Annotated in this window: 103 protein-coding genes, 1 pseudogene and 1 riboswitch (2 of these 105 running past the window's edge); of the genes and pseudogenes, 81 read left to right on the top strand and 23 right to left on the bottom strand. The window is 50.5% G+C overall.

Annotated features, from left to right (window positions below; genetic code table 11):
• From BN3279_RS19920 to BN3279_RS19855, 14 genes are all read left to right on the top strand, one after another.
• Positions 1-229, top strand: the 3' portion of a protein-coding gene (locus tag BN3279_RS19920; RefSeq protein WP_059053291.1) for a response regulator transcription factor. 473 nt of this gene lie to the left of the window's left edge; the window shows 229 of its 702 coding nt (coding positions 474-702); the start codon falls outside the window, past its left edge; its stop codon occupies positions 227-229.
• The gene (locus tag BN3279_RS19915; protein WP_089153491.1) at positions 219-1,310 is read left to right on the top strand and encodes a sensor histidine kinase; all 1,092 of its coding nucleotides are present in this window, start codon (positions 219-221) and stop codon (positions 1,308-1,310) included. Before BN3279_RS19920 ends, BN3279_RS19915 begins: the two co-directional genes overlap by 11 nt.
• Positions 1,311-1,514: 204 nt before the next feature.
• Positions 1,515-2,006 carry an RNA polymerase sigma factor gene (locus BN3279_RS19910; RefSeq protein ID WP_059053289.1) on the top strand — a complete coding sequence of 164 codons (492 nt, stop codon included), beginning with the start codon at positions 1,515-1,517 and terminating at the stop codon, positions 2,004-2,006.
• A 144-nt stretch (positions 2,007-2,150) separates the two neighbouring features.
• A complete protein-coding gene (locus tag BN3279_RS19905; RefSeq protein WP_059053288.1) occupies positions 2,151-2,993 on the top strand; it encodes an aldo/keto reductase in 843 nt (280 codons plus the stop codon).
• A gap of 103 nt (positions 2,994-3,096) precedes the next feature.
• Positions 3,097-3,495 (top strand): hypothetical protein, encoded by a 399-nt coding sequence (locus tag BN3279_RS19900; protein ID WP_059053286.1) that lies wholly within the window; start codon positions 3,097-3,099, stop codon positions 3,493-3,495.
• Positions 3,496-3,626: 131 nt separating this feature from the next.
• A complete protein-coding gene (locus BN3279_RS19895) occupies positions 3,627-4,556 on the top strand; it encodes a hypothetical protein (RefSeq protein ID WP_059053284.1) in 930 nt (309 codons plus the stop codon).
• Positions 4,557-4,586: 30 nt separating this feature from the next.
• Positions 4,587-5,090: a metallophosphoesterase family protein gene (locus tag BN3279_RS19890; RefSeq protein WP_059053282.1), complete on the top strand. Its 504-nt coding sequence runs from the start codon at positions 4,587-4,589 to the stop codon at positions 5,088-5,090.
• Between the two features lie 243 nt (positions 5,091-5,333).
• Entirely contained in the window at positions 5,334-6,401 is a 1,068-nt protein-coding gene (locus BN3279_RS19885; protein WP_059053280.1) for an ABC transporter substrate-binding protein, read from the top strand.
• 34 nt (positions 6,402-6,435) lie between these two features.
• On the top strand, positions 6,436-7,353 hold the full coding sequence (locus BN3279_RS19880; RefSeq protein WP_059053278.1) for an ABC transporter permease: 918 nt from the start codon (positions 6,436-6,438) through the stop codon (positions 7,351-7,353).
• Entirely contained in the window at positions 7,353-8,150 is a 798-nt protein-coding gene (locus tag BN3279_RS19875; RefSeq protein WP_059053276.1) for an ABC transporter ATP-binding protein, read from the top strand. Before BN3279_RS19880 ends, BN3279_RS19875 begins: the two co-directional genes overlap by 1 nt.
• A 139-nt stretch (positions 8,151-8,289) precedes the next feature.
• Positions 8,290-8,592: an antibiotic biosynthesis monooxygenase family protein gene (locus BN3279_RS19870; protein ID WP_059053275.1), complete on the top strand. Its 303-nt coding sequence runs from the start codon at positions 8,290-8,292 to the stop codon at positions 8,590-8,592.
• Positions 8,593-8,645: 53 nt separating this feature from the next.
• The gene (locus BN3279_RS19865) at positions 8,646-9,161 is read left to right on the top strand and encodes a GNAT family N-acetyltransferase (protein ID WP_059053273.1); all 516 of its coding nucleotides are present in this window, start codon (positions 8,646-8,648) and stop codon (positions 9,159-9,161) included.
• Positions 9,162-9,188: 27 nt separating this feature from the next.
• Positions 9,189-9,791, top strand: coding sequence for a TVP38/TMEM64 family protein (locus tag BN3279_RS19860; RefSeq protein ID WP_059053271.1), 603 nt, complete (start codon positions 9,189-9,191; stop codon positions 9,789-9,791).
• Between the two features lie 63 nt (positions 9,792-9,854).
• Entirely contained in the window at positions 9,855-11,069 is a 1,215-nt protein-coding gene (locus BN3279_RS19855; protein WP_059054588.1) for an MFS transporter, read from the top strand.
• Positions 11,070-11,172: 103 nt separating this feature from the next.
• Here the strand turns inward: BN3279_RS19855 and BN3279_RS19850 are convergent, their stop codons facing one another.
• The gene (locus tag BN3279_RS19850; RefSeq protein WP_059053269.1) at positions 11,173-11,868 is read right to left on the bottom strand and encodes a metal-dependent hydrolase; all 696 of its coding nucleotides are present in this window, start codon (positions 11,866-11,868) and stop codon (positions 11,173-11,175) included.
• A gap of 286 nt (positions 11,869-12,154) precedes the next feature.
• Between BN3279_RS19850 and BN3279_RS19845 the strand changes: the two genes are divergently transcribed.
• The 4 genes from BN3279_RS19845 to BN3279_RS24410 all read left to right on the top strand — a co-directional run bounded on the left by BN3279_RS19845 (position 12,155) and on the right by BN3279_RS24410 (position 14,807).
• Positions 12,155-12,793: a DsbA family oxidoreductase gene (locus tag BN3279_RS19845; RefSeq protein ID WP_059053268.1), complete on the top strand. Its 639-nt coding sequence runs from the start codon at positions 12,155-12,157 to the stop codon at positions 12,791-12,793.
• 259 nt (positions 12,794-13,052) lie between these two features.
• Positions 13,053-13,946 (top strand): RNA polymerase sigma factor RpoD, encoded by an 894-nt coding sequence (gene rpoD, locus BN3279_RS19840; RefSeq protein WP_059053266.1) that lies wholly within the window; start codon positions 13,053-13,055, stop codon positions 13,944-13,946.
• A 134-nt stretch (positions 13,947-14,080) separates the two neighbouring features.
• On the top strand, positions 14,081-14,449 hold the full coding sequence (locus BN3279_RS24415; RefSeq protein WP_316245765.1) for an aminoglycoside 6-adenylyltransferase: 369 nt from the start codon (positions 14,081-14,083) through the stop codon (positions 14,447-14,449).
• 22 nt (positions 14,450-14,471) lie between these two features.
• Positions 14,472-14,807 carry an aminoglycoside 6-adenylyltransferase gene (locus BN3279_RS24410; protein WP_316245764.1) on the top strand — a complete coding sequence of 112 codons (336 nt, stop codon included), beginning with the start codon at positions 14,472-14,474 and terminating at the stop codon, positions 14,805-14,807.
• A gap of 91 nt (positions 14,808-14,898) precedes the next feature.
• Here BN3279_RS24410 and BN3279_RS19830 read toward each other — a convergent pair whose 3' ends face one another.
• The 4 genes from BN3279_RS19830 to BN3279_RS19815 form a co-directional block, all read right to left on the bottom strand.
• Positions 14,899-15,987, bottom strand: coding sequence for a hypothetical protein (locus BN3279_RS19830; RefSeq protein WP_082673149.1), 1,089 nt, complete (start codon positions 15,985-15,987; stop codon positions 14,899-14,901).
• Between the two features lie 92 nt (positions 15,988-16,079).
• Positions 16,080-16,445 (bottom strand): fluoride efflux transporter CrcB, encoded by a 366-nt coding sequence (gene crcB / locus BN3279_RS19825; protein WP_059053262.1) that lies wholly within the window; start codon positions 16,443-16,445, stop codon positions 16,080-16,082.
• A complete protein-coding gene (crcB, locus tag BN3279_RS19820; protein ID WP_059053260.1) occupies positions 16,442-16,834 on the bottom strand; it encodes a fluoride efflux transporter CrcB in 393 nt (130 codons plus the stop codon). Before crcB (BN3279_RS19820) ends, crcB (BN3279_RS19825) begins: the two co-directional genes overlap by 4 nt.
• A 44-nt stretch (positions 16,835-16,878) precedes the next feature.
• Positions 16,879-16,940: riboswitch (Fluoride riboswitch) on the bottom strand.
• Between the two features lie 45 nt (positions 16,941-16,985).
• Positions 16,986-17,399 carry a DUF4183 domain-containing protein gene (locus BN3279_RS19815; RefSeq protein WP_059053259.1) on the bottom strand — a complete coding sequence of 138 codons (414 nt, stop codon included), beginning with the start codon at positions 17,397-17,399 and terminating at the stop codon, positions 16,986-16,988.
• Positions 17,400-17,774: 375 nt separating this feature from the next.
• Between BN3279_RS19815 and BN3279_RS24385 the strand changes: the two genes are divergently transcribed.
• The 3 genes from BN3279_RS24385 to BN3279_RS19800 all read left to right on the top strand — a co-directional run bounded on the left by BN3279_RS24385 (position 17,775) and on the right by BN3279_RS19800 (position 19,866).
• A complete protein-coding gene (locus BN3279_RS24385) occupies positions 17,775-18,224 on the top strand; it encodes a collagen-like protein (protein WP_222860894.1) in 450 nt (149 codons plus the stop codon).
• A complete protein-coding gene (locus BN3279_RS24380; RefSeq protein WP_059053255.1) occupies positions 18,221-18,841 on the top strand; it encodes a DUF4183 domain-containing protein in 621 nt (206 codons plus the stop codon). The genes BN3279_RS24385 and BN3279_RS24380 overlap by 4 nt, the downstream gene beginning before the upstream one ends.
• A gap of 140 nt (positions 18,842-18,981) precedes the next feature.
• The gene (locus BN3279_RS19800) at positions 18,982-19,866 is read left to right on the top strand and encodes a radical SAM/SPASM domain-containing protein (RefSeq protein WP_059053253.1); all 885 of its coding nucleotides are present in this window, start codon (positions 18,982-18,984) and stop codon (positions 19,864-19,866) included.
• A gap of 123 nt (positions 19,867-19,989) precedes the next feature.
• Here the strand turns inward: BN3279_RS19800 and BN3279_RS19795 are convergent, their stop codons facing one another.
• The 3 genes from BN3279_RS19795 to namA all read right to left on the bottom strand — a co-directional run bounded on the left by BN3279_RS19795 (position 19,990) and on the right by namA (position 22,727).
• Entirely contained in the window at positions 19,990-20,844 is an 855-nt protein-coding gene (locus tag BN3279_RS19795; RefSeq protein ID WP_059053251.1) for a 1,4-dihydroxy-6-naphtoate synthase, read from the bottom strand.
• Positions 20,841-21,548, bottom strand: coding sequence for a futalosine hydrolase (locus BN3279_RS19790; protein ID WP_059053250.1), 708 nt, complete (start codon positions 21,546-21,548; stop codon positions 20,841-20,843). Before BN3279_RS19790 ends, BN3279_RS19795 begins: the two co-directional genes overlap by 4 nt.
• 168 nt (positions 21,549-21,716) lie before the next feature.
• Complete coding sequence (gene namA, locus BN3279_RS19785) at positions 21,717-22,727, bottom strand: NADPH dehydrogenase NamA (protein WP_059053248.1); 1,011 nt, start codon at positions 22,725-22,727, stop codon at positions 21,717-21,719.
• Between the two features lie 221 nt (positions 22,728-22,948).
• Here namA and BN3279_RS19780 point away from each other — a divergent pair, with 221 nt between their 5' ends.
• The gene (locus tag BN3279_RS19780) at positions 22,949-24,025 is read left to right on the top strand and encodes a glycosyltransferase family 4 protein (RefSeq protein ID WP_059053246.1); all 1,077 of its coding nucleotides are present in this window, start codon (positions 22,949-22,951) and stop codon (positions 24,023-24,025) included.
• A 74-nt stretch (positions 24,026-24,099) separates the two neighbouring features.
• On the opposite strand, the gene BN3279_RS19775 is transcribed toward BN3279_RS19780, so the two are convergent.
• On the bottom strand, positions 24,100-24,873 hold the full coding sequence (locus BN3279_RS19775; RefSeq protein WP_059053244.1) for a YheC/YheD family protein: 774 nt from the start codon (positions 24,871-24,873) through the stop codon (positions 24,100-24,102).
• A 204-nt stretch (positions 24,874-25,077) separates the two neighbouring features.
• Here BN3279_RS19775 and BN3279_RS19770 point away from each other — a divergent pair, with 204 nt between their 5' ends.
• Positions 25,078-25,533, top strand: a complete 456-nt coding sequence (locus BN3279_RS19770) for a MarR family winged helix-turn-helix transcriptional regulator (RefSeq protein WP_059053242.1) — start codon at positions 25,078-25,080, stop codon at positions 25,531-25,533.
• Positions 25,534-25,566: 33 nt separating this feature from the next.
• Complete coding sequence (locus BN3279_RS19765) at positions 25,567-26,799, top strand: MFS transporter (protein ID WP_059053240.1); 1,233 nt, start codon at positions 25,567-25,569, stop codon at positions 26,797-26,799.
• Between the two features lie 62 nt (positions 26,800-26,861).
• Here the strand turns inward: BN3279_RS19765 and BN3279_RS19760 are convergent, their stop codons facing one another.
• Together BN3279_RS19760 and BN3279_RS19755 are read right to left on the bottom strand one after the other, a co-directional pair.
• Positions 26,862-27,047 (bottom strand): hypothetical protein, encoded by a 186-nt coding sequence (locus tag BN3279_RS19760; protein ID WP_059053238.1) that lies wholly within the window; start codon positions 27,045-27,047, stop codon positions 26,862-26,864.
• 91 nt (positions 27,048-27,138) lie between these two features.
• Positions 27,139-30,434: pseudogene (locus BN3279_RS19755) on the bottom strand (DEAD/DEAH box helicase).
• A gap of 222 nt (positions 30,435-30,656) precedes the next feature.
• On the opposite strand from BN3279_RS19755, the gene BN3279_RS19750 reads away from it, so the two are divergent.
• Genes BN3279_RS19750 through BN3279_RS19740 form a run of 3 tightly spaced genes read left to right on the top strand, consistent with a single transcriptional unit; the run spans position 30,657 to position 33,298 of the window.
• Positions 30,657-31,709: an ABC transporter ATP-binding protein gene (locus tag BN3279_RS19750; RefSeq protein WP_059053236.1), complete on the top strand. Its 1,053-nt coding sequence runs from the start codon at positions 30,657-30,659 to the stop codon at positions 31,707-31,709.
• Positions 31,702-32,505: an ABC transporter permease gene (locus tag BN3279_RS19745; RefSeq protein ID WP_082673148.1), complete on the top strand. Its 804-nt coding sequence runs from the start codon at positions 31,702-31,704 to the stop codon at positions 32,503-32,505. The genes BN3279_RS19750 and BN3279_RS19745 overlap by 8 nt, the downstream gene beginning before the upstream one ends.
• A 7-nt stretch (positions 32,506-32,512) precedes the next feature.
• The gene (locus BN3279_RS19740) at positions 32,513-33,298 is read left to right on the top strand and encodes an ABC transporter permease (protein ID WP_059053234.1); all 786 of its coding nucleotides are present in this window, start codon (positions 32,513-32,515) and stop codon (positions 33,296-33,298) included.
• Between the two features lie 102 nt (positions 33,299-33,400).
• Here BN3279_RS19740 and BN3279_RS19735 read toward each other — a convergent pair whose 3' ends face one another.
• The 5 genes from BN3279_RS19735 to BN3279_RS19715 all read right to left on the bottom strand — a co-directional run bounded on the left by BN3279_RS19735 (position 33,401) and on the right by BN3279_RS19715 (position 39,710).
• Positions 33,401-34,276 (bottom strand): YitT family protein, encoded by an 876-nt coding sequence (locus BN3279_RS19735; RefSeq protein ID WP_059053233.1) that lies wholly within the window; start codon positions 34,274-34,276, stop codon positions 33,401-33,403.
• A 124-nt stretch (positions 34,277-34,400) separates the two neighbouring features.
• On the bottom strand, positions 34,401-35,612 hold the full coding sequence (locus BN3279_RS19730) for a Ger(x)C family spore germination protein (RefSeq protein ID WP_059053232.1): 1,212 nt from the start codon (positions 35,610-35,612) through the stop codon (positions 34,401-34,403).
• A 4-nt stretch (positions 35,613-35,616) separates the two neighbouring features.
• Positions 35,617-37,164 carry a spore germination protein gene (locus BN3279_RS19725; RefSeq protein WP_082673198.1) on the bottom strand — a complete coding sequence of 516 codons (1,548 nt, stop codon included), beginning with the start codon at positions 37,162-37,164 and terminating at the stop codon, positions 35,617-35,619.
• 16 nt (positions 37,165-37,180) lie between these two features.
• Positions 37,181-38,329, bottom strand: coding sequence for a GerAB/ArcD/ProY family transporter (locus BN3279_RS19720; protein ID WP_059053230.1), 1,149 nt, complete (start codon positions 38,327-38,329; stop codon positions 37,181-37,183).
• A 151-nt stretch (positions 38,330-38,480) separates the two neighbouring features.
• The gene (locus tag BN3279_RS19715) at positions 38,481-39,710 is read right to left on the bottom strand and encodes an aminopeptidase (RefSeq protein ID WP_059053229.1); all 1,230 of its coding nucleotides are present in this window, start codon (positions 39,708-39,710) and stop codon (positions 38,481-38,483) included.
• A 170-nt stretch (positions 39,711-39,880) separates the two neighbouring features.
• Here BN3279_RS19715 and BN3279_RS19710 point away from each other — a divergent pair, with 170 nt between their 5' ends.
• From BN3279_RS19710 to BN3279_RS19645, 14 genes are all read left to right on the top strand, one after another.
• Positions 39,881-41,029: an NAD-dependent epimerase/dehydratase family protein gene (locus BN3279_RS19710; RefSeq protein WP_059053228.1), complete on the top strand. Its 1,149-nt coding sequence runs from the start codon at positions 39,881-39,883 to the stop codon at positions 41,027-41,029.
• 13 nt (positions 41,030-41,042) lie between these two features.
• A complete protein-coding gene (locus BN3279_RS19705; protein WP_059053226.1) occupies positions 41,043-42,227 on the top strand; it encodes a glycosyltransferase family 4 protein in 1,185 nt (394 codons plus the stop codon).
• A gap of 170 nt (positions 42,228-42,397) precedes the next feature.
• A complete protein-coding gene (locus BN3279_RS19700) occupies positions 42,398-43,144 on the top strand; it encodes a DeoR/GlpR family DNA-binding transcription regulator (protein WP_059053224.1) in 747 nt (248 codons plus the stop codon).
• A 2-nt stretch (positions 43,145-43,146) separates the two neighbouring features.
• Entirely contained in the window at positions 43,147-44,121 is a 975-nt protein-coding gene (pfkB, locus tag BN3279_RS19695; RefSeq protein ID WP_059053223.1) for a 1-phosphofructokinase, read from the top strand.
• Complete coding sequence (locus BN3279_RS19690; protein ID WP_059053221.1) at positions 44,108-46,018, top strand: PTS fructose transporter subunit IIABC; 1,911 nt, start codon at positions 44,108-44,110, stop codon at positions 46,016-46,018. The genes pfkB and BN3279_RS19690 overlap by 14 nt, the downstream gene beginning before the upstream one ends.
• Positions 46,019-46,273: 255 nt before the next feature.
• Positions 46,274-47,839, top strand: a complete 1,566-nt coding sequence (locus BN3279_RS19685) for an acetate--CoA ligase (protein WP_059054583.1) — start codon at positions 46,274-46,276, stop codon at positions 47,837-47,839.
• Positions 47,840-47,949: 110 nt separating this feature from the next.
• Complete coding sequence (locus tag BN3279_RS19680; RefSeq protein ID WP_232436893.1) at positions 47,950-48,816, top strand: AraC family transcriptional regulator; 867 nt, start codon at positions 47,950-47,952, stop codon at positions 48,814-48,816.
• A 114-nt stretch (positions 48,817-48,930) separates the two neighbouring features.
• The gene (locus tag BN3279_RS19675; protein ID WP_059053217.1) at positions 48,931-49,920 is read left to right on the top strand and encodes an aldo/keto reductase; all 990 of its coding nucleotides are present in this window, start codon (positions 48,931-48,933) and stop codon (positions 49,918-49,920) included.
• 176 nt (positions 49,921-50,096) lie between these two features.
• Positions 50,097-51,653 (top strand): ABC-F family ATP-binding cassette domain-containing protein, encoded by a 1,557-nt coding sequence (locus tag BN3279_RS19670; RefSeq protein WP_059053214.1) that lies wholly within the window; start codon positions 50,097-50,099, stop codon positions 51,651-51,653.
• Positions 51,654-51,850: 197 nt separating this feature from the next.
• Entirely contained in the window at positions 51,851-52,573 is a 723-nt protein-coding gene (locus tag BN3279_RS19665; protein ID WP_059053212.1) for a YebC/PmpR family DNA-binding transcriptional regulator, read from the top strand.
• Between the two features lie 90 nt (positions 52,574-52,663).
• A complete protein-coding gene (locus tag BN3279_RS19660; protein ID WP_082673146.1) occupies positions 52,664-54,223 on the top strand; it encodes a ClC family H(+)/Cl(-) exchange transporter in 1,560 nt (519 codons plus the stop codon).
• Positions 54,224-54,408: 185 nt separating this feature from the next.
• On the top strand, positions 54,409-56,157 hold the full coding sequence (locus tag BN3279_RS19655) for a sensor histidine kinase (protein ID WP_059053208.1): 1,749 nt from the start codon (positions 54,409-54,411) through the stop codon (positions 56,155-56,157).
• Positions 56,150-57,784, top strand: a complete 1,635-nt coding sequence (locus BN3279_RS19650; protein WP_059053206.1) for a response regulator — start codon at positions 56,150-56,152, stop codon at positions 57,782-57,784. Before BN3279_RS19655 ends, BN3279_RS19650 begins: the two co-directional genes overlap by 8 nt.
• 5 nt (positions 57,785-57,789) lie before the next feature.
• The gene (locus tag BN3279_RS19645) at positions 57,790-58,620 is read left to right on the top strand and encodes an AraC family transcriptional regulator (protein WP_059053205.1); all 831 of its coding nucleotides are present in this window, start codon (positions 57,790-57,792) and stop codon (positions 58,618-58,620) included.
• A gap of 1 nt (position 58,621) precedes the next feature.
• On the opposite strand, the gene BN3279_RS19640 is transcribed toward BN3279_RS19645, so the two are convergent.
• Positions 58,622-60,133, bottom strand: coding sequence for an FAD-dependent oxidoreductase (locus BN3279_RS19640; protein WP_059053203.1), 1,512 nt, complete (start codon positions 60,131-60,133; stop codon positions 58,622-58,624).
• A gap of 181 nt (positions 60,134-60,314) precedes the next feature.
• On the opposite strand from BN3279_RS19640, the gene BN3279_RS19635 reads away from it, so the two are divergent.
• The 8 genes from BN3279_RS19635 to BN3279_RS19600 all read left to right on the top strand — a co-directional run bounded on the left by BN3279_RS19635 (position 60,315) and on the right by BN3279_RS19600 (position 71,778).
• On the top strand, positions 60,315-61,544 hold the full coding sequence (locus BN3279_RS19635) for a glycoside hydrolase family 130 protein (RefSeq protein WP_059053201.1): 1,230 nt from the start codon (positions 60,315-60,317) through the stop codon (positions 61,542-61,544).
• A 92-nt stretch (positions 61,545-61,636) separates the two neighbouring features.
• Positions 61,637-63,046, top strand: a complete 1,410-nt coding sequence (locus tag BN3279_RS19630; RefSeq protein ID WP_059053199.1) for an ABC transporter substrate-binding protein — start codon at positions 61,637-61,639, stop codon at positions 63,044-63,046.
• Positions 63,047-63,116: 70 nt separating this feature from the next.
• Positions 63,117-64,016, top strand: coding sequence for a carbohydrate ABC transporter permease (locus BN3279_RS19625; RefSeq protein ID WP_059053197.1), 900 nt, complete (start codon positions 63,117-63,119; stop codon positions 64,014-64,016).
• 18 nt (positions 64,017-64,034) lie between these two features.
• A complete protein-coding gene (locus BN3279_RS19620) occupies positions 64,035-64,937 on the top strand; it encodes a carbohydrate ABC transporter permease (protein WP_059053196.1) in 903 nt (300 codons plus the stop codon).
• A gap of 50 nt (positions 64,938-64,987) precedes the next feature.
• Positions 64,988-65,998 (top strand): glycoside hydrolase family 130 protein, encoded by a 1,011-nt coding sequence (locus BN3279_RS19615; RefSeq protein ID WP_089153490.1) that lies wholly within the window; start codon positions 64,988-64,990, stop codon positions 65,996-65,998.
• Between the two features lie 28 nt (positions 65,999-66,026).
• On the top strand, positions 66,027-67,406 hold the full coding sequence (locus BN3279_RS19610) for an FAD-dependent oxidoreductase (RefSeq protein WP_059053194.1): 1,380 nt from the start codon (positions 66,027-66,029) through the stop codon (positions 67,404-67,406).
• Positions 67,403-68,383 (top strand): SGNH/GDSL hydrolase family protein, encoded by a 981-nt coding sequence (locus BN3279_RS19605; RefSeq protein WP_059053192.1) that lies wholly within the window; start codon positions 67,403-67,405, stop codon positions 68,381-68,383. The genes BN3279_RS19610 and BN3279_RS19605 overlap by 4 nt, the downstream gene beginning before the upstream one ends.
• Before the next feature lie 206 nt (positions 68,384-68,589).
• Positions 68,590-71,778: a 3-keto-alpha-glucoside-1,2-lyase-like domain-containing protein gene (locus tag BN3279_RS19600; protein ID WP_059053190.1), complete on the top strand. Its 3,189-nt coding sequence runs from the start codon at positions 68,590-68,592 to the stop codon at positions 71,776-71,778.
• A gap of 93 nt (positions 71,779-71,871) precedes the next feature.
• Here the strand turns inward: BN3279_RS19600 and BN3279_RS19595 are convergent, their stop codons facing one another.
• Entirely contained in the window at positions 71,872-73,353 is a 1,482-nt protein-coding gene (locus BN3279_RS19595) for an MFS transporter (RefSeq protein WP_059053189.1), read from the bottom strand.
• A gap of 178 nt (positions 73,354-73,531) precedes the next feature.
• Between BN3279_RS19595 and BN3279_RS19590 the strand changes: the two genes are divergently transcribed.
• From BN3279_RS19590 to BN3279_RS19580, 3 genes are all read left to right on the top strand, one after another.
• On the top strand, positions 73,532-73,957 hold the full coding sequence (locus tag BN3279_RS19590) for a DMT family transporter (RefSeq protein WP_059053187.1): 426 nt from the start codon (positions 73,532-73,534) through the stop codon (positions 73,955-73,957).
• Between the two features lie 29 nt (positions 73,958-73,986).
• Positions 73,987-74,685 (top strand): Crp/Fnr family transcriptional regulator, encoded by a 699-nt coding sequence (locus BN3279_RS19585; protein ID WP_059053186.1) that lies wholly within the window; start codon positions 73,987-73,989, stop codon positions 74,683-74,685.
• Between the two features lie 217 nt (positions 74,686-74,902).
• The gene (locus BN3279_RS19580; protein ID WP_059053184.1) at positions 74,903-75,364 is read left to right on the top strand and encodes a DMT family transporter; all 462 of its coding nucleotides are present in this window, start codon (positions 74,903-74,905) and stop codon (positions 75,362-75,364) included.
• A 91-nt stretch (positions 75,365-75,455) separates the two neighbouring features.
• Here BN3279_RS19580 and BN3279_RS19575 read toward each other — a convergent pair whose 3' ends face one another.
• The 4 genes from BN3279_RS19575 to BN3279_RS19560 form a co-directional block, all read right to left on the bottom strand.
• On the bottom strand, positions 75,456-76,361 hold the full coding sequence (locus tag BN3279_RS19575; protein ID WP_059053182.1) for an aldo/keto reductase: 906 nt from the start codon (positions 76,359-76,361) through the stop codon (positions 75,456-75,458).
• A 17-nt stretch (positions 76,362-76,378) separates the two neighbouring features.
• Positions 76,379-77,239 carry a YitT family protein gene (locus BN3279_RS19570; RefSeq protein ID WP_059053180.1) on the bottom strand — a complete coding sequence of 287 codons (861 nt, stop codon included), beginning with the start codon at positions 77,237-77,239 and terminating at the stop codon, positions 76,379-76,381.
• A gap of 167 nt (positions 77,240-77,406) precedes the next feature.
• Positions 77,407-78,597 (bottom strand): M14 family metallopeptidase, encoded by a 1,191-nt coding sequence (locus BN3279_RS19565; protein WP_059053178.1) that lies wholly within the window; start codon positions 78,595-78,597, stop codon positions 77,407-77,409.
• Positions 78,598-78,708: 111 nt separating this feature from the next.
• A complete protein-coding gene (locus BN3279_RS19560) occupies positions 78,709-80,178 on the bottom strand; it encodes a 4-hydroxyphenylacetate 3-hydroxylase family protein (protein ID WP_059053176.1) in 1,470 nt (489 codons plus the stop codon).
• A 200-nt stretch (positions 80,179-80,378) separates the two neighbouring features.
• Here BN3279_RS19560 and BN3279_RS19555 point away from each other — a divergent pair, with 200 nt between their 5' ends.
• The 29 genes from BN3279_RS19555 (at position 80,379) to BN3279_RS19415 (ending at position 114,915) form a co-directional block, all read left to right on the top strand.
• On the top strand, positions 80,379-81,398 hold the full coding sequence (locus BN3279_RS19555) for an ABC transporter substrate-binding protein (protein WP_059053174.1): 1,020 nt from the start codon (positions 80,379-80,381) through the stop codon (positions 81,396-81,398).
• A 69-nt stretch (positions 81,399-81,467) separates the two neighbouring features.
• Positions 81,468-82,478 (top strand): FecCD family ABC transporter permease, encoded by a 1,011-nt coding sequence (locus BN3279_RS19550; RefSeq protein ID WP_059053172.1) that lies wholly within the window; start codon positions 81,468-81,470, stop codon positions 82,476-82,478.
• A complete protein-coding gene (locus BN3279_RS19545; protein WP_059053170.1) occupies positions 82,475-83,518 on the top strand; it encodes a FecCD family ABC transporter permease in 1,044 nt (347 codons plus the stop codon). Before BN3279_RS19550 ends, BN3279_RS19545 begins: the two co-directional genes overlap by 4 nt.
• A gap of 15 nt (positions 83,519-83,533) precedes the next feature.
• The gene (locus tag BN3279_RS19540; protein ID WP_059053168.1) at positions 83,534-84,382 is read left to right on the top strand and encodes an ABC transporter ATP-binding protein; all 849 of its coding nucleotides are present in this window, start codon (positions 83,534-83,536) and stop codon (positions 84,380-84,382) included.
• Complete coding sequence (locus tag BN3279_RS19535) at positions 84,324-85,106, top strand: IucA/IucC family C-terminal-domain containing protein (protein ID WP_157686467.1); 783 nt, start codon at positions 84,324-84,326, stop codon at positions 85,104-85,106. Before BN3279_RS19540 ends, BN3279_RS19535 begins: the two co-directional genes overlap by 59 nt.
• A gap of 250 nt (positions 85,107-85,356) precedes the next feature.
• A complete protein-coding gene (locus BN3279_RS19530; RefSeq protein ID WP_059053165.1) occupies positions 85,357-86,373 on the top strand; it encodes an ATP-grasp domain-containing protein in 1,017 nt (338 codons plus the stop codon).
• Positions 86,374-86,399: 26 nt separating this feature from the next.
• Positions 86,400-87,770 carry a diaminobutyrate--2-oxoglutarate transaminase gene (locus BN3279_RS19525; protein WP_059053163.1) on the top strand — a complete coding sequence of 457 codons (1,371 nt, stop codon included), beginning with the start codon at positions 86,400-86,402 and terminating at the stop codon, positions 87,768-87,770.
• 125 nt (positions 87,771-87,895) lie between these two features.
• Positions 87,896-89,599: an IucA/IucC family protein gene (locus BN3279_RS19520; protein ID WP_232436892.1), complete on the top strand. Its 1,704-nt coding sequence runs from the start codon at positions 87,896-87,898 to the stop codon at positions 89,597-89,599.
• Between the two features lie 4 nt (positions 89,600-89,603).
• A complete protein-coding gene (locus BN3279_RS19515) occupies positions 89,604-91,388 on the top strand; it encodes an IucA/IucC family protein (protein WP_059053159.1) in 1,785 nt (594 codons plus the stop codon).
• On the top strand, positions 91,385-92,164 hold the full coding sequence (locus BN3279_RS19510; RefSeq protein ID WP_059053157.1) for an HpcH/HpaI aldolase family protein: 780 nt from the start codon (positions 91,385-91,387) through the stop codon (positions 92,162-92,164). Before BN3279_RS19515 ends, BN3279_RS19510 begins: the two co-directional genes overlap by 4 nt.
• Positions 92,161-93,459 carry a type III PLP-dependent enzyme gene (locus BN3279_RS19505; protein ID WP_082673144.1) on the top strand — a complete coding sequence of 433 codons (1,299 nt, stop codon included), beginning with the start codon at positions 92,161-92,163 and terminating at the stop codon, positions 93,457-93,459. The genes BN3279_RS19510 and BN3279_RS19505 overlap by 4 nt, the downstream gene beginning before the upstream one ends.
• On the top strand, positions 93,371-95,242 hold the full coding sequence (locus tag BN3279_RS19500; RefSeq protein ID WP_059053156.1) for an IucA/IucC family protein: 1,872 nt from the start codon (positions 93,371-93,373) through the stop codon (positions 95,240-95,242). Before BN3279_RS19505 ends, BN3279_RS19500 begins: the two co-directional genes overlap by 89 nt.
• Positions 95,243-95,782: 540 nt before the next feature.
• Positions 95,783-97,261, top strand: a complete 1,479-nt coding sequence (gene abc-f, locus BN3279_RS19495; protein ID WP_059053154.1) for a ribosomal protection-like ABC-F family protein — start codon at positions 95,783-95,785, stop codon at positions 97,259-97,261.
• Between the two features lie 302 nt (positions 97,262-97,563).
• On the top strand, positions 97,564-98,091 hold the full coding sequence (locus BN3279_RS19490; RefSeq protein WP_059053152.1) for an RNA polymerase sigma factor: 528 nt from the start codon (positions 97,564-97,566) through the stop codon (positions 98,089-98,091).
• Positions 98,081-98,410: a hypothetical protein gene (locus BN3279_RS19485; RefSeq protein WP_059053150.1), complete on the top strand. Its 330-nt coding sequence runs from the start codon at positions 98,081-98,083 to the stop codon at positions 98,408-98,410. Before BN3279_RS19490 ends, BN3279_RS19485 begins: the two co-directional genes overlap by 11 nt.
• A complete protein-coding gene (locus BN3279_RS19480) occupies positions 98,391-99,143 on the top strand; it encodes a hypothetical protein (RefSeq protein WP_059053148.1) in 753 nt (250 codons plus the stop codon). The genes BN3279_RS19485 and BN3279_RS19480 overlap by 20 nt, the downstream gene beginning before the upstream one ends.
• Before the next feature lie 184 nt (positions 99,144-99,327).
• On the top strand, positions 99,328-100,401 hold the full coding sequence (locus tag BN3279_RS19475; protein ID WP_392396885.1) for a FecCD family ABC transporter permease: 1,074 nt from the start codon (positions 99,328-99,330) through the stop codon (positions 100,399-100,401).
• A 4-nt stretch (positions 100,402-100,405) separates the two neighbouring features.
• Positions 100,406-101,167: an ABC transporter ATP-binding protein gene (locus BN3279_RS19470; RefSeq protein WP_059053145.1), complete on the top strand. Its 762-nt coding sequence runs from the start codon at positions 100,406-100,408 to the stop codon at positions 101,165-101,167.
• A 63-nt stretch (positions 101,168-101,230) separates the two neighbouring features.
• Positions 101,231-102,286, top strand: a complete 1,056-nt coding sequence (locus tag BN3279_RS19465) for an ABC transporter substrate-binding protein (RefSeq protein ID WP_082673142.1) — start codon at positions 101,231-101,233, stop codon at positions 102,284-102,286.
• Between the two features lie 49 nt (positions 102,287-102,335).
• The gene (locus BN3279_RS19460; protein WP_059053143.1) at positions 102,336-104,051 is read left to right on the top strand and encodes an ABC transporter ATP-binding protein; all 1,716 of its coding nucleotides are present in this window, start codon (positions 102,336-102,338) and stop codon (positions 104,049-104,051) included.
• A 73-nt stretch (positions 104,052-104,124) separates the two neighbouring features.
• Positions 104,125-105,186, top strand: coding sequence for an NAD(P)/FAD-dependent oxidoreductase (locus tag BN3279_RS19455; RefSeq protein WP_059053140.1), 1,062 nt, complete (start codon positions 104,125-104,127; stop codon positions 105,184-105,186).
• Positions 105,187-105,452: 266 nt separating this feature from the next.
• Entirely contained in the window at positions 105,453-107,426 is a 1,974-nt protein-coding gene (locus BN3279_RS19450) for a putative Ig domain-containing protein (RefSeq protein ID WP_059053138.1), read from the top strand.
• Positions 107,427-107,599: 173 nt separating this feature from the next.
• The gene (locus tag BN3279_RS19445) at positions 107,600-108,676 is read left to right on the top strand and encodes an alpha/beta fold hydrolase (RefSeq protein WP_059053137.1); all 1,077 of its coding nucleotides are present in this window, start codon (positions 107,600-107,602) and stop codon (positions 108,674-108,676) included.
• A 56-nt stretch (positions 108,677-108,732) separates the two neighbouring features.
• A complete protein-coding gene (locus tag BN3279_RS19440) occupies positions 108,733-109,167 on the top strand; it encodes a MarR family winged helix-turn-helix transcriptional regulator (protein ID WP_059053135.1) in 435 nt (144 codons plus the stop codon).
• Between the two features lie 165 nt (positions 109,168-109,332).
• Entirely contained in the window at positions 109,333-110,391 is a 1,059-nt protein-coding gene (locus tag BN3279_RS19435; protein ID WP_059053133.1) for a suppressor of fused domain protein, read from the top strand.
• A 53-nt stretch (positions 110,392-110,444) separates the two neighbouring features.
• A complete protein-coding gene (locus BN3279_RS19430; protein ID WP_059053131.1) occupies positions 110,445-111,248 on the top strand; it encodes a hypothetical protein in 804 nt (267 codons plus the stop codon).
• A gap of 116 nt (positions 111,249-111,364) precedes the next feature.
• Positions 111,365-112,765, top strand: coding sequence for a glycoside hydrolase family 32 protein (locus tag BN3279_RS19425; RefSeq protein ID WP_059053129.1), 1,401 nt, complete (start codon positions 111,365-111,367; stop codon positions 112,763-112,765).
• Positions 112,766-112,933: 168 nt separating this feature from the next.
• A complete protein-coding gene (locus BN3279_RS19420) occupies positions 112,934-114,310 on the top strand; it encodes an MFS transporter (protein ID WP_059053128.1) in 1,377 nt (458 codons plus the stop codon).
• Positions 114,307-114,915 (top strand): TetR/AcrR family transcriptional regulator, encoded by a 609-nt coding sequence (locus tag BN3279_RS19415; protein ID WP_059053126.1) that lies wholly within the window; start codon positions 114,307-114,309, stop codon positions 114,913-114,915. Before BN3279_RS19420 ends, BN3279_RS19415 begins: the two co-directional genes overlap by 4 nt.
• Positions 114,916-114,996: 81 nt before the next feature.
• Here BN3279_RS19415 and BN3279_RS19410 read toward each other — a convergent pair whose 3' ends face one another.
• On the bottom strand, positions 114,997-115,343 hold the 3' portion of the coding sequence (locus tag BN3279_RS19410; RefSeq protein WP_059053124.1) for a X2-like carbohydrate binding domain-containing protein. Its footprint extends 2,713 nt past the window's final position; the window shows 347 of its 3,060 coding nt (coding positions 2,714-3,060); its start codon lies beyond the right edge, outside the window; its stop codon occupies positions 114,997-114,999.

Below are 115,343 nucleotides of genomic sequence, written 5' to 3'. Positions count from 1 at the left end.
GAAGTTGACGCCCATTGAGTTTGGCATTTTACATCTTCTGGCCAGCCATCCCGGGCGGGTATTTGGCTCGGAAGAAATCTTCGAGCTGATCTGGAAGGACAAATACCTGGAGAGCGGAAATTCCGTCACGGTGCATATCAGCCGTTTGCGGGACAAGCTGGAGAAGGAAATGGATGGGGAGAAGTTGATTCGTACCGTATGGGGGGTCGGCTACAAACTTGAAAGCTAGCTTGCGTTTTTTGGCCTGGTTGTTCTGGACGGTTATAGCTTCTTTAGTGTCGCTATTTGTGCTTATTCTGCTGGCTCGATTGTTCTATGTTGTATTTCCCAGCTTAAGCTTCTACACCATCGTATTGTGGATTAATCGAAACATCGGATTTCCGTTAGCTTACTACTTAATGGGTGTGCCCATTATTCTGCTGTTCTCTTTGTATTTCTATCGCCGGGGCATACGTCGTCACGAGAAGAAATATCTGGAGCTGTTAATTGAAGAGGTGCACAAGATTGAAGATGGATCGGTCCGCAAAATACCGGTGGAGAATGTAGGACAATTAGGCCAGCTTGCCACGGATATCAATCGGATGGTGGAACGTCTTCGTACCTCCATGGAAGAAGAGCGGCGGGCCGAGCAGACTAAAAATGAACTGATTACGAACGTCTCTCACGACTTGCGTACCCCGTTGACGTCTATCACAGGATACTTGGGGCTTATTGAACAGGATCGTTACCGCGATGAGGTCGAACTGCGCTATTACGTCAACATGGCCTATGAGGAATCGCTGCGGTTGAAGCAATTGCTCCAGGATTTGTTCGAGTATACACGGATGCAGAACAAGGAAATGAAACTCGACAAAACGCGTATCAATCTGGCTGAAATGCTGCATCAAATCTCTGCTCACTTCGGTTGGCAGATGCAGGAGAGTGGTATGGAGTTCCGCATTTATCTGCAAGGCCCGCTCCTCGTGCAAGCCGATGGAGACAAGCTTAGGAGAGTCTACGAGAATCTGATTACAAATGCAATTCGTTATGGTCAGGAAGGCAGATACGTTGATATTCGCGGCTGGCAGGAAGGCAATGAAGTCGTCACCGAGGTTGTCAATTACGGAGAACCGATTCCAGCGGCCGACCAGCCTCATCTCTTTGACCGCTTCTACCGGGTTGAGAAATCCCGTGCTGTTGATACCGGGGGCTCCGGAATTGGGCTTGCGATCGCCAAGCATGTCGTTGAACTTCATCAAGGGGGCATTGGCGTCGAGAGCAATGAATTCCGTACGGCTTTTATCGTCCGGTTGCATAGAGACGTGACCTGATTCAGCCTAGATATCATCAACAAAAGATGGTTACAACCTCAATGTAGACGCCGCAAGGCGTCTCTTTTGTTTAAGAATTTGCAGAGATTTCTTAAGGAAAACTTAATAATTTCTTAGCCGGGACGCAAACTCTGTTCGTCATAATGAACTCAAGACAGAAACAGATAACTTGGCTATGAGGTTGGAGAAAGTGAGGTATGAATCATGAATACACGATCATTAGACCTGCTTTACCGTGAATATAAAAATGACGTATTTCGATATTTATACAGTATGTGCCGCAATTTGCATACGGCGGAGGATTTAATGCAAGAAACCTTTTGCCGGGCGCTGAAGCATTTGGAAGAGGCGGAGGGGAAACGGGCCAAGGCTTGGTTGCTACGCGTTGCCCATAATGCTTACATAGACACATTGCGCAAGGAGAGCCGTTCTTCGTCTTACGAGAATGAGTTCTTCTACCGCTATGCCAGCGACGACACGCCGGAGAAGTCTATCTTGGGTCAGGAGAGCGAACGGGAATTATATGCCATGTTATCCCAGCTTCAGCCCAAGCAGCAGCATGCTGTGCTGCTCTACAACGTGCATGGATTCTCTTATCAGGAATCGGCTGATCTGATGGGTATCTCTTTGTCACACTTTAAAATTTTACTTTATCGCGCTCGTCAAAAGCTGCGCCGCTCCAAAGAAACGGCTTAATCTGAATCATCCATCTTCCAGAAGGCTGCCTCCGGGCGGCCTTTTTGCTATGAACTGTTCTTTTCAACCTATTTGATGTAGGATGTAGGGGAAGAATAACAGAATCCAGAAAAAGTAAATCACATAGAGGGAGGAATAAAGAATATGGCAAACACATTACAGGCTACGGTGACTCTAAATAATGGCATTCAAATGCCTTGGTTTGGACTTGGTGTCTACTTGGCGAAGGAAGGTCAAGAAGTAGTGGACGCGGTTAAATCAGCGATTCGGACGGGATACCGCAGTATCGACACGGCCGCGGCTTATCGTAACGAAGAGGGCGTAGGACAGGCTGTTCGGGAAGCGCTTCAAGAGAATGACCTGCGTCGGGAAGACCTGTTCATTACCTCCAAGGTTTGGAATTCTCATCAGGGATATGAGACGACGCTAGCTTCTTTTCACGAGAGCCTGGAGCGCTTGCAATTGGATTATTTGGATTTATTCCTGATCCACTGGCCAGTCAAGGAGAAGTACAAGGATACGTGGCGGGCACTGGAAAAGGTATACTCTGAGGGCAAGGTGCGGGCCATCGGAGTAAGTAATTTTCAGGTACATCACCTGGAGGATTTATTGATAGAAGCAAAGGTAGTGCCTGCTGTGAATCAAATCGAGTTGCACCCTTATCTGACCCAGAAGGAACTGCGGACCTATTGCCAGTCCAAGGGCATTCAGGTGGAAGCCTGGTCCCCGCTTGGACAGGGCAATCTGTTGACTCATGACACGATCAAGACTATAGCCGGGAAATACGGGAAGTCGGCGGCTCAAGTGATTTTGCGTTGGGATTTGCAATCACAGATCATCACGATTCCCAAATCGGTCCATGAAGCCCGAATCGTGGAGAATGCGGATATCTTCGACTTTTCGCTGTCAGCGGAGGATGTGGAAGCAATTGATGGTCTCAACCGGAATCAGCGATTCGGCTCGGACCCGGACAATTTCAACTTCTAGGTAACGATACAAGTATCAGAATAGAGATTTAGGCTGGTTCCTGTGCATTTCGTGGTAAAATGAAGTGTCTCAGTCTACATACATGAACGGGAGAGTTGAATGCATGAAGAGTTCGAAGGGTTATTTTTATTACTTTGTCTGGATGCTTGGAGCGCTGGTGCTGCTGTATTATGGAGGCAAGTTTCTCGGCATGATGGAGCAAAAAACGCAAACCTTTTATCGAATAGATTACGCCCTGATTGGGGAAATCGTTTATGCTTTTGTATTTGGTCTGTATTTAAGCTGTCTGAACGGAGTACCTAATCGCAGGAAATTCCACAGACCCTTACTGGCCTTTGTATTTATCCCCAGCTTTTTATTAGTGATTTACCCGATTATTACGATTTATGTGAAGCAAATTTACATCGTTGGCTACTATCAACTCATTCAAGACCCGCAATTATTTTTCTTTGGCATGCTCAGTGGTCTCTCCCTAGTTAAAAGCATGTTCACCACCCGTTAGCTATCATTCAGACGGGAAGGTATATAGCATATCACCCGCAGGCCTTGAAACTCCGGGCTTTTCATTCCGTAATACATCTTAGTTATTGTTTACCGAAGACCTACATCGGTACAGTATAAGGGGGAAACGGAATGTTTGAGGATTTGAATGTACGGCTGGCAGAGATTAAGGAACAGGGCCGGAGTCAGGAGAAATGGGAAGGTCAGCTAAAGGCGCTTAGAGAAGAGCTCACTGTCCTACTGGCGGATCGCGATCGCTGGCAGCGTAGATTATCCTCCGAGGAGGAGGATGTTCAGAGACTGTCCTCGATGTCTTTATCCAATTTACTGGCTACCTTATTGGGTAATAAAGCAGAGAAACTGGACCGAGAGCAACGCGAAGTGCTTGAGGTGAAGGTGAAGTTTGACACGGCCGCTGCGGCTGTTCGTCATATGGAGGAGCAGATATCCGGGCTAGAGCAGAAATTGCTGCAGATCAGCGGCTGGAAAAATGATTACCAGCGTGTATTTCAGGCCAAGGAGAAGCAGATTCTGGAGCAAGATACAGAGCTTCGGGAATTGGCCGAATACGAGGCCGTTCTAACCGTGCAATTGAAAGAGGTCCGGGAAGCGCTGCATGCCGGTCAGTCTGTACAGCATGATTTGAGTTCAGCGGAGGATAGCCTGCATTCGGCCAAGAACTGGGGCACTTACGATATGCTTGGTGGAGGAATGTTGTCCACACATATCAAGCATGGTCATATCGATGAGGCGATGCATAACATCAATGTAGCTCAGCACAGTCTGAAGCGCTTCGAACGGGAGCTTAGCGATGTTGGATCAACCTTGCCTGAGGGAATGGTTATTTCCGGAATGCTTAAATTTTCCGACTATTTCTTTGATGGACTCATTGTTGACTGGCTGGTACAGGGACAAATTCACGATTTGCTGACTCAGGTTCAAGCTAACCATACGGCGGTAAGACAGGTGGTACAGGAACTGGAAACGACGCAGCGCAAGCTGGAGTCCGAATGGGCTCAAGTGAACCGGAAGTATGTGCAAACGGTGGAGATTTATCGCTAATTGTGGACTGATCAGGATGGAGGTATAGGCATGCGTATAGGTGTAGTTTCGGATACCCATATGCCACGCCGTGGGGCGGGGCTTCCGCCCAAGCTGCTTCAAAGCTTCAAGACCTGTGATTTAATTCTGCATCTTGGGGATTGGGTCACCCTTGAGGTATGGGAACAGCTTAAAGCATTGGCCCCGGTGGACGGGGTGGCGGGCAATAACGATCCAGCGGAAATTGTCAGACGCTTCGGCAACCACAAGATTCTGGAACTGGGCGGGTACCGAATTGGCTTAACCCACGGTCATCTGCCTGGCGGGGGCTACGGAGCTAGAGAGAACGCGCAGCGGACCTTTGCTGGCCAACCGGTCAATGCTGTACTGTTTGGTCATTCTCACCAACCGCACTTGAGCGAGAGTGGAGGCGTGCTCTGGTTCAACCCCGGTTCGCCAACAGATAAGCGGCGTGAGGCCAAGTATAGCTTTGGTCTGATCGACTTGACCGAACAAGGCCTTCAGGCCAGGCATATTTATTTCAGTGGCAAGTGAGCCGCTCGCATCATGTGCGCTGGAATTATTTTTAGTAGGGAACCCGCATAGGCGGGTTTCTTTTGTTATTGACGGATAATTGACCACCATTTAATATAGGAATAATACTTCCCGTCCGCGCGAAGCGAACGCGTGCCCATTTATGCTTTATTACTTTTATCTATGAAAGCGTTAATCGGATCTAGCTTTACAGCTTAAACCAAGCGGGGGCACTAATTTTAAGAAGAGAGAAGGGGAACAGAGATGAAGAAGAAATTGGGATGGCTTGTACTCTTATCGTTAATGGTGGTAAGCATTGTAGGTTGTGGCAGCAATAATACTAATTCCGGAAGTGCTAATGCCGGAAATACCGGGCAGGAGCAAAGCGGCTCGGAAGAAGGCACAAATGCGGCCAAGGACTCCTACAAAATTGCTATCTCGCAAATTGTGGAGCATCCTTCGCTGGATGCCACTCGTGAAGGCTTCCTGGCGGCATTGAAGGACGCAGGCATCGTGGAGGGCGAGAACCTGAAGCTTGATTACAACAATGCGCAGGGAGATGCGACAAACAATACGACCATTGCCCAGAAGATTGCTGGCGAATCGTATGATTTGGTGCTTGCAATCGCAACACCTCCGGCACAAGCAGTTGCACAGCAGGTCAAGAACTCGCCGATTTTGTTCGCGGCTGTTACGGACCCGTTAGATGCGAAGCTGGTTAATAATCTGGATCAACCAGGTGGCAATATTTCTGGTGCCTCCGACACAAACCCTGAGGCAATTGTGAAGCTGATGGATTTCATCGCAACACACTTTACAGACGTGAAGTCGGTAGGCCTGGTGCTCAATCAAGGGGAGCCAAATGCGGTAATTATGGCTAACCATGCGGAGAAAGCATTGGAAGCTCATGGGATCAAGCTGGTGAAGGCTTCTGTTACGAATACGTCAGAAGTGAAGCAGGCGGCTGAATCCCTAGTAGGACGCGTAGACGCACTCTATATCACGCTGGATAATACCGTGGTTGAAGCGGTCAGCACGGTCATTCAGGTGGCTAATAATAATGACTTGCCGTTCTTCTCCAGTGATCGTGATACGGTAGAGCACGGGGCCTTTGCTACCGTAGGCTTCAAATACTACGATCATGGCTATCAAGTGGGAGAAATGGCTGTAGAGGTCTTGAAGAATGGCAAAAAGGTCGGCGATTTGAAAGTGACGGTTCCGGATAAGCTTGATCTGATTCTGAACCTCAAGGCTGCGGCTGAGCAAGGTATTGAAGTGACTGACGCCATGAAGGATGAAGTCATCGATAAGGAAAATAACATACTCGAATAGACAGAAAATCTCCACATCTGGAGGAGGAACTATCATGATAAACTCGCTGCTCGGAGCTTTGGAATCCGGCCTGCTGTATGCGCTAATGGCGCTTGGCGTCTACATTACGTTTCGGATTCTGGATTTCCCGGATCTGACGGTAGATGGCAGCTTTACAACTGGTGGAGCAATCGCCGCAGTGATGATTACCGGGGGATTCTCCCCCTGGATCGCTACGGCTGCGGCTTTTTGCGGCGGACTGGTTGCGGGAAGCATAACCGGGATGATTCATACCAAGGGACGTATCAATGGCCTGTTATCCGGGATATTGATGATGATTGCCCTGTATTCTATTAATATGCGTATTATGGGCAAGCCAAATGTGGCTTTGCTGGGAGAAACGACTTTGTTCAGTTCGCTGTCTCCACTCTTGTTCATGCCCTTTGTGGTCATCGCTATCAAGCTGCTGCTGGACTTGTTCTTCCGCACGGAGTGGGGCCTGGCTTTGCGAGCCACAGGAGATAACAAGCGGATGATTCGCAGCTTTGGAGCAAATACCGACTTTACGATTATTATTGGACTTAGCCTCTCCAACGGGCTTGTCGCTTTGTCCGGGGCGTTAATCGCACAGCAGTCCGGCTTTGCAGATATCTCCTCGGGTATCGGCATGATCGTTATCGGACTGGCTTCCGTTATTATCGGGGAAGCCATCTTCGGGGCACGCACGGTATTCTGGGCTACCCTGGCTGCCGTTCTTGGCTCCATTGTGTACCGCCTGGTCGTTGCCATGGCCCTGCGCGTGGAATGGTTGGAGCAAACCGATTTGAAGCTTATTACAGCGGTCATCGTCATCGTTGCACTGGTGTTGCCTACCCTGCAGCGTTCCTGGAAGCAGAAGAAGCAGGCTCAGCGCCGTGCCGATGAGATTGCTCAAATAGCCGCCGAGCGCCAAACCGCGGGAGGTGGACTGTAATGCTGCAGCTATCTCGCGTATCCAAGCTGTTTCACCCCGGTACACCGGATGAGAAAATTGCTCTGATCAATGTGAATCTGCATCTGGAGCCAGGCGATTTCGTCACGGTCATCGGGAGTAATGGAGCTGGCAAGTCGACGCTGATGAACATGATTTCCGGTGTAATCAAACCTGATGCCGGAGAGGTGCGAATCGGGGGAGAAGATATCGGTCATCTCCCGGAGCATCAACGCAGCCGCTGGATTGGCCGCGTATTCCAGGACCCCATGGCTGGAACGGCTCCGCATATGACGATTGAAGAGAATTTGGCAATGGCTTATTCTCGTGGTAAGCGGCGGTCACTACGCATTGGCGTCTCCCCCAAGCGACGGACCTTGTTCCAGGAGGAACTCGGCAGACTTGGCATTGGGCTGGAGAACAGGCTACGGGCCAAGGTTGGCAGCTTGTCCGGCGGAGAACGTCAGGCGCTTAGCCTGCTGATGGCTACATTTACGCAGCCTCAGATTCTGCTGCTTGATGAGCATACTGCGGCATTGGACCCGGCTCGGGCGGAGTTGGTGACGAAGCTGACCCAGGATATCGTCAATGAATTACATCTGACAACCTTGATGGTCACCCATAATATGGAGCAGGCGATTCGTCTCGGCAACCGCTTGATCATGATGGATGGAGGGCGCATCATCCTGGATGTAGATGCGACGCGCAAGCACGACTTAACCATGGAGCAATTGCTTGGTGAGTTCGAGCGTATCAGCGGCCGGAAGCTGGCCGATGACCGCGTTGTGCTGGGCGGATAATAAGCAAATAGGAAAGCGCAGGCTAAAGGGGAAGCACATCTCTTGGCCCGCGCTTTTTCTTGTCCTTTTGCGGCAGTTTTTGGATTCATAAAGCCCGAGGTCCATGCTATAATCAGTTGAACAGAAAGGGGAGGAGAGAATGATTCTTGAGGTTGCCCAATTGCAGGTAAAGCCCGGCATGATCAATGAGTTCGAGAGTAACTTCCGTCAGGCGTCAAAGATCATTAGCGGGATGAGCGGGTATATCCATCACGAACTGCAAAAGTGCGTGGAGGTGGAGAACAAATATATCTTGTTAGTCAAGTGGGATTCGATTTCAGCCCATGAGGTTGGGTTCCGGCAATCTGCGGAGTATCAGGAATGGAAGGCTCTGCTGCATCATTTCTACGATCCCTTCCCCACGGTTGAGCATTATGTACAAATCCGTCATGAACTGCCGTAGGGATGAATTGTTGGTGCATGACATATTCCGTTAAATGAAGGGTCAGGTAGTAGATGACAAAGTTTGATTTCGACTATACGATTGAAGATGCTGACTTGGAGGATTTGGCGGCTATTGTGGATATCTACAACGAAACCATTTCCAGCCGGAGCGTCACTGCTGACTTGGAGCCGGTAACTGTGAATGATAGGTTGAAGTGGTATGCCGAGCATTCACCGACCACACGTCCCCTATGGGTATTACGTTCGGAAGGCAGGGTCATTGCCTGGCTTAGCCTGCAATCCTTCTATGGACGTCCGGCTTATGCCGCTACGGCGGAAGTGAGTATTTATATCAGTGAAGCCTGGCGTGGCAGGGGGCTCGGCAGTATATTAATGAATCGGCTCTTTGAAGCCTGCCCACGCATCGGAGTGAAGACGCTGCTAGGATTTGTATTTGGACATAATGATCCCAGCCTTGGCTTACTGGCCAAGCATGGTTTCGAACGTTGGGGGAATCTGCCACAGGTAGCGAACCTGGACGGAGTAGAGAGGGATCTCATCATTTTGGGTAAACGGGTAGAAGTATAGACTTTAAGCGAATGGAGTACGGATATTTTGAATGAATGGGTTAGTCAAATCGCGGATTGGTTTTTGGCAACGACTTCTCTAGGCGGTTATTCAGTTCTGCTATTAACGATTCCACTGGCGGTCATTCAGGGCCTGTTCGGCTTCTTTCCTTTTGCTACCCTGGTGCTGCTGCATATTTCCTTGCTTGGCATTGCAGAGGGGCTACTGGCCAGTTGGATTGCTGGATCATCGGCTGGCTTGATCGTTTATTTATTATGTGGATACTGGTTCACCGATTGGTTCAACCGCAAATGGATGCATAAGCTGAAGAAATATGAGAAATGGCAGAAGGGACTAGACCGTTATGGTGTTTGGGCGGTCATCTTCCTGCGGACGATTCCGATTATGCCGAACAATATCATCTCCTTCATGTCGGCCATCTCAAGCCTCAAGCTCAGGTCCTATGCATGGTCCAACATGGTCGGTAATCTATCCAGCATTTGGCTGTTCGGGTTAATCAGTGCGCCGATCGTATTTCCCGGCGTTAATTTGAGCAAGTTGGTCTTGTCCTACGCTTTGTTCCTGCTGACGCTTGGCGTCATCTTTATCCTTAGACAGCGGACGATTACGAATAAAGAACACAAGGCTTGACAAGATAAAGAGAAATTGGATTGAATGGGAGGATTTAAGTTGAAAGCCAGTGAAAATAACAGCATGACTGCTCGGGCTCCCAAGCAGCGGAAGCTGCTCTTCAGCGCCGGACTGAGCTGGATGTTCGACGCTATGGATGTGGGTATCATTTCATTCATTGCAGCCGCCTTGGCGGTGGAGTGGAGCTTGACTCCACAGCAAACCGGCTTCTTTACAGCCATTAATTCGGTCGGAATGGCCTTCGGAGCTGCGATTGCAGGCTATATGGCCGATAAATTCGGGCGCAAATCGGTCCTGCTCTGGACGTTATTGATTTTCTCTATCGCTAGCGGTCTATCGGCTGTGGCTACCGGCTTCGCCGTGTTGTGCGTGCTGCGCTTTATTGCCGGCTTCGGCCTGGGAGGAGAACTCCCTGTCGCTTCGACGCTGGTCTCGGAATCCGTGCCAGCCAAGGAGCGTGGCAGAGCCGTGGTCTTGCTGGAGAGCTTCTGGGCGGCTGGTTGGATTGCCGCCGCATTGATTTCCTATTTTGTCATTCCAAGCTACGGCTGGCAAGCCGCCTTCTTGATTGGGGCTACACCGGCATTGTATGCCTTGTACCTGCGCAAATCGATACAAGATCCACCTCGCTTCAAGAAGCAAGCGGCCAGGGGAGAGGGGAAAGGCCTATCGTTCATGGAGCGCTTCCGCTCTGTCTGGACAGGCCCGTATCGGCGTTCGACCATCATGTTGTGGATTCTCTGGTTCACCGTCGTCTTTTCCTATTACGGCATGTTTCTATGGTTGCCTTCCGTGATGATTATTAAAGGATTTACCTTGGTGAAGAGCTTTGAATATGTACTGATCATGACGCTCGCGCAGCTTCCTGGTTATTTTACCGCAGCTTATTTCATCGAGAAATTCGGGCGGAAGTTCGTGCTCGTGCTCTATCTTGTGCTTACAGCAGCAAGCGCCGCCTGGTTCGGAAATGCGGATACCGAAGGGATGCTGCTGGCTTCGGGAATCTGCCTGTCCTTCTTTAACTTGGGAGCCTGGGGCGGCATGTACGCCTATACGCCGGAGCTGTACCCAACGAAGGTACGGTCCACAGGAGTTGGACTTGCAGCTTCATTTGGCCGAATCGGTGGCATTATCGCACCTTATCTGGTCGGAGTGCTCGTTGCTCGGCAAGTAGCGATTGGCGGCATTTTCTGGATGTTCTTTATTACGGTGCTCGTGGGTGCTGTGGCTGTCTTCTTCCTTGGAGTCGAGACGAAGGGGAAAGAGTTAGTCGACTGATTACAATTCCTACAGCAAACAAGCCTTTGGCTCCATCTGAATACATCAGATGACGGCCGAAGGCTTGTTGTTATGAGAGTGATTAAGCTTGAGTTATTGTCAGTCAGTTCCAGGTTTCGGTGTCTAGCTGTTCCCCCGGCTTCAAGGCATGGCCCTGTATGCCTAGGTGGTACAGCTTCTCTGCAAATTGGCTGCCATCTTGGGCAATGGCATCAAAGGTGTTGTAATGCACGGGAACGACATGCTTGGCTCCGATCCATTCGGCTGCCATTACTGCATCCTCTGGTCCCATCGTGAAGTGGTCGCCAATAGGGAGAAAAGCTAAGTCTACCGGGCGACGCAGGCCTACCAGCTTCATGTCACTGAACAAAGCCGTATCTCCGGCATGGTACAGAACCAAGTCGTTAATTTCAAGCAAAATTCCGGCAGCCACCCCCATATACAAATTGATGCCGTCTTGATGGATAGAGGTGCTGTGCAGGGCAGGTACCCATTTGATTCTTCCGAACGGGAATTCGCGGGAACCGCCCAGGTTCATGCCCACTGTCTCCAGGCCTGACGCAGCCAAATAATCCGCCAACTCGACAATGGCAAGAATAGGAGCATTGTTCCGCCTTGCGATACTTTCGGCATCACCAACATGATCAGAATGCCCGTGGGTAAGCAGAATAAAATCCGCTTTAATATCGTCCGCGGCGGCTCCGGCTTCGGGGTTGCCCGTAAGGAACGGATCGATAATCAGTTGGAATTTGCCGGTATTCACGTGAACGCAGGAATGTCCCAAATACGTAATCTTCATTCCATTCACCTCGCCTTAATTTTGAATATGATCGTTGTCTATTTGAACAACCTCTATTATAGCTTTTCCATTAGTGCAAGTCACACTTCACTGGTTTGACAGGTGCATATTTGTGCCGAAATGCCATATGCTTTGGAGGTACGGTACTCTCCGGCATGGTTGAAGCTGTGGGGGAGGGGTAATGATAAAGGGAGATATGAAGTAGGAGTTGCTTCATGGAAAAAGACGCGTTATTATGGAATTTGGGCCTCTTCTTGGAAGGGCCATGGTTTAGGAGGAATGAAAGATGAAGATTGAGATTTGGTCGGACTTTGCTTGTCCTTTCTGTTACATTGGCAAGCGCCGTTTGGAAAAGGCGTTGGATTTGTTTGAGCATCGTGATAAGGTAGAGGTTATTTACCGCAGCTTTGAATTGGACCCGGGAGCTCCACGAGATACGGAATCCAGTATTTATGAATTACTGGCTGTCAAATACGGCCTAAGCCTGCAGCAGGCTCAGGAATCCAATCAGAATGTAGCCCAACAGGCCAAGGCGGATGGGCTGAACTATCATTTTGACACGCTGATCCCGACAAATACGTTTGATGCTCACCGTTTGTTGCATTACGCGGCTGCACATGGCAAAGCCAAGGAAATGAGTGAGCATTTATTTCGCGCTTACTTTACGGACTCATTACATATTGGGGATCATGAGGTGCTGCAGAAGTTGGCTGAAGAGACCGGGCTGGATGGTCGTGAGGCCAAAGCAGCGCTGGAGCAAGGTGAATATGCGGAAAATGTTCGCGAGGACGAAGGCGAAGCAAGAAAGCTCGGCATTCGCGGAGTACCTTTTGTCGTAATCAAGGGTAAATTCGCAGTATCTGGCGCACAGCCGGTTGAAATTTTTCAGGCAGCTTTACAGCGGGCTTGGGAGGATCAGGCCTGATCGATGTAGAATACAAAAGAATAAGAGGACAAAAAAAACGCTGATCCTCAAGGGTCAGCGTCTCATTCATGAATTCATTGTTCAAAACCTTGTATTATAACCTGTCCTGTGGTACAATGACGGATAGCCACTCACATAATGTAGCAATAATCTTCTCAATAATAGCATAATATCAATGATTTGTCAAATGTAATGGCAGGTCTTAGAGATAAAGAAGCATTTCTTATAGTTTTCATTTTTTAGGGTGGGGGTCTGAAAGATGGCAGAGGACTTGAAGCAGGGTGAAGTGGAATATACCGATGACCTGACGTTGCCGCCAGGTATAAAGATCGATGATCCGGTACGGATGTATTTGAAGGAGATTGGACGGGTGCCTCTGTTGTCCGCCGAGGAGGAAATCAATCTCGCTAGGCGGATTGAGAACGGGGATGAGGAAGCCAAGCGTCGTTTGGCTGAAGCCAATTTACGCCTGGTTGTAAGCATCGCTCGGCGTTACGTGGGACGCGGTATGGTATTCCTCGATCTGATTCAGGAAGGCAATATGGGACTGATTAAGGCTGTGGAGAAGTTTGATTACTCCAAGGGCTTTAAATTCAGTACGTATGCAACTTGGTGGATTCGTCAAGCGATTACACGGGCGATTGCTGACCAGGCGAGAACGATTCGTATCCCTGTTCACATGGTCGAGACAATCAATAAATTGATTCGCATATCCAGACAATTGCTTCAGGAAATTGGACGTGAGCCTACGCCTGAGGAAATTGCCAAGGAGATGGACTTGACTCCGGAAAAAGTGCGTGAAATCATGAAAATTGCTCAAGAGCCAGTGTCACTTGAGACCCCGATCGGGGAAGAGAACGACTCTAACCTGGGCGATTTCATTGAGGATCACGATGCTCCAGCCCCTGCGGAAGCAGCAGCTTACGAGCTGTTGAAGGAGCAGCTTGAAGAGGTGCTTGATACGCTGACTGAGCGTGAGGAGAATGTGCTTCGTCTTCGCTTCGGTATGGATGACGGGCGTACGCGCACACTGGAAGAGGTCGGTAAGGAATTTGGCGTAACCCGGGAACGAATTCGTCAGATTGAAGCCAAGGCATTGCGCAAGCTGAGACACCCTAGTCGCAGCAAGCGACTGAAGGATTTTATGGAATAGCATGAAGGATAAGACTCCCTGGGAATGGTTCCTGGGGAGTTTATTTGTTCTTATGAAAGTCAGGTAGATGCTTAAGATTGTGCACTCATTGAATGTATGGCTGGTCTGATCGAACAATGAAGGAGGGTTCCCCCGTGAGAACAGAAGAGGATATGATGGCTTTGATTTTGGACGTTGCCAGAAAGGACGAACAAATTCGTGCTGTGTATATGAATGGATCACGTACCAATCCGAATGTCCCCAAGGATATATTTCAGGATTACGATATAGTGTATGTCGTGACGGAAATAACTTCTTTTATCCAACAAACGGGATGGCTTGATGTGTTCGGTGATCGTATCATGCTGCAAGAGCCTGACAAAAATGATCTGGAAAGCGGTGGGAATCTAAGCCTCCAACGATCCTATGCGTATTTAATGTTGTTCGCAGATGGTAATCGAATCGATCTTCAGATTCAAACGAAAGAAGCCATGCTGGAGCGATACGGCAGTGATCTGACGTGATGAGTTGCCTTATGCAAAACAAATGTTTGAAGGCGTTATCAGGCCACCTCTGGATGAGATGGTATCATGGTGGGTGGGAGCGCAACAAAATTATAGTGTCTCGATTGGGAAAATGGGGAAATATATGAAAACGTACTTGCCGGAAGCATACTGGCAGATGTACGAGCAGACCTATTCAGACAGTAATTACGAGAAGATGTGGACGTCCGTCTTTGCAGCTTGTACATTGTTCAGACTGCTTGCAGGAGAGGTGGCTAAGGAATTAGGATACATCTACAACAAGGGGGAGGATCTCCAAATTACAAGATACTTAAAGCATGTACAACATTTGCCACGAGATGCCAAGGAGATCTATTGAGCGATCCCCTCATTGTTGATAGGTTCAACAATGAGGGGCCGTTTACCCAGCAGCAAGAAATTGTGGATATCAAATGTGAAGATCAGCTCTTTTAGTCACGGCTACGGATAGACTTGTGCGGCACGGCTTTAATAGGTCGCAAACGACTGATTAACTTGGGGGAGAGTGGGTGAATGCAGGCGTATTTGCCAGTTGCCCCACGCCGGACTCTATGCGTTCCCGGTTTGGCTACATGAGTGCCAAATACTCGCATGAACAAATCCACTGGATAGGCAATGGACAACATGCCGTTATCTGAGCCGGCAAAATTGACCGCTGCGGCATAGTTACCTTTGCGGGTCAGCCATACCGAACCCGAGTCCCCTTCCAGGGAAACGGGGCGTCTGCCACGTATAATACTTTGATCCTTAAAGGTAATGGTACCGAGGTTACCATAACCACCGTAATCCACTTGGACATCGGTATGAATGGACTCTACTGTACCTGTGACAACGCCGGTGGTGCGCCCTACCTTTTTGAAGCGATCTCCGATTTTATAGGCTTTTACGTAACCAGGCACTGTACCGAAGACAGCGTAAGCGGGCTTGAGCAAGGAACGGCGCAACGGCTTGGAGGTAGCGGCGTCCAGATAATTGGCTTTACGTTTGCTAAGCCTGACGAAGCGGTCAAGCTGACCGATCTGGTCACGGGGAACGGTGCCCCCATCAGCGCCTCCCGGTTGAATAGTAGGCGAGTAGCGCCGGGTGTTATTATCGACAAGCACGTGGTTGTTGCTAAGAATCAAGCGGCTACCTCCACATCCATCATTGCTTACGATCAGGCCGGCTGTGCCGGAACCTTCGGGAGTACCGACACTGTATCCCGCTATGACCGGGCGGATTCGCCGGGTGAAGGAGCTGCCGTTCGTCCCTTTTTTGCAAAATCGGGCAGAACGAACTACACGAAATGGAACACCGGACCGTGATTTCAAGTATCTGGGTACCGGAGGACGACGGTTTTTCTTATTCTTCCGGGTACGTCCTGTCGTTGCCAACGCATCGGCATATACGATAATGGCAGCGCCTTTCTTGGGATGCTTGGGATCACGTAGACCTACGCCTATTCCATGTATACCTTGTTGCTTAAGGATGCTACCGGCAATACGTTTCTTTAGCAAATAAGCTTGACGAAAACTGGCCAATGCTATCACCTTTTCTCGCATATCGCGGATTTGCTTTTATCGTATGCAGTTGCCGTGACAATGGATTACAAAGCGGGCGTTTGCCGGGGGAGCTAAAAGAGCAGCATTCCTGACCAGACGGCAACGAGCCCCAGTCCCAGGGAGGACAGAACGTAGAGGACTGCCTGTGTGCCGTGTCCGCTTTCGACGAGAGAAACAGCTTCATATCCGAACGTAGAGAAGGTTGTGTATGCGCCGCAAAACCCTGTGCCGAGAATAAGCCAGCTCCAGTCCGGTATTGTGCCACTCAGATGAAGTGAGGTTAATATGCCGAGCAGCAAGGAGCCGCTCAGATTGATGATCCAGGTTCCCCATGGGAATTTCCGTCCTCTTCCGGCAGTACGGAGGGAGACCCACCGCCCCAGATAAAAGCGCAACAATGTACCCAAGACCCCTGCAAGTCCAACAAAAATGATCATACGGATTCCTCCGTTTGCGTAATCCCTTTAGTTCGATGGCCTAACCATATCCCGAGCCGAATCATCGCCAGGCCTCCTGCTATATTGCTGACAACGTAAACGCCAGCGATAAGCAGATGACCCGTATGTAGGGCATCCACAGTCTGAGCGGCAAAGGTCGAGAACGTAGTAAAGGCACCAGTAAATCCCGTGCCAATGCCGAGATATACATCTTGCCGCATTTTTCTGGGATTGGCGACAGTGAAGAACCAGCCAAGGAACAGGCAACCGAGTAAATTAATTAATAAGGTGGGTAAAGGAAAGCTGTTAACGGCAGGTATCCATTGTCCGCAGGCATAACGGAGTATCGTGCCCAAAAATCCACCTATAATCAATGCCAGCACATTCATTATTCTGATCCTCCTCTTAAAAACAGATAGACTCCTACCAGTATCAACTGGTAGGAGTCATCAGCTCATCCGAGCGGTTAAGGCGAACTCCATCGCTCTATTATCACTGCAATCATTGTAGAAGAAAGCAGACAGGTTCGTCAATACGCTTTTACGTGAGGATCGTAATTTCTGGTGCTGATATGGTCTGAGGCGTTGTAATTGCTGAAGTTACGTCTCCAAAGCTACCAATTTCTAACTGGACAGGAATACCAGCGAACAAATCAGTAGTATCCAGCACAAGGCTGGCCGTTGACAGCGTGGACAATGAAGCTTGCTGCATAACGCCGTTGATATAGACATTGAAGTAGTCACTGCCAGTAAGCGTAGGCAGATCTGTCACCGGGCCGTCTGCATCATCAACAAAGCTGGCAGCAGGAATAGTCGTATCCGTTTCACTAATCATACCGGCTGTTAAGGTTGCGAAATAGCGTGTAACAGTAGGTGTAACTGTAGTGGTCACTTCACCTCCGGAAGCTACAGGAGCAGTAGATACAGCATTGAATACGGGTTTAACTACGGGCATGAAATTCACCTCCTAATCTCTGATCGTACCGAAAGATCCGATACATAATCATATAATGAAACAATCTCATTAATAGAGACGGCGTACTTCCCCTGTTCATCATGGATTTTTTGCATTTTGGACTGGGGGATATTCGTCTATCTCGCCGCCAAGCAAGCCGACATATGATATGGGAGCGAGTGAAGCTTGAGGAAAATCTCAGCGGGAGGTAGAGGGATGGCAACAACGGCAAAGCGCACTACGAGTTGCGTGATGGTTAAAGTTGAAAGGCGCTGCAATAAAAACGGGAGTTGGCGTAGCAAACAGGTAAAGGGGAGAAAGGGTACTCCTATTAAAAGAAAGATCCGGCGTTGCGATACAAGACGTTGGAAAAAGGTGCCTGGTCGCAAGGGAGCGATATGTCAAAAGCGACCAGGTGGAACCAAGGCGCCACTCAAGCTTGGTGAGGCGCGTTGCGATCTCCCGGTGGCGGTGCCTTGCACGTTGCCGGTCGGACCAGCAGATCCGCAGGACCCACCGGGACCAGCAGGACCGCAAGGAGCGCCGGGAGCAGCGGGGCCAGTGGGTGCAGCAGGACCGGCAGGAGCGCCGGGAGTGACCGGTGCAGCGGGACCGCAAGGAGCACCGGGAGTGACTGGTGCAACAGGAGCAGCAGGGCCACAAGGAGCACCGGGGGTGACCGGTGCAACAGGAGCAGCGGGACCGCAAGGAGCACCGGGGGTGACTGGTGCAACTGGAGCCGCAGGACCAGCAGGGGCACCAGGAGTGACCGGGGCGACAGGAGCAGCGGGACCAGCAGGGGACCGGCAGGGGCGCCGGGAGTGACTGGTGCGGCGGGAGCCGCAGGACCGGCAGGAGCGCCCGGAGTGACTGGGGCAACGGGAGCGGCAGGACCAGCAGGAGCGCCGGGAGTGACTGGTGCGACGGGTGCAGCGGGACCGCAAGGAGCACCCGGAGTGACTGGTGCGACAGGAGCGGCAGGGCCAGCAGGAGCGCCGGGAGTGACTGGGGCGACCGGAGCAGCAGGACCGCAAGGAGCGCCGGGAGTGACTGGTGCGACAGGGCCAACCGGTGCTGAAGGGCCGCAGGGAGCGGTGGGGCCGACCGGTGCAACGGGAGCCGTTGGGCCTCCGGGTGGGGCTATCTTGGTCACGCCTACCGTGTTCCGGTATTTCTATGTCCCCCCTACAGCGATTGGCGGTGGAACCGTGGATATTCCAGCGAATGAATTTACGAATGACAACGGAAATAATCCGGCAATTTTTGACGGAGTTGGTCCAGATTCCTATAGCAATATATATATTAATGGCATGATGCAAGAGGGCAGATTGTTCACTTTGCAACCGAATTTGTTGACTCTGGATTTATCCCAGGACACTTTGTTGGCAGGAACACCAATTATCGTCGAGAATATCAGAATTACCGCACAGGCAATACCATAAGGAAGTGTAGTTACGCCTGGCATGGTGACAGATACGTAGCAGTATAGCGATATGGGCGATAGTTATATTTTTACCGCTGGGGTTTCGATGCGAATTGAGATAGAATAGAGAATAACTATAACTGAACAAAGCAGGTTCTTATGAAAAAGTTTAAAAAATTTTACATCGAAACAACCAGTATCTGCAATCTTGCTTGCAGCTTTTGTCCACCGACGCAACGTAAATCTCAATTCATAGAAATCGACGATTTCCGGAAGATTCTCGATGATATCAAGCCGCATACAGATTACATTTATTTTCATGTCAAAGGGGAGCCGCTGCTGCATCCCAAGATTGATCAATTGCTTGATATTAGCCATGAAAAGGGATTTCAAGTCAATATTACGACGAACGGCACATTGCTGCCCAAGGTGCGGCATAAGTTGCTGGGGAAGCCGGCGCTCAGACAGATCAATTTCTCCTTGCACAGCTTTGACGGACATGAAGGTTCGACAGATCGAGAAGGATATGTCAGCCATATTTTGTCCTTTGTTCAGGAAGCGATAGCTACTTCCGAGCTGCTGGTATCGTTCCGGCTGTGGAATTTGACTCAGGACAATGAGACAAATCTGGAGCGCAGCCGTAATCGGGCAACCTTGGAGCTCATTGAGCGTGAATTCGGGCTTGATTACCATATTGAAGAGAGAATCGTTCCCGGCGGTGGAATTAAGCTAGCTGAACGGGTCTATTTGAATCAGGATTATGAATTTGCGTGGCCTGACCTCAGGGCGGAAGAAGATGATGGCAAAGGCTTTTGCCACGGCTTGCGCAATCAGGCGGGAATTCTCGTGGATGGCACGGTTATTCCATGTTGCCTGGATGGGGAAGGCGTGATTAATCTGGGCAACATCAACGAGACTCCGTTCTCCGAGATCATTGAAGGGGAAAGGGCAAATCGGTTGTATGAGGGCTTCTCCCGGCGTGAGGCGGTTGAGGAATTGTGCCGGAAATGCGGTTACCGCAAGCGTTTTGGCGGCGGAGCCTGAGCATTGCTTAAGAACAGGGCCCATGAAGCAGTTATTCCGCAAAAAAACGGCACCTTCCTTACCAGAGCATAAACTCTGGCTTGAAAGGTGCCGTTTTGTAGGAATAGCTGTTTTCAACAATCCCTACAAGCTCCAATCTCCCCTGAGCTTGAGAGGATCGATCTTGGGCACGAGTCCTTCGGCGGCTGCGCGCTCCAGCAGGGCACTGACTGCGGCATATCCGTCTTCACCCAAGTTCGCCGTATATTTGTTGACGTAGAGATCGATGTGGGCTTGGGTTACATCAGGTGACATCTCCTGAGCATGGCTCATGACATACTCGGCAGAGGCCTCAGGATGAGCCCAGGCATATTCTACGGATGCCGTTGTCCAGCGGGCAAGCTGCTGTAAATCCATTGTGCGCCGGGCGATGATGGCACCAAGCGGTATAGGCAGCCCCGTATCTTCTTCCCACCAACTGCCAAGATCCTGTAATAGGTCCAGGCCGTAGGAGGGATAGGTGAAGCGAGCTTCATGAATAACTAATCCGGCATCGATGTCGCCGCGTTGTACCGCAGGCATGATCTCGTCAAATGGCATTACAATAATTTCGCCTACGCCACCTGGGATATGCTTTGCAGCCCATAGTCGAAATAGCAAATAAGCGGTTGAGCGTTCGCTTGGAACGGCAACGCGGCGGCCTGACAGTGCTGCTGCATCAATAGCGCCGGTGGCGGAACCTTTGGTTAGCACCAGGGGGCCGCAGCCGCGGCCAAGAGCGCCTCCACAGGGTAGCAAGGCATATTCGTCCAGCACCCAGGGCAGGGCGGCGTAGGATATTTTCAGTACCTCAGGGCCTTCTCCGGAAGCGGCGAGCCCATTAGTAATGTCGATGTCGGCATAGGTGACTTCCAATTCAGGTGCCCCGGGAATCAAGCCATGCGCCCAGGCATGGAATACAAAGGTATCGTTGGGGCAAGGTGAAAAAGCAATTTTCATGATGACAGCACCTCCGTTAATATAGTGCAGGCTTGTTCCAAAGCCTGCAAGGCTTCGCCAATCTTCCAAGACTCCCGATCACGGGGGCCAACCACATTGGAGATGGCGCGAATCTCAAGTGCAGGCAAGTCAAACTGCCTTGCCGCTTCAGCAACGCCATAGCCCTCCATGGCTTCTGCGCCAACCCCCGGGTAGCGCAAGGAGAGGTTCTGCGTGGTTGCAGACGTTCCAGTGACGGTGGAAAGCGTCAGCACTGGTGCAAGGCTTGCCGTTAGACCGGCGGCTTGCAGTGCCTGAATCCAGCGACGGGAGAGATCCTGCTCCGCAATGATACGTGAAGCCCCGAATCCCAGGGTATCTACACTGACATAACCCTCCGGTGTCTCCGCTCCCAGATCAGCCGCGATGATATCGCTTGACACGACCAATGAACCGATAGGTGCGACATCTGCAAACCCGCCACCAATCCCAGCGCTAATTACGAGATCAAAGCTGTTCCCACGGGGCCGATCTTCTGTGGGGATGGATAGTAGCCCTCCGGTCACACCAGCCAAAGCGAGAATTTTTGCGGTGGAAGCCGCTGCTGCTGCCGGGCCAACGCCTGCGATTCGCACTTCGGCACCTTCATAGCTGCCGAGTCCGCGCATCACGGCGGCTCGTTCTGCCTCAACTGCGGTCATAACTAGAATGCGAAGCTTGTTCATGGATCAGACTCACTCCTTGCCAAATTCACTCTCCAAATTATATAGCTGCACGGAAGCAAAGCCAAGCTTATCTTGAATAGATATACAAAACAACAAGCCCCGCACTCGCCGGTTAGCAAGCAGGGGGCTGTTTTGTAATCACACTAACAATTCACGGCATGAACTGAATTAAGCGCGTTCGTAAGGTGCAGGGCGATCGAGCGTAGTGCGCAACTCGTTGGCCGCTTCATAAGCCCAATAAGGGTTGCGAAGCAACTCACGACCGAGGAAAACAAGGTCTGCCCGATCATTGCTTACAATCTCTTCGGCATGAGCCGGGCTGGTAATCAGGCCAACAGCTCCCGTAGCGATATCGGCTTGGCGCCGAATTTGCTCGGCTAGATTGACTTGATAGCCGGGATAAGGATGAATGGATGCAGGGACCAGGCCACCAGAGCTGCAATCCACGAGATCGACACCTTGTTCCTTCATCCGGCGAGCATAATCAATATATTGCTCCAGCGAATTGCCCTGCGGATCGTATTCTTCTGCTGATAACCGTACAAGGAGTGGACCCGACCATTCAGTCTTGATTGCTTCAATAATCTCACTAAGCAGACGATAGCGGCCATCTGAACTGCCACCGTATTCATCTTCACGATGATTCGTAACAGGGGACAGGAATTCATTCAACAGGTAGCCATGAGCAGCATGGATTTCAATCACGTCAAACCCAGCTTCCCGCGTACGACGGGCGGCATCCCGGAACTCGGAAATAATCTTCTGAATCTCCTGGGCGTCCGCTGCTTTAGGTGTCTTCTTGTCCGGAAACGGAATGGCCGAAGGGGCCAGAATCGTTTCCTCTAGTTCAGCCTTGCGTCCGGCATGGGCTAACTGAATGCCGATTTTAGAGCCATTTTGATGAACCAGATCGGCAATTTCCTTAAGCCCGGCCACATGCTCATCGCTCCAAATGCCAAGGTCCTTATAGCTGATTCGCCCTTCAGGAGACACAGCAGTTGCTTCAATTATAATAAGCCCTACGCCGCCAACGGCGCGAGTAGCATAATGAATTTTATGCCAATCTCCGGCGATCCCATCTTGCTGGGGAGTTGAATATTGACACATCGGAGACATGACGATGCGATTTTTGAAAGTAACCTCTTTTAAGGTGAACGGGGTAAATAGTTTGGAACTCACGGGCTACCACTCCTTTTATTTTTAAATCTAATATGAAACGTTGTCTTTTATCATGGTAGACCACATGGTCCCAAGTTACAAGTACGCACAAATATGTAGTATAGTATACTTTTTTATACTATTGGATGGTGAGGTTAGGTTTTTAGCGGGGGTGCGGATTTCCCTTGTGGCGCATATAGTGAATAGATACAGGCCATTTGGTAAGGGAGGACATAGGGATAATGAATATTCTGATGGTGGCACCCGAGCAGTTCCCGGTTCCCGGCAATGGGTCGGTGGAAATATGTATGCTGGCTATTGCACGGCAGTGGGCAACTTCTGGCCATACTATTACACTGGTTAGCAGACGGGCAAGGAATCTGTCTCGTATAAGCCGAATGGGTAATTTGACAATTATCCGGGTAAGTGCGGGAACTCCTCGTGCTTATATGGTCTCGGTGCTACGTTATGTCAGAGGACGACAATATGACCTCATCCAGGTGGATAACCGGCCCTATTACATGGCGAAATTGAAGAGAACCTTTCCTAAGATACCCATATCCTTGTTTCTGCATTCTCTAACGTTTGTCAGGCCAACGAATCAGATTAGTCAATGTTTGGCTAAAGCTGATATGATTATCGTCAATAGTGAGTCGCTCAGGACCCGTCTGTCGCAGCGCTTTCCCGAGGACAGTAGCAAAATGGTTACAGTTCATCTTGGGGTGGATACGGATCGGTTCAAGCCGAATATGCAAAAAGCGCCGTCTGCCAAATTCAACATCTTGTTTGCGGGCCGGGTTATTCCACGTAAGGGAGTTCCGGTGCTGATTCGAGCGATCAGCTTAGTACGGAAGGCAGGGAAGGAAGTTACCTTGACTGTCGTTGGCCGAGGTAGACCAGGATATATGAGAGAGTTGCATAAGTTGGCCCGTCACAAGGGAGTTCCGGTCCGCTTCACAGGGAGAATTCCCCATGCGGTCATTCATCGTCAATTTCAGAGTGCAGATTGTCTGGCCTGTCCTTCGCAGGAACATGAGGCATTCGGGCTGGTCAACGTGGAGGCGATGGCGTGTGGCTTGCCAGTTGTCGCATCAAACATTGGCGGGATTGGCGAGATCATCCGGCATGGTGAGAATGGGTATTTGGTGGATGAATACAATCAGCCTGAAGAGCATGCTCGCTGGATTTGGCAATTGGTGCAATATCACGAAGCCGCAAAGGAGATGTCGGTGAAGGCGAGGGAACATGCGGTCAACCGATTTGGCTGGAAGCAAACAGCTACGAAGCTCATGAGTGTCTATCAGTCATTTGTAATGTAGGTGGAACTCTAATCAGCGAAAAAGGACAGGATACCGGAAGACAAGACGTACCGGATATTCTGTCCTTTAGTTCATTATGCTTTAAGCTTGCCATTGGCGCGTGCATACTGCATCACGGTACGGAACATGCTCTTGTCCTTGAGCTTGCGGAAGATATAAGGATCTGGTGAGGTATTGACCTCAAGAATCCAGGGACGAAGCTTCTGGTCCAGGGCTACATCCACGCCAAGGTCCCGAATTCCGGGGAAGCGGCTGTTTAAATGCTCGGCAATGTTCTCACCCAGGCTTTCCAGTGTGGCCAAATAAGCTGGAAGGTAAGACTCCCTCAAGTGGGGAGCCAACAACTTCTCTACAGGTATCAGCTTCCCGTCATTATGGTAATTGGTCACAATTTTACGAGGATGAGCTAACCTGCCGATAATTCCGGTCGTTTTCCAGCCTTTTTGCGAGGTGCGCTGTACCATGACTCTCAGATCAAAACGACGGTTCTGGTATTGAAGCAGATCGATGCCTTGCTGAATCAGGTAACGCTTCTTGAACTTACGCTTGCAAATGGCAGCATAAAGCTCGTCAAAGGAGGAGCAGGTTCGGACCGTCGTATCCAGATGATACTGATAGGTTCCTTCGCCGGAGGTCGAAACCATCTCTACCCGGATGACGCCTTTACCCCAAGTTCCGTTGACAGGTTTAACATAAACCATCTTGTATTTTCGCAGCATGTGAAGCAGATGCTCACGGCTAAAGCGCATGGAATCGGGAAGATGTGAACGTATCGTTCTGTGCTGCATCAGTACCTCATTTTTCTTCCACTTGCTGACGACATGGCGTGGGTGCCGGGTGGTCTTCATAAACGCAAGTCTCCTTAAGTACATTTTAATTGCACGTTGTAGAACCAGTGTATTCGCGCAGGATGAAAAGGGAAAAGATGATTACCTAATCAGCAGCAAATAAACACATAGGCATAGGGGGAGCGATCGATTGTTGTTTGACAGATATAGTTGACCTATATATAATTGTCTAGACAACTATTTTGGTAAAAAGGAGAAACGCACATGACAATCATGAAGCCCGAGAGAGCGCCGGCGATAGGATTTATAATGGGCGTAGCTTATCGGAAGATCGCCTCTTTGCTACAGCAGCGGTTGAAGGGCTTTGACATTACGCCAGAGCAATGGGCGGTGTTGTATCAGATCGATTTGGCGGACGGACTCATTCAGAAGGAGATAGCCGATCGTTCAGGGAAGGACAAGCCCACGACCACCCGAATCATCGATCATCTGGAACACAAAGAACTGGTGCACAAGCAAACGGGCAAGCAGGATCGCCGCTCTTTTCTTGTGTACAGCACAGCGCGAGGGAAGGCGCTGATTCAGGAAACCCTGCCGTTGGAGCAGAGTGTTACCGAGGACGTGAAGCACATGATGAGTAAGGATGAATACAGCATGCTGATGGAACTGCTGCAACGAATCAGTCTCCAGCTTAGTATTCAGGCAGAGCAGGAATCATAAGAACAAGACTTCATAGGAGAGCAGGAGAGAGAAATGCCGTTACAACAAGAAGGAGAAGCGCTTTGGACGAGATCATTTATCTCATTAACGATCTCGGCGTTTTTATTATTTTTAAATTTGCATATGTTATTATCTTCGTTCTCGTCCTATGCCAAAAGCGAGTTCGCAGCCAGTGATCTGCAAGTCAGCCTGATTACTAGCGTATTCGCCTTATCGGCTATATTGACGCGATTTCTTGCTTCAGCCTTACTGAGACGATACTCACCAAATGTACTGCTATTGGTGGGATTGATGATTGCGGCCGGAATGACGGCGCTAAATGCCGGGGCAGGTAGCATTGGGGAATTACTGATGGTACGAGCAGGCTATGGTGTTGGCTTCGGGCTGGGTAGTACCATATTGCCGACCTTGGTATCGAGAATTATTCCCTTATCCAGAATGGGGGAGGGTATCGGTTATTTCGGCTTGTCCAGTAGCCTGGCGATGTCTGTAGGGCCGATGATCGGCCTCAACGTAATGAAGCAGTTGGGCTTTGACGTGCTTACGTTAGGGGGAACCCTTACGGTGTTGTTGATGATTCCGCTGCTGCTGCTCAGCCGTGCATTGCCCAAGACTCGGGCGGTTCGGCCCACTGCTGCCAAGAGTGGAAAGGGAACCAGGGATCGGTGGATTCGCGGACTATGGTTTCCCGCTTTTCTTAATATGCTGTTATCCATCACGTATAGCGGGTTACTTAGCTTTATAGCCCTGTTCGGCGAGTTTGTTCATCTGGAGCAGGTTGGCTTGTTCTTCCTATTCAATGCGCTCACCGTCATGCTGATTCGCCCGATCTCTGGCCGCATGTTTGATGCGAAAGGCCCGGCAAGGGTTCTTATTCCGGCTGCTTTAGTGGTGGTAACCAGTATGCTGGTTCTGTCCTTTGCCACATCCATGCCCATGTTAATTTGTTCGGCTCTGCTTTACGGGCTTGGTTTCGGGGCTATTCAGCCTACGATTCAGGCGTGGATGCTACGGGTTTGTCAGCCGGAACAATATGGCTCGGCCAACAGTATGTTCTACAATTCAATGGATTTCGGTGTGGCCGTAGGGGCAGTTCTGCTTGGTGCTATCGCATCCATGACCAATTACGCCATAATGTATCGATATTCTGCGGCATTTATGGGTCTGTTCCTGCTAGTATACTTAATGGTCTACACCGTGTCGGCCAAGAAGAGAGGGACTCGCGCAAGTGGGGCAACCACCCCAACCGATGCAACAACGCTATAAAATAAAAAATAATCCGCAAGCAGCGCAAAAGGCTGCTGCGGATTATATACGTCATAAGTGAGTTATTCCTCGGAATCAGTATCGCCATCGGCGAAAGGCACCGGCTTGGCCACCCATTCATCGGCTTCCGGCTCAATATCTACTCCGTTTTGCATTTTCTTCTTCTCCGCAAGTGAATCCCCTTCATGATCCATTTTATTACGTAGCTTGGACTCATCCTGCGGCTCATGCCCTTCATGATGTACCATAATGATCCTCCTCTAACGCTTGATGGCGGGTATACCCCTCACCTTAGATTGTCCCGAACTCACCAATTAAACACATACTTTCGCCGATTTGTCAGATCATCAATATTTCGCGAATATCGTCTTCCGAAAGTGCTGATAACGCTTCTTGTCCCGGTTTCAGCACTTCTTCAATTAAGTTCTTCTTCTTTTGCTGTAACTCATACATTTTATCCTCTACAGTGCCTTGGGCGACGAGTCGGATGACTTGTACAATGTTTTTCTGTCCAATCCGGTGAGCACGATCTGCGGCTTGCTGTTCAACGGCAGGGTTCCACCATAGATCATACAGAATAACCGTATCCGCTCCAGTGAGATTAAGTCCCGTGCCCCCAGCCTTCAGCGAAATAAGGAACAAATCACGTTCTCCATCATTGAAGCGTTGGCATAGTCCGACCCGGTCCGCCGCAGGTGTCTTGCCATCCAGATAGAAGAAGGGAAGACCCCGGTATCCGAGCTCGCGCCCGATCAAATCCAGCATTTGTGTAAACTGTGAAAATATCAGTACACGTTTGCCTGCACTTTGGCATTCCTCAATCATTTCGAGCAGTTGATCAAATTTGGCGGAGCCACCTTCGTAACCATCTACGAATAGGGAAGGGTGGCAACAAAGCTGCCGCAGCCGGGTTAATCCGGCCAAGATGCGTATCCGATTTTGACCAAACGAATCGGCATCCAGATGCTTTAACGTTTCCTGCTGAAGCTTGGCGAGGTAAGCCAAGTAGAGCTTCTTCTGCTCTGGCAGCAGTTCGCTCGCTTGCAGGGATTCAATCTTCTCGGGCAGCTCCTTAAGCACGTCTGTCTTCAAGCGACGGAGCAGGAATGGACGAATTTGCCGGGAGATCTTGTCGCGGGACAACTCGCCAAAGGCCTGCCGGCTGGGGAACAGCTCGGGAAATACGGCATTGAAGATGGACACAATTCTTCCAACGAATTCTCTACCGGTGTTCCGGTTAAGGCGAACCGCTGTCGGGCTTGCAGACTCTTTACCGCTTGCGCCGTTTGCGAGGCATGGTTCTTGAAGCTTTGAGCTTCATCAAGAATCAGTGTATGAAAGGACAGCTCGGCAAATTGGTCAACATCGCGACGCAGCAGGGGGTAAGAAGTAATAACGACGTCAGCAGAATCCGCCTCACGCAGCGCTCGAACCCGTTCAGCTTTGCTCCCGTCAGCTATGACTACCTTGACCTGAGGGGCAAACTTGGTTAATTCATTTTGCCAGTTATAGACTAACGATGCGGGGGCGACGATCAACGCAGGCTGACCGGATTCAGCAATTTCCGGTAGTACCGACACGATGAAGGCGATGCTTTGCAAGGTTTTGCCCAGCCCCATATCATCGGCAAGTATCCCTCCGAAGCGGTAATGGGCCAGCGTCTTCAGCCATTGGTAGCCATAGGCCTGATAATCGCGAAGCACCGGAGCAAGCTGGGGTGGAACCGCAAATTCCAGATTTCCGGGACGCCGCAGGTTATGCAGCAACTCCCGAAATGATTTGCCCAGTCGTACGGCGCTGCCCTGCAGTTCTTCTTCCTTGATATGCAGTCCCCGCGTTAGCGGAACCCGAAATTTTGAACCACCAAAATCCTGAGGACGGAGGCCAACCTCGTTCATGAAGTTGATGATTTCCTGGAATTCATCACTTTCCAGTGGCATGAAGGCTCCGTCAGGCAGCCGGTAGTACCGGCGCTTCTCCTCCAGGGCTTGCAGCAGCCCGCGAATTTCAGATTCTCCAATATCGGACATACTGAAGCGGAATTCGAGCCAATCCGTCCGTTCATCGAGTTCGACCGATATTTTGGGCGGTCTGAGATCATGGATCATTCTTGTCTTGACCGCCGAGGTGGCATAAACCTCCAGCAGCTTCTCAAGCTCAGGAATGATGTGGTAGAGAAATTGATATTCCGCTTCCTCATCATTAAGGAAGTAGCCGCTCTCTGTCCGCGTAAAGAGACCTGATTCCATCAACTCAAGAATTTGCCGTTCCTTATCTCCGTCCCGGAGCAGAATCAGATCCGTTCCCCGTTTGGGACCATGCTCTTCTAGCGGGTTAAATACGATATCACCGTACTGGAACTCCAATCCGGCGACCAGGCGGTCCTTGATCCGGTCCAGATACAGCTTGGCTACAAGCTTGGTTCGTACCATGCGGCGAGCGACACTCTCTTCGATATCAACGTTTCCGAGCTTCATCAGCCCCGGCAGCACTCTCTCGACAAAGGGTTCGATTTGCTCTGAAGAGATCATAATATGCCGCTTGCGGGCCGTTGCCAGCATATGCTTCATTTCAGCCAGTCGCCGAACCTGTGCCGGAGTCTGACGAATGAGGCGGCCATCATAGAGAATGACGCCATAGGTCTCCATGACTGTGATATCATCGAGACCTTGGGCTGTGAATTCAAAGCTGATATCACTGCTCTGATTCAGATCGAAATGCAAGGGGAGAATCTCCTCCGACAGCTTCACTCCGCTCCACATCTGTCCATCCTGCTCAAGCTGTACCGAAGGAGCCTGTAGGAGCAACGGCAACACGGCTTCCCAAAGCAACGCCGGAATTGGCAGCAGTCGCTCACCGCTTGTTCCACGACCTGTATGTCTGGAGAAGCCGCTAAGCGTCTCCTGATACATTTGCTCATTGTGGTATATTTCCACCATTTTCTGAATCAGGGCCTCATCCTGAGGATGGAAGCTGTGCTGCGCCGGATCATAAATAAAGTGCTTGGAGAAGCTATAAGGCTCCCGGCGAGAGAGCTTGTCCAGGAAGTCGCGTATATTCTTCACGATGTAAAGCCGCTTGGACCCAATCTTCATCTCCAGGCCAAACAAATACTTGCGATAGCCGTAAGAGAAGGGGTGAAGGGTAAATTCAATCTCCAGTGGCGTCCGCGCATCAAACCTCGTACCTGCACGCAGTGGCTGCTGTGACTCTTCCTCGAAGAGCTGCATCATATCACGGGTCATCCAGATATCGCGGGAAGAAATATCCCGCCCTCGTCGTTGCTCCTCATGGGAGTGGGTAGGGTGCAGGAGGGAAGGGTACGCACGTACCGGAGCTTTGCCATTTAGCTGCATATCGTGAACTCCCATCATAACAGCGGCAATATGCTTGCAATAATTGTTATAGGAGTAGAAGGCAGGGCAATTGCATTCCGCCTTAACTTCCCCATGTTGGTCAAGCTGTACCGAGACATGGTAGTGCCCGGTCCCTGATACCGTAGCTTCATACACCCGGGACCCGTGGTCGATGCGCAGAAAAGTAACCTTACCCGTCTTATAGTAGGCTTCGCCCCGTTCATAGGAAATCCGGCCGCAAAGCAGCTTGATGACACGCTGCGTTAATGGAAAGCTCATGAGTCATTTCCTCTCTCTACTCTTAATCTGTTCGTGATCTGTTCGTATGTTTCTCCTGCCCCTATGATAACAGAAAAAGCGGCACTATAACATGTGGAGCTAAAGAGGGCAAGCGGGGCCAGGGATAGCCACTTTCTTGCAGGGTATGGTGCTTTTGTGGAAGTTACTATATAATTTTTAGCGGGGTTTCAACAAAGAAGCAGAAATGAGGTACAGCATAACATGGCAGCTATAGAAGTGCGTGATTTGCGCAAAACATTCAAAGTGCAGAAAAATCGCCAGGGCCTCAAAGGGGCCTTCCTCGATTTATTCAAGAGGGAATACAACGAAGTAGCCGCCGTGAAAGATATCTCCTTCGACATTCCGCAAGGGGAGATTTGCGGCTACATCGGAGAGAACGGAGCGGGTAAGTCGACGACGATCAAGATGCTGACCGGCATTCTCGTGCCGACGTCTGGTCATCTATCGGTCGGGGGCTTTGTCCCTTATGCCGAGCGGGAGAAATTCGTCCAGCATATCGGCGTCGTGTTCGGTCAACGTAGTCAGCTTTGGTGGGACATCGGCGTGATAGAATCCTTTGAACTGCTACGCAAGGTTTACCGCGTACCGCAGGCTGACTATAAGAAACGGCTGGATGAACTGGTGGAGCGTCTCCAGTTGCAGGATCTGCTCAATCGTCCGGTACGTAAGCTGAGCTTAGGGCAACGGATGCGCTGTGAATTGGTAGCGGCGCTGTTGCATAATCCCTCCATTGTGTTTCTCGACGAGCCGACCATCGGCTTGGACATAGTGGTGAAGTCGGAAATTCGTGATTTCCTGCAGGATATGAACCGTGAGCATGGAACGACAATTTTGCTGACAACACATGATTTGCAGGACATCGAGGCGCTTTGCTCCAGAGTTATTATGCTGGACGATGGCCAGATTATTTATGATGGCGGGCTGGATGAACTTAAGGACCGCTGGGGGACGGGCAAGGAAGTGTTGTTCCAGTTCGGCACCGCGACCAAGCTGGATCAATTGCGGGCCTGGACCGGACAACAACCGGTAATCTGGAGCGCCGAGAATGATCTGAATGCCAAGGTCTGGATTCCCCGCGATATCGGCGTATCAGAAGTGCTGGGCCAGGTTGTCGGTCAAGCTGATATTACAGATATCAAAATTATAGAGACCAATACCGATGAGATCGTGCGCAGTATTTATCAATCCGGTTCAGCCGAGAACAAATCCGGGGAGAAGGCGGACAGCCGCGAAGGAGCGGTGATTCATGTCTAACACGATGGGGGCATACCTCGATTTTATACGCATCCGTTTCCTGACGATGCTTGCCTATCGCATTAACTATTATTCGGGAATTCTGATTTATACGCTGAACATTGGGGTGTACTATTTTACATGGAAGGCCATTTATGGCGGTGGTGGGGAACTCGGGGGCTTTACGGCTTCACAGATGACGACGTATCTCGCGGTTTCCTGGATGGCCCGGGCTTTCTACTTCAATAATCTCGACCGGGAAATCTCCACCGATATTCGCGATGGCAGCATTGCGATCCAGTTCATTCGTCCTTATAACTATATTATGGTCAAAATGATGCAGGGGCTCGGCGAAGGCATGTTTCGATTCATGATGTTAATGATTCCCGGGATGGCCGTAGCGATGCTGCTTTATCCGGTACAATTGCCTACAGCACCCGAGGCGTGGGCGGGCTTTCTCGTCATGCTGTTCTTCAGCTTCCTGATTAATTCGCAGCTTAATGTAATTACCGGGCTGATGGCCTTTTTTGTGGAAAATAACGAAGGCTTCATGCGCATGAAGCGGGTGATTGTGGATTTATTCTCCGGACTGATCATTCCAATCAGCTTGTTTCCTTCCTGGCTGTCGGGCATCATGACGTTCCTGCCATTTCAGGCAATTACGTATTTGCCAGGCTCCGTCTTCACGGGACGAATTCAGGGGGCATCCATTTGGGGTGTGCTGGGCGTTCAGGTCGTGTGGTTCCTGCTGCTGCTAATTCCGATGATATGGCTATACCGCGCCTCGCGGAAACGCCTGTTCGTGCAAGGGGGTTGAGCAGAGTATGTACTATTTGGGCTTGATTGGCGAATACTTGAAGAATTATATGAAGACTCGCTTGACCTATCGCGCCGATTTCTGGGTGGAGGTCATCTCCGACTTGCTATTTCAAGCGACAAACCTGATTTTTATCTTCGTCATCTTCATGCATACCAATAGCTTGGGCGGGTGGAGTGAAAGTGAGGTCGTGTTCGTTTACGGATTCTTTATGGTACCATTTGGCATCTTCAGTTGCTTTATTAACTTGTGGGGGTTCAGCGAACGGTATATCGTCAAGGGGGAAATGGACCGAATTATGACCCGTCCGGCCTATAATTTGTTCCAGATCTTCCTTGAGAATGTGGACCCGCCAGCTTTGGTGGGCTCGATCATCGGAGTTATCATTATGATCGTCAGCGGGGGGCAGCTTGGTCTCGGCATGGAATGGTGGACGATTCCGGCCATGCTGCTGTTCACCTTGAGTGCAACAGCCATCTATACCGGCATTTACACCACGCTAACCTCGTTGTCCTTCTACTCGGACGCGCCTACGGGTATTTTGCCCTTGATGTATAATGTCCAAGGTTATGGTCGTTACCCAGTGACGATTTACAATCGGGCGATTCAGGTGTTATTGACCTGGGTCCTGCCATTCGCCTTCGTTGGCGTGTACCCCGCCTCGTTGTTTCTGGAGCGGGAGGAGATGCAGCAGATGGCTTGGTTGACCCCACTTGTGGGCATCGTCTTCCTGGCTATCGGGCTTACGGCGTGGAACTTCGGGGTCAAGAAATACCGGGGAGCCGGCTCCTGATATAGAAAACTGTGCAAAAACAAAGAAGCTTACGTAACCGCAGCTTGTCACATGGCGGTTCGTAAGCTTCTTTGTCTCTATATGCTAGATGGCGGGCATGCCTTATACCTTGGGTGGTCTGGCAAATCGGCCATAGATTTCAGCGGATTGTACTACGTTCATAAAGGCATTGGGATCAGCCTCAGCTACAGCCTTGCGGACTGCCGCCAACTCGTAACGCGTGGTTACCGTCATCAGCGTGCAATTCTCTTCTTCGCGATAACCGCCTTCAGAGTGAATGCACGTAATGCCGTGGTGCAGCTTGCGCAGCCCGCAAAGCATCTGTTCCTTCTGCTTCGTAATAATAAAGCAGGTGACCTTGATGTGTCCGATATGAATCATGTCGACAACCTTACCCTTCACGAAGGTGGACAACATGGAGTAGAGGGCAAGGTCCCAGCTTTGGAAGAAGCCCAGGGCCAGAATAACAACCCCGTTCAACAGAAAGAGGATGTTCCCCATCGGCCAATCATATTTTCTCGTCAGAATGGAACCCAGAATATCCAGCCCTCCGGTAGAACCCCCGACTCGTAACGAGAAGCCGATGCCTCCAGCGGAGATAATGCCACCGAATACAGCAGCCAGAATCGGGTCCTTAGTCAACTGAACCTGAGGAATGAGAGACATGAACCAGGTCGTACTGACGACGGAAATACAGCTTAATACAATATATCGTCTTCCTACTGCTCTCCAGCCCCAGGCAATCAAGGGGAGGTTCACCAGGAAATAGACAAGAGAAATATTCCATCCTGTCATATAACCGATGATGGAGGCAATCCCGGCCACACCTCCCGATAACAGCTTGTGGGGAATGAGGAACAGGTTGAGTCCGGCAGCGACCAGCAGTCCGCCGAGCAGAACAATGGCGACCTCCTGTGCTGGTTTTAGAGATGCCTTAATCGGTTTCCTGAGGGCAGGAGTGTATTGCTTCAAATTCATGGTATAAGCCTTCTTTTCTAATAATAGTTAGTATAATAGTCAATAAAATATTGTTATCAGCTTAAATTATCTTTTTTATCAGTATAGCAGACTATGACATTTGTAACACCATGTGGACAATATCTCATTCCACAAATTCCTGGTAGGATTGGTTGGTGAGTCCCACACGCTCAATGGTGATTTGGACAGTGGGCTTAAACTCGATGTCAGCAAAGACATTCTCCCACTGATCCTCAATTTGCCGCCATTCCTTTGGATATTTGCGACGGAACATTTCAGCAAAACCAACGACGTCCGCTTTCAATTCATGCACGCCATTCCAGCCTTGCCACACAATGTCCAGCAGTTGCTTCTTGATGATTTGTTCCAGCTTCTGAACATGCCCAGGGTCTGTGGCATCCAGCTTGAACTCGGTATCGGTGATCATTCCTTCAACCTTCAGGGTAGCGTCCACGATGATTTTGCCCTGTTCCCGGCGCATCTTCAACGAAGTGGAATTGGCCGAGATTTCAAAGGTTGCCCCGTTTCTGTTTTCATTGTCTGCTTCTGGGAACGAGAAGGGGATGACAGCCTGCTTTACCCGGTTGCGGATAAAGGCGATACCCAGTGCTTCATCTTGATTCAGCCATCCGGTTAATTTGCCTGATTTGAGCACGGCCAGTCCGCCAAGCTTGAGTTTGGATGCGGAAATCGTTGTCTCCAGCGCCTTGGTCGAGCCCGTCTCTACAGAACCTGAAAGCATCAGCTCAGGAATAATAGCACATTTGGACGACCCTGCCAACTGATTTGCCAGATCAAACATATTCACTTTTGGCAAAATCGAAGTAGCTTTGTTTTCCTTATCAATCAATTTGTGAATGCCTTCGCCGGTATTCTTCTCCAGATACATAAGCTGGGATACCAGCAGCCTAGGATCGCGCTTTGAGACAAAAACATCTACGGTTTCTCTGGCCTGAGGATTACGCAAATACGCATCAATCAAGGAATTCAATCCATACTTGGCTGCTGCTTCACCGATGACCACGACCCGGCTGTTGCCAAGATGGAGATGACGAGTATTTTCCATTTCATTGTTGGAGAATGCCTTGCGCAGCGTCTCCCCCTGGGTAGACAGTACACTGATGGGCGGGCCAGAACCTGGGCCACCGCTGGCATTGGCCGAGGCATTAGCCGGAGTGAGGAGCTGATAAGTAAGCTCCCATTGCTTATCCTTCCAGTTCACTCCACTCGCCGAGACGATGGCCAGGTCGGTTAATTCAGTCTGATGCCAGCAACCGGAGAGAGTACTCATGAGACAAAGCCAGCATAACACCGGGATGAACTTTTTCTTCGCCATGGGACTACTCCTTTCTCGACTTGACTTTTGGGGGCGCAGGCTTTTGGTCTTTTCCTTCACGAATACGGTTAGGCCCGGTGACGCCGGCGGGACGGGTGCGCATCTTCCACAGGGGAAGGCGGATAAAGACATCCTTCAAATTTTTCCATACTAACGGTGCGAGCGGCATCAGGTAAGGTACACCAAACGAGCGTAAGGAGGCCAGATGAATACAGAGCACCATCAGTCCAACCATGATTCCATACAATCCCAGCCCACCTGCCAGGAGCATCAGCAAAAAGCGAATCAAGCCCACTGTGACCGACAGGTTCGTGGAGGGGAGGACGAAGTTGGAGATCGCGGTAAAAGATACGATAATCACCATAGCTGCCGAGATCAGCCCGGCCTCGACCGCTGCCTGCCCCAGCACCAAGGCGCCGACAATGGAGATGGCCGCCCCGATGGCTTTGGGCATACGGACCCCGGCTTCGCGCAGTATCTCGAAGGTAATCTCCATCATGAATGCTTCGATTAGAGCGGGGAAAGGGACCCCTTCACGCTGGGCCACCAGGCTGATGAGCAATGTGGTGGGCAGCATCTCGGGATGGTACGTGGTGATGGCAATGTATAAGGACGGCAGCAGCAGTGACACAAAGAAGGCACCAAAACGCAACATTCGCCAGAAGGACGCGATGTAGAAACGTTGGTAATAGTCCTCGCTGGATTGGAAGAAGCTGAAGAACGTGATTGGAGCCAGCAGAACAAAGGGAGTGCCATCAACGATGATAGCAACCCGTCCATCGAGAAGTCCCGCCGTCGCCACATCCGGACGCTCCGTATTGAATATGGTAGGAAAGGGGCTCAGTGCCGCATCCTCAATCAGTTCCTCAATATATCCGCTCTCAAGAATGGCATCAATATCGATATGATCCAGCCGTTTATGAATTTCCTTGACTACAGAGGCTTCGGCAATCCCTTCAAGGTAGACCACGGATACATTAGTCTGAGTCTGCACGCCAATAACCTTGTCCTCAACCCGTAGCTTGGGTGACTTCAGCCTGCGACTGATTAGCGAGGTATTTGTGCGCAGGTTCTCTGTAAAAGCTTCCTTCGGGCCGCGAATCACATTTTGTGTTGTTGGCTCGGTCAGACTGCGGTATTCGCCCCCGGAAGTCCCGGCTGAGATGGCCCGATTAAATCCTTCGGCCAGAATAACAGTGTTACCTTGCATGATTTGCTGCCACAAAGCATCTATATCTTCAATAATCTCCGAGGGCCCCGTGGCTGCCGCGCAGTTGCGAATTTCGGTGAACCGCTCCTCCGTAGATTCCTCAAAGCCTGACATCGCCGACATTAAGGGGCGAACGAGGGATTCATTAATAGAAGCGATATCCACCAGACCCTCGATATAGACAAGTGCAAACTCCTTGCTGCCCGTAATAGAATCGTGAATCAGGCGGAGTACGATGTCTGAGCGGGTTTGCTCTGAATGTTGAAGCCGCGCGAGATTATCCTCCAAGCGGGATGATAATGGAACCGGTTGTGGCTTTACTGACTCTTGAGTAGGTTTCATATGATTCGCTCCTGCTTTATTCATTTGACGGTGGGTTACTGACAGGGTCCTTCTCCTTCTCCTTCTCCTTCTTCTTGCGCTTACGCTTGATCCAATGCGTAATTATCATGAGCAGCACAAGAATGATCGGCAATACAATCTGGAAGATGGGGAAATGCAGCTTGAGATTATAATCAAATCCCACTCGAATCTGCTCAATATAGCTGCGAAATAACCGGGCCCCGATAAATATAGCCACCCCGACGGGAATAACCATAGTCCGGTGCTTGACCTTGAATAGCTCTGAGGCTGCCAGAACGGCTGCCAAGTAATAGGTTGCTTGTTTGAAGAACACGCCGCCGAACAGCAACAGACTGACAAAGGGGTCCATCCGTTCCAGAAAACCGCCGATTTGAATCAGGCTGGTGCTGAACATGAATGGGACAACATAGGCACCGGATATGTCTCCTAGTACGGTAATAATCAGTACATTCGTAAGGACGATGAACAGCCCGGAACAGGTATAGGAGATCAAGCTGAATTTCTTGAATTTGTCAAACGGGGCGAGATGCTTCCAGAACATGAGGAAGACCACCATCTCCCCAAAGGGGAAAGAAATAACTTCCGGAATTGCGGCATCCCAAACTGGCTTCCAGCCTTCCTCAAGCAACGGCAGCAGCCGCTTGAAATCAACCAGATCAGATGCAAACAAGAGGACAAACAGTACAATGTAAATCACCAGCAGCCAGGGAAGCACCAATTGACCTACCCGGAAGAAGACCTCCAGGCCATGGAATATGGCATAGGCCCCCACACACATCAGCACAAGCATAATGACGTCAAGCGACGATCTTGGCAGCATGTAGAGGATAACCAGATCACCAAATTCCCGGACGTTCCGCACGGATTTGTAAATGAAATATCCGACAAAGGATAGACCGAGGATAAAGCCGAGGTATTTGCCAAAGTACCGGTTGAGTATTTCTATCAGACTGGCCTGTGGGGCTTTCGCTTGTATAGGCATCGTCACGAAGATTAACATGACCAAGCCCATGAGCATGGCAATCAATACGGAAATCCAGGCATCATGCTTGGCATCGCTGGCCAGCAGGAACAAGGATGAACTGCCGATCTGGAACAATATGATAATCGAGGCCAGTTGGCCTGCGCTGACTTTTTCCTGCAAAGAGTGAGCCTCCCGTCGGAACCTGAAGATAATGACTATACTATTTCCAAAATCGCTAATTTTACCCGCAAAGAGGGGGGAGGGGCAAAAAAAGGGCTATGCCGCACCTCGGTTGCAGGTGCAGGCATAGCCCTTGTTCAATTCTATTTGTTCAGGCCCAATTACCTTTACGGAACACAGGCTCTATCGTACCATCCGGAAGCTCGCCGTCAATATCAAGCTCCGCAGAGCCAATCATGAAGTCCACATGCGTCAGGCTCACATTAGCCCCTCTGGCCAGCAACTCTTCCTTACCCAGCCGGGTACCGCCTTCAATATTGACCGGGTAGGCACTGCCTAAAGCAAAGTGACAAGAGGCATTCTCATCAATCCCGGTGTTGTAGAAAATACGGTTCAACTGTGAAATGGGGGAGCTATGCGGCACCAGAGCAACTTCGCCCAGATGAGAAGCTCCTTCATCCGTGGCGAGCAGGTGAGTCATATGTTCCCGTCCGGATGTGGCATCATAATCGACAACCTTGCCGTCCCGGAAGGTCAGCTTCAATCCTTCGACAAGTTGTCCATTCAGGTTCAGCGGCATCGTGCTGGTCACTGTACCATTAACACCGCTGCGGTGCGGCATCGAGTAAATTTCCTCAGTAGGCATATTGGCTACAAAGTAAGTGCCGGAAGCGTTCGTATCCCCGCCGCCTAACCATAAGTAGCCTTCAGGCATCTCCACCTCAAGGTCCGTTCCGGGCGCGCGGTAATGTAGTTTCTTATAACGTTTGGTATTCATTTGCTCTTGTCTTAGCTTGAGCTCCTGAATATGCTCCCGCCAGGCGGCTACCGGGTCCTCACGATAGACGCGGTTCATCTGGAAGACAGCTTTCCACATGGCCGGAATCCGCTCTTCCTCCGGCAGATCGGCAAATACCTTGTCTGCCCAGGCACGGGTAGGGGCTTTGATTAGCGACCAGGTGATCTGATTGTTGCGGGTTTGGGCAGAATGCTTCTGCCGCGCTTGGGCTGCTGCTTTGACAGCCGTGGACACCTTGGATGAATCTATACCCTTGAACAACTCGGGGTCAGGGACTTTAATCCGCATGACCGCTCCGCCCTCATCACCGAATTGCTCCGCCATATCGGCCAGCCATTTTGGATAATAGTTCAGCGATTCCTCGCTAGCTTCCTCGTAACGAATTCGCATCAATTGTTCATCTTCCCAATCGACGTGAACATATTTGGCACCAGCCCGGTAAGCCTTAGCTACCAGCAGCCTTGTCAACTCCACCGTTTCCAGCGGGGATGTAATCATCAAGTTCTGGCCTGGCTGAATGTTAACGCCTACCTTGATGACCAACTCCGCATATTTTTCTAGCAGGACCTCAAAAGATTCCATCATGAATTCCTCCAATTAAAAATGTAAGTCTTTAACGCCATACGTTTTTCAACACACAAATCTTATTGTAGCACGAACCGGGCCAAGCCCAACCATTTTATTTCTCCTTAATATTCCAATGTTATGGTTGTTTTGTAATCTTCAACCAACTTAAAGGGAGGAACAAATCGATGCGCGTTATAGTTGCGGGTGGTGACGGGTTTTGCGGATGGCCAACGGCGCTTTATTTATCCAAACGAGGACATGAGGTAGCCATCATTGATAATTTAGCCAGACGTAAATGGGATGATGAATTGCGTTCGAATTCCTTGACTCCAATCGCTACGCTGCAAGAGCGTACAGAGCGCTGGAGGGAGCTCACGGGACACAACATCACTTATTATATCGGGGATCTGAACCATTATGATTTCCTGGGTGAAGTTATGCGTCAGTTCCGTCCCGATGCCTTCGTGCATTTTGCCGAGCAGCGTTCTGCTCCTTATTCCATGGTAGACCGGGAACACGCTGTATTCACCCAAGTGAACAATGTGGTAGGGACGTTGAATGTGGGATATGCCATTCGAGAGTATGCCCCTGAATGTCACTTGATCAAACTCGGAACGATGGGGGAATACGGTACGCCGAATATCGACATCGAGGAAGGTTACATTGAGATTGAACATAATGGACGCAAGGATATTTTGCCCTACCCCAAGCAACCAGGCTCTTTCTATCATCTGTCCAAGGTACATGACAGCCATAATCTGATGTTCATGTGCCGAATTTGGGGGCTGCGAGTGACCGATTTGAACCAGGGGGTTGTGTATGGACTGCATACCGAAGAGACCTTACTTGACCCGGTATTGGCGAATCGTTTTGACTATGACGGTGTGTTTGGTACGGCTTTGAACCGTTTTCTTGTACAAGCGGCAATCGGGCATGACTTGACTGTCTACGGACGGGGAGGGCAAACCCGGGGATTTCTGAATATTGCGGATACAGTGCGATGTATCGAGATTACGGTAGATCATCCAGCCGACCGCGGCGAGTTTCGAGTATTCAATCAGTTCACAGAAGAATTCTCCGTGCTGGATCTGGCAGAGAAGGTCAAGAGGGTGGCGGAGCAGGAAGGTTATGCCGTCAACATTGCTCATCTGGATAATCCACGCGTCGAGAAGGAAGAACATTATTTCCATGCGAAAAATACGAAGCTACAAGCGTTAGGATTGGAGCCACAGTTATTGACTGATCATGTCTTGCTGGATATCTTTCAGACCGCAGTAGCTCATAAGAACCGTGTGGTTCTGGACAATGTGCTGCCCGGTGTCAAATGGGGATGAAGGAGCAAGGTGGATGAAAATTGTCATCATTACAGAGACGTTCTATCCCTCGACGAATGGAGTCGTTACGCGGCTATCCCATAGTATCCGTTGGCTGGTGCGACAGGGACATGAGGTTATCGTGATTTGTCCTGATCAGGGCGTTGGCGAATTTGAGGGAGCGGCCATTTATAGCATCCCTTCCTTCCGTTTCTTCTTATATCCCAATCTGCCCCTCTCTCTGCCTCACTGGAAGGTAGGCAAACTGCTGCGCCAGCATCGTCCCGATGTGGTACATGTAGTAAATCCGGCACTTCTTGGCGTGGCGGGAATTGCGTATGGAAGGCGCTACCCGCTAGTGGCTTCTTATCATACTCATGTTCCGCAATATGCTGATTATTATAAGCTGCCTTGGTTAAAGCCTGTGCTATGGACGTATCTACGCTTGCTCCATAATCGGGCCGACCTCAATCTTTGCACCTCCCGGGCTGTGCTTGGCGAGCTTGAGGAGCAGGTCTTCCAGAGAATTCAGCTTTGGCAACGGGGAGTGGACACGGAGGCTCTTGGTCCACAACATCATAGTGAGGAGATGCGTCATCGGCTCTCCGATGGAGAGAGTGACAAACGGCTGCTATTGTATGTCGGACGGCTCGCTGCGGAGAAGGAGATTGAACGTATTCGTGATATTTTACTCGCATCTAGTGAATTTCGTCTGGCTATTGTTGGCGATGGTCCTCACCGGACAGCACTAGAGTCCTATTTCGCAGGGACGGACACGGTCTTCACCGGATTTTTGCATGGGGAAGAATTGTTCCAAGCCTATGCCTCCAGCGATGTGTTTGTGTTTCCGTCCACGACGGAAACGCTGGGTCTGGTGCTGCTGGAGGCGATGGTCTCGGGCTTGCCGGTGGTGGCTGCTGCAAGCGGTCCTACGCGGGAGCAGATCGAGGAGGGCGTGACCGGATTGTTGTTCGAGCCCGAGGTGAAGGGCGCTCTGGTAGAAGCGGTACTGCGTCTGCGAGATGTGGATCTCTTGCAGACCATGGCCACCGCTGCCCGGGGCGGAGCATTGACGCAGGGCTGGGACGAACCCAGTCAGCAACTGCTGGGATTTTACAGCCAGGCCATAAGGCAGGCCCGAGACTTAACCAAGACCAGCCGAAGAACCGCATTATCTAACCGCAAAAGCTTGAAGCAAGCCAAGAAAAATGAGCTTTGAAGGATTAGCCTGTCGCGCTCTGCGGCAGGTTTTTACTTTTGCAAACAACTTTTTACTATCAAAGAAATATGGATGTTACCGTTATTGATTGAATCTGATTGATTTTGATAACTTATGATTGATTTTGAATGAATTTATGTTACGATAAAGGGGAGTTGGGAGGAATTACGATGCTGATAGAAGAAAGATATGCCCTAATATTACAGCGCTTACAAGAGCGTGGAGTGGTTAAGCTGCAAGAGCTTGTTGATTTGCTTGACGCTTCAGAATCTACGGTTAGACGGGATTTGGCTGATTTAGAAACCAAAGGGCTGCTCAAGCGGGTACATGGCGGAGCTTCGCTCCCGGGCGTGAAGAGCAGTGAGCCGGGGATGTCGGAGAAAACGTTCAAAAACGTTCAAGAAAAAGAAACCATCGCACAATTGGCAGCGGCTCAGCTAAAGGGAGGCGAATGTGTTTATCTGGATGCCGGAACAACCACGCTAGCTATGATTGCACATATAGATGCGCCAAACATTACAGTAGTGACTAATGGCCTTTCCCATGTAGAGGCATTAGTCAGCAAGCAAATCCGTAGCTACCTGCTAGGAGGTATGATGAAAAGCCATACGAAAGCAGTCATAGGAAGTATTGCACTACAAAATTTGGACAATTTTCGGTTTGACCAATGTTTCCTGGGTACCAATGGTATAGATGCCGAGTTGGGTTATACTACACCGGACCCCGAGGAAGCGTTAATCAAGCGGAGGGCACATCAATTATCTGCACGATCTTATGTGCTGGCTGATTCCAGCAAGTTCGGCGAAGTATCGTTCGCCAAGCTCTTTGATATTGATGAAGCTACAATCATTACAGATCGCCTTCCAGAGCATTTACGCAACGTAATCGGACATAAAACAAACATAATCGAGGGATGAGCATGATATACACCATAACACTGAACCCCTCCATCGACTACATTGTTGAGATCGAGGAACTGATGCTGGGCGGATTGAACCGCATTCAGCATGAAGCCAAGCTGCCAGGAGGTAAAGGCATCAACGTATCCCGTATTCTAAAGGAACTGGGTACAGACAGTCTCGCAACGGGTTTTCTGGGGGGCTTCACCGGAAGCTTCATTGAGCAATCGCTGGAGAAGCTGGATATTGAGCGCCGCTTCATTACAGTCGCGGGTGATACACGGATCAACATTAAGTTGAAGCACGGAGAAGAGACCGAAATTAACGGGCCAGGCCCACAGGTGACAACAGAGGAGGCCAACCAGTTGCTCGCTTTGCTGGCGGGAATCGGTCAAGGCGATTGGGTCGTCCTGTCAGGCAGCGCCCCTCCCTCGCTTGGCGGCGGCTTCTACGCCCGCTTGATCGAGGTATGCCAGGCAGCAGGCGCGGAGTTTGTAATTGACACGACGGGTGAGGCCTTGAAGGCGGCCCTTCCGAGTCGGCCGCTGCTCGTCAAGCCCAATCATCATGAATTGGCAGAGCTATTTGGCACAGAAATAAATTCTATGGAAGAAACGGTACACTATGGACGGCAATTGCTGGAGCTGGGAGCCAAGCAGGTGTTGGTCTCCATGGCTGGTGAAGGAGCCCTCTTCCTGACGCCAGAAGGCAGTTACCATGCTAATGCACCGAAGGGAACGGTCATCAATTCGGTAGGAGCCGGTGATTCCATGATTGGCGGGTTTATGGCCGCATTATCAGGCGGCGCTGATCTGCTGACTGCCTTCCGTACGGGGGTTGCGGCGGGCAGTGCCACCGCTTTTGCCCAGGATCTGGCTACGGGTGCAGAAATTCGAGCTTTATTGGAGCAGGTTCAGATTGCTCCCTTGTCTATAGACGATGAAGCGGCCCCAGGACCGCTGGGAAAGGAAGAGACGGACAATGAAGATCACTGATTTGATGCATCAGGATTTGATGATCATGGACCTGCGCGCGACCACGAAGGAGGATGCGATAGATGAGATGATTGCATCGCTTGCTGCCACTGGTCGACTTCAGGATGAGAAGCTGTTCCGTGATATGATCTGGAAGCGTGAAGGAGAATCGAGCACAGGCATCGGCGGTGGTATTGCTATGCCCCATGCCAAGACAGGGGCGGTAACGGCTCCGGCAGTCGTGTTTGCCAAAAGTGCAAAGGGAGTTGACTTTGACGCTCTGGATCAAGAGCCGGCTTACCTGTTCTTCATGATCGCCGCACCGGAAGGAGCAGGGAACACCCATCTGCGCACACTAGCAGCTTTGTCGCGGCTGCTCATTGATGCTGAATTCATTGAGCTACTTCGCAAGACCGCAACCCCTGATGAGGTGACGGCGCTGTTCGATGCTAGACAGGGGCAAGAGGAAGCCGTGAAGGTGACAACGGAGCAGGCGAAGTCCGATAACGTGGTTGCTGAGAAGCCGTTTGTCGTAGCGGTGACCGCCTGTCCGACAGGCATCGCCCATACGTTCATGGCGGAGGATGCCTTGAAGAAAAAGGCCAGCGAAATGGGCGTGAGCATCCGCGTAGAAACCAATGGCTCCGAAGGGGCTAAAAATGTGCTTACTGCGGAGGAAATTGCCCGTGCCAGCGGCGTTATTGTGGCTGCGGGCAAAACGGTGGAGATGACCCGCTTTGAAGGCAAACCGCTCCTGTTGCGGCCTGTCAGCGACGGTATTCGCAAACCGGAAGAGTTGATCTCAAAGGCGGTAAAAGGTGATGCCCCAATCTATCGCGGCGGCGCCGCTGGTGCCTCTGGAGCAGAAGAAGGCGCAGGCTCGTCCGTGGGTGGGGGAGTAGGCTCTAAAATTTATAAGGATTTGATGAACGGCGTTTCTCATATGCTGCCTTTTGTCGTGGGCGGCGGTATTTTGCTGGCGTTATCCTTCCTCTTGGAACGCTTCATGGCCCCTGATCATCCACTCGTCGTGCTGTTGCAAGCCTTGGGCGGTGGAGAAGGAGCCTTTCATTTCCTGATTCCTATTCTAGCGGGGTTTATTGCCATGAGCATCGGCGAACGCCCGGCGCTTATGCCGGGGATGGTCGGCGGATTTATGGCCGCAGGAGCCGGGGCTGGCTTTCTCGGAGGTCTGGCTGCCGGGTTCCTCGCGGGGTATGTCATCCTTGGGCTCCGGCGCCTGTTCGCGGGATTGCCGCAGGCGCTTAACGGCTTGAAGCCGATTCTGTTCTATCCGATCTTCGGTCTGCTGGTTACGGGCACGCTGATGTATTATGTGCTGTCACCCATTTTTAGCTGGATTAACACCGGAATGATTAATGGTCTTAATAGCTTGGGCACCGGTAACATGGTTCTGCTCGGTCTGGTCCTAGGAGGGATGATGGCCATTGATATGGGGGGCCCATTCAACAAAGCCGCCTACACATTCTCCATTGGTGTATTTACCTCCAGCGGTAACGTAAATGGTCTGATGATGGCTGCGGTTATGGCTGGAGGGATGGTGCCGCCACTGGCCATCGCTTTGGCAACTACTTTCTTCAAGAACAAGTTCACGGCTCAGGAACGGCAATCCGGTCTGACGAACTATGTGCTGGGCCTTTCGTTTATTACCGAAGGAGCGATCCCGTTCGCTGCCGCTGATCCGTTGCGCGTACTTACTTCTTGTATTATCGGCTCGGCTGTGGCCGGCGGTCTGACCCAATGGTGGAGCGTGAACGTACCGGCTCCGCATGGCGGGGTCTTCGCAGCCGCGTTGGCAAACAATGCCGCGTTATTCCTTCTGGCAGTGCTGATCGGCTCCGTCATCTCTGGCCTGGTACTAGGACTGTGGAAGAAGCCGCTAGCTAAAGTTTCATAAAATATGGAGCGAGCGACACCTTCATGTACCACTTTTTTTGTGGTGATGAAGGTGTCGTTTGTTATATTTCTGTCCTGTGATTGTCAATTTATCGGCACACATGCCAGAGACTGATCTTAGCACCTGGTACTATATCGTGGTATAATGGTTAGATATAAGAGTATTCATTATTAGTAGCTGTAGTTGAAAAGGGGATAGGACGAATTGAAATATGAGCAATGGGTGGCTCCGGAATATTATAATTTAACATCGGAAATGGAAAAGCACGATTCAAATAAGACAGCCTTGAAATGGCTGAGTGAGCAAGGAGAATACGAAGAGATTACCTATGGCAAACTGCTTGCCATGGCCAATCGATTGGCTGGAGGTCTGGCTAACCTTGGGCTTCATAAGGGCGATCGCGTGCTGGTTATGATGCCTCGCCGGATTATGGCCTACGCTATTTACCTGGCCTGCCTCAAGCAAGGCCTGACCATCATCCCTTCTTCCGAAATGCTGCGGGCCAAGGATTTGGCCTATCGTTTGCGTCATTCAGGCGCGCGTGCGGTCATAGTATGGCATAGTGTCACAGAAGAGGTTGACAAGCTTGATGGCGATATTCCAACATTGGAATATCAAATTTTGGTAGGCACGGGCGGTGACCTTGGTTCGCATTCCTCCCACTGGACTTTGGTTGAACAGCTTATGGACGGGCAGCCAGATACCTTCACCACGGTAGAAACCCAACGTGATGACACTGCGATTTTGGCCTACACCTCAGGCACTACGGGCAATCCAAAAGGGGTTGTGCATAGCCATGGCTGGGGATATGCGCATCTGCGTATCACCAAATCCTGGTTGGACATTCGCGATACCGATATCGTATGGGCAACTGCTGCACCAGGATGGCAGAAATGGATCTGGAGTCCGTTCCTGTCGGTGTTGGGGAACGGTGCGACAGGATTTGTGTACCACGGCGCTTTCCAGCCCACTCGTTATTTACAGTTAATTCAAAAATATGGTGTGCAAGTAATGTGCTGTACTCCTACAGAATACCGGATTATGTCCAAGACGGATACGCTGGGTGACTATGATCTTTCCTCTCTGCGCAGTGCCGTATCAGCCGGAGAGCCGCTCAATCAGGAGGTTATTAATACCTTCCGCCGCTACTTCGATATTACGATTCGCGATGGGTACGGACAGACGGAGAGCACCTTGCTGATCGGAAATTTGAAGGATGCTCCACTCCAGTTGGGCGCGATGGGCAAAGCCATTTCTCCTGGAGTCGTCGAAGTAGTGGATGATGAAGGTATACCGCTTCCTGCTGGTGAGGTGGGGGATATTGCCGTCCATTTAGATATGCCAGCATTGTTCCAGTCCTATTATCAGGACCCTAAGCGGAAGGCGCAAAATGTCCGCGGGAATTATTTCATTACTGGTGATCGGGCCAGAAGGGATGAAGAAGGATACTTCTGGTTCGAAGGCCGGGGCGATGATATTATTATCAGTTCCGGGTATACAATCGGTCCGTTTGAAGTGGAGGAAGCGCTGATGAAGCACGACGCTGTGAAGGAATGCGCGGCAGTAGCCAGCCCGGATGAAATGCGGGGACATATCGTCAAGGCCTTTATTGTACTTAAAGAGGGCTACGCAGGCACTCCTGAATTGGTCAAAGAACTGCAAAGCCATGTTAAATCCTGGACAGCGCCATACAAGTATCCACGGAAAATCGAATTTATGGAGGATTTGCCGAAGACGAACACGGGCAAGATTCGCCGGATTGAATTGCGACAAAGGGAAGATCAGGCCAATCTGGCCGAAGCGGAGAAACCGTTGAAATAACTGCATAATGAAGGAAAGATCATTCGCCGAATTTGGCCGAATGATCTTTTTTGCTTACAGGTCTATGGACAAAAATGATACAATGTCTTGCAAATGCAAGCTTAGTAGATATGAAAAATCGAGAGAACAAGGAAGGTGAGGCCATGGGGGCCATATTCCACTATAATCCGGACCTTGCGTTCCGCGAATCGCCGGATATGTATTTATGTTTTTGGGGGAAGGAACACTGTGAGCCCCTCCATACTTTTGGCCCGGGAGTACGGGACATCTATAAGATTCACTTCGTTCATGCGGGAAAGGGAGTGGTGCGGGCTGAAGGTGAGACCCATGTGGTTACGGCCGGACAAGCCTTTATTGCATTTCCCGAGCATGTCATTTTTTATCAGGCAGATGAGCATGATCCCTGGACCTATTCCTGGATCGGATTTTACGGGGAACAAGTGCCCTATTTGCTAAATCGGACAAGCTTAAGTCCAAGCGATCCGGTATTTCCGATGGATACGAAGCTGATGCCCAGGCTCTACGAGTTGTTGAATGAAGTAGAACAGGAAGAAGCTGCTGTACGTGATCTGCGTATGCAGGCGCTGCTTAATGAATTTTTTGCGACAATGGTCAAGCTGGCCCCAGTAACCGCGGAGAGGGGGACCAAACCCCAAACCAAGGATAACTATATTCATCGTTGCCTTGACTTTCTGCATACCCATTATGCGGAGGACATCACCGTTGCACAATTGGCTACCATGGTGGGGTTGGACCGAAAATATTTGTCCGCTTTGTTCAAGCGTACAGTCGGATTACCTCCCCAACAATATTTGCTGAAATATCGAATGGAACGGGCGTGTGAATTGCTCAAGAGAGGGAAATTTACAGTTGGTGAAGTAGCACGATCGGTTGGCTACCAGGATGCCCTCTTGTTCTCCAAAATGTTCAGGAAGACGATCGGAGTAGCCCCTTCCGATTATCGTATGCATACCTGAGGGCTGGAACAATAAAGAGACATTATGCCATATAGTCCAGCCTTACTGATATAGGTATCTCCGACATGCTGCATTATATTAATGATATATCCATTGCGAGGAGGACAAGCATAGATGTATCAAGCAAATGAACAGAGATACGAATCAATGACATATCGTCGTTCGGGCAGAAGCGGCTTGAAGCTGCCAGCGATTTCACTTGGCTTATGGCATAATTTCGGAGGTATTCATTCACTGGAGAATGGACGTGCGATGTTGCATCGGGCATTTGATCTGGGGATTACTCATTTTGATCTAGCCAACAATTACGGTCCCCCGGCTGGATCGGCGGAGGAAACGTTTGGCAAAGTGCTGGAGGATTTCCGCCCTTATCGGGATGAGATGATTATCTCGACCAAGGCTGGATACTATATGTGGCCAGGTCCTTACGGGGATTGGGGTTCAAAGAAATATCTGGTCGCAAGTCTGGATCAAAGCCTCAAGCGGATGGGGCTGGATTATGTCGATATTTTCTACCATCATCGTCCAGATCCGGAGACTCCGCTGGAGGAAACAATGGCGGCACTGGATTTGATTGTGCGGCAAGGGAAGGCCTTGTATGTCGGGTTGTCCAGCTATCGTCCGGAGGAGACGAAGGCTGCGGCACAAATTCTAAAACAATTAGGCACGCCAGCGGTCATTCACCAACCGAACTATTCTATGATGAATCGCTGGATCGAGGATGGACTTCAAGAGGTGCTGGAGGAGGAAGGAATCGGATCGATTGTCTTCTCCCCGCTGGAGCGTGGCATCTTGACGGATCGCTATCTGCACGGCATTACACCGGATTCCCGCGCGGCCGGACCTAGTGTGTTCCTGCGTCCGGAAGAAATCAACGAAGAGCTGATTGCCAAGGTAAGCAAGCTTAATGATCTGGCGGCAGAACGTGGTCAGAAGCTGTCGCAAATGTCATTAGCCTGGGTGCTTCGGGGAGGCCGGGTGACCTCGGCTCTGATTGGTGCCAGTAAGGTCAGCCAGATTGAAGATGCGGCACATGCTTTGGATCAAGCTTCCTTCTCCGATGAGGAGCTGCGGTTAATCGACGACATTCTGGGTTATAGCTAAAGCGACGGCATCCTGGAAGTAAGGTGAGGAATTGTAAAAAAGGCATCGCCCGAAGAAATATTGGGGGGATGCCTTTTTTAGGTTGAGCTTGAGTCCCTTTACCCGGTATAATATGACGAGTGTACCTGTAAACGGGTAGAATAACGACATTTTATATAGAAAAGGTGTTAAATCGCATGAGTGTTTTGAATGTAGAACGTTTAAGCCACGGATTTGGGGATCGGGCGATCTTCACTGACGTATCCTTTCGGTTGCTCAAGGGTGAGCACATCGGCTTAGTGGGAGCCAACGGTGAAGGCAAATCCACATTTATGAATATTATTACTGGTAAGCTCCAGCCCGACGAGGGCAAGGTTGAATGGGCCAGACGTGTGCGGGTAGGCTACCTCGATCAGCACGCCGTCCTTTCCCAAGGCATGACGATTCGTGATGTGCTTCGCGGCGCTTATCAGTATCTGTTCGATATGGAACAGGAAATGAACGATATGTACGGGAAAATGGGCGAGGTGTCCCCGGAGGAGCTTGAACAATTGCTGGAGGATGTCGGCACAATTCAGGACACGCTGACCAGCCAGGATTTCTACCTGATCGATGCCAAGGTGGAGGAAACGGCTCGGGGCTTGGGTCTTACAGACATTGGCCTGGATCGTGATGTACACGATTTGAGTGGTGGACAGCGGACGAAGGTATTGCTGGCCAAGCTGCTGCTGGAGAAGCCTGATATTTTACTGCTGGACGAGCCGACGAACTACCTGGACGAGCAGCATATTGAATGGTTGAAGCGTTATTTACAGGAATATGAGAATGCCTTTATCTTGATCTCGCATGATATTCCGTTCCTCAACAGTGTCATTAACTTGATCTACCATATGGAAAATCAAGAATTGAACCGATATGTTGGCGATTATGATTACTTCCAGCAGGTGTACGAGGCCAAGAAGCTGCAGCTTGAATCAGCCTACAAACGCCAGCAGCAGGAAATTGCTGGCTTAAAGGACTTCGTGGCTCGCAACAAGGCTAGTGTAGCGACCCGTAATATGGCGATGTCCAGACAGAAGAAGCTCGACAAGATGGATGTGATTGAACTGGCCAAGGAGAAGCCGAAGCCACAGTTCCTGTTCAGGGATGCAAGAACCTCGGGCAAGCTGATCTTTGAAGCAACAGATTTGGTTATCGGTTATGACTCGCCTTTGTCCAGACCACTTAACCTGCGAATGGAGCGCGGCCAGAAGATTGCGCTGGTCGGGGCCAACGGAATCGGGAAGACGACCTTGCTACGGAGTATTCTCGGCCAAATACCGGCAATCTCCGGCCAGGTGCAATTGGGCGATATTCTGGAAATCGGTTATTTCGAGCAAGAGATCAAGGATGCCAATTACAATACATGCATTGAAGAAGTCTGGAACGAGTTCCCGTCCTACACGCAGTTTGAGGTTCGTGCGGCGCTGGCGAAATGCGGTCTAACGACGAAACATATTGAAAGTAAGATCGCCGTGCTAAGTGGCGGCGAGAAGGCCAAGGTTCGCCTGTGTAAGCTGATTAACCGGGAAACAAATGTACTCGTACTGGACGAACCGACCAACCATCTGGATGTCGATGCCAAGGATGAGTTGAAGCGTGCACTCAAGGCTTACAAGGGCAGCATTCTTCTCATATCCCATGAGCCTGAATTCTATCAGGATATCGTCACGGAAACGTGGAACTGCGAATCCTGGACAACGAAAACACTATAAATGGCAGTTGCTCTCCCTGCTGGGGAGGGCTTTTTGCCCGTGCTTCTGTAAGCACACCCTACCCGCGCCTTGAGTAGAGAGTCGGAAGGGGAGGGGATTGAGTCAAGCTGACACAGAAGGTTTAAGGGAATAGCTCTACAAAGCGTAATAAAATCGGTTATAATAGTTAGGTAGATTATATAGAAAGTGGGAAGAGTATGGGCCGCAAATGGAACAATATCAAAGAGAAGAAAGCTTCGAAGGACGCTAATACTAGCCGAGTCTATGCAAAATTCGGTGTAGAAATTTATGTTGCTGCCAAGAAGGGCGAGCCGGACCCGGAATCGAACCGCGCATTGCGGGTTGTTCTGGAAAGAGCTAAAACCTATAACGTGCCTAAAGCGATTATCGACCGTGCGCTTGACAAGGCCAAGGGCAGCTCGGAAGAGACCTATCAGGAGCTGCGTTATGAAGGCTTCGGTCCAAATGGCTCTATGGTCATTGTTGATACATTGACGAACAACGTAAACCGTACGGCTCCCGAGGTTCGTTCCGCATTCAACAAGAATGGCGGGAACATGGGTGTCAGCGGTTCCGTTTCCTATATGTTTGATGCTACAGCCGTCATCGGGATGGAAGGCAAAACCCTGGATGAGGTATTTGATATTTTGCTAGAGGCCGATATTGAAGTTCGCGATATTCTGGAGGAGGACGAGTCGGTTATCGTATATGCCGAACCCGACCAGTTCCATGTCGTGCAGGAAGCGCTCAAGAATGCAGGGATTACCGAATTTACGGTGGCCGAGCTAACCATGCTGGCTCAAAATGAGTTGTCGCTTGCCCCGGATGCTGAAGCGCAGTTCGAGAAGTTGATCGATGCGCTTGAGGACTTGGAAGACGTACAACAGGTGTACCATAACGTGGAGTTTGCTGAAGAATAATCGGATGAGATAGAAGGCTGATCGGGTGCACATGTACCCCTCAGCCTTTTTCTTGCTGTACAAACATTAATTTAGAAGAAGGTCCTGCTAGTGCATGAACATGAAACACCCCGCTTATTATCGCTATGGTTTAATTTTAAGTTTCGTCTGCTTGCAGGTGGTGCTCTTGTAGGGCTTGCAGCGGGTATTGTAGTTGTACTGTACCGTTTTGTACTGGAAGAAGTGCTCAGTGTCGTACTCGAATGGTATGGTTACCTCCAACACCATCTTTGGCTCGTTCCTTTATGGCTGTTGGCATTATCATTAGCCGGGTGGATTACAGGTAAGCTGGTGGTATGGCAGCCGATGATCTCCGGTAGTGGAATTCCACAGGTCAAAGGGATATTGCAAAATAAATTACAAATGAATTGGTGGAAGGGGTTAATTGCCAAATTCATTGGAGGAACGCTGAGCATTGGCTCAGGCTTATCCCTTGGACGCGAAGGCCCATCCATTCAAATCGGGGCCAGTGTTGGGCAGGGTGTAAGCCGCATATTGCGCCGCTCTAAGACGGAGGAGCATATGCTCGTTACCTGTGGAGCGAGTGCGGGACTGGCGGCGGCTTTTAATGCTCCTATTGCGGGGGTTATTTTTGCATTGGAAGAGATGCATATGAACTTCTCGCCACTTATAATGATTGTGGCCTTGGCCTCATCTCTCGTAGCTGATTATGTCTCCAAAGAATTTTTTGGATTGAACCCAATATTTCAGCTCTCCTCCATAGGCAGCTTGCCGCTCAGCCAATACGTTCACCTGATTATTCTAGGTATTGTCGTCGGCATTGGCGGCATCGGATTTAACAAGGCAATTTATGCCTTTCAGAACTTATATCGGAAGATGAAGCGATTGCCCGCTTCATTTCGTCCAGTGCTGCCTTTTCTCCTGTCGGGCGTATTAGGCTTATCGTTACCGCAGGTTTTAGGTGGGGGAAATCATCTGGTCAATGAACTGGTCGATCAAGCCTTTCCGTTAAAACTGCTACTGCTTATTTTAGCCGTCAAATTTGTATTCACTATGTTTAGCTACGGTTCGGCCGCGCCGGGAGGGATCTTTTTGCCTATGCTTGTCATCGGAGGAATGATTGGCGTGGTGTATTGTAAGGCGGTTAATGGTTTGAGCGGGGCGGGGTTGAGTGAGGGAGGATTCCTCATTTTGGCCATGGCAGGGTATTTCACGGCCAGCGTCCGATCCCCTATAACAGGCATTATCCTGATTACGGAAATGACGGGCTCCTTCTCGAATTTGCTCTCTACAGGTATTGTATGCCTTGTAGCATACATGACAGCAGAACTCTTCCGTTCTCATCCTATTTATGAGGTGCTGCTGGAACGATTTTTGCGCCAGGGAACAGGTCAGACGGGGCAAGAGTCAACGGAGAAGGTTGTGCTTGAGATTCCGATTCATCCCGGCTCTCCTATGGACGGCTTGCTCATCAGAGATTTCCAATGGCCAGGGCACTGTCTGATTGTATCGGTTAAAAGGGGATCAACTGAAATCATCCCGGCAGGTGACTTCATCTTGCTGGCTGGCGATTATTTAATAGTATTAACTGATTATGGTCGTGCGAGTCAGGTGCGAATGACCTTGCAGCAAGCCGCTTATATAGGCTAACTGAGTTAATATAACGGGACAATAGACTTCCACCACGTGGAGGTCTATTTGCTATATCTACCTGCGGTGAAGCTACGGTTGGCATACGGTCAGTCGACTGTTCTCCATATCGGTTATTGTCGATTCAGGGGTTAGAGTGACATAATCGAAGGGATAGGGACTTCTATAGGAAGGCGTGAAGAAGCTTGGACTACCTTCGCAGGCAATCATTTCGCAACAAACTCAAAATCGCATTTCTCGTCGTCATCGTGCTGTCTGTACTGATGACCGGCGGGCTGTCCTATTATATTTCCGCTGCTACGCTGGAGAAGAATGCCCTGAAGCTCACGCAGGACACGGTGGTCAGGTCTGCACAAATCGTGGATGAGAAGCTGAACAAGCTGATGCTGATTATGATGACGTTTATGATCAGCCAGCCCTTTTACGATATGCTGAAGGATGCTGCCTCCGGGGATGCCAGCAAATATTATACGCATCTGAATGATCTTGATAACGTTTTCTCGCAGGCCCGGATTGCCGAGCCGCTAATTCATTCTATCTATGTCTCCACGCCGATCGGGGAGTTCTACCCTTCATCCATGAATCGCAATCGGGTGAATACCTTTGAGAATACGTTTCTATTTGAACGGATTGAGCGAGAGAAGAAGAATATTTGGGTGGAAGGTCATGAGGATATGCTGTTCTCTGGTGGAGACCGGGTCATTTCACTGATCCTGGAGCCGATCTTCGATTTTCCGGTCAACGATGTCTATATAGTTGTCAACATTCGTGAGGATGGCTTCCGAAAGCTGGTGCAGGGAGAGAGCGGAACGTCCAGCTTCAGCTTCCTGCTGAATGCCGAGGGAGAGACGGTGTACCCTGCGAGGGAGCCGCTGGTTCGGCAAGCCGTGGAGGCAGGGAACCTCAGGCATATGATGAGTCGCCCCGAAGGCAATCAGTCCTTTGAATTGAACGGCAAAGCCTATTTGCTGAACTATGCCAAGCTGGGCATTGCCGACTGGACCATGACGACCGTTCAATCCCAGGCCAGTGTGCTAAAGGACATGGTATACGTGAAATGGCTGATCGCGGGGATCGCCTTGACTGCTTTTGTCGTAGCGGCCCTGATCTCCGGCGCACTTACGCGATATCTGCTCAAGCCTTTACAAGGGCTGATGAAAGTGATGAGGCGAGTGGAGAACAATGACTTGTCCGCCCGCTTCGAGAGTGGGGGTGGAGACGAATTGGCGCAGGTTGGTATCCGGTTTAACCGGATGCTGGAGCAGATCGTGTTGCTGATCGAAGAGGTTACGGAGGCACAGACCAATAAGCGCTCGGCCGAGATTAAGGCATTGTCGGCGCAGATGGACCCGCATTTTCTGTACAATACACTCAACACGATATATTGGAAGCTCAACTTGAAGCAGGTTGGGCCGTCGCAGAAGATGGTCATGTCACTATCCCGGTTGTTTCAGCTTGGGTTGAACAACGGCCAGGAGATTACCACCCTGTCTAAGGAACTGGAGCATGTGCGCCAATATCTGGAGCTCCAATCAAGCTGTTATGAGGGATTGTTCTCTTATGAAATTCAAGTGCACGAACCGGAGTTATCCGCACTTTCCATACCGCGCATTATTTTGCAGCCGCTGGTGGAGAACAGCATTTTGCATGGATTCCACGACCTGGGAAGCGGCGGAAGGATTGAGATCGGGATTGCCGGAGAAGGGGAGCGCTGGACGCTCACTGTCAAGGATAACGGCAGTGGCATGGATGAGGACCAGGTCCGCTCCCTCTTCTGGCGAGAATCGGAGAAAGGCTATGCCGTGTCCAATCTCATTCGGCGGCTTCAACTCTATTACGGAGATAGTGCAGAATTTCATGTAGACAGTATACCGGATGAAGGAACAACGATACGGATTTCTTTGCCCAAGAAGGGAGAACGTGCGGATGAGTAACCATGAGGAGATCAAACTGTGCATTATTGATGATATTAAAAGCGTGGTAGATGGGCTGACGGCCATAAGCTGGGCTGAGGAAGGAATTCGGGTCGTCGGCGTAGCTAGCAACGGAGAAGAGGGGTTCAGACTGATTCAGGAGTTGCAGCCTGATCTTATTATTACCGATATACGCATGCCGAAAATGGATGGGCTGAGTCTGCTGCGGGCTGTGCTGGAAGAGAACCGAGGCTGCAAAGTTATTCTGATCAGCGGCTATGCCGACTTTGAGTATGCGCAGCAGGCGGTGCAGTTGGGGGCGTTTGACTTTGTCGTCAAGCCCTTTTCCGAGGAAGACATCATGTCGACGGTATTGCGGGCGAAGGGTGCGATTATGGAAGAGAGGTCCAAGCTGCTAAGCCAGACGGAGATGGAGAATAAGCTGCGAGAGAGTATGCCGGTGCTGCGCAATGAGTATTTTGCAATGCTTGTGAGCCACCGCACTTCCTGGGAAGAGGCCTCAAGACGCTGGGATTTCCTGAATATTGAACTGGCACCGCAAGGTTTTGTGGTCATGTTGCTGGAAATTGACCGTTTTCAGGAACGAGTTGCCGAACTGTCCATCCGGGAGATGGAACTGATTCGCTTCTCCTTGTTAAATATCATGCAGGAGACCTTGGCTGACTATGCTTGCAGTGTCGTTTTCCGGGCTCGCCATGATCGGTATCTTGCGGTTCTGAATGATCCTGATGCATCCCAACCGTTCAGTGCAGTGGAAATTGCGGAGCAATGCTGCCGAAATATTGAACGATATACCAAATTCACCATTTCCGTTGGTGTTGGCGGGAGAGTGGAAGAGATTAACGATTTGCCGGATTCCTATCGTCAGGCACAGCAAGCGCTGTCCCACCATCTATTCACCGAAGGAAATGCGGCCATTATGTACGACGATATTCACCAGAGCGGGAGTCAGGTGCCGCTCGCTCTGGAGTACAAGGACGAACTGCTGCTGGCCCTCCGCTCCGGGAATGCTGATCGAACAGCCGCTATACTCACAGCGATTTCGGAAACGCTGCAAAGTCTGATCTCACGGCAAAGTCCTGATTATCTCCTTAGCCTGTATGATGAGCTGGCTGCATCGGCTATCCGTACCTTTTATGAGATGGTTCCTTATCCGGACATTCAGCCGCTAATTCAGCGGTTCAGAGCGGTACAAGGAACTGCCGGGCTGTCGCTCTCCTCTTTGCAGCGTCAGTTGCTGGTCTTGTGTACAGAGGGAGCCGAATTAGTGCGCCGGAACAGCTTATCCGAAGGACAGCGGGTCATCTATGAGGCTATTGATTATATCAAAGGCCGCTTATCCCGGGATATTACCGTTGGTGAATGCGCTGCTAATGTTCATCTCAGCGCCAGTTACTTTTCCAGCTTGTTCAAGAAAGTAACCGGTATGACAGTCACACAGTATACGACCTCGGAACGGATTCAGAAGGCGAAGCTGCTGCTGGTGGAGGGGGTGCAGGTACAGGAAGTGGCTTCTGCCGTAGGTTATGAGGAGCGCCGCTACTTTAGCGAGATGTTCAAGAAGGTGACGGGGCAGACACCCTCGGAGTTCAGAGCAGGCTATCACCCTGATCGGCCAGAGGGGTGAGGCCAATGTCCGAATCAGTCCCGCAGCACTCCCATGTCATTTATGCCAATTATTCGATACACACCCAGCCTCATACTGTTGAGTATATGAAGGGGTTGAACTTCTATCTGTTCCGGCTGCAGGCCGAAGGAACCTGCCGGATGCTGATCGAAGGGAAATATGAGACGATTATCCCTGGCGACCTGCTCATTTATCCTCCGGTTCAGCCGTATGGACTCCAGGTGCTGCCTCGAAGCGGGCCCCAATCGCAGGAGATTCAACCCGTAGCCGACTATTTTCTGGCTGGTCAGGGAGAATGGCTAGATGCGTGGTGGGAGGGGAGAGGCTTGCCCATCAAAACAAACATCGGGTTTGACGATACGGTCATCACCTTATGGAAGCATATCGTCGGCGAGAAGAAGAAGGTCATGCAGAACCAAGGGGAGATCATGGACTATCTCCTGAGAACGCTTTGCCTGACTCTGGAGCAAGTAATCGACATCAAGCAACACCGTAAGGGGGGAGATACCGCCTACAAGCTTAAGCTATTCATCGAGAATCATGCCCATGAACCCCTTAGTCTGGAACAAATATCAGCCTCCGTCGGCCTAAGTGTGTCTCGTTGCTCCTACCTGTTCAAATCGGCTTTTGGTAAATCGTTATACGCTTACTGCATTGATGTCAGGCTGAACCTTGCGCAGCAGCAAGTGCTTTACGGTAATCTGGCGATGGAGCAGGTTGCTGAGAATACAGGCTTCCAGAGCTATGCTCATTTTAGCCGTGTGTTTCGTGAACGCTTCGGACATCCTCCAGGAGAATATCGGCGCAGATTCGGCTTTCAATTTAATCACTATTAAGTCAGGTCGTAGCGTCTTCGTACAACACTTGATTCTCTTCGACGAGGACAGCATTCAACTCCTTGTACTTCACATGTTGAACGATGCCATCCGCCTCAAGCGCCAGTACGGCTGCGACGGCAGCCGATTGCCCCAGAATCATGAATACGGGCTCCATCCGAATGGAGCCGTAGGCGGCATGAGTAGCGGAGACGCACACCGGTACGATCAAATTCGTACATTCTGACCGCTGCGGTACAATTGCCCGATAGCTGATGGGGTAAGGCGCTTGCAGCCTTATATAAAATCCACCCTCCGTGCTTACATGTCCATCTTCATTTACATAGTATTGGGTATGGTGCGAGTCCATGGCAAAGGAGCCCATTCCGATGGAGTCCGGCACCGGATTGTCCAGCCTGACATCATGTTCCGTTACTACATAATCACCAATCATTCGGCGAGACTCTCTAATGTATAACTGAGGTGTCCAGTGACCCGTCTCAACAAATTCATCAAGCGGCAGTCCCCAAGGCTGATAAACGTTCCGAATATCCTCTGGCACACGCAGATGGTTCTGAATCGTCCAGACATATCCTTGCTGATAGATCCGGTGCGCTTCCCAAATTTGCTCGCGTGTACGATAGTCAGCCTCTGCATAGTTGTGATTCATGCCATTGTAATCGGTGGAAATACCGCTGTTGTTATTAGAGTCGGTCTTATCCGAGGTTACTCGATTTAGTTTGAAGAACCGGGAGTTCTGCCCCTGCTCAATAGCCCGGAACAAAATTTCATAATCCGATTCGTTGTATTCCTTTGGCTTTTCAATAGGCAACCGATTGTCCGGATTGTTCGTCAGACACATACGGAAGTTATAGGCTTGCAGCTTGTTGTCTCCATCACCAATGTTGCCTCCACGATTGCAATTAACGCGCGCAAGCAAGCCGCTGGAAGGGACACCCTTCACAATATAAGGATCAATCCCGGCGGGCAGTTCATTAAGTTCATCACCGGGCTGAATGCCGTTTAGCGTCTCCCCGTATTGTGAGTTCGACTCCCTACCGACGAAGTAGGATACGCCCGCATTACCCATCAAATCTCCTTCATACGTAGCGTCGATAAATACTTTGGCTCGATAAATGTTTGCAGATTGCGTACGGAAGGAGGTAATCTTTGTTCCTTGTTTGTTCACCCCGTTCTGCAGGTCCAGCCTTTCCCCGTAAACGACCTCTATACGGTGTTCTGATACCCAATCTTGTAACACTTCAAGCGCGACCTTAGGTTCAAAGAGCCAGCAGGCCCCATCTTGCGAATACTTTCGAGCGACTCGCTGGTAAAATTCCAAGGATAAGCCGCCGACAGCCTGCTTCATCCCGACATCCGTATCTCCAAGGCCACCGCTGGTCATACCCCCGATGCGCTGGCCTGGCTCAATCACAATCACCGATTTGCCCATTTTCTTCGCTTGGACAGCCGCCGTAATCCCCGCTGCCGTCCCTCCGTAAATGACAATATCATATTGTTTCTCTTGGCTCATTTTCAGCCCCTCCTCCATGATGATTTGGCTTGCCAACGTTATTATAGAGCGTCAAAAGCTTGGCGAGAATGATGGATCTTCCTTTTCTATTTGATGCATCTTACTGTTTTTGCGAGAGGGTGGAAAGGCTTTCACATTTAGGGTTTAATGAAATGGAAAAATGGTAAAACAGGAGGAACCTATGAAGCCCCAATTCCGCTATTTGAACAAGCCTGCCCTTGAACCTGTACCCGGTTGCAGTTGGGCAGACAAGATGGTATTGAATCCCGCTATCGTTAAAGATCCAAACTCTGATGAGATTCATATGCTCTTTCGGGCAACCGGTCCGTGGTCACAAAAGAGAAGAGCAGGCTGCCACGACCCTTACCCGATTTTCCTGGGTTATGCCAAGAGCAAGGATGGGGGACAAACCTGGGAGGCAGACTTCTCCAGACCTGCCCTGGCTCCAGCCTTGGGCTATGAGGAGCATGAGCTGTATATCACGGATATTCACGGCGACAAGGTGCTGAATTATGCTAATGGTTGCGTGGAAGATCCACGTATCTTTTATCTTGAAGGACAGCTCTATTTGACGGTTGCTTGCCGCCCGTTTCCTCCTGGCCCGTATTGGCTGAGTAGTCAGCATCCTCCGGTACAAACACGTTTTGAATATGTGCCGAGTTGGATATTTGAAGGAAACGAGGCGGAGCCGTTTGTCCTAACCGCCCGTTCCAATGATACCGTCAGTGTTCTCTACAAGCTAAATCTGAACGAGTTGAAGCAAGGGAACTATGAAGGCGCATTTCAATATGTGGGCCCGCTTACTGAGGGACATGTAAGTGATAACCGAGATGTGTTCTTGTTCCCCGAGAAAATGAGGATTGCCGGTAAAGAGCAGTATCTGATGGTGCATCGCCCGATGAAAGTGGTTCCGTTCGAAGGAGGGGGAGCGGTTCATAAGCCTTCCATTTACTTAGCGGCAGCGGAAAGGATAGAGGATTTTGCTTCGCCCAATGCGAGCCATAGACTGCTGGCCCATCCCGTCTTTGAGTGGGAAGAGAATCGGGTCGGCGCTAGCTGGCCACCGGTATCTCTGGGCAATAAAGAGTGGCTGCTATCTTACCACGGGAAGAAGGATGCGCAGCTTGGATATACGCAATCCTTTATGATTCTCAGAGAACAGGAAGACGATTTCCCCCTAGTGATTCACCGGTGCTCAGACCGCCTGATGTTTGCGGAGCGGGATTGGGAAATGCCGGAGGATTACCCGACACCTTGTCTGTTCACCACTGGAGGAATTGTCATGGGGGAGGATTTGATCATGTCTTATGGTGCAGCGGATCAGAAGATTGGAATTTCCTGGGTCAACTTTCATGAGTTAGTGGCATATCTACGGAAATTTGATGAGAACGGAATAGAATTCTGTCCCTGAACAGTGAGTCTGCCTCACTCCATTTCCAGGGCCGAGGGCCTATAATAAAAATCGAGCTCATCATAAAATCGTCAATTAAAGGGGTAGAAGGTATGCAAAAGAAATGGTTAGGCCTCGGATTGAGTCTCTTGCTGACCGCAGGCATCGTAGGTTGTGGCGGGAACAACGGCAACGCTGCGACGGAAGGGCCGGGAGGCAATGCAGCAAATCCGGCAACAGAAACAGGCGGCAACACGGCCACAGGCGAGCCTATACAGCTTAAATACTGGACCGATGATCGTCACGACCAGGAGTATATTAAGGAATTGATCAACAAGTTCAATGAGACCAACGGTGAGAATATCCAGGTTGAATTGACGGTGATGTCCGAGAACTACGCACAAAGCGTTGACATTGCCTTCTCCAGCAACCAGGCGCCGGATGTGCTGCGTCTCAAGAGCGGTAATACAGGTGAGTTTGTTAAAAAAGGCTATCTTGCTCCGATTGATGATTTTCTGACTGACGACATGAAGACGGAATTCGGGGGCTTGCTGATCGACAATGTGAACCGTTTTGATGGCAAGGTATACTCCTTGGCCAATACGGGGCTTACCTTGCGGATGGTCTACAACAAGGATCTCTTCGCCAAGGCTGGCATCGCCAATCCTCCGGCATCACTGCAAGAAATGGTGGACGCTGCCAAGAAGATTACCGAAATGGGCAAGTCCGAAGGCATCTATGGCTTTGCGCTGAACTTTAAAAGTCCGAAGTCGGCATTTGACCGTTCAATCCGGGAAATTCTCTCCTTAAGCGGTCATCAGGGACTGGGCTTTGATATGAAAACAGGCCAATTCGATTTCGAGCCTTATTCTCAGGTAATCGAGTATTTCAAACAAATGTATGAAGACGGAAGTATTCTCCCTGGCGCAGAATCGCTGGATATCGACCCGTTACGGGCTCAATTCGCGGCAGGCAAAATCGGGATGTACCTCTCCTTCTCGACGGAACCAGGGGTGTATCAGGATCAGTTCCCGACGGAGATTGATTGGGCGGGTGCCTTGGCTCCAACATTGGACGGACAGATCAAGGGAACATCAGAGATTGTATCCGCCGGGACCTGGCTTGGCATTAGCGCCACATCCGCTCATCAGGAAGCAGCCTGGAAGTTCATGCAATACATGTATGGGGACGAAGTCTTGAAGACCTATCATGAGAAGGGCTTCGGCATCGCTATCGTGCCACGTATTGTGGAACAGGCTAAAAATCCGGAAATAGAAGGTATGGAGGGCTTCCTGGTTGGAGAACATGACTCGCTTTGGCCGGCTACACCAAGCGTAACACCAGAAGGTTCCACCTATGCGGATGCTTTCTTCAAATACATGCTTGACGGCGGAGATTTGAAAGCGGTCACAGCGGATTTGAACGCAAAATATAACGAAGCTTTAAGCAAATCAGTGGAAAAAGGCGAAGTTACCGTAACACCAAATCCTGCTTTTGATCCAAGCAAACCGCAGGGAGAATAACAGGAAGGTTGGGGCTACCGCGCACTTCTTGGCGCAGGGCCCCTTTCTTTTTCCGAAGGAGGAATCAATCATGAGCTTTAACTGGAAGCGGCTAGGGGAGAATACCTTGTTCCTCATTCCGAGTATCATTTTGACGGTCGCCCTGGGCATCTATCCATTGCTTTGGATGCTGCGCTATATGTTTTACGATTATGCCGGATATGGCGAGGCGCTGTTCGTCGGCCTGGACAATTTCCGCCGGTTAATGCGTGACGGACTGTTCTGGGAATCGGTGGGCAACACCTTTGTTTATGCCGGAGGCAAGCTGCTGCTAACCCTGCCGTTGTCATTGCTGTTAGCGGTTATTCTGAACGGCAAGCTGCGGGGCAGCAATTTGCTGCGAGGCATTTACTTCATGCCTACGGTCATCAGTACGGCCGTCATTTCAGTAGTATTCTATAATATCTTCAATTCGTATAACGGTATGGTCAATACCGTGCTGATGAAGCTGCATTTAGTGTCGCAGCCGATTGACTGGCTCGGGCCCAAGCATGCGATGCTCACAGTCATTCTGGTGGCGGTATGGGGCGCGGTTGGTAACTATATGCTGCTGTTCCTGGCCGGATTGCAAAGTATTCCTCAGGATTTGTATGAAAGTGCAGCCATTGATGGAGCGAATGCGGGAAGACGCTTCTGGAACATTACTCTTCCCATGCTGGCCCCGGTTGCCCAAATGGTCATGATGCTGGCGATTATTGCTTCCCTGAAGGGCTATGAGAGCATTATGGTCATTACGGAAGGGGGGCCAATCGGCAAAACCGAGGTCATGTATCTTTATCTCTACAAATTGTTGTTCCCGGTATCGACAGGTTCGCCCGTAGTGCAGCAGCTTGGGTATGGCAGTGCCGTTGGCTTCGCCAGCGCCGTTATCGTCGGGGCAATTACCGGCTTGTATTTCTTCTTGAGCCGCAAAATGAGCAAGGTGTATTAGGGACAGGAGGTTCATCATATGAACGAACAGGTAATATCCCCGCAGCCGGACGGACGAGGCAAGCTTGCCGCACGGACGCCTTCCGGCTCCACAGGCAGAGTGGTGGCCCGCACAGCCATGTGGTTATTGTTATTAATTACTGCGCTATTAACTTTGTTCCCTCTGCTCATGACCGTCTCGGGTTCTCTGAAGACCGGAGCCGAGATGATGACCGGAGGAAGCCTGCTGCCAGCCAAGCTGCAATTCGTCAATTATGTGGAGGCCTGGAAGCAGGCGAACTTCGCACGTTACACCTGGAACAGTGCTTTTGTCAGTATTATGGTGACGATAGGCACGCTATTGGTTGCTTCGATGGCGGCCTATGTCGTGGATCGGCGCAACTTTCCCGGTAAGTCGCTTTATGTGACCGTGCAAGCATCCATGATGTTTATATCGGTTGGCGCTATCGTATTACGTCCACAATTTGATCTCATGGTGGCGCTGCATCTGAATACGACACTCTGGGGAGTTATTCTCATCCTGATCAGCGCGCATTCCAGTACATTCTTTATGCTGCAAGGTTTCTTCAAAGCCATCCCTCGTGAGCTTGATGAAGCAGCGATGGTGGACGGTTCCGGATTCATTCGTACGTTCTTTCGGATTATTCTACCGCTATTGACGCCAGGGCTAGGCGTAGCCGGACTGTTCGCCTTCCGCCATGCCTGGAATGAATACATTCTGCCGCTGGTATTCACAATGACCAATCCACAGCTACAAACGCTCACGGTAGGATTGGCCAATCTGCGCTATGGTTCTTCCGCAGCGATGCAGATTCATCTGATGATGGCAGGGGCTTGTCTGTCAATCCTGCCGATGCTGCTGGTATATATTTTGGCCAACAAGACGTTTATCCAGGTGACCGCAGGTTCGGTCAAAGGCTAGAGGTTCACTATATAGTTCCATCATATTTCATACAAAAGGAGCATCAGGTTATGAGTCAGTTTACAATTGGACCCTTGGCTTCCAGCCCGGTCATTACCCGCTATGCAAATAATCCAATTCTGTCACCGGGGGATGTGCCTTATGGTCCGGCAATGGTCTTCAATGCGGGGGTTACCAAGTTCAAGGGCAAATATGTCATGGTTTTCCGCAATGATTACGGGGATGAACAGCAAGGAATTGTCGCTCCACATCATACGACTAACCTTGGACTGGCCTTTAGCGATGACGGAATCAAGTGGGAGGTTCAGCTTGAGCCTTGCTGGTCCTGGCATAACGAAGAGGTTGTCCGGGTATATGATCCGCGCCTGACCGTGATTGGAGAGCAATGTTATATGTGTTTTGCCGTCGATACAAAGCATGGGCTGCGCGGGGGGATTGCGGTAACCGAGGATTTCCGTTCCTTTAAAGTGCTTAGCCTGTCGTTACCGGACAACCGGAACATGGTATTGCTCCCGGAGCGAATCGGAGGGAACTATGTACGTCTGGAGCGCCCCATGCCCGTATACAGCCGGGGAGGGAAGGACCGATTTGACATGTGGATGAGCGATTCGCCTGACCTGAAATACTGGGGCAACTCCCGGCTGCTGCTGACCGTTGAAGATGTCGCATTTGCCAACGACAAGGTAGGACCGGGTGCCCCACCTATCAAGACGGATAAGGGATGGCTGACTCTGTTCCATGCCGTGGATCTGGATCTTGGCCGGGGCAAGAACGGGTGGGAGGATAGCTGGAAGAAACGCTATACCGCCGGTATTATGTTGCTTGATCTGGCTGACCCAAGCCGAATCATTGGCAGAGCGGTGGCACCGCTGCTTGCGCCGGAGGCGGAATATGAAATCAGTGGTGGCTTCCGCAATGATGTCATTTTCCCGGGTGGTATGATTCTGGAGGATTCCGGAGAAGTCAAAATCTACTACGGTGCCGCTGATACGGTAGAGTGCCTGGCAACTGCGGATGTGGATGACCTGTTGCGTCTCTGTCTTGAAGGGAAGACCAATTAATTGGAACACCGATTGGAGGGGTTTTTTGATGATTACTAAGGAGATTACACTGCCTTCGGCTAATATTCCGGTGGCCCACAAAGTCGATGTACTGGTCATCGGTGGGGGGGCTTCCGGGATTGCAGCAGCCATTGCCGCCGCAGAAGGGGGAGCCCGCACGATGCTGGTGGAACAGCGTGGATTCCTTGGTGGCATGGGCACGGTTGCGTTGGTTCCAGCCTTTTGTCCCTTTACGGATAAGCAGAAGCCCATTATCCGCGGTCTCGGCCTGAAGCTGATGGAGCGGATGAAGCAAGGCTGCGAACCGGAGTATTACGAGGAATACCGGGAACTGCTGGATTGGGTGCCCATCGATCCGGAGGTGCTGAAGCGAGTCTATGACGATGCCATCTTGGAAAGCGGGGTAACGCCGCTATATCATAGCTTTGTCTATGACGTTGTACTCTCGGAGGATCGCCGAAACGTGCAAGGCGTCGTGGTGGTTAACAAAACCGGAAGATCATTTATCTGCTGCCGCTATATTATTGATTGCTCGGGGGATGGGGATATCGCGGCATTGGCGGGAGTTCCTTTCCAGAAGGGTGGAGAAGCGGGAGAACTCCAACCAGGCAGTATGTGTTATTTGCTTGCCAATGTAGATCGTCCAAAGTTCAAGCGCTTCCTAGAGGAGAGCGGGGACACCGGCCAACTGCACAAGACGGTGGAACAAGCGATTGAGGATGGAGCGTTGCCGGAGGGACGCAAGTCAATCTCTGGCCTGGCCTGGGTCAGTGACTATCTGGTGGGAGTTAACTTCGGCCATGTCTTTGGTGTGGACGGTACGCTTGCCGAGGATTTAACGCGGGGCGCCATCGAAGGACGCCGCACCGCTGAGCGTCAACTGCAATTCTTCCGCCGCTATGTCCCCGGCTTTGAACACGCCCATATGGTAGCCAGCGGAGAGCAGCTAGGTATCCGGGAGACCCGGCGCATTGAAGGGGACTATGTGCTGACGGTGGATGATTTTCAGGCTGCGCGCTCCTTCCCGGATGACATCGCCCGTAACGCTTACTACATTGATATCCATCTCGCCAACAGCCAAAGTGAGATGACCTTCAACCACTTGCCCCCAGGCGTTTCGCATGGGGTACCGTACCGGATTATGCTCCCCGTTGGAATTGACAACCTCTGGGTGGCTGGTCGCTCCGTATCCTCGGACCGGGCGGTACAAGGCTCCTTGCGGGTAATGCCCAACTGCTTCTCCATGGGGCAGGCTTCTGGAACAGCGGCTGCCTTGGCACTGCAGGATGGCAATACCTCGCGTGGCATATCTGTCACCGAGCTTCAGCGGCGACTACTGGAGCAGGATGTGTGGCTAGGAGAGGATTTCGTGCTGGCCGGGAGCAAGAAGGCGAGCGATGCGTTGTGAAACAGATAGACTTAACAGATAATTGGTTCCATGGAGCCGTTTCACTAGAGCATCTGGATTATGGAATCAAGCCCTGGCGCATCCCATACCAGGATTATAATTTGTATCCACCTGAGGGGATTGAAGGCAAGGCCGCAATTTGTGCCGGTATCCGCTTACGGATGTACACGGATGCAGAGGTAATTAAGCTATCCTTCACACCACTTGCGGAAGCTGCCGCACTGGATTGCCTCGTAGATGGGCGGTTGATTCAGACACTCCCTCTGCCGGACGGAGCGACGAACGCATTATTTGATAAAGCTATTCCGAGCGGCTTCAAGGAGCTGGAAATCTGGCTCCCGCAAAATACAGGAATGACCCTGACCGGCCTGTGGATCGATGAGGAAGCGTCGGCGAAGCCGCTCATTGACAAGAGACCGCGCTGGATCACTTACGGCAGCTCCATCACCCAGTGCGTGGCTGCTTCCAGCCCCACACGTGCCTGGCCTGCTATTGCAGCAGCTAAGTGTGGCTTCAACCTGACGAATCTCGGCTTCTCCGGCAATTGCCACATGGAGCCGATGATCGGACGGTTGATTCGCGACCTGCCCGCTGATTTCATTTCACTTTGTGTAGGTGTGAACATTTATGGAGCAGGCACCTTAAGCCCACGTATGTTCCAGCCGCTGCTGATCGGACTGCTGGAGACCATTCGCGATAAGCACCCGAATACGCCGCTGCTCGTGATCTCCCCAATCTATGGCACCCATCGTGAGACAGAACCTAATTCGCTGGGCTTCACCTTGCCGATGATGCGAGAGGCCATTCGTGAGACTATTCGGATGTTGCAAGAACGGGGAGACCGACATCTATACTATCAGGATGGACTAGGTTGGCTTGGAGCAGAGGATGCAGCCTTATTAACAGATGGCCTGCACCCTGGGGCCGAAGGTTATGAAGTGTTAGGTCAGCGGTTTCCCAATATGATCAATTCATAAGTTTGTATCCCTAGAGAGTGGGCTTACCCCACTCTTTTTGGCATGGGACAAGACTATAATGAAATGGATTCGCATCATAAAAAGAGGGAGGTATGAAAATATTTACCTTTGTATCAGCAATTGTGTTAGCGCTTACAACACGAGATTATGCACATGATGTATCAAGGGGAATTGCAGGCAATTTAATAGAGTAGGAGGAGGTACTTATGTTTAATAGAAAAGCATTTACCTTATTGTTACTGTTTGCCGTCTTTATCTCAGGATTATTACCGCAAATGGCTTCTGCAAATATGCTTGCCGAGAATCATACTATAATCTCCATCGATGAGGAGGGCTTAGCCGAGATGGATGCAGGCGGTGAGGTCATTGTAAATGATCCCTTACCTATCAGTGAAGACGAGCCAATCCTCGTAGCCGAGCCTGAACCTTCGCCCGAAGCCTTGGAAGAGGCTAGCGTGACGGATGCTGTGTACCTGGAGGCTCTGGACCCCGCAGCCTTTGAAATCACCGATCTTGCTGCTACAATTCAGAACTATCCCATGCCTTCCATTTATACCGCTTCTAGCGTATTTTCTTTAAAAGCAAATGGCAACAGCGTGCCCGTTATCGCTTACGTGAGCGATTACGACTACGCCCAATTTTCCTTCTCCGGAACTGTAACCCTCGAAGTGACGGCCAGCGAAAATATAGATTCTTATTCCATCAGTCCGATGGCCAAAAATATTCAGGGTACAGTGAGTGGGAAAAAGCTGACGTTTACGCTATCCTCCTCAACCTATGTCATTGTTAAAATCAATGATCTCAAAAAAATCGTCATTGCCGCCGACCCTCTGGAGACGGATATTCCCGCTTCTTCGGGCCCTGGGATCTATAACGTGACCCAATCGCCGTACAATGCGGATCGCACAGGCAATACAATGGCAACTACAGCTATTCAGAGAGCGATTGACGATGCGAACCAGGCGGGCGGAGGTACTGTGTTTGTTCCAGCCGGGGTCTATAAGAGCGGGAACCTGACGCTGAAGAGCAACGTAACCTTCTATCTGGCCGGGGGTGCCGTCATTGTCGGCACAGGCAAGGGAGAGGACTACGCCAATGACTTCCGCAAGGATTCGCTGAACAGGGATGGAACCTATTTTATCCGTACAGCGATTAACTCCAGCAATATAACTCTGCGGGGCCGGGGTACCATTGACGGGAAGGGCATGGAAATGCGCGACCGCAAGATGCCCGCACCACACAAAAATGAAGGATTCATCAACAACCTGCTCGTTCCGCTCGCAACTTCCCATTTTACATTTGATGGTTTAATTTTACGGGATGCTGGCTTCTGGTCGTTCATGGTGGTTCGCTCCGATCATGTCACCATTACGAATCTCAAGGGATTTCAAGATCTGCACAAGCTTGAAAACGACGTGATCGACATTAATGAAAGTCAAGACGTGCTGGTGAAGCATGCAATTGCGATTTCGGATGATGATACCTATTCCACGAAAACCTGGCTGCAAACAGGCATGTCCAAAGGGTGGCCGGGCCAACTTGAGCATTTGGAGAATGTGGTGTTTGATGATGCTTTCGCTTGGACAAGATGTGCTGCCTTCAAGATTGGGATGGGCGTAGCTCAACCGCAAATCGGCGTTACCGTGCGAAATTCCTATGTATATCAGAGCGCCCGGGCCCTACTCATCGATCATGGTTACCAATACAACACACTTCCGGAGGAAGGCTACGCTCAAAATATTACGTTTGAGAACATCGATATTGAGCGGGTTGGCATTAATCAGTTCGGCAACTACTGGCTTGGGGTATCCACCAGCACGTCCGGGGATATCAGCAATGTAATCGTTAAGGACATTAACATTCGTGAACTGGGTTCACAAAACTCCAGGCTGTCTGGAAACGCCACGAAAGGCGGCATGGTTGACGGGGTTATGTTCTCGGATGTGGTTGTGAAAGGCGAGCTAGCTACGCAACTAAGCGATATGAAGATTACTGTCAATAGCAATGTCAACGGAGTGATCTTTGCTAACTCCAGACCTCCACTGTTCAGCGATAATTTTGAAGACGGAGATTCAGCAGGCTGGACCGCTCATTCCGGTTCCTGGAGCATAGCCAAGGACGATACGAAAGTTCTGGCGCAGAATGCCACGGCAACGTCGCTTATTACGGCTGGAAGCTCGTGGACTGATTACGCTTATGAAGCCAAAGTGAAGATGCCGATCAATAACGCAAATGCCGGAATTGTGTTCCGGGTTAAGGATACGAACAATTACTATATGTATAGAATTAATGCGACGGCACAAGAGGTGGAGCTATACAAGAGTATTAATGGGACTTTGACGAAAGTGTCCAATGCGAGTTTTGCCGCAGTCGCCAAGCGGTGGTATACCCTTAAAGTGGTGGTCCAGGGCAACACCATCGAAGGTTATGTGGACGGAGCATTGAAGACGGAATGGACCAATCCCGTGACCGAGTTAACGAGCGGTAAAATCGGCTTCAGAACTACATCTGCGGATGTGCTGTTTGATAATGCCGTCGTGTCCAGCTTGAACAAAGCTCCTACAAATCTTACGTTAAGCCATAACCAAGTGCCTGAACATACAACGGCCGGAGGCAGCGTGGGCACCTTTACCACGACTGACCCAGATGAAGGGGATACGTTCATTTACCAACTGGTCGCGGGTGCTGGCGATAGCAATAACGGAAGCTTTAATATTTCCGGAAATGCGCTAATCCTCAAAATAACCCCGGACTATGAAACTAAAACCAGCTACTCGATTCGGGTCAGAACGGTGGATTCAGGTGGACTCTATTACGAGAAGGCATTTACGATTCAAATTACGGATGTAAATGAAACGCCCAATCCGATTCCTGACATCACCTTGTTCAGCGACAACTTCGAGGACGGAAATACAGCAGGCTGGACGGCTCACTCCGGCTCCTGGATTGTAGTAACAGACAGTTCCATGGCGTTGGCTCAAAAGGCATCGGCCACGTCCCTGATTACAGCCGGTGAGGCCTGGACGGATTATTCCTACGAAGCCAAGGCGAAGGTTCCCATCGCCAATGCGAATGCGGGAATTACCTTCAGAGTGCAGGACACCAATCATTACTACATGTTCAGAATCAATTCAACTGCCAAAACGCTGGAGCTTTACAAAGCCGTCGACGGTATCTTGACCAGCGTTTCCAGCACGCCATTTACCGCTACCACCAACCAGTGGTATACGCTCAAAGCCGTGGTGCAAGGCAATAATATCAAGGCTTATGTGGATGGAGCACTGAAGATAGAATGGACGAATCCCATTAACGAGTTAACCAACGGCAAAATTGGACTCCGAACGACATCAGTGAATGCGTTATTTGATGATATTGTGGTCAAAGGTGATCATTAACTAGTAAGGATCGTTGTCGCTATGAACCAAAAACAGCCCATTAGATAGGTATTATCTAATGGGCTGTTTTTGATCTTTGCAGGGTGCAGAGGCTCAGAGTGTTTGCGATGATTCCTTACTGCGCCGCAATGTGCGCCGGGCCCACCAGAGCCGGCCGCCTGTCAATAAGCCTGCCACGAGACAGATTGAAGCCGAGGTGACGAACACGACATGCATCCCGGACAGGAACAGATCAGGCCGATCCGGCACTAAGCCGATGACCCGGTAGCCCGCCCGGTTGCTCATAACATTAAACAACGTGGTGGTGGCGACTGTAATACCCACGACCATGCCGATGTTGCGTACGAGGGAGTTAATGCTACCGGCAATGCCAAGTTGCGTTCGCGGCACCTTGGACATGACCAGCGAGTTGTTCGGCGACTGGAAGAGGCCGCTGCCAAGACCCAGCATGCCAATCCATACGCCTACTAAGGCGATTGGGCTCCGGTCATGCAACTGGGCCAGTCCAACCTGGGCGATGACCATGACGATCAGGCCGGCAAAGGTAAGGAGTTCGGAACCGATCTTGTCGGATAAAGCGCCGCTGAGCGGAGCGACAATCACCATCACAATCGGGAACAACATCATCAGAAATCCGGCCTCGGAAGGTGATAGATTCAAAATATTTTGCGTGTAAAATGGAGCGATGATATTAAAACAAAAATTTGCCACGAACACCAGGAACCCGCACAGGATGCTGAGACTGAACATAGGGTTCCGGAAGAGGCTCAACTGCAACATAGGCTGGCGATGGCGCATTTCCACCGCGAGAAAGAGAATGAACACAATAACGGCCAGGACAAGGGCGCCGATGATACGAATATCCTGATAGCCTACCTGCTGGCCAAGCAGCAGCCCGGAGAATAACGCAAGAATAAATAGCGGGAAAAGAAGGCTCCCGGCTTTATCGATATGCACCTGCAAGCGTGTCCGGTCTTCAGGCAGCAGGCTCCAACCGATCACAATAGCAATCAGACCCACAGGAATATTCACCCAGAAAATATATTCCCAGCCCAAGCTGGCGACAATAACCCCGCCCAGGCTTGGACCGGCGATACTGCCTAGGGACACGAAGGTCCCGATCAGTCCTAACGCCTTGCCGCGCTCCGTAGAAGGGAAGATGTCCGTAATGATGCCCTGGCTATTAGCCATTGTCATAGAGGCCCCCAAGGCCTGAATCAAGCGTGAGCCGACCAGCATCGGTAAGGAGTCGCTGAACCCGCAGAGCAGGGAGCCGAGCGTAAAGATGACCATACCCCATTTAAATATCTTAATCTTGCCAACGATATCGCCCAGCTTGCCAAAGAAGAGAATCGCCGCGCAAATCATCATCAGATAGGCAGTGACAATCCATTCCGCTTGAGCCACCGTCAATTTCATCTGCTCTGAAATGACGGGCAATGCGATATTTACAATACTTCCATCAAGCGTAGCCATGAAGGTAAACAGATTCAAGACAATCAGAATCATCCAACGTTTACGCTGTATCTCCGGATCGTCCTGGTAGGTAGAAGACATGCTGGTTTTTGCGGTCATATAGAAATAGCACCTCGTTCTGTTATGTATGCTTTATTGTATACCTAGTTCCTTCCATGTTACAATGAAGGGCATTTTTTCGTTTAGGACATATGTCCTTTGCAAACGTGAAAAGATATCTTTAAATAAGAAATTGACAGAGAGCTACGGAAAGTTGTAAGGATGAAGGAGAGAGAAAATGAAGGGTTTGTTATTTGCCTTGCTGGCGGGGGCCTTTATTACGCTACAAGGAGTCGCCAATACGCGAATTAGCGCGGATATCGGGACATGGCCAGCCGCCGCCTTAACCCAGTTTATCGGCTTTGTGGCGGCCCTGATTATTTGGGCCTTAGTACGGGACGGTGGCAGGCAGGAACTGGGGCGAGTGCATCCGCTCTATTTGAGCGGAGGAGCATTGGCGGCGATTATCATATTTACCAACGTTACAGCAATTCAGCAGGTGGGCGTCACCATGACCATTTCCATTTTGTTGATTGCCCAGCTATGCATCACCTTCCTCATCGACAGCATGGGATGGTTTGGTGTAAGGAAGCAACAGATGCGCTGGCCGCAGTTTATGGGGATCGCGCTCATGATTGCGGGGGTCATCATTTTGAAATTTTAGGAGCCGGGGTACGGAGAACGGGGGCGAAGATGAGAGAGATTGCGGATCGTGGGCTGCTGGAAGCCTACATGGATAAATACGAACTACATCAGGTGTTCACTCCTGAGCTAACACCGTATTTAAGCTTGATTAGCTTCGATGAAGGCGAACTGATCTGTGCCCAGGGCGAGCCTTCCCATACGATGTATGTGCTGGTTAAAGGCAAGATCAAGATCTATAACACCTCGCCGGAAGGCCGTACCTTGGTCATATCGTTCAAAAATCCACTTGAGGTAATCGGAGATATAGAGTATATCCGCACGGGAGATATCATTAACACCGTTGAGGCCGTATCGGCCGTTCAGGCTATTGCTGTGGAATATCGCTGGGTGCAAAAAATATGCGGTAATCACTCGCCGCTGCTGAATTTTCTGCTGGATATCATCACGAAGAAGTTTTATATGAAATCCAGCTCCATGAGCTTTAACTTGCTTTACCCGGTAGAGGTCAGACTAGCCAGCTATCTGCTATCTGTCTCCTTCGATGAGACGGACATTCTGTTCCGGGGCGAGCTAAGCACAAGCGACTTGGTGGATGCGGCCAATTTGATTGGAACCAGCTACCGGCACGTGAATCGGGTGCTCCAGAAATTCACTGCCCAAGGACTGGTGGAACGTGAACGCGGCCGTATCCGCGTGACGGATCAGGCGGGACTACGTCGCCTGGCCGAACGCAATATTTATGAATAATTGAGGTCGTACTAAATAGTGCGAGTTCAAAAAGTCGGGTTAGCAGAACCGAGAAGGTTGGATGAAGTCAGGGACTCAGTAGCGGAGCGTAGACAGATCTACGTGAGCAACGGAAGGCCCGGCTGAATTCAAGATTCTTGATGTCGAACTCACTTCTCGAATCAACTCCGTCCTGGGAAGACGACTTTTTGAACAACTTCTAATAGGAGTTGAAGATGTGATTGCGGGATTGATATTGGCACTAACGGCCGGGACCCTGGTCGGGATGCAAAATGTGTTTAATGCGAAAGTTAATGAACGAACGGGGAACTGGACGACCACAACTCTGGTGCTTGGCTTGGGCTTTGCAGCGTCTTTTTTGCTGGGGTTATGCTTTGAAGGTATGGAGATGTTCCGGTTTTGGCCGAACATGCAAACGTGGTTTTGGTTCAGTGGTTTGATTGGTGTAGGTGTGGTTATCAGCCTGGTGCAGGGCATCAAATTGCTGGGACCCACGTATGCCATTGCTATTATGATGACTTCGGAGTTGGGCTTTGCCGTCTTATTTGATTCCATGGGCTGGCTTGGTTTGGAGAAGGTCCCATTCACGCTGAATCAGTTGCTTGGCGTGCTGGTCATCGTTGGAGGAATTTTCGTCTTTAAGCTGGGGGAGAGACAGCCGCGGAAAGCTGCCGCTTGATGGTACTGAATTGGTGAATTCGGATTATATTGCAGTAAAGCCCCCTGAATTGTTCAGGGGGCTTTACTTAAGCTGATAGAATTACAGCCAATTACCGATGAAGCTTGTAGGTATTGGCCTTGCTGGCTTCACGGATGAGACTGACTTCCGCGTCCGTCAATTCCGGAAGATCGGCCGCTGTGAGATTCTGTTGAAGCTGCTCTCCTGAGCTGGCACCCGGAATCACGGTGGCTACTGCCGGATGGGCCAACGAATAGCGAATGGCCAATTGGGTCAGCGAACGTTCTGGTGTTACGAGAGATTCCTCCAGCATCCGGCGAAGCTCAAGCAGCTCGGTCAATTCGTAATCCGGTACTCCCTTGACCGGTTGTCGATTGGCAGCAAGGGCGCCACTGGACAGAGGGCCACGGGCAATAACGCTGATGCCTTGCTCCTGAAGAAGTGGTAGCACAGCTTCCTCTGCACGCCGATCTACAATGCTGTAAGCATTCATCACGCTCACGATAGAAGAGCGGCCTACATATTCACGAATTACGTTAGGGCGAATGGAGGAGATGCCGTATTGACGAATATAGCCTTCCTGTTTCAGTTGCTCAAAGGCTTCAATCGTATCGTTTACAGGATCATCAAGAGTTCCTCCGTGAAGCTGGTACAAATCGATATAGTCCGTACCCAGACGTCGCAGGCTGTCCTTGACCGCAGCGAGAATGTAGCTCTTGGAAGCATCCCAACTCCAGCCTTCTTCCCCCGGGATGCGCTTATTACCCACTTTGGTTGCGAGAATAACCCGGTCACGGCGACCGCGAATAGCTTTGCCTACGATTTCCTCATTGCGGCCACTGTCGTACAGATCCGCAGTATCTAACAGATTAACTCCACGATCAAGTGCCTCGTGAATGATAGAGATGGCTTTGTTCTCTTCCTGGCCTAGTGACATACAACCAAGGCCGATCTCACTTACCAGCAGGTCAGAAGAGCCTAAGCGATTAAGCTTCATGGTCAGCAAGCTCCTTCCTAGTGAATATTGCGTTTCTTGAAGCTGCCCCCACGAACCTCGGATACGTCAGATACGACAACGAAAGCACTGTGGTCGAACTCCTTGATAATGGACAGCAGCTTGGTTTCCTCCATCCGGTTAATGACGCATGTAATGACATCGGTAGCTTCCCCCGAGTATCCTCCATGCCCATGCATGAAGGTGACACTACGTCCCAAGCGCGATTGAATGGCCGCTCCGATATCTTCGGTCTTACTGCTAACAACCTGAACGGATTTGGATTTTTCTAACCCGGTTTGAATAATATCAATGACATTTTTGGCGATAAAATAGGTCAGTGCAGAATAAAGCGCGTTCTCCAGTCCGTAAATAAACCCAGCGCCAATGAAGATAAAAGCGTTAATGAACAGGATAATGTCGCCGACCGAGAAGGGCATATTACGTGACAACAATACTGCCAGCACCTCGGAGCCATCGAGCGCTCCACCACTACGCAGTACGATCCCGATGCCAATCCCTAGCAACATACCGCCTGCCAGAACAACAAGCAACGGATCCTTGGGACCTAAAATGGTGTCAACGTGATGGAACAGAATAGTGAATGCAGACAAGGCCGCGATGCCGATGCTGCTCATAATAGCGAAGGTTTTACCGATTTGCTTGTAACCCAGGAAGACAAAGGGAATGTTAAGAACGAAGAGGAAAAAACCTAGGGGAATACCGAACAAGTCCATACCCATGATACTTACGCCGGTCACCCCACCGTCGATGACGTTGTTGGGGATCAGGACCGCTTCCAGTCCGTACGCCGCAATCATGGCTCCGATAACAATCATAATAATTCTGCCGATGGTAACGAATAATTTGTTTTCTTTCATAACTTTGGCTCCTTGCTGTTAGATTGGCTCGTTCCTTTATTTTACTCTATTTCATGGAATGAATAAAGTTTGGTGGAGAGATGAAAGAAGCAGCGCTTCGCGTAACCCGCCTGGTAGCGGATCAGCAAAGCGCTGCTATTCTTCTAAGTGAAACGGCCAAATCAATATCACATATATAAGGAGGCCAGTAGAATCCCTAGACTTTGTTCATAAATCTCGTCATATTGCGAGAGTGGTAGAGGGTTAACCCCATATCCAAGCTCTACGGTAAATCCCGGACGTCGCCAGTCCTGAATGAACCAGTCCTTGTAACCCGCATAGCTCTCAATATTACGTATTGGCTCATAACCGCTGACTCTGGCAAATTCGTTAACGATCGTCTCGGCATAGGGGGGTTCTAGCTGTTCAAACCCCCAATAAATAACCTTGCCCTGGGTATGGAAAGCCAGCACCTGAGCAAAATTGCTCTGTCTGGTCAATTCGGCCATCGCGATGGACTCAGGTTGGGTTAACGGAGCGGTACCCGGGTAATCTCTGGGGCCGGGCCGATCTGGGTTGCGGGCCACCTCACGTTCCCAGAGCGCAGGGAACTGGTCATTCAGATCAACGCCGTTAATATTTGCTTTCCAGCCTTGAAAATCTGTGTTCCCGTCGTTGTAAGATAATACGTTGCTCCTGTAAGGCTCATCGTCTGGCAGCCCCTGAATGACCAAATCAACTCCATCGGGATTGACCATAGGCACCATGGATAAGGTGACGGCCTCATAGTACGGCCACATTTGCAGCTCACGGATGTCCGTATTGTTCGTGATTGCCAGCAAATATTGATTCAAAAATTTGATCAGGATGGAGGTGGTAATCCATTCATTGGCGTGGAAGGACCCGTTGACATGTACCTGCTTGCCGCCCTTGCCAATCCTTAGCTCTGGAATCGGCTTGCCCATAACCGTATTACCGATTGAGCGAGAGGCTATAAACGGGTACAGCTCCATTAAACGGTTTAAATCGGCTCTCAATGCACGATAGTCATAGGGGTTGCGCACATCGACCACAAACCAGGTTACTCGTAATGGCAGCAGCAATCGCTCTCCCACAACCAGCCGATTCGGATTGACAGAGGGGTTTAACAGTAATAAGACATCCAGTGGGAACCCCCGATCTCTGGCTAATCTCCAGATGGAATCCCCAGCCTTGATCTGATATTCGCTAACCAGAAATCCGGGGATTTGTAGCTCCTGGCCTACGCTCAAGCTGGTACCGTCGATGCCTGGATTAGAATCCAGAATCAAGGGGAGCGGTAATTGGAATAACTGGCTATAGTACCACAGCGTATCACCCGGCCGAACTTGAATCTGCATGAAATTATCCCTCCTGCACGTTGAATTCCTTAGTTATAGCCTATGTGAAGGGGAAGGGGGCCCATGCCTGCATTTTGTCCGGTAGAGCAATCCAGCCTCTCTAGTTAACCTTTACCTCTCCGTAGTGGAACCCTCCCGTCCAAGGAATCGGTAAACCCGGCTTTTGTACGCTTCAAGCTCCTTGCAGCAATCGTTCATACGACCCGCGATAGTCTTCCCGTTACCGAAGAAGAATCGTTCAAATTGGCTTTGTCTTCCCCCGAAAGGTCCGGCTCCGAGCTCCCATGCCAGTCTGAATAAGGCGATTCGGTCCTTCGCCGAACTGGACAGTCCCGGCAAATAGGCCTCCAGTTCGCGCTGATTAGGGGACGTTAAGTCGGCTTCTACCGGATTCATAATCAATTGGCTGGCGCTTAGCGACTGAAGCATTTGGATGATCTGCGCATGCAGCTTCGGATATTGCAGACCCGCAGCAGTCAGAGGGGCAAGTTCTGGTACAAAGTAGCCCTGAGCACTTTGCACTGCGTTTATCTCGGAGGATAATCTTAAGGCCTTGAGATTTTCCAGTCCGGCCAAAATACTCGCCAGTTGCTCTTTGAATGTGGGTTCGTCATCACAATTTTGTTCCTCCGCCAGCCCCAGCAGGAGGCCGAGCAAGAATTCAGTCTTGGCAATATACCGGGAACAAATCTGATGTCCGGCATAGGCGTGGAAATGTCCCCCATGAAACAGCCGATCGTATATTCGCTCATCTCCGTAATAAAAAACACGTTCACGCGGAATTCGTACCCGGTCAAAGATAACCATGGTGTCCATTTCCTCGTACCGGCTGCTTAACGGGTAATCGAAGGTAGACTCGCGAGCATAGCTCTCCCGGCAGACAAAAGTGATTCCCTCCAAATCATTGGGAATGGCGAAGGCAAAGGCGCTAGGATTCGTGTCGGTCTCTGAAAGAGTGAAGGAAGGGGTGGGAAAGACCAGAATTTCCTCACAGGTAGGCCCTTGAGTAGCCATAATAAAGGCTCCGCTGACCACGAGACCCTCCGGTCCTGATTCCACCACTTTCGCGACCAGCGAAGCTTCATGATCTGCCGGTCCCGACCATTTGGAGGCCATCGGCTGCACAAAAGCATGGGAGAGGGTGATATCCTGATCGCGACAGTAAGCGTAATAGGTTCGCAGATTGTGGGCATATTCCGGCATTTCGTCCTCCAACAGCGAAGCCGCCGTATAAAAGGCCATCAAGGCGGTGTTCATATAATCGGGCGAACGTCCCAGGAAACCATGATGATGTGCCGCCCAAATCTCATTCAGCTTGCGTCTGCGTACTAGGTCCTCATAAGAATGGGGAGGGAGAAAGGATAAGCCTACCGGCTCTCCGGTAGCTGGTGACATGTAGGTCATGAGCTCAATGTAGCCGTCCTGGCCCTGTAAATCATACATTTCAGCTTGCGTCTGGATCAGTCCACGGAAGGCCGGATGACCGGATAGGGGGGAGGTTACTCGCTCACCGTTATACCAGAGGTTGATGTGTTGCCGATCAATGCGTTCAATATATTGCTCACCATTCTTGATAGACATAAATGTTCGTGCCCCTTTGCGCTGAAATCCTGCTACTTCATATATAGCAAGGAACGGCCGAGTGGTGAAAAACAACCTCTGCAACTAAAAAAATATTATAAATTTAAAATAAGTGTTGAAATCGCTTGCGGCTTCTATTACAATCCTAAATGATAATGAGTTTCAATATCAATTGGTAGAAGCGGGGGAAGATGGTCATTATGTTGAAGTTGAGAAAAGGGTTGTTCAGCTCCATAGCACTTCTTTTAATTATTGCTGTTGTATCCGGTTGTGCATCTGGAGGAGCAGCGGAAGGCACAACGAATAACAAGGGGACCAATGCGACTGAGAATACAGAACAGTCCGCCAGCGGCAATGCAGAATCCACTGCTGCCGAAGATACCCGCGTGATCAAGCATGCCATGGGGGAAACAGAAATTACAGGTACACCCAAGAAGGTGGTTACCTTGTTCCAAGGAGCTACAGATGTAGTCGTCTCGCTGGGCGTAACGCCAACGGCGATTGTGGAGTCATGGGTGCAGCAGCCGGTTTATGAATACCTGCGCGCCGATCTGGAAGGTGTACCCGTTATCGGGCAAGAAACACAACCAAATCTGGAGGAGATTCATAAGCTGCAACCGGATTTGATTCTCGCCACAAAGATTCGTCATGAAGAGATTTATGAGCAATTATCGCAAATTGCCCCTACCGTCGTAACCGAGACTCTGTTCGATTGGAAGGAGACGTTGGCCACGACCGGGGAAGCTATGAACATGCAGGATGAATCAGATCAATTGCTGGCTGATTGGGAAGCGCGTGTAGCCGACTTCAAGGAGAAGATGGGCGATCGTCTGCCGATCGAGGTAACGATTACTAACTTCCGAGCAGATCAGGTACGGATCTTCTATATGGGCTACGCCGGGAAAATTCTCAAGGAGCTTGGCTTCACCAGACCGGAAGGTCATGATGATGATGCTACCTGGGGAGTCATCCTGGCATCCAAGGAGAGCATTCCCGACATGAACGCCGACTTGATCTTCAACTTTAATTCCGGCACAGATACCGAGGCCATCCAGAAGAACTATGAAGATTGGACCAAGAGCAAGCTGTGGACCAATCTGGATGCAGTGAAGAATGGTCAGCTCGTCCAGGTAGATGAGGTGGCATGGAATAGTGCCGGGGGTTACAAAACAGCCCACATGGTGCTTGACGAACTGTATGAATACTTCAAGCTGAATTAATTGCAGCAGGGAGGCTTGCCTTTAACAGGGCAGGTCTCTGTGCATTTCAATATACGAAAGAGTGAGACTATGCTGCCGCTGTTACGAGACAAATCGAAGATATGGGGACTTGTAGCCCTGTTTGTTCTGCTGATTGCAGCCTCTGCTGCCAGCCTGGTGCTTGGTCGTACGGAGATTACGTTCTCCACTGCCGTGGAAGCATTCAGGGATTATAACGAAGATTCTATTGAACATATCGTGCTACATACGGAAAGGCTGCCCCGAACGGTTATCGCCGGAGTGGTAGGGGCAGCGCTGGCGGTTGCCGGAGCGCTTATGCAGGCACTCACCCGAAATCCGCTAGCTTCACCAAGCGTGTTCGGGATTAATGCCGGGGCCATTTTTTTCATTGTGTTCTCCATTGTGGTGTTATCTGTATCTTCCTTAAATACGATGATGTGGTTTGGCTTCGCTGGTGCAGCCTTAGCGGCGCTGATTGTCTATGCGCTAGGCTCACTCGGACGGGACGGAATCACTCCCATCAAGATTGTATTAGCGGGAACGGCGATTACGGCTTTGTTCACGTCATTTACGCAAGCGATGCTGGTCCTGAACTCAACAGGGTTGCAGGATGTGTTGTTCTGGCTGGCGGGTTCTGTCAGCGGACGCACATTGGAAATGTTGTATCCCATGCTACCGTACATGACTGTGGCTGCAGTGGTGGCGCTATTCATGGGCCGGGCAATTAATCTACTCTTGACCGGTGAGGATATCGCCAAGGGAATGGGCCAAAACGTCCTGCTGGTCAAGTTGCTGATGGGCGGCGTTGTGGTGTTCCTGGCCGGAGGCTCCGTTGCCGTAGCCGGTTCTGTAGGCCTTGTTGGGCTGGTTGTACCTCATGTCATGCGGGCTTTGGTGGGCAATGATTATCGCTGGCTCATTCCTTATTCACTATTTGGGGGAGCGGTGCTGCTACTCTGTTCCGATGTGATTGCGCGCCTGGTTATTTTACCGAATGAACTGCCTATTGGGGTCGTTACCGCCCTGATTGGCGGGCCGTTCTTCGTTTATATCGCGCGCAAGGGAGGGACCAAGGTATGAGAAAGACGTATGTTCTCCGCAGCAAGGGGGAGAGGTTCTCCTTCCTCATCGAGCGGCGGGCGGTGCTGGTCATCACATCGCTGATGTTGTTGGTGCTAATCTGCGCTATAGTAGGCACTAGTATAGGCAGTGATTTTATTTCTCCGTTGCAAGTGCTGTGGACCATTCTGGGACTTAATGAGGGCCAGCATGACTTTGTGGTGCTCACGCTGAGATTGCCACGGGTGCTGTTATCTATCTTGGTAGGCGCCGCACTGGGTATGTCCGGGGCGATTCTCCAGGGAATCATTCGCAATCCACTGGCTTCGCCGGATGTCATCGGAATTACGGGTGGCGCTGCCGCGGCAGCCGTTGGCTTCGTCACTATATTGGGGGGAGCTCTCAGCATCAAGCTGTTGCCGCTCTTTGCAGTCATCGGCGCGTTAGTTACATCGCTAATCATTTATGCTTTGGCCTGGAAGTCGGGGGTTACCCCCATCCGGTTAGTGCTGATCGGCATTGGGGTATCCTCAATCACCGGGGCAGGGACGACGTTTATGTTGATCCTGAGTCCGTTTTATAGCGCGGGGCAGGCTTATATCTGGCTGACAGGAAGTGTCTACGGGGCAGCCTGGCGTGAGGTTTATACCATTCTGCCGGTCATATTGCTCATCATACCTCTATCGCTATGGTTCGCACGAAGCCTGAATGCTCAGGCCTTTGGTGATGATTTGGCGGCAGGGCTAGGCGTAGCGGTACAGCGTGAGCGCATGGGCCTCTTATTATGCAGTGTGCTGCTGGCCGGCTTTGCCGTATCGGTGGCAGGGACAGTTGGCTTCGTAGGACTCATCGCTCCCCATATCGCCAGAAGGCTGGTCGGCAACATGTTCGGTAATTTGCTGCTGGCATCAGCCCCAATAGGGGCACTGCTGGTGTGTGGAGCTGACTTGATTGGACGTACGGCCTTCTTGCCACTGGATGTACCTGCTGGAGTATTCACCGCCGGAATCGGTGCACCATTCTTCTTATATTTGCTGTTCAAGAACAGAAATCAATTCTGATTGGGGGAGAGAAGCTTGAGCATATTGGAAGCCAAAAATCTAACGATTGCCTATGGCCCCGAGCCCGTCATCGAGGACCTGAACCTCACGATACCGCAAGGGCAAATTACCGTCCTGATCGGCAGCAATGGCTGTGGCAAATCGACCTTGCTGCGTACCATGGCCCGCTTGCAGGCGCCCCGCTCAGGTACGGTCCTGCTGAGTGGGGAGGAAATTGCCAAGCTGCCGACCAAAGAGATTGCCAAGCGGATGTCGATTTTGCCGCAAGGTCCGTCTGCTCCGGAAGGACTGACGGTCAATCAATTGGTCAGACAGGGCAGATACGCCCATCAAAGCTGGCTCAAGCAATGGTCGCGTGAAGATGAACGAATGGTGGAACTGGCGCTTGCGTCCACACGATTGACGGAGCTAGCCGATCGGCCTGTAGATGCGTTGTCCGGTGGACAGCGGCAACGAGCATGGATTGCCATGACGCTTGCACAGGGGGCTGGCACCTTATTGCTGGATGAACCTACAACCTATCTGGACATGAGTCATCAGATTGAGGTGCTGGACCTGCTATTTGAATTGAACGAGAAGGAACAGCGTACCATTGTGATGGTGCTGCATGACTTGAACCTGGCCTGTCGTTACGCGCATCATGTTGTAGCTGTCAATGACAAATCAATATATGCACAAGGGCAACCTGAGGATATTGTGACACGCGAGCTCGTTCGGGACGTATTTGGCATGGAATGCGAGATTACGATTGATCCGTTGTTCGGCACACCATTATGTATTCCGCATGGAAGGGGCAGGAGCATTCATGGAAAACCACGCTATGATCAACTCGTTGCAGCCGGAGCAATATCAAATTCTGGCTGATAACTATCGGTTAACCCAAGAGGTGACGGAGGATCGCACCTACTGTCTGCCGTTCACTGACCTGCTGGACCCGGACAAAAGTCAAGCTTATCTCCAGAAGGTAAGTCATATCTATGAGACGGATTCCTCGGTTGCTACGGTGTCGATGTTCGCCAAACGTTACGCCTATTTAGTCATCGCCGCTAATCTGTATGCCATATCCTGTTTCAACAAGGCTTATAATTTGGAACTGGAGAACGGAGAGATGGAATCTGAATATCACGGCGGGGCTTGGCTGCCCAAGGCCAGGCTGAAGGATTGGACGATGATGGAGCCTGCTGCTGGACGGCGTGCCCAGTGGCGGGATGAAGTGCTGGAACGAATGTTTGCCGGGAATTTGTCCTTGGTATGGGGCGCTCTCGCCAAGCTTACCAAAGTGCCAAAATCAATTCTGTGGGAGAACACGGCCATTTATGTTTATTGGCTGTATGAGAAAAATTTTGGGGAGAGAGCTACTCCGGAGCAGCAACGGCAATTGGAAGAAGACTATCATTATTTGCTGCACGCCGCACCGGCGCATCTATTTGGAGAGAAGCGAAATCCCATGATGCAATTCAACAGTCCCAAGGTACCAAGAAGCGGATATGAGCAGCCGCTAAGAGTACGTAAAACCTGCTGTTTCTACTATATCACCTCAGATAAACAGGATGATTATTGCTCAACCTGTCCGAAACGAACCTCTTGATCGATGGCCTTTTACCAGGTCACTCCACACATCAGCTCCATGCGGGCAAGCGATACTCATGAACTACCATCACGCTTGCCTACATGGAGCTATTCTCTTGAGAAAAGAATTTATTCCCTTTAGAGTTTATTATTGACAATTAATGAATCCTTAATTTAAGATATTATCAATGATATTGATAATCATTATCATAATAAGTCGAATGAGCCCGGCTTGTATATATATCGGCGCTCTAGGGAGGGGTTATGTGGTGTATCCGGCAAAGAGCCGCAATACGCTAAACCAACTGATCATCAGCAAAGCCGAAGAATTGGGAATTCGCTCCCGCTTGCTTCTGGAAGGTTGTGAAGATTTTCTGGAGCTAACGTACCGGGGGGAGAGCCTTATTATCAATAAAACTCGTTCCCACAGGCTGCCCCTGATTGCCGGATTAATGGCGAAGAACAAGCAGGTCACCAATCGGCTACTGGAGCAGCAAGGGCTTCCAGTACCGTCCTATCTTGTAGTTACCAAGGCATCTCTGGAAGCGCAACAGTTCCTGGCGGCTCAAGGCTCGGTCGTAGTCAAGCCGCTAGATGCCAGTGGAGGGGCCGGGGTTACGCTCGATGTACGTACGGAAGCCCAGCTTGAGAACGCGATCCGTCAGGCCAGCGGCGAACCTGGCGGTCAAGTCATGCTGCAACAGTTCGTTCCGGGACTGGATTTTCGTGTATTAGTCATAAATGGTCAGGTTGCGGCGGTGACAGAGTATTCTCCCGCTTATATAACCGGTGACGGTTCGTCCTCGCTAAGGGAACTGATTAGGCGGTTGAACACCACGCGTATACTTCGCAGCGGAGCTGTCCAGATCGAGGCTTTTCCACAAATTTCTCTGGATTCAGCAAGCTTGCTGGCCGCATTACAATTTCAGGAAAAGACGCTGGATGAAATTATTACTGCTGGAGACAAAGTAAGCGTACAGGATACACACTATGCATCAGCCGTGGATGTCCGCGAAGTATATGCTGACCGGACAAGCACCATCTGTCCCGAGAACGTAGCGATCGCTATCCAGGCGGCCAAGGCACTTGATATTGATGTCGCCGGAATCGATATGCGCTGCCGGGATATCGGTGAACCTATTACGCTGGCTTCCGGTGGAGTATTGGAGGTGAACGCCTTGCCTGATATGACGCACCATGCTATTCCTTATGAAGGCGCTTCACAGGATGTTTTTCGCTTATACCTGGAGTATTTATTCGAAGAGGTGCCTTTAGCCAAGGCCTAGACCATAAAAAGGAGCGTAAGCCCGATATGTCAGCAAAGGTCCGAAATATCCAGAATGAACTCTTAAAGCGTCAGGAAGAGAAGGAATCGAGTGCCCGAGCCTATCCCCGGCATTTTCCGTTAGTCATTGCGAAAGCCAAGGGTATGCGGGTAACAGATACGGAAGGAAAGACGTATTACGACTGCCTGGCTGGAGCGGGTACGCTGGCCCTGGGACATAATCATGAGGTAGCTCTTGAAGCAATTCGCAGCGTTATTGAACAGGAAATTCCGCTGCATACGCTCGACCTGGCTACTCCACTAAAGCTTGCGTTTATGGAAGAGATCTTTGCTTTGCTGCCGGAGGGCTTCAGAGATCATAGTAAAATCCAGTTCTGCGGACCAACCGGGGCCGATGCCGTAGAAGCGGCTATTAAGCTGGTTAAGCATGCAACTCATGGCAAGTCGATCCTGGCCTTCCAGGGAGCCTATCATGGCTCCACGCAGGCCACCATGGCGATGAGCGGCAATCTGGACAAGAAGCAGGACTTGCAAAGCTTGCTGCCTGACGTGCATTTCCTTCCATTTCCCTATGAGTACCGTTGTCCGTTCGGCATGGGCGGGGAAATGACGGCCAAGCTAAGCGCAAGCTACACTGAAAACTTGCTAGATGATCCCGAGAGCGGCATTTCGGACCCCTGCGCTATTATCGTGGAGACGGTGCAAGGCGAGGGAGGTGCGATTCCCGCCGATCTGGAGTGGCTACGGGCACTACGGCGGATGACAGCCGAGCGGAACCTGCCGTTAATTATTGACGAGGTGCAGACGGGAATTGGCCGGACCGGTAAAATGTTCTCCTTCGAGCATGCCGGAATTGTGCCTGATGTCATCATATGCTCCAAAGCCATTGGCGGCGGACTGCCCATGTCCATGATTATCTACAAGGAAGAACTCGATGTCTGGCGCCCAGGCGCCCATACCGGAACCTTCCGTGGGAACCAGCTCGCCATGGCTACAGGGCTGGCTACGCTGCGCTATATTCGAGAGCAGAACGTCCTGCGGAATGTGGAGGAGCGAAGCCGACAATTTATGGCGAGACTGGGCAACTTGCAGGAGCGGTATGAAGCCATTGGCGATGTGCGTGGTCGCGGACTGATGATCGGCATAGAGATGGTGGACACGAAGGGAGCACGCGATCAACTTGGGCATTACCCACCTGCTGGTGAGATAGCCGCGGCTATTCAGCAAAAATGCTTCCAGAACGGCCTTATTGTTGAGGTCGGTGGCCGCCGGTCTTCGGTCATTCGGTTTCTGCCACCACTGATTATTAGCGAATACGAAGCAGAGGTTGTACTGGATATCTTCGAGAAGTCTCTGGCCGAAGCTTTAGAGGCGGCTACCACGCCAGCCTCATGCTGAAGTTATATTAGCGAATACGAAGCAGAGGTTGTACTGGATATCTTCGAGAAGTCTCTGGCCGAAGCTTTAGAGGCGGCTACCACGCCAGCCTCATGCTGAAGTTATTCTACCTAGTGAGAAAGAAGGTGGCATCTTTGTGGAGGACGGCAAACAGGCCTCGGCCAGAAAGCCTAAAGCAAGCCAATGCACATACGTGCAAGCTACTGCTTAACTGCTATATCCGTGAGCTGGCGCAGGAGAAGCGTACCCAGATACGATTGAAGCCCCAGGTAAGCGATTATGCAATTGCTTTTCCCGCAAGCGGAGTTACGGTATTTGGCCAGTTGGCCTACTACTCGGCGATGGGGGAGCATGAATATAACTGCATGAATTGGTTCAACGTACAAGGCGAGGGCGGGGGTGTTGAGTTCTCAGCATTAGCCAGGTGGATCATGACTGAACTGGAGCAGACACGGTTATCTACGGCAGATACACCACTGAGCGCAGCCTTGCAAGCTGCTTTTATGGATAAAATCAACAACAGTTGCCGTAACCTCGCTCTCTATATTGAACGATCCGCTGAATATGTGGTTTATGATTACTGTTCCTCGGAACAGGCGCTCATCTATGGCCATCCGTTCCATCCGTTCCCCAAGCATGTCTCCGGGTTCACGGGTGAGGATGTGCAGCGATACAGTCCCGAACTTCGGACCTCGTTCCAGCTTGCTTATTTTGCTGTAAGTAAGGAGGTCTACCGGGAAGAGTGGGTGGCAGAGGAGCTTAAGATTGAGCTACCCGAAAGCATGACCTTCGAGCTCCGTCGTCAGCTCAGAGAGAACCAACACCAATATACATTACTACCTGCCCATCCTTGGCAATATGAGCATGTGCTCGCATTACCCAAAGTAGACGCCTATGTTCGCTCTCGCAAACTGATTCCTCTTGGCGTCTTTGGACCGGCTGCCTATCCTACTACCTCGGTACGCACGGTCTATATCCCTGAAATGAACTGCAATCTGAAGTTGCCCCTGAACCTGCAAATTACCAACATGATCCGTACCAACAGCGATGAGCAAATGCGCAGAACCATGGATGCTTCCCGTTATTTGCTGCAACAGGGTGGATTTGGCCCGGATGCTCCAGCTCATATCGCCTATGAAACAGGGGTGACCACCTGCGCTTTTAATGATGAGGCAATTACCCGGTTATTTACGGTCGCTTACCGTCCGATTGCCTTTGATCAGTCCTGTACCTTTGTCATGGCGAGCTTGGTAGAGGCCCCTCTGTCAGCGGCTCCCTCCCGCTTGATGGACATGATCAACAAGGGGAATATATCGCCCGAGGTCTGGTTTGAAAAATATCTTGAAGTATCGCTGTTGCCGCTTGTACGTTTGGCCTGGACGAAGGGTATTCATTTTGAGGCCCATCTGCAAAATACGCTGCTAACGATTCGCAATGGGCTGCCGGAATCCTTCATTGTCCGCGACCTCGAAGGTGTCAGTGTGGAACAGCGTCTGGAACCATCGGAGGAGCAAGAGACGGCCCCACCGAGTCCTTTATTTTATTCCAGAGAGCAGGCCTGGTCCAGAACCTCCTATTATCTGTTCGTCAATCATTTAGGCTCGCTGATCCATGCTATGGCGCGGGATGCCAAGGTGCCGGAGGAGCAGTATTGGTATATGGTGCGCCAGGCGCTTAGACGCGAGCAGGCTAGAGGCGACAACGGCTTCGCCAAATATTTGCTGACGGTAGAGAATTTCCCGGCCAAGCGGAATATGCTGAGCTGCCTGATGGACAGCGGGGAGAATCCGTCCTATGCCGAGGTCCCCAATATGTTAAGGGAGGCGTGAACGAATGGGAACAAGAGTAAGCGTGGCCCGGCCAAATAGAGCAAGTTCCACAGATGCTCGGGAGAGAGTGATGCGCCAGACGCTGGAGGCCTTGTGGTTTGAGGGGATACTGGACTATATCCGCTCGGGAGAGATGTGGCGGACTCAGGGAATGGACCTGAATGACCATCCTGTCGAATATGCTTGCCAAGCGGAGGAGAAATTTTCGTTCGGTCGGATCAAGATTGTGCCCCATTCCCTCCAGCGAGCCGGTGAGCCCTGCCATGATCCCTATTTGTTTCTGACGGAGTTGATTCACAACAAGCTTAAGGGAGAGCGGTTGACCGTTTTTATCGAGGAACTGCTTGAGACACTGGCGAAGGATAGCCAGAGCCTGGAGATATTGCCGGAAAGTATTACGGAATCAGAGCGTCACTATGAGGCTTTGGAGAGCCATATGACCGAGGGACATCCTTACCATCCTGCCTATAAATCCAGACTTGGGTTTACGCTCAGCGACAACGGCCGGTATGGGCCGGAATTTAATCAAAGTCTGAGCCTGTTCTGGATTGCGGTCCAGGGAGGGCTTGTGGATATAAGCGTTTCAGCAGGGCATACGGCGGCAGAGCTTTACAAGCAGCATTTGACGGCTGGAGATATCGAGCGGTTCGGGCAAATCCTGGAGCAAGCCGGAGTCCAAGATCAGCAGAAATATGTCATGATTCCGGTCCATCCCTGGCAATGGGAGCATCGGCTGGAGACGATCTTCACTTCCCAGCGGCTTAACGGGGAGATGATTCCGCTCGGGTACGCGGAAGGTGGGTATAGGGCCCAACAATCGATTCGTACATGGTCGCACCGTGGGAATGACAAGGCGCCTTACCTTAAGCTATCCTTAGGCATTACCAACACGTCGTCGGGGAGAATTCTGGCTTATCACACAACCCAGAACGCTCCCTTGATCAGCGATTGGCTGGAGCAATTGGTCAGGGAGGATGAACTGTTGCAGCAAGAGCAGTTCGCCATTCTCAAGGAAGTGCTTGGCATTTCCTTCCGATATGATGAATTGCTGCCTATACAGCAAGAACAGGCCTACGGTTCATTGGGGGCGATTTGGCGCGAAAATGTAGTCGTGCATCTGGAAGAAGGTGAAGAGGCCTGGCCGCTGAATGGAGTGAGTCTGGTACAGAAAAACGGAGAGCCCTTAATCCGTTCGTTCCTGCTCCAGCATGGCGTAGCTGCATGGGCCAAGGCACTGATTCGGGTATTGACCGTTCCTATGATTCATTTGCTCTATGCCCATGGCCTGGCGCTCGAAGCGCATGCGCAGAATATCATTCTTGTGCTGGAGAATGGACTGCCTAAGCGGATGATCGTCAAGGATTTGCATGATGGTGTCCGGTTCGTGCCGGGCAAGCTACGCCAGCCAGACCGTGCGCCAAGGTTGCATCCCGAGCCGGAGGTGCACCGCCAGTTCAATCGCTACTCGTTCATTCATGCCGAAGCTCCGGCAGATGTGCGGGATTATGTATATGATGCCTTTTTCTTCATCTGCCTGTCGGAAATCGCCTGGGTGCTGCAAGGCTTCGGACTGGCGGAGCAGCAATTCTGGATTTGGTGCAGCGAGACTATCGTTCAGTATCAGGAGCAACACCCCGAGTATGAAGAAGCGTTCAAGGAATACGATCTGTTTGCCGAGGATGCCTTAATTGAGGAAATGACCAAGCGGCGGCTCTATGGGGATGGCGAGTTATATTTCAGGAAGGTCCGCAATCCGCTTCGGCAGGCTAAGGAAGTAGAAACCTTATGATCAGGCCAAATACGCTCAAGCTGAAAATAGAGAGCGGCCAGCCTGTGTTTGGGTTGTTCGTTTCCATCCCGCATCCGGTCATTGTAGAGATGATTGGTCATGCGGAATATGACTTCGTCATCATCGATCATGAACATGCCACGATCAGCATGGAGCAGATCGAGGAACTGGTTCGGGCTGCGGAATTGCTAGGAATGACACCCCTGGTCAGGGTCTCCGGTATCGACCGGGCTGAAATCCTGAAGGTGCTGGATTGCGGAGCCCAGGGGATTGTGATTCCTCATGTCCAGCAGAGGGAACAGCTTGAGGAAGCTGCCCGCCACGCCTATTATCATCCTGTTGGCCGCCGCAGCCTGAATAGCGGGCGAGCCGGGACCTTCGCCAAACACGCATTAACTGATTACATTAGGGAGGCCAATGAGGCCGTTATGCTGGTGCCAATGATTGAGAGCGTGGAGGGAATCAAGAACCGCGAAGCTATCCTGACTCATCCACAGGTCAGCTTTGTGCTGGAAGGGGCGGCTGACCTGTCGCAATCTTTGGGGGTGCCATGGCAGACCCAGCATCCCGAGGTGCTTGACCATCTGGAGCAGCTACGACTAACCGCACATCAATACGGGATCCCATACGCGGCAGTGGCAAGGAGCAAGGAGGATATGCCTGCCTTGGCTGAGCAAGGTGTACGTATGTTTGTGCTGGGCGACGACAGAAATACGGCGTTCCGCGCTTACTGGAAGAAGCTAGGCGACTACAGAGATATGGGTGAGTGGATATGAAGGATACGGTAAAGGAGCGGCTGGTGAAGCTGCAAGCGGCCAGCCTTGAGGAGCCTTTTTGCGCCTATTTATATGATTTGGAGGGCATTCAGGCACAGGTGCAGGCCATGTTATCCCGTTTGCCGGAACGAGCGGGGCTGTTCTATGCCATTAAGGCTAACCCGGACCTCCGCATTATCGAGGCGTTACTGCCGTATGTTGCAGGCTTTGAGGTGGCCTCCGCAGGAGAACTGCTCAAGGTCAGAGAGGTGAGCGCCAGCGTGCCTGTTCTATTTGGTGGGCCGGGCAAAACCGCAGCTGAACTAGCCACGGCTCTACGCCATAACGTTGCTTATATCCATGTGGAAAGTCTGCTGGAATTGCGGCGACTCATTCAGTTAGCCGAGGGACGCAGTGAACCTGTTCGCATATTGCTTCGCATGAATTTACGAACAAGCACGTTGCCCGAGACGGGAATTACCATGGGTGGGCGGCCCACGCCCTTTGGTCTGGATGAAGATTTACTGGAAGCAGCCCTAACAATTCTTCGTGAAGAGGGACGGGGGAGGGTACACTTCAGTGGCTTTCATTTTCACTCGTTATCCAATAATCTGAATGCTCGGCTCCATGCTGAAATGATTGAGTTCTACTTACGCAAGGCAGCGATGTGGAGCGAGCGGTATGGACTCAAGCTGGAGATCGTGAATGCAGGTGGTGGATTTGGTATTTCCTACGAAGGAGCTCCGCCCTTTGACTGGTGGGCCTTCACGGAACTGATTGGGGCCAGCGAAGCTCTAAAGGAGCTTCCAGGCACGAAGCTGTGGTTCGAGCCGGGCCGTTACCTGGTGGCCAATCATGGATATTATGCCGCCGAGGTGATCGATCTCAAATCGTCGCATGATCAGTATTTTGCCGTACTTCGAGGTGGAACACACCACCATCGCTTACCCGCATCATGGGGACATAATCAGCCATTTGAGGTGCTGCCCGCGGAACGGTGGAGCCATCCCTTCCCCAGACCCGAAATCCGGCAAGAGAAGGTGACGTTGGTCGGGGAGCTCTGTACACCCAAGGATCGGATGCATGCCAATGCGGCCGTTGAACGGCTGCGCGTAGGCGATATTGTAGTGTTCCAACAATCCGGAGCGTATTGCTGGACCATATCGCATCATGATTTTCTCTCGCACCCGCATCCGCAATTTTATTATTTAACGGAAGGAAATGATTATGGGGACCGAAACCAAGTCAATCAACACAGGCCGCAAGGCTGCTCAAGTGCAAGTAATGGCGGATTTGCTGAACACGCTGCTAAGTGAACGGTTCTTTGAACCGGACGAGCGAACCTTATTGCCGATAACTGCGGCGCCTGAACATATTAGAGGGTTATTCAGCGACAGTAGTGAGAGCACCCATACTATGGTTTATGTGGCAGAAACGGCCTTCTTACTGAAAGAGAACCAGCGAACAGGACTGCAATGGGTGCAGGACACGCCTATCTTCAAACAGGAGCGGGGTGAAGGTTGGAGCGTAGTAACTTCTCCCGAGGAGTTGGCGGATGTGGTGTTGCGTTCAGCACTGACGGAGGACGCCTACGCTCAGCCGGGAGTAGCCGACTTTCTGGCAGGCTTGAAGCTGGCTGTGCAGCAACTAGCACTTAGCTTGAATCCGGCGGCCGTACAGCGATTGCTGGACGATCTTCCCAATTCGCCTTATGGCTGGTTTATCAGGGGAGAACAGGTGGCCGCGCTGCGGGATCGTCCGTTCCATCCTTCGTCCAAGGCGAAGGTGGGCTTCAGTGATCAGGATTACGAACAATATTCGGCGGAGTTTGGCAAGCCGGTGCGTCTGCGCTGGGTGGCCCTGCGGGCAGATACGGTGGAGCGGGGGACTGAGCAGGAGGAATGGTCCTGTCTTGACCTGCTTGGTGGGGAAGAACGCTCCCGGCTGGAAAGTGAACTGCAACAACGTGGGCTTACACCGGGTCAATATGTTCCGTTGCCTGTGCATCCCTGGCAGTTGCAGCAGGTGATCCTGCCCCGCTTTGACCGGGAGATCGCGGAGGGGACCATCGTTGTACTGGACACAGAAGGCGGAGATTTCCTGGCGACTTCCTCGCTAAGATCTCTTAGCCCGGCAAGCCTACTCACTGGTCAAGAGGACGAAGCGAAGGTACGCTCCATAGCGATGTTGAAGCTTCCGGTCAGCGTGCTATCCCTGGGGGCGGCCCGCTATTTGCCAGTTGTGAAGCTGCTGAATGGCCTGGCCGGGGAGAAGCTGCTAAGGCAGGCTGTGCTGTGCGACGATACGCTGGCAGACCGGGTCTTCTTATGTGAAGAGCGACACTTCTGGGGGTATATGCCCCGTGAGATGGGCTTGTTCGATGACCATCCCCGCCACTTGGCTGCACAAATTCGTCTCTATCCAGCGGCACTGTTTGCTGAAGGGTACCGGGTCATCCCCATGGCGGCGCTAGGCGTGGAGCGGGAGGGGTGGCATATGCTGCCGGAGCTACTGGGCAGACGTTTATCCAGCGAAGAGGTCATCAGCTTCTACCGTGAGCTGGCCTACTTGTTCTATGACGTGGTTATGCGGTTGTTCAAGATAGGGGTCATGCCGGAAATTCACGGGCAGAATTGCTGTTTGGTGCTGGAGCATGGACGCCCGCGGGCTCTATTGTTCCGTGACCACGATTCTGTACGGCTACATCCACCGTATCTGGATAAGCACGGCATTGGCGATCCCAAATACCATATCCGTCCCGGCTATTCCAACAGCCTATACAACGAGACCATCCATAAGCTGATCTTCTATGTACAGTCGCTTGGGACACAACTCAACCTTGGCAGCATTATTGAAGCCTTAAGCCGTGCTTATGAGCTTGAGTCTGCCCGTTTCTGGGAGATTACGGAGCTGGCTTGGAAATCAGCACTGCAAACTGCCGGGTTGCCCGAGGAAGATCAAGAAGAGTTATTCAGGGCGGTCTTTGCCCAGCACGAGTGGCCCACCAAGCTCGTCATCCGCCCACTGCTTGAGGCCGAGGGAGTCCCCGGCGCTATGCCTTCCGGCAAAGGTCTGGGCCACAATCCTTTCTGGCGGTAAACCTGTGATGAACAGGGAGAAAAGCTTCATTTAACAGGAAATCCTCCAACTAAAACTAGCTTCTAAAGGACCTATTAAGTATTAGAGGGAATTGATCCATATAATTTACGCTGGATCGCCGAATATGGACTTATAGCTTAGAATTATAGGGAGCTTTTCCAGGTAAATGTCCAAAACCAGCTTATTTCCGTATATTAGCAGGAGAATTTCCTACTCGTGTGAGTTAGATCAGCATCAAGGGCCCTACAGATTGAAATCGCTTAACAGTTATGATAAGATACACCTAACTTTAATGAGGGAGCTGAAGTGGATGGATATTTCTTGCTAAGGAATGGATATGGAATGCGAGGTTTATTTTCGCATGTCTGTTTTATTCTTGCGCAAGAAAGTAATTCCATCTTCTCACTCCAATCGTATATGCGGTTCGAACTTTTTCGCTTGATGCCTTGATGCGTAGAGGTTCGGATTTGTGTTATCCGCCTGGGCTGTAAGAAGGGAAACTTTCTTGCAGCCTTTTTACGTGCGGGAGGAAATAAATTTATGACATTAATTAATGTGAGTCATTTAACTTTTGCTTATGAAGGAAGCTACGATCCAATCTTTGAAGACGTCAGCTTTCAGATGGATACGAATTGGAAGCTTGGGTTCACGGGGAGAAATGGACGGGGGAAAACTACTTTTCTGGAGCTGTTATTAGGCAAACATGTCTACAGTGGACAAATCTCTGCGGATATGGAGTTTGAATATTTCCCCTTCAAGGTTCTGCATCCAGAACATCATACCCTGGACGTCGTGACCGAGATTGTTCCAAATGTAGTGCAGTGGGAGCTGCTGCGCGAGCTTTCCTTGTTGCAGGTTGGGGAGGACGTATTGTATCGACCCTATCAATCATTATCTAACGGTGAACAAACCAAAGTCATGTTGGCATCCCTCTTTCTGAAGGAAAATCGCTTTCTGCTCATCGATGAACCCACCAATCATTTGGACCTGGCTGGCCGGGAACTGGTCAGCGAATATTTAAATCGGAAGAGTGGATATATTCTGGTGTCCCATGACCGATCATTTCTTGATCGCTGCGTCGATCATATTCTGTCCATCAACAAAACGGATATCACCGTACAGAAAGGGAACTTCTCGGACTGGTGGGAAAATAAGCGGCGGCAAGATCAACGCGAACTGGCAGAGAACGAGGTGCTTCGCAAGGACGTCAAGCGATTGGCCGAAGCAGCCAAACGCACTGGAGAATGGTCGCAGGCGGTAGAGAAAACCAAGAATGGTACACGGATCTCAGGGGTCAAGGCGGACAAAGGCTACGTCAGTCATAAGGCAGCCAAAATGATGAAGCGCTCCAAGTCGCTGGAACAGCGCCAGCAATCGGCTATTGAGCACAAGTCCAAGCTACTTAAGAGCGTGGAGACTTCAGAAAGTCTGAAAATTGCCCAAATGCCTTACCACAAAACCCAGCTAGCCGAGCTGGGTCGGGTTGCGATCTATTATGGGCAGAAGCAGGCTAGCCCGGACATCAGCTTCTCCATTCAGCAGGGAGACCGAATTGCCTTAACCGGTAAGAACGGCTCAGGAAAATCTAGCATCTTGAAGCTCATTTGTGGTGAAGAGCTTGCTTATACAGGGACGCTTCGGATCGGTAGCCGGTTGAAGATATCTTACGTATCACAGGATACCTCATATTTGCAGGGGAATTGCTCGGACTATGCCAGGGAGCATGGTATTGATGAGAGCTTGTTCAAGGCGATCTTGCGGAAGCTGGATTTCTCCCGAATTCAATTCGAGAAGGATATGGCGGATTATAGCGGGGGCCAGAAGAAAAAAGTGCTGATTGCCCGCAGCCTGTGCGAGCAGTCGCATTTGCTGGTCTGGGATGAGCCGCTGAATTTTATCGACGTCATCTCCCGTATGCAGATTGAAAATCTGCTGCTGGAATATGCGCCTACCTTGCTATTTGTCGAGCATGATCGCGAATTCTGCGAGCAGATCGCTACAAAGGTCATTCAGTTATAAGGAAGAACAACCTCTTAATAGTGCGAGTTCAAAAAGTCGGGTTTACAGGACCAAAGCTTATGCTTTCGATGTGCGTTTTTTCAAAACGCTTGAGTTGGGTGAAGCTAGGGACTGAGTAGCGGAGCTACACGTTTTCGGAGAAAACGACTTCGGAAGCATAGGCTTGGCCCGGCTGAATTCAAGATTCGATGTTGAACTTACTCCTCGAACAACTCCGTCCTGGAAAGACGACTTTTTGAACAACCTCTAAATAGAACCAAATCCATTCATGTGCGGATATATAAGTGAAGGGAGGGGAGAGCGTGGCAACAGAGAGGGAAGTTGTCGAACAACTGGTACGTGATTATGGCACCCGGTTGTACACCTTCTGCCGAAGGCTGGCTTTTACCTCGGGCGATGCGGATGACCTGTACCAGCAAACCTATCTTCGCATTCTTGATATGAAGGGAACCCTGGATTTATCCCATAATCCGGCCGGGTTTCTAATGTCGATAGCTACCAGGATCTGGTCGGATGAACGGAGAAAATTTGCCCGGAGACAAAGAATTGCCCCCTTGAACTACAATCATGCTCAAGTGAATGAAGTGCCTGACAAGAGGTCCACGGAGAAAATGGTAGAGCAGCAGCAAACTCAAATCGAGCTCCGAGAGGCGGTGCAGCAATTGTCTGATGCCTTGCGAGTGCCTGTGCTGCTCTATTACATGGCTGACATGTCTGTTCAGGATATTTCGGACGTGCTGCGTATTCCCCAAGGCACTGTTAAGAGTCGGCTGCATCAAGGGCGTCAGAAACTCAAATTGAGATTGGAGGAATCAGGTTATGACGGATGAAGAGAAATTTGATGGATTACTTCGTATGTCTCTGACGGAAGAAGAAATTCCGCCTCCAGCCGTTCAGGCAGCTCTTCTTGAGCAAATACGCCAGCAACCTGCCAAGCGGGAGTTATCGTGGTGGCTGCCGACGGTCATCGGAGGATTGCAGACAATCACTATGGTGGTTGGCGTGAATTTTATGTTTCCCAACTCATGGTTGTCTTTGCTATCGCTGCCGACGGGGGCCGGCCTTATCCTCTGCTCGGTGACATTATCAGCAGCGGCTCAGGTATGGACCAGAAAGGAGCGTAAACGCTATGTCGTGGATGAGCTATGAGCAAATGTGGATTGGAATTGGCGTGGTATTATTGTTGGTGCTGGGGTTTAGAACTTGTTTGGGAATATGGACGTATCGGGATGCCAAGGCACGTGGCCTTGATGCCAAAATATGGACTGTAATTGTAGTTCTAGTGCCTAATTTGATGGGCCTGCTGCTCTACTTTCTGATTGGTCGCAGGCAGCAAACAGTACGATGTGCTTCATGTGGTGGCCAAACGGAGCCTGGCAAATACTATTGCTCGAATTGCGGCGCCTCGTTGGTTCAACCGGGGATGATCGTGCCTTCAGATGTGAAGCACAGCAAGAAGCCGTTAATCGCCGCACTGGTGGGCATGATCCTAACCAGTTTGCTGGTGCTCGGAATCGTCTTCGGAAGTCTCTATAGCGCTCAGCCCGAAATGTTTGCGGCCAAGAATGTTTCCATTGGACAGGCGCAAACGATGCGACCGGGGTTATGGAAGCTGTCTTTCTGGTATTTTGATGGTGAGAAGGTTCAGGCTATTGACCTCAAGCAGGGAGAACCACGTCAAATCACGCTGGACACCGAAATCAAGAAAGGTACGGTCGAAGCGGCTATATCCGTGGATGGCAAAGAGCAGGAGAGGCTTCTGCTCAACGATTTGGACACCCCTTATATTTGGGATTTGAGTGACCTTCCCGATTCGGGCAGGATAACACTGCATCTGTATGCCGAAGAGGCCAGAGGCAAAGTGAATATGGACTGGCGCTAAAATAAGACTCAAAAACAAAAAGAAAAGAAAGCTCCCCACCAAGCGAAGAAGCCGGGTCGGGGAGCTTTTGCATACTAAAGGATTGAAATGAAGCTACGGATCATGTAATATATGATAATGATAATCGTTATCACTAATAATTATCAAATGATAGAGGAGTGGACAGGGAGGTGAATTTTTGAGTGTGATTGACGCCAAAAAAAGAGAGAAAGGTCGTCTTTATTATACGATCATTTGCAGTTTAATCGGATTGATTGTGGTATCCTCCGTATTATCCGTGTCTATCGGGCAGGTACATATTCCGTTCATGCAATCCATGAACATTATGCTGCATACGTTGACCCACGGCTATCTTGGCTCGATTGACAAGATCGATAACGAGTCTTACTTGAACATCATTATGCAAGTGAGAATGCCCCGCGTCCTGTTCGCCTTGATCATCGGCATGGGGTTGTCTTTGTGTGGAGCCATTATGCAGGCGGTTGTCCAAAATCCGCTTGCCGATCCTTATATTCTCGGGATTTCATCGGGAGCTTCACTAGGAGCTACCTTTGCTATCCTGGTTGGGTTTGGTAGTGGCGCGATGCTGGCACAATTAGGTGTTGCGTTCGGAGCCTTCGTAGGTGCGATGATCACCTCAGTAGCCGTGCTGGTGCTGTCAAGTATTGGCGGCAAAGCCACCTCGGTGAAGCTGGTTTTGTCCGGGGTTGTGATCGGAGCGCTGTGCAGTTCCTTTTCAAGTCTGATTATCTATTTTGCGAATAACGCCGAGGGTATCAAAACAGTGACCTTCTGGTCCATGGGGAGTCTGGCTTCAGCAAGCTGGCAGAAAGCGCCGGTGCTGGCCGTCATTGTGTTATTGGGCTGTGTGGCGTTTCTATTCCAGCATCGGGTACTCAACACCATGCTGGTCGGCGACGAGTCCGCCATTACGCTTGGTATCAACCTCAGTGCTTATCGCAAGCTGTACATGATCGTAACGGCCCTGATTACGGGGACTATGGTTGCTTATGCCGGGATGATCGGCTTTGTAGGCCTGATTGTACCCCATATTTCGCGGGGGCTATTCGGTGCGGACCATAAGCGTCTCTTGCCAGGCACATTATTGCTTGGCGGGTTGTTCCTGATCTGGTCGGACATTTTATCCAGAACGCTAATCACCAATGTGGAGCTGCCGATCGGTATCATTACATCGGTCATAGGTTCACCGCTATTTATCTATATGATTGTGAAAAAAGGCTACAATTTCGGAGGCTAAATAAATGGAATTGAGCGCACAAGGAATGGGCGTCAGTATCGGCAAGAAAGAGATTGTAAGAAACGTCTCGATTCTGGTGAAGAAACGTCAGTTTGTAGGTCTCATTGGGCCCAATGGTTGCGGAAAATCCACGTTGCTCAAAAGCATCTACAAGAGCATCGTTCCCCAGAGTGGCGTAGTCCATCTAGGCGACATGGATGTTCTGAACACCACAGAGAAGAAGGTATCCCGTCGCTTGGGTGTTGTGGGGCAATTTAATGAGATGAATTTTGATCTCAGCGTGAAGCAGATGGTCATGCTGGGACGCACTCCCCACAAGAAAATGCTAGAGTCGGATAAACAAGAAGACTATGACATTGTGGAGGATGCGCTCGCTAGAACAAATCTGCTTCATTACAAGGATCGCAGTTATTTATCATTATCCGGTGGTGAGAAGCAGCGGGTTATCCTGGCGAGAACGATTGCTCAGCAACCGCAATTCATGATTCTGGACGAGCCTACGAACCACCTGGATATCCGTTATCAGCTAGAGATTCTATCCTGTGTCAAGGAACTGAATATTGGTGTACTGGCGGCCCTGCATGATTTGGAGATGGCTGCGTATTACTGTGACTACATCTATGCTGTCAAGCAGGGGGAAATCTATGCTCACGGTACACCGGAGCAGGTATTGACGCCGGAGACCATCGAATCGTTGTATCAAGTAAAATGCCAAACCTACATTAACCCTGTCACACATGGTTTGGGTTTTGCTTACGGCATTTAAAGAACATCCTATAGAACATCCAAGAATAACTAAGGTGCATTTTGAGGGGGAGAAACTTTAACTATGAAGAAGAAATTAGCGATGAAAAATAGATTTGTCATGATGAGCGCGGCGTTAACACTGGCTTTGGCCTTGAGTGCTTGTGGTAATACGGCTGAACCCACCGGGGCCCAGCAATCTGAGACACCAACGCCGGAAGCTAGCAAATATCCGATTACCATTCAGAATTTTGCCAAGCCTGAGGGTGGAACGGAGTGGGAACCTAAGGAGCAGGTATTTGACAAAGCTCCAGAGCGCGTAATGGCAAACACAAGACCGGCTGCTGAACTGCTGCTGCATCTTGGGCTGGGCGACAAAATTGTTGGAGTCGGAGCCAACTTCGGTGCTCCAGATCCGACAGTAGAGGAAGAATATAACAAGCTGAACATTCTCGCAGATAGCTATGTAGGCAAAGAGGTTACTTTGGGCACAAACCCAGATTTGGTCTACGGTCGGGGCGGACTGTTCGATAATGCCGATTGGGGCGTAGGGACAGTAGATTCTCTGAATGAAATTGGCGTCAAAACGTATGTATGGGAATCATCAGTGACGGGAGGCAGCTATGCTTCCATTTATAAAGACATTGAAAATCTCGGGAAAATATTTGATGTGGAGGACAAGGCCGCTGCCTTCGCCAAGGAATTGAAGGATCGTCAGGAGGAGATTGCCTCCCGCTTGTCCAGCATTACGGAGCAGAAGAAGTTCGCCTACTTGCATATGAGTGATCCAAATGAGGTTTACGTATACGCCGCTCAGAAGGAGACCTTCTTTAATGACTCGTTCAATATGGTCAAATTGGACAATGCCTTCAAGGATACCCCTGGGGAGGTCTCGGTGGAAACTTTGATCGACACTGACCCGGACGTATTGATTATTCCGGACTGGACGGGTGAGGACAGTGCTGGTGCACAAGCGCTCAAGGATGCACTCTACAGCAATCCTAAGCTTTCCAGTATGAAGGCGATTAAGAACAAGCAAATTTTTGCCGTTGATTACAACTATATGTTCGGATACAGCTACAACACAATTGACGGGATGGAGAAGCTGGCCGGCGAGATGTACCCGGATTTGTTTAAATAAAAATAGATAAGCTAGAGGGCCGAAACGCCAGAAAGGGGTTGTATATCCGTTGATCCGCAGATTTTTTGCCTATTACCAGCCCTACAAATGGTTGTTTCTCCTCGATTTCGGCTGCGCGATTATTGCCGGTTTGCTGGAGCTCGCCTTCCCGATGGCAGTTAATATGTTTGTTGATGATTTTCTGCCAGGTGGAAAATGGGACATTGTCGTCTGGGCCTCCATCGGCTTGATCGTGCTGTACGCCTTAAGCGCCATATTAACTTATGTGGTTAACTATTGGGGCCATATGCTGGGAATTAATATTGAGACGGATATGCGTCATAAGCTATTTGCCCATATTCAGAAGCTCTCGTTCCGGTTCTTTGACAATACGAAGACAGGCCACCTGATCGGACGTCTGACGAATGATATGAACATGATCGGCGAAATGGCGCATCACGGACCGGAGGATTTGTTCATTGCTGTGATGACACTCGCCGGTTCCTTTGCACTTATGTTATCTATTAACTGGCAGTTGGCCTTGCTGACCTTTGTGGTCGTTCCAGCCATTCTGTGGGTCGTCATTTATTTCAATCAGAAAATGACCAAAGCCATTCATCAGCTATTTAGCGATATCGGCGACTTCAATGCTCGTATTGAGGATAATGTCGGAGGTATTCGCGTGGTGAAGGCATTCTCCAATGAAGCGCATGAGGAAGCTCAGTTTGCCGTTAACAACGGGCGGTTCCGCCTTACGAAGCTGGCTTCCTATAAGCTGATCGCCCGCAACGGTTCCATCAGCTACGTGATGATGCGGTTCGTGACGGTATTCGTCATGGTCTGTGGCACGTGGTTCGTTATTCAAGGCCAGCTTACCTACGGCGAATTTGTTGGCTTTCTCTTGCTGACCAACGTGTTCTTCCGTCCAATCGAGAAGATTAATGCTATTGTGGAGAGCTATCCGCAAGGTTTTGCCGGATTTAAACGGTATACGGAGTTGCTCGATACAGAACCCGATGTGGAGGATACGCCAGGTGCTGGAGAGATGAAGCCGTTCGAGCGGGAGATTAGCTATGAGCAAGTTACCTTCGGCTACGATGAAGACCAGAAGGTGTTGAATGGGGTAAGCCTGACCATTCGCAGGGGCGAAACCATTGCCTTCGTTGGACCGTCCGGCGCCGGGAAAACGACGCTGTGCAGCCTGTTGCCTCGATTCTATGAGGTAGAGAGTGGAGCGATTCGCATCGATGGCGTGGATATCCGTGAGGTGACACAAGCCTCGCTGCGCAGCCAAATTGGAATTGTACAACAAGATGTGTTCCTGTTCTCCGGGACAATTCGCGAGAACATCTTGTACGGCAAGCTTGGAGCTTCGGAGGAAGAAGTGTGGGAAGCCGCAAGGCGCGCGCATCTGGACGAGTTCATCCGCACGCTGGAGCAGGGCATGGATACGGTAATCGGGGAACGGGGCGTGAAGTTGTCCGGCGGACAGAAGCAGCGTCTTGCCATTGCCCGAATGTTCCTGAAGAATCCGCCTATTCTTATCCTTGATGAGGCGACTTCTGCGCTCGATACCGAGACAGAACAAGCGATTCAACAGTCGTTGATGGAGTTGTCGCAGGGTCGAACCACGCTGATTATTGCCCATCGTCTTGCGACGATCAAGGAAGCCGACCGCATTGTGGTCGTTACCGCTGATGGCATTGCGGAGCAGGGAAGACATCAGGAGCTTGTGGCAGCAGGCGGTGTCTACAGCCGTTTGCATCAGGCCCAATTCGGCAGCTAAGTTGAACTAATGAAAAGGCATAACAAGCAAGCGAGCGGATTGCGAGCAATCCGCAGGGATGGAGGACTATAAGATGGCAGAGAACCTGGAGCTTTATGACGTAACGATCATCGGCGGTGGCCCAGCGGGGCTGTACGCTGCATTCTATAGTGGTATGCGAGATATGAAGACTAAGCTGGTGGAAGCGAAGGATGAACTCGGCGGCAAGCCGTTGATCTACCCCGAGAAAATGATTTGGGATGTCGGTGGGATCACTCCCATGCGTTGCGAGCAGTTAACTCGCCAAATGATTAGCCAAGCCATGACCTTTGAACCAACAATCGTCTTGGGTCAGCAAATCAGCGGACTGGAACGGTTAGCCGACGGAACCATGATATTGGAATCCGAATCGGGAGAACGTCATTGGACCCGAACCGTCATTCTGGCCTTGGGCCGGGGAGTCCTCAAGATGGCCAAGCTGGACATTGAAGGGGCAGAGCGTTATGAAGTTGGCAATCTGCATTACACAGTACAGGAGCTAGAAGTGTTCCGGGATAAACGGGTGCTTATTTCCGGAGGCGGCGATTCGGCTGTGGATTGGGCTAATGAGCTGGAGCCGCTGGCAGCCAGTGTAACGGTGGTACACCGCCGCGAACGCTTCGGCGGTCATGAGCGTAATGTGAAGCGGATGATGGATTCTTCGGTCCGCGTGCTGACGCCCTATGCCCTCAAGCAGCTTCATGGCAGCCAGGATGGCAAGTCCATCGAAGCGGTCTCGATTTCCAAGGTGGATGAAGAAGGGCAACTATCGGAAACGGTGGAGCGGCTTGAAGTAGACGCTATTATCGTGAACCATGGACTGCGTGGCGACTTTGGCAATATTGTCAACTGGGGATTGGACATGGGGCAATGGGATATTCAGGGAAGCGAGCGGCTGGAGACGAATTTGCCAGGCATCTTCGTAGCCGGAGACGTGGCCCAGTATGCCAGCAAGCTCCACCTGATTGCCGGCGCCTTCACAGATGCCGCCCTGGCGGTCAATAGCGCCAAGCTTTATCTGGAACCGGAAGCATCGAAGGTAGCCTATGTATCCTCGCATAATGCCAAATTCAAGGAGCGGAACATTGCCCTGGGTGTAGCGGAAGAAGACGCCTAGCTAGTCAACATCAACTCAAGTATAATTTCTTACGCATCAGGAAAGGAAAGTCTCCTAAACCATGTCAGCATGGGATAGGGGACTTTTTTGCTTGCATAGAATTTACTAGGAGCGGAATAGGTTGTATTTTGAGCGAAAAGGGCGCACCAAGCTGCAATCGTAGTCGTATCGTAAAGCATCGATGTCTATGAATCTATCATCGATAGAGCGCGCAGGGAGATATGCATTAACGAGAGGTCATTATATGAATTGGAGAGGGTATGAACATGAAAAAATGGATTTCGGTATGGCTTAGTATTGCGTTAATGCTTTCCGTATTCGCTTTTCCGGCTGTGGCCGAGACAAACACACCTCAACAAAGCAGCGATGATGCCCAGATTATTGATATTTTCGGAAGAACCCTGAATGACTACGGCGTAGAATTAGTAGATTGGCAGGGATATATCGCCAACCCTTATGTGAAGCTGAAGGTGATTCCACCGCAGAATGCTTCCTACCCACTGACGATTACTATTAAGGCAAAAGGAACTTCCCGCTTGATGATGGATCGGCCGAGCACGCTGAGTGCAACTGGCGCACAGAAGACCCTTTCGTTCCAGAACGCCAGCCAAAGCAGAGATTTTCTGCTCGAAATCCATCCTGACCGCATCGGAGGTAATGGGGAAATCGAGCACTACACGCTGGAGTTGACGACAACGGGGGCCAACGGTACCGTGCGCACACAAACGACGCCTATCCGCGTACTCGATCAGGATGATAACGGCGAGCCTGGACTGCCGCTGAAGTTCGACTACAGATACGACAATATCCAGCCTTATTTCAGCGACCCGGATATTCGGGAAGTGAGTGAACAGGCCATTAAGGACTGGTTCTATTTCTTCGATATGGAGCCTTTCGATACGGTTCCCGCCTTTGCAGAAACGACCTGGTTGCCTGGAGATGGCTTCACCAACCATATCCAGGTGACCAACAACGAATCCTATAACGGGATGTGGATTTACTTGAGAGGGCTCAATGGCCCTTATTCCACCGGCGGACCCGCAAATAACGGCAATTATCATAAACGCAACGGTGTGACCATTCCCGACAACATTCACCGCTCCTTGCTGACGATTCTGGATTTTTATGATACCGCCACACCCTTTGCTTCATTGGATGATGAACTATGGTATTTGACGGAAATGTCTAATACCTCTACGGACGTGCATGGTCTGATTATGCATGAGTTCGGTCATGCCCTGGCTTTCTCTGATAGCTGGAAAGGGATGGCTCAATACAAGCAAAGTGGGGGCAATGCAGCGAACATCGTGGCCTATCAAGGGAACGCGGTGCCTCTGGACAATACGTATCACATTCCTGGAGATTCCCAATATTGGGACCGCATTAGCGGTCAAAGTGGCGGACGCGATCACCTCTTCCACAGTAAGCGCTGGATGCTGACGAAGCTAACCTTGCTGATAGCGGAAAAAGCAGGCTGGAAGCTGGATCGTACGCTAACGCCGTTCCTCAGTCCAGCCATCAAGAGCACGACGGTTCCAAGTGCCTCGCCAGGCGATGGCTATCTGGTGAAGCTGCAGGCCGAGGGGGGCGTTCCGTTCTATGACTGGAACATTACGTCAGGGTCGCTGCCTGGTGGACTAACTTTGGACCGCTTCACCGGCGAAATCAAAGGCACCATATCCTCCAGTGCCCAAGGAAGCTACAGCTTCACGGTCCAGCTTCGTGATTATGATGAGATGAGCACCCCGGTCCACAAGCAGTTCACGATCAACGTGGGGCAGGGAGGCAATCCGGGCAACCCGGTTGAGAACGTGGCGCTCGGAGCAACAGCTTCCACCTCCTACGTATCTGCTTGGGAGAGCCTGACCGGGCTTAACGACGGGTATGAGCCCGTGAATTCTGCGGACCGGGGACACCCGGTGTACGGCAACTGGGATAACCCCGGGACCGTACAATGGGTGCAATACGATTTTGCCCAGCCCGTAACCGTGTCATCCAGTGAGGTATACTGGTTCGATGATGATCAAGGCATTGATCTGCCCGCTTCCTTCTCGATACAATATTGGGATGGTGCAGCCTGGAGGCAAGTGGCTAATCCATCGGCCTACGGAGTGCTTGGGAATCAATATAATGTTACGAACTTTGACCCTGTAACGACGACCCGAGTTCGATTGCTAATTCAGGCCAAAGCGAACCTCTCCACAGGCATTCAACAATGGAAAGTGCTAGGAACTAACTAAATCCAAACAGGACTATTCACGCTAGCGAGGAGGAATACCCGGACGGGTATTCCTCTTTATCATTGCGGTTAAGCTAGAAGAACCTTTGTTGACAGGGCCAGATTAACAATGATATAAATGACTAAGTCAACTATTATTCAATGGATCAATTAATGATTCAAAAAGGAGCAGCTATGAAAAAACAAAAAAGTTCGCGTCCCCGACTGAAAAAAACGTTATGGATTATTGGCGGCATGATTACAGCTCTTGTAGTAACCGCCGTAGTCCTTCTGATTCGGTTTGACCATTATGTGGACCCCTGGCATAAGAAGGTCGCAGAGGCAGGCATTCAAGAGAAGACGGCAAAGGTCAACTCCGTTCAATTCAATTATGCAGAAGGACCGGATAACGGTCCGGCCTTACTCTTACTCAATGCCCAGCATATGGATTGGTTCAGCTATAGCCGGGTATTGCCGGAGCTCTCGGAATCCTTCCATGTGTTCGCGGTGGACTACCCTGGTCACGGCAAGACGACATATCCTGCGGATTACACGATGAGTGCCAATCAAATTGGCGGCGATCTGGCAGATTTTATCGAGACGGTCATTCAAGAGCCAGCCTTTGTAACGGGGAATTCGTCAGGTGGTCTGTTGACTACATGGCTTGCCGCTAACAAGCCGGAACTGGTCAAGGCTGTCGTGCTGGAGGACCCGCCGTTGTTCTCCGCAGAGTATCCACGTGTTCAGAAGACGATCGCCAACAAGTCGTTTGCCCTGTCCCATCGCTTTCTGGAAGAAGGTGAGGATGATCTTTTAATGTACTGGCTGGAAAGTGCCTCGGACTTCTTCGAGAAGCACGCTGGTAAAAATGCGCTTCCTGTCATCAAAGCCGCCATTGCCACGTATCGGAACGCCAACCCTGGAGAAGCGGTTGAGATCAGCTTCCTGCCAGATACGCTTCGGTTGATGATTCGTGGGTTCAATTATTACGATCCCCACTTTGGCGCAGCCTTCTATGAAGGGACCTGGAATGAGCAATTCGATCATGCGGAAGCCCTGCAAAAAATAGAATGCCCCACCTTGCTAATCCATGCCAATTTCGAGATTCTGGAAGACGGTACGCTGAGCGGAGCCATGAGCCAAGAGGATGCAGACCAGGCCATATCGCTAATTCCAAATGCGCAATATTTAAAGGTAGATGCCGAGCACGTGGTTCATTTGGACAAGCCTGAGCAATTTATACAGATTGTCAAAGACTTTTTCTTAAATTGAGAAAATCCATTATACTGGGATTAGCCAACAACTCATTAAGAAGGAGTATATAGGACATGGAATACGACAAAATTATACGGTCCTTTGGCATTCTCAATCGTACCTTTGTAAGTTACGTCTCAGAAGCGCTGTCGTCCAGCGATATTTCCTTCTCGGATAGCATTTTCCTGATCAACATTGGTAACGATGAGGGAACCAGTCAGGAACAGCTTGCCCATTTGTTAGCGATTGACAAAGCGGCCATTGCTCGCTCGGTGAAGACGATGGAGAACAAGGGATACGTCAAGACGGAACGCTCCAAGGTCGATAAAAGGACGAAAGCCCTCTATTTATCGGAATCCGGACGGGAGTTATACCAATACTTACAAGGTCTGAATCGGGAATGGATTCTTGATGTGCTGCAAGACATCGATGAGGAAGAGGCCCAACGCTTCATTGATACCATTGATCGTATTAGTGACCGGGCCAAATCCTTCGAGAGGCGTATATAATTATCCGGGTAGACCCATTGTCTCACTCGGGTATTTATGCCAATGGGTCTATTTGAGATAGGACGAAGGAAGCCTTTTCCCATTCCACAGGGCGATATGGTTGATTGTAAATCTGAGGGCGCCGTATACTGGATGAAATCAGACCAGAAATGTGGAGGGATGTACATGAGCGAGGATGTTGCAGTGGGTTGGGACGCGATAGAAGAGCAAATGAAGCGTTTATACGGAGAACAGGTGCCTAAGCATTACGGGACTTCACTCCCTTATCAGCTTGGAGGAAATGACCCGCTCGACGGACTTAGCGCCTATAAAGCCACTCATCCGGTTCCCCATTGGCATATCGTCACTTTTGGCTTCTCGGAGCTGTATACCAAAGAATCCGAAAATATGATGTACAGCGGCTATGGATTTGAGCTTACCTTTCGCGTAGCCCGGCAAGAAGATGAGGAAGAACCTCCGATGTGGGCGTTGAACCTGTTACAAAATATGGGACGTTATGTCTTTAATAGTGGAAATATCTTTGTGGGTGGCGACTATCTGGATGCGAATGGGCCTATCTGTCTGGGTGCAGACACGCTGCTGACAGCGCTGGCCTTCACCGAGGACCCAGGGCTTCCGCCAATACATACTGCCAATGGCAGAGTGGAATTTCTGCAAATGGTCGGCATCTCAGGAGATGAGCTTGAAGCCATGAAAACCTGGAGCACGGTGGGCCTATTGGAAGCGGGGCAATCCGTTATTCCAGGGTATGTCACCGATTTATCCCGAGATTCCATGCTGCAAATTCCTGCCGTTGCTGAGGCTGTGGAGCAGGGGATTGAACGCGATGGCTCTAACACGGGATTCCTGTTTGTTGATGAGCTGGGCTTTGAGCCTGGCAAGAAGAAGCTGTTTCGTAAGACGCCAGCCAAGCTGACGTTGGGGGCCAAGCAAGCGGAAACGGTAGGGAAGCTACTGCGGGGAAGACTGCTGAAGGGCAAGGACTTAACCTTGGCCAGCCGCGATTGTCAGATTATCCTCGAACCCGCCGAAGCCACGTCCTATGAGAAGGGCGGGGAGGCATTCCAAGTGCATCTAAGTGATGCAGTATCCACGGAGCTGTCCCAGAAGCTGCAAGCCAAAGAAGGAGCGGTCCAACTATCCTCTTACGACGGACTGATTATTCAAGTCGTAAAAACTTATATCAAGGATCAGGAAGGAAATATAGTCTCAACCATTGGCTAATAAGCTCCATCATATAAGAATTTTGTGACTGATCAACATCAGGAGGGCTGTCTATGGATGCCAAAGCTAAAAAAATATTGCACAATACTTATTGGACTGGCGGTCGCTGGAAGCTTGGCGGTCCCTCCTGTACGGATGAAGACTTCGAATACGCCAAGAGCATGGGGGTCATGTTCGACCCGGTGACAACAACGCATGATGAGTGTGTGCTAAAGATAAGAGAACTCCACGAACATAAGATCACCAAGGAAAAGGTAGTGCGCGCTTTTTTACATAGTTTGTCCACCCGGAAGGTTTATTTGCGCAGTGCCTTATCCAGCTTTGCCTTAACCTACGATTTACCTGTACATAAGTTTGAAGAGCAGAAGGCTGAGGAGATGAATTATTCCTCCTGTCATGATTGCAATGAGAGAAAGCTAATGTCCGACGAGCAATATGTCAATGTGGACGTTAATGTGCTTAACTTTGAACGAAGCAAATGGGGCGGGGTGCGTTTAAACCGCCTGCTTTACTGTCTATTGGACCTGGAGCTATTGAGCCGGGAAGAAGCTTTGGATGTCACGAATGAGGATATCGCCATACTGAAGAGCATGGTGCAGGCCATTGAAGACTGTTCAGATAAGGATGCGGCAAGGCAATTAGAGAAGCGTTGGAAGGACTTGTTTAAGGCCAACCAATATGAGAGGGACTTCGTGATGGAAATCTGGGGTTATGCTGGCCTGCTGCAATCCACTGATAAATACCGTAACGAGCGAGGACGAGGGGGGACCGACTTCATGTCCGTGGCTACCTGGCGGGGCGAGGATGGTTATTCCGCCGAGAGGTTATTCGATTATTTCGGACCCTATCTCCAATGAGTACCAGATTAAATTGAGCAAAAAAGGGTTTATTACAAAGTATAGAGAATGAATATGAGGTTGTTTGGTGTGTTAACAGCATCCATCAGTTATCCGAAATGAAGGAGCGATGTTGTATGGACAATTACAGGCCAAGATACCATTTTACGGCACCACAGCATTGGATGAACGACCCGAACGGCCCGTTTCAGAAAGACGGAGAATATCATTTGTTCTATCAGCATAATCCCCATGCAGCGAAGTGGGGCGACATCCATTGGGGGCATGCCAAGAGCCTTGACTTGATTCACTGGAACCATCTGCCCATTGCTCTGGCCCCTTCCACCGAGCTGGAGGAAGAGCACTGCTTCTCCGGATGTTCTGTCATTCAGGGGGATGAGGTGATGTTATTCTACACCAGCATTGGGGATGGAGAGCGGAATGCCAAGACCGGGGCCCAGCAATGGACCGCGAAGAGCAAGGATCTTCTCCAGTGGAATAAGACTGCGAACCCTCCAGCGTTAAGCCTGGAACTTCATGGGGATGTGGAAATTACCGAATGGAGAGATCCCTATGTCTGGCAAGAGCGGGACGGTTGGCGAATGCTGCTTGGTGGGGTTTACCAAGGCAAGGGCTGCAGCTTGATTTACCGTTCCGACGATTTGGAGAAGTGGAGCTTCCAGGGCATCTTCCACCGCGGCGACGAAGAGATTTGGGAATGTCCTCACTTGTTCCGCTTTGGCGATCAGGCCGTATTGTTCTATTCCCCAAGTGGCCCTGTCCGCTATATAACAGGCACAATCCGCGAGGATAAATTGACGGATGTGGTAAAACACGGCACGGTAGACTATGGCGGCTGGGAAGGCTATTATGCCTCTACAGGGTTCGTAGATGAGAAGGGACGCAAGATCATGCACGGCTGGATTCCGGAAGGCCGAGGGGACAATTTCCCCGTGCGGCTGAATTGGGCGGGAGTGCTGGCCTTGCCGCGAGTGGTCGACCTTAAGTCCAATGGCAGCATCACAATGTCGCCTGTGCCGGAGATAGAAAAGCTGAGAGGTAAACATTACGGCTTCAAGAATATTGAAGTGGGTCAGACCCCCGTGGACACGGAGGTGCATTCAACTTCGTTCGAATGTTCGCTGAAGCTGGAGAAGGCCGCTCTGGAAAATGGGAACCTGATCATTTCTTTGTTTGCTTCCGCCAGTGGTCTGGAGCATACGGATCTGCGTCTGGATTTGGCGAAGGGTTCAATTTGTATTGATCGATCGCAATCGAGCCAATTCTACAAAGTCAACAAAACTTCGGTCAAGGGCGATCTGCCCCAAGAGGATGAAGGACGGCTGCTTCGCCTGCGGATTTTTGCAGACCAATCGGTCATCGAGGTATTTGTTAACGATGAGGTTTGTCTTACGGCTAGAGTGTATCCTTCCTTGGAGGATAGCCATGGCATTCTGTTAACCTCCGAAGGTGAAGTGAAGGTAGCTAGTATGGACATTTGGGAAATGCAAGCTGCGGAGATTCGTGCTGTAGAATAAGCAGATAAGCAAGAATGCAGGGGAAGTGCTGGCAAAATTGCAGCACTTCCTTTTGCATGTGCCAATATACCGATTCACCATTGACAAAATACACAGAAGTAAATAAGATGATAGATGACAGTCAGCACTGACATTACTTTAAATGATAGTCATTAATGGGGAGGAAGCATGAACACTACAGTCAACACACCAAGAAATAATGGCCCGGTACTGCTTCGTGTACTGGTATTTACTTTAATTATCTCCGTCATGAACGGAACGATGTTTAATGTCGTATTGCCCGCAATTAGCAAGGAGTTGAATCTCTCGGCATCACAGGGAAGCTGGATCGTTACCAGCTACCTGATCGTCTATGCCATTGGCACGGTTACCTTCGGCAAGCTTACCGATAAATACAAGCTAAAGGACTTGCTCACCTTTGGACTGTTGTTACTGGCTGCAGGCTCTGTGCTCGGCATGATGGCAACCCAGTTCTGGATGATCATTATGGCCCGTATTGTTCAGGCTACTGGCGCCTCGGTCATACCGGCTCTAAGCATGATTATCCCTGTTCGCTATTTCCTACCGAAGGAGCGGGGACGCGCACTGGGCACTACCGCCATCGGAACCTCCCTGGGTGCCGCCCTTGGCCCGATTATCGCAGGATTCGTGACCAGCGCACTCAGCTGGCAGTTCCTGTTCGCCATTCCTTTGCTGGCCTTGGTCACCTTGCCCTTTTACCGCAAATATCTCGATGATCAAGCAGGCCTGGATCAGAAGATTGATTATATGGGCGGGGTTCTTCTGGCAGGGAGCGTTGCCTTCTTGCTGCTGGCCTTGACCAATGCAAATGTATATTTTCTGCTGTCCGGTGCAGTAGCGTTGATCTTGTTCATTTTTAGAATTCGCCATGCGGCCAATCCCTTTGTTAACCCGGATATCTTCCGCAATAAACTATATTCACTTGGGATATTCATCACGTTCATTATGGTTGCTATCGGCTTCAGCGTTCCATTTACTATGCCGCAACTCCTAGCTGCCCTGAACGATTTATCGCCTGCCTGGATTGGACTGGTCATGCTGCCATCTGCTCTCATCACCGCATTTTTTGGGCGAGTGGGAGGAAGGCTGGCGGATCGAAAAGGGAATGCCTTTCTGCTCTATATTGCGGCGGCACTTCTCATGGTTGGTTTTCTTTGCTTGTCTATGGTCTCGGGAATGTCGCCCGTCTATATTGGCTTTTTCCTTATTTTCGGTATTTTGGGCCAATCGTTTATGCTTATCTCATTGTCCAATACAATCTCGCAAACCCTCTCCAAGGAGCAGGTTGGGATCGGGATGGGATTGCTCTCCATGCTTAACTTTATCGCTGGCGCGGTATCCACAGCGGTGATCGGGAAGGTGCTTGATCATAATCAAGGCGCTCCCTCCGTATATAGCAACATTTTCCTTGTACTCGCCGTGCTGGTTGCTGCCATGACGCTACTTTATTATTTCCAGTTCAGACGCTCCATGCAGAAGAGAGCCCCAGGGCATTCATTTCATAAGGAGGAGAAGGAAGTATGAGTGACGGTAAGAGCGGGGGGGGAAGCCCAAGACAAAGCACCCATGACAAGCTGCTGCTGGCAGCGATTGATCTCATTTCGCAAAAGGGATATAAGGGCGTTACGACGCAAGAGATCGCGACGGCTGCCGAGGTCACCGAAAAAACATTGTTCCGTCATTTTGGCAGCAAACTTAATCTCCTCGAAACAGCCTTTGATCGTTTTCATTACACCGAGGAGATGACCAAGCTGTTTAAGGAGAGAATCATTTGGGATTTGCAGGCCGACTTGACCTTAATCACGCAAACGTATCATGACATGATGAACCGTAACCGAAAAATGATCATGATCAGCATTAAGGAAGGAGATCACCTGGAGGGATTTCGCGCAAAAACGATGAAGCCCCCCAGACAATTGGTGGAATTCTTAACCCGTTACTTTCACACCATGTTTGACCAAGGAAAGTTGATAAAGGTAAATGCTGAAATTCAGGCGTTTGCTTTTATCACCATGCATTATGGTGCGTTCCTGAACCATTTGGACAGTGGGGCCAACTTCCCCTCCGTGTCTTTAGAGGATTTCATCGTTGAAAGTGTAAAGACCTTCACCCGGGCATTAACGCCCTAGTGAAGGTCTTGTTTGATTGTTTGATGCCATACCTGCGAAATGGCAGGCTATGAATGGATCACATTATGGCTTGCCTGACTCTTATGGCTCCAGCCCCCAAGCTAACGTGCTGTCAATGTACGCAGTTGTGAGTGGACTATCCACATAGGCAGTAGCTGTAGCATTGAAGGAATAATCATCCGACTGCGAATAGTTGCTCCAGTCCATCTTGGAGATGCGGGTCTGGATTTCAATGCTTTGCCCGGCAGCAAGCACACCTGCCTCGCTAGTAAAGCCCCACGCAGCGTAAGTGTCGGCCGTCGGTTTGGCTGCATCCAGCTTCACGAAGGTACCCGTCACGTTACCGGTTCCTGCCGATGACCAGTCTACGAACAACTGCTGGTCCTGGTTCCCATTGCTCGTGTAATAATAACGAATCTGCACAGTCG

Source organism: Paenibacillus senegalimassiliensis, from assembly GCF_001486585.1.
Lineage (GTDB): Bacteria > Bacillota > Bacilli > Paenibacillales > Paenibacillaceae > Fontibacillus > Fontibacillus senegalimassiliensis.
This window is presented reverse-complemented; position numbering and strand designations above follow the sequence as displayed.

Bases quoted from the DNA above. Each gene is read 5' to 3' on its own strand.
- BN3279_RS19910 (WP_059053289.1), top strand. From the start codon at position 1,515: ATGAATACACGATCATTAGACCTGCTTTACCGTGAATATAAAAATGAC.
- BN3279_RS19905 (WP_059053288.1), top strand. From the start codon at position 2,151: ATGGCAAACACATTACAGGCTACGGTGACTCTAAATAATGGCATTCAA.
- BN3279_RS19900 (WP_059053286.1), top strand. From the start codon at position 3,097: ATGAAGAGTTCGAAGGGTTATTTTTATTACTTTGTCTGGATGCTTGGA.
- BN3279_RS19895 (WP_059053284.1), top strand. From the start codon at position 3,627: ATGTTTGAGGATTTGAATGTACGGCTGGCAGAGATTAAGGAACAGGGC.
- BN3279_RS19890 (WP_059053282.1), top strand. From the start codon at position 4,587: ATGCGTATAGGTGTAGTTTCGGATACCCATATGCCACGCCGTGGGGCG.
- BN3279_RS19885 (WP_059053280.1), top strand. From the start codon at position 5,334: ATGAAGAAGAAATTGGGATGGCTTGTACTCTTATCGTTAATGGTGGTA.
- BN3279_RS19880 (WP_059053278.1), top strand. From the start codon at position 6,436: ATGATAAACTCGCTGCTCGGAGCTTTGGAATCCGGCCTGCTGTATGCG.
- BN3279_RS19875 (WP_059053276.1), top strand. From the start codon at position 7,353: ATGCTGCAGCTATCTCGCGTATCCAAGCTGTTTCACCCCGGTACACCG.
- BN3279_RS19870 (WP_059053275.1), top strand. From the start codon at position 8,290: ATGATTCTTGAGGTTGCCCAATTGCAGGTAAAGCCCGGCATGATCAAT.
- BN3279_RS19865 (WP_059053273.1), top strand. From the start codon at position 8,646: ATGACAAAGTTTGATTTCGACTATACGATTGAAGATGCTGACTTGGAG.
- BN3279_RS19855 (WP_059054588.1), top strand. From the start codon at position 9,855: ATGACTGCTCGGGCTCCCAAGCAGCGGAAGCTGCTCTTCAGCGCCGGA.
- BN3279_RS19850 (WP_059053269.1), bottom strand. From the start codon at position 11,868: ATGAAGATTACGTATTTGGGACATTCCTGCGTTCACGTGAATACCGGC.
- BN3279_RS19845 (WP_059053268.1), top strand. From the start codon at position 12,155: ATGAAGATTGAGATTTGGTCGGACTTTGCTTGTCCTTTCTGTTACATT.
- rpoD (WP_059053266.1), top strand. From the start codon at position 13,053: ATGGCAGAGGACTTGAAGCAGGGTGAAGTGGAATATACCGATGACCTG.
- BN3279_RS24410 (WP_316245764.1), top strand. From the start codon at position 14,472: ATGTTTGAAGGCGTTATCAGGCCACCTCTGGATGAGATGGTATCATGG.
- crcB (WP_059053262.1), bottom strand. From the start codon at position 16,445: ATGATCATTTTTGTTGGACTTGCAGGGGTCTTGGGTACATTGTTGCGC.
- crcB (WP_059053260.1), bottom strand. From the start codon at position 16,834: ATGAATGTGCTGGCATTGATTATAGGTGGATTTTTGGGCACGATACTC.
- BN3279_RS19815 (WP_059053259.1), bottom strand. From the start codon at position 17,399: ATGCCCGTAGTTAAACCCGTATTCAATGCTGTATCTACTGCTCCTGTA.
- BN3279_RS19800 (WP_059053253.1), top strand. From the start codon at position 18,982: ATGAAAAAGTTTAAAAAATTTTACATCGAAACAACCAGTATCTGCAAT.
- BN3279_RS19795 (WP_059053251.1), bottom strand. From the start codon at position 20,844: ATGAAAATTGCTTTTTCACCTTGCCCCAACGATACCTTTGTATTCCAT.
- BN3279_RS19790 (WP_059053250.1), bottom strand. From the start codon at position 21,548: ATGAACAAGCTTCGCATTCTAGTTATGACCGCAGTTGAGGCAGAACGA.
- BN3279_RS19780 (WP_059053246.1), top strand. From the start codon at position 22,949: ATGAATATTCTGATGGTGGCACCCGAGCAGTTCCCGGTTCCCGGCAAT.
- BN3279_RS19775 (WP_059053244.1), bottom strand. From the start codon at position 24,873: ATGAAGACCACCCGGCACCCACGCCATGTCGTCAGCAAGTGGAAGAAA.
- BN3279_RS19770 (WP_059053242.1), top strand. From the start codon at position 25,078: ATGACAATCATGAAGCCCGAGAGAGCGCCGGCGATAGGATTTATAATG.
- BN3279_RS19765 (WP_059053240.1), top strand. From the start codon at position 25,567: ATGCCGTTACAACAAGAAGGAGAAGCGCTTTGGACGAGATCATTTATC.
- BN3279_RS19760 (WP_059053238.1), bottom strand. From the start codon at position 27,047: ATGGTACATCATGAAGGGCATGAGCCGCAGGATGAGTCCAAGCTACGT.
- BN3279_RS19750 (WP_059053236.1), top strand. From the start codon at position 30,657: ATGGCAGCTATAGAAGTGCGTGATTTGCGCAAAACATTCAAAGTGCAG.
- BN3279_RS19745 (WP_082673148.1), top strand. From the start codon at position 31,702: ATGTCTAACACGATGGGGGCATACCTCGATTTTATACGCATCCGTTTC.
- BN3279_RS19740 (WP_059053234.1), top strand. From the start codon at position 32,513: ATGTACTATTTGGGCTTGATTGGCGAATACTTGAAGAATTATATGAAG.
- BN3279_RS19735 (WP_059053233.1), bottom strand. From the start codon at position 34,276: ATGAATTTGAAGCAATACACTCCTGCCCTCAGGAAACCGATTAAGGCA.
- BN3279_RS19730 (WP_059053232.1), bottom strand. From the start codon at position 35,612: ATGGCGAAGAAAAAGTTCATCCCGGTGTTATGCTGGCTTTGTCTCATG.
- BN3279_RS19725 (WP_082673198.1), bottom strand. From the start codon at position 37,164: ATGAAACCTACTCAAGAGTCAGTAAAGCCACAACCGGTTCCATTATCA.
- BN3279_RS19715 (WP_059053229.1), bottom strand. From the start codon at position 39,710: ATGGAATCTTTTGAGGTCCTGCTAGAAAAATATGCGGAGTTGGTCATC.
- BN3279_RS19710 (WP_059053228.1), top strand. From the start codon at position 39,881: ATGCGCGTTATAGTTGCGGGTGGTGACGGGTTTTGCGGATGGCCAACG.
- BN3279_RS19705 (WP_059053226.1), top strand. From the start codon at position 41,043: ATGAAAATTGTCATCATTACAGAGACGTTCTATCCCTCGACGAATGGA.
- BN3279_RS19700 (WP_059053224.1), top strand. From the start codon at position 42,398: ATGCTGATAGAAGAAAGATATGCCCTAATATTACAGCGCTTACAAGAG.
- pfkB (WP_059053223.1), top strand. From the start codon at position 43,147: ATGATATACACCATAACACTGAACCCCTCCATCGACTACATTGTTGAG.
- BN3279_RS19690 (WP_059053221.1), top strand. From the start codon at position 44,108: ATGAAGATCACTGATTTGATGCATCAGGATTTGATGATCATGGACCTG.
- BN3279_RS19685 (WP_059054583.1), top strand. From the start codon at position 46,274: ATGGAAAAGCACGATTCAAATAAGACAGCCTTGAAATGGCTGAGTGAG.
- BN3279_RS19680 (WP_232436893.1), top strand. From the start codon at position 47,950: ATGAAAAATCGAGAGAACAAGGAAGGTGAGGCCATGGGGGCCATATTC.
- BN3279_RS19675 (WP_059053217.1), top strand. From the start codon at position 48,931: ATGTATCAAGCAAATGAACAGAGATACGAATCAATGACATATCGTCGT.
- BN3279_RS19670 (WP_059053214.1), top strand. From the start codon at position 50,097: ATGAGTGTTTTGAATGTAGAACGTTTAAGCCACGGATTTGGGGATCGG.
- BN3279_RS19665 (WP_059053212.1), top strand. From the start codon at position 51,851: ATGGGCCGCAAATGGAACAATATCAAAGAGAAGAAAGCTTCGAAGGAC.
- BN3279_RS19650 (WP_059053206.1), top strand. From the start codon at position 56,150: ATGAGTAACCATGAGGAGATCAAACTGTGCATTATTGATGATATTAAA.
- BN3279_RS19645 (WP_059053205.1), top strand. From the start codon at position 57,790: ATGTCCGAATCAGTCCCGCAGCACTCCCATGTCATTTATGCCAATTAT.
- BN3279_RS19640 (WP_059053203.1), bottom strand. From the start codon at position 60,133: ATGAGCCAAGAGAAACAATATGATATTGTCATTTACGGAGGGACGGCA.
- BN3279_RS19635 (WP_059053201.1), top strand. From the start codon at position 60,315: ATGAAGCCCCAATTCCGCTATTTGAACAAGCCTGCCCTTGAACCTGTA.
- BN3279_RS19630 (WP_059053199.1), top strand. From the start codon at position 61,637: ATGCAAAAGAAATGGTTAGGCCTCGGATTGAGTCTCTTGCTGACCGCA.
- BN3279_RS19625 (WP_059053197.1), top strand. From the start codon at position 63,117: ATGAGCTTTAACTGGAAGCGGCTAGGGGAGAATACCTTGTTCCTCATT.
- BN3279_RS19620 (WP_059053196.1), top strand. From the start codon at position 64,035: ATGAACGAACAGGTAATATCCCCGCAGCCGGACGGACGAGGCAAGCTT.
- BN3279_RS19615 (WP_089153490.1), top strand. From the start codon at position 64,988: ATGAGTCAGTTTACAATTGGACCCTTGGCTTCCAGCCCGGTCATTACC.
- BN3279_RS19610 (WP_059053194.1), top strand. From the start codon at position 66,027: ATGATTACTAAGGAGATTACACTGCCTTCGGCTAATATTCCGGTGGCC.
- BN3279_RS19600 (WP_059053190.1), top strand. From the start codon at position 68,590: ATGTTTAATAGAAAAGCATTTACCTTATTGTTACTGTTTGCCGTCTTT.
- BN3279_RS19595 (WP_059053189.1), bottom strand. From the start codon at position 73,353: ATGACCGCAAAAACCAGCATGTCTTCTACCTACCAGGACGATCCGGAG.
- BN3279_RS19590 (WP_059053187.1), top strand. From the start codon at position 73,532: ATGAAGGGTTTGTTATTTGCCTTGCTGGCGGGGGCCTTTATTACGCTA.
- BN3279_RS19585 (WP_059053186.1), top strand. From the start codon at position 73,987: ATGAGAGAGATTGCGGATCGTGGGCTGCTGGAAGCCTACATGGATAAA.
- BN3279_RS19575 (WP_059053182.1), bottom strand. From the start codon at position 76,361: ATGAAGCTTAATCGCTTAGGCTCTTCTGACCTGCTGGTAAGTGAGATC.
- BN3279_RS19570 (WP_059053180.1), bottom strand. From the start codon at position 77,239: ATGAAAGAAAACAAATTATTCGTTACCATCGGCAGAATTATTATGATT.
- BN3279_RS19565 (WP_059053178.1), bottom strand. From the start codon at position 78,597: ATGCAGATTCAAGTTCGGCCGGGTGATACGCTGTGGTACTATAGCCAG.
- BN3279_RS19560 (WP_059053176.1), bottom strand. From the start codon at position 80,178: ATGTCTATCAAGAATGGTGAGCAATATATTGAACGCATTGATCGGCAA.
- BN3279_RS19555 (WP_059053174.1), top strand. From the start codon at position 80,379: ATGTTGAAGTTGAGAAAAGGGTTGTTCAGCTCCATAGCACTTCTTTTA.
- BN3279_RS19550 (WP_059053172.1), top strand. From the start codon at position 81,468: ATGCTGCCGCTGTTACGAGACAAATCGAAGATATGGGGACTTGTAGCC.
- BN3279_RS19545 (WP_059053170.1), top strand. From the start codon at position 82,475: ATGAGAAAGACGTATGTTCTCCGCAGCAAGGGGGAGAGGTTCTCCTTC.
- BN3279_RS19535 (WP_157686467.1), top strand. From the start codon at position 84,324: ATGGAAAACCACGCTATGATCAACTCGTTGCAGCCGGAGCAATATCAA.
- BN3279_RS19525 (WP_059053163.1), top strand. From the start codon at position 86,400: ATGTCAGCAAAGGTCCGAAATATCCAGAATGAACTCTTAAAGCGTCAG.
- BN3279_RS19515 (WP_059053159.1), top strand. From the start codon at position 89,604: ATGGGAACAAGAGTAAGCGTGGCCCGGCCAAATAGAGCAAGTTCCACA.
- BN3279_RS19510 (WP_059053157.1), top strand. From the start codon at position 91,385: ATGATCAGGCCAAATACGCTCAAGCTGAAAATAGAGAGCGGCCAGCCT.
- BN3279_RS19505 (WP_082673144.1), top strand. From the start codon at position 92,161: ATGAAGGATACGGTAAAGGAGCGGCTGGTGAAGCTGCAAGCGGCCAGC.
- BN3279_RS19500 (WP_059053156.1), top strand. From the start codon at position 93,371: ATGGGGACCGAAACCAAGTCAATCAACACAGGCCGCAAGGCTGCTCAA.
- abc-f (WP_059053154.1), top strand. From the start codon at position 95,783: ATGACATTAATTAATGTGAGTCATTTAACTTTTGCTTATGAAGGAAGC.
- BN3279_RS19485 (WP_059053150.1), top strand. From the start codon at position 98,081: ATGACGGATGAAGAGAAATTTGATGGATTACTTCGTATGTCTCTGACG.
- BN3279_RS19480 (WP_059053148.1), top strand. From the start codon at position 98,391: ATGTCGTGGATGAGCTATGAGCAAATGTGGATTGGAATTGGCGTGGTA.
- BN3279_RS19470 (WP_059053145.1), top strand. From the start codon at position 100,406: ATGGAATTGAGCGCACAAGGAATGGGCGTCAGTATCGGCAAGAAAGAG.
- BN3279_RS19465 (WP_082673142.1), top strand. From the start codon at position 101,231: ATGAAGAAGAAATTAGCGATGAAAAATAGATTTGTCATGATGAGCGCG.
- BN3279_RS19455 (WP_059053140.1), top strand. From the start codon at position 104,125: ATGGCAGAGAACCTGGAGCTTTATGACGTAACGATCATCGGCGGTGGC.
- BN3279_RS19450 (WP_059053138.1), top strand. From the start codon at position 105,453: ATGAAAAAATGGATTTCGGTATGGCTTAGTATTGCGTTAATGCTTTCC.
- BN3279_RS19445 (WP_059053137.1), top strand. From the start codon at position 107,600: ATGAAAAAACAAAAAAGTTCGCGTCCCCGACTGAAAAAAACGTTATGG.
- BN3279_RS19440 (WP_059053135.1), top strand. From the start codon at position 108,733: ATGGAATACGACAAAATTATACGGTCCTTTGGCATTCTCAATCGTACC.
- BN3279_RS19435 (WP_059053133.1), top strand. From the start codon at position 109,333: ATGAGCGAGGATGTTGCAGTGGGTTGGGACGCGATAGAAGAGCAAATG.
- BN3279_RS19430 (WP_059053131.1), top strand. From the start codon at position 110,445: ATGGATGCCAAAGCTAAAAAAATATTGCACAATACTTATTGGACTGGC.
- BN3279_RS19425 (WP_059053129.1), top strand. From the start codon at position 111,365: ATGGACAATTACAGGCCAAGATACCATTTTACGGCACCACAGCATTGG.
- BN3279_RS19420 (WP_059053128.1), top strand. From the start codon at position 112,934: ATGAACACTACAGTCAACACACCAAGAAATAATGGCCCGGTACTGCTT.
- BN3279_RS19415 (WP_059053126.1), top strand. From the start codon at position 114,307: ATGAGTGACGGTAAGAGCGGGGGGGGAAGCCCAAGACAAAGCACCCAT.